This window comes from Streptomyces sp. NPDC048331 (genome assembly GCF_043201215.1).
Taxonomy (GTDB): Bacteria; Actinomycetota; Actinomycetes; order Streptomycetales; family Streptomycetaceae; genus Streptomyces.
Genome location: NZ_JBICYT010000008.1, coordinates 55,380 through 167,704 on the forward strand (window position 1 = coordinate 55,380; position 112,325 = coordinate 167,704).

Below are 112,325 nucleotides of genomic sequence, written 5' to 3' on the forward strand. Positions count from 1 at the left end.
CGGCGGACAGGATGCTGGGATAAATCTGAGCGGCCATGCCCCAAGCCTGCCATGCCCCCACCGGGTTCCGGCCACGACCCCGCAAGTCGTCCCACACAGGACAGGACGGAGCGCCGGGCGGCGGTACAGCGGGGACCGGTGGATGCGAGAGCGCCCACCGGGGCCGGGATCCGGCCGCCGGGCGGGGGCGGGGCGGGGGGCGTCGGGAGGCGGGATCCTGTCGGGCGGCATCAGAGGTGGGTATGGGGGTTTCCCGTCAGTCCCATCGTCCCTCCGGGGCGGACCGGTCCCTCAAGGGCGCTCCCTGCGGTCGCGTCGCTTCGCGATGGCCTGCGGCCACCCTTGACCGACCGTCCCGCCCCGGAGAAACGAAAGACTGCCGAGAAGCCCCCAAAAGAACGAGCCGGTCGATCCTTTCAGGGACGGGGACATCACAGAAGCCCAGGCAGGCCCGGGTGGGCGCGGTCCCGAGACGGGCCCCTAGGAGGCCGTCCGTGTCGGTGGGGCGCGCCCGATCGCTACGCGCTCCCCACCTCTCAGCGTCCGACCACCGTCTGTGGCTGGACATAGGCCGCCCACGAACTCGGTCCGTTGCCGACCTGCGTCCGACGACCGTCTTGGGTTGGACATAGGCCGCCCATGCCCCTGGGGCGTTCCCCACGTGAGGCGTCCGACGACCGTTTGGGGTGCAAGGGCGTGGAAGCGCGGCTGTTCCGTGGTGGATGCGGGTCAGCGCGCGTGGACGGTCCGGACGGCCGAAGATTTGCCCTTATTGCCCCGCTTTGAGGGTGGGTTGGTGGTGCCGGGCTCGCGCTGACCCGCATCCACCACCGATGGGCCGAGCTGTCGGCCGTCCGCCCCTCTCATCGCCTCTCGTCAGCCCCTGACGGCCGCCGGTCGCGGTCAGCGAGAAGCACCCAAGGGGGATGGCGGCCTCTGTCCAAGTCCCGGTCAGCCTGCAGCCGCCTCCCATCGCAAGCGCCTACGGGTGGTGGGCGGCCTATGTCCGGCCACAGACGGTCGTCGGACGCTGAGAGGTGGGGAGCGCGTAGCGATCGGGCGCGTGCCGGGGCCCCGGGTGGGCTTGCCGTGGGGCCGTCTCGGGACCGTGCTCACCCGGAGCAGGGTCGGGGGGCTGTGATGTCCCCGCCCCTCAGGCCTTGGACCGGCTCGTTCTTTGGGGGGCTTCTCGGCAGTCTTTCGTTTCTCCGGGGCGGGACGGTCGGTCAAGGGTGGCCGCAGGCCATCGCGAAGCGACGCGACGACGAAGGAGGAGCGCCCTTGAGGGACCGGCCCGACCCGGAGGGACGATGGGACTGACGGGAAACCCCCATACCCCTCCCTGATGCCGGTCGAGTGGATCCCGCTCCCGCTCCCGCCCCCACCCCCGCAGCACAGCCAGCCAGGCAGCCAGCCAGGCACCCACCGCTAGGTTCTCAGCAGTTACTCGGAAACAGGAGCTCGAACCTCGTCATGGCCAACGCCCTCGCACGTCTTGCCGAGATCGCCCCAGCCCCGGGCGAGCCCCTCCGGAAGGATTGGGGCGAGGTCGAGCGCAGACTCGGTGTCGGGCTTCCCGCCGACTACAAGGAGCTCATCGAGGTGTACGGGGGCAGCAACTGGGACGACTACCTCTACGTCCTGGAGCCCTCCTGCCCCAACAAGCAGTACGACTTGCTCGCATGGGCAGAGCACCAGGCCGAGGACCTCGAAGACCTGTGGGGGTTCGAGAAGAAGCCGGCGGAGCTGGAGGTGGCGGGGACGCAGGTCGTCCTCTGGGCGACCACGGACAACGGGGAGTGCCTCTACTGGCTGCTCCGGCCGGGCGTTGAACCGGACCGGTGGACCGTCATGGTGAACGAGGCGCGCGGCGACCGGTGGGAGCACTTCCCCGTGTCCTGTACCCGGTTCCTCGCCTCCGCGCTCGACGGAGAGCTGCAGTCGGGCATCCTCTCGTCCTCGTTCCCCCTCGCCGCACACGAGTTCCGCCGGCTTCGCGCGGTCTGACGTACCTCGGACGCCCCATGGCCGGCGACGACCGGTGCCCGGACGACCGGCCGACCCATGCCGGCGTCGTCCGGGTACCGCTCCACGCGGGCCGGAGTGGGTGGGGGTGGGGGTGGGCCGGAGCGGCCCACCCCGCCCGACTACGCCGTGCGCCTCAGCAGCGCCAGGTACATCGCGTCCGTGCCGTGCAGGTGGGGCCACAGCTGGACGTCCGGGCCGTCGCCCAGGGCCGGGACGCCCTGCATGAAGGGCCGTGCGTCGATCAGTTCCGCGGACACCGGGGAGTGGCCCGCGCCGCGGCCCTTCAGGACGTCGTCCACGACGACCCGGGTCTCCGCCAGGTGCGGGGAGCACGTCGCGTAGCCCACGATGCCGCCCACCCGCACGGCCGACAGCGCCTCGCGCAGCAGCCCGCGCTGGAGCGGCGCGAAGCCCTCCAGATCCTCCGGGCGGCGGCGCCAGCGGGCCTCCGGGCGGCGGCGCAGCGCGCCCAGGCCCGAGCAGGGCACGTCCATCAGGACGCGGTCGAAGGAGCCCGGCAGCCAGGCCGGGCGGGTGCCGTCGGCCGCGATGACCTGGTACGGGCCGGGGTTGCCCGCGAGCGAGCGCTCCACGAGCCGGGCCCGGTGCGGCTGCTTCTCCGAGGCCAGCAGGAAGGCTCTGCGCTGTGCCGCCAGCGCCGCGAGCAACGCCGCCTTGCCGCCGGGGCCCGCGCAGCCGTCGAGCCAGCGCTCGTCGCGGCCCTCGACCGGCGCGGCCGCCAAGGCCATGGCGACCAGCTGGCTGCCCTCGTCCTGCACGCCCGCGCGGCCGTCGCGGACCGCTTCCAGCGCGCCCGGTTCGCCGCCCTCGGCCATCCGGACGGCGTACGGCGACCAGCGGCCCGGCAGTGCCGACTCCTCGCCGACCGCCTCCAGCAGCTCCTGCGGTGTGGACCGGCCCGGGCGGGCCACCAGGGTCACCTCGGGCCGTTCGTTGTCGGCCTCCAGCAGGTCCTCGATGCCCGCGCGCCCGCCGCCCAGCGAGTCCCACAGGGCGCTGACGACCCACCTGGGGTGCGAGTGGTACACCGCGAGGTGTTCCTCGGCGTCCTCCTCGTAGGGCGGGGCGACGCGCTCCAGCCAGCCGTCGAGGTCGTGCGCGGCGATCTTGCGGAGGACGGCGTTCACGAACTTGGCGCGCCCGTCCCCGAGCACCACCCGGGCCAGTTCCACGCTCGCCGAGACCGCCGCGTGCGTGGGGATGCGGGTGCCGAGCAGCTGGTGGGCGCCGAGCGAGAGCACGTCCAGCACCGGCGGGTCCACCTCCCGCAGCGGGCGGTCGATGCACGCCTTGATGACGGCGTCGTAGGTGCCCTGGCGGCGCAGTGTCCCGTAGACCAGCTCGGTGGCCAGTGCCGCGTCACGCGCTTCGAACTTCTCGTCCTGGCGGGCCTTCTTGAGCAGCGGCGGCAGCACGAGGTTGGCGTAGGCGTCGCGCTCGTCCACCGCCCGCAGCACCTCGAAGGCCAGCATCCGGACGGGGTCCTTCTGGGGCCGACGGTACGGCTTGGCCTGCTTGCCACCCGCGCCCGCGGGGGCGGGCTTGCGACGGGGCTGACGGGGCTGTTCGCTCACGTGAAAGGTGCTCCGGGTTTACGAGTTCTTCGAGTGCTACGAGTTCGTACGGGTGCCACAGGTGCCACAGGTGCCACAGGATCTTGCCTGCGTGCGGGGCCTGCCTGCGTGCGGGGCCTGCGCGCGTGCGGTCCGCGGGTGGGGCGCGGGGACGTCCGGGCTCGGACGTCCCCACCGATCAGCCTACGTCGGCTCCGCCGAGCCGCTCGCCGGGAGCGATCCGGACCCCGCGGGCCCAGTCGGCGGCCCGCATCGGCTTCTTGCCCTGCGGCTGCACCCAGAGCAGTTCCACGGCGTGCGAGCCGGTGCCGACGTACACGTTGTTCTTGGCGGGGGAAAGCGCGCCCGGCTCCAGGTCGGTCCGGTCGGGCACCAGCCCCAGGGAGATCAGCTTGAGTCGTTCTCCGCGGAAGACGGTCCACGCGCCCGGCGCGGGCGTGCAGCCGCGCACCACGCGGTCGGCGCGCATCGCGGGGGCGGTCCAGTCGATCCGGGCGTCGTCCACGGTGATCTTGGGCGCGTGGGAGATTCCGTCGTGGGGCTGCTCGACGGCGCGCAGGGTGCCGTCCTCGATGCCGTCCATGGTGGCGGCGAGCAGTCCGGACCCGGCGAAGGCGAGGCGGGTGAGGAGGTCGCCGCTGGTGTCGGTGGGCCGGATCTCCTCGGTGAGGATGCCGTAGACCGGGCCGGTGTCCAGGCCCTCCTCGATGCGGAAGGTGGAGGCGCCGGTGACCTGGTCCCCCGCGATGATCGACTGCTGGACGGGCGCGGCTCCGCGCCATGCGGGCAGCAGCGAGAAGTGCAGGTTGACCCAGCCGTGCCGGGGGATGTCGAGGGCGCTCTTGGGGATCAGTGCCCCGTAGGCGACGACCGGGCAGCAGTCCGGGTCGATCTCGCGCAGCCGGGCCTGGAAGTCGGGGTCGCGGGGGCGGGTGGGCTTGAGCACCTCGATGCCCGCTTCCTCGGCGCGTTCGGCGACCGGGCTGGCGACGAGGCGGCGACCGCGGCCGGCCGGTGCGTCGGGCCGGGTGATGACGGCGGCGACCTCGTGCCGCCCGGAGGCGATCAGGGCGTCCAGGGCGGGTACGGCGACCTCGGGGGTGCCTGCGAAGACGAGCTTCACTGGGGGACTACCTCGCTAATCTCGGCTGTCAGCAGCGCACCAGTCTATGGGGCGTCCGTCTGGCCGCCCACCTGTGGTGTTGAGGGGGCGTACGCACATGCGCGCGCCCCTCGCATATGCCGACACGCCCCCACAGCGTGACCTGGGCGACGGGTGGCGCGTTGGTCAAAAGAGATTGACCGAAACGGGCCGCGGGTGAACGGTGTCTGCGGCCCGATCCGCCCTTCAGCACCGGTTCGAGAGGCTTCTTCATGGCCGACCACGCCACCCACGACGCTCAAGCCCGGGCCAGCCTGCACCTCCTGGTAAGGGACATCGAGCGGGTTCGCCGGCAGGTGGATGCCCTGCGTACGCTCACCGCCCAGCTCGGCAACGTGTACCGCCCGCGCCGATCGGGTCCCTCCACCGGCTTCGTCGTCTACGGCCGGGCGCCCGCGCCGACCGTCCGCCTCGCGCAGGAGCTGCGGGACAGCGTCGAGACGCTGGTCACCGCGGCGGTGGACTTCGACCGCTCGCTCGGTTTCTCGTGGGACGCGGTCGGTTCGGCGCTCGGTGTCACCAAGCAGGCCGTGCACCGCCGCTACGGGGCCCGGCGGGCGCAGTCCGCCGAGGCCGCGGAGCCGCCGGCCGAGGGGACGACCACCCGGACCCTGGGGCCGCTGCCGACCGTCCCGGCGGCCCGCTCGATGCCGCCGCAGCCGGTGCGCGAGGAGGCCCAGGCGGCCACCGCCGGAGGTGTCGCCGTGCCCAGGCTCGGCGAGGCTCCCCGCTCCCCCGCCTTCCCCGGTCCGCGCAACGGCTGACGAGTGTCCTGCCGCCGGGACGCCGACACCCGACGGCCGGCCGCCCCCGCGCGCCGCGTCTGATTCCGCCCCTGGTGGGACGACCGTACGGGTCGCCCCACCAGGGGTTTCGGCGTTCGGCCCCGGCCTCTCGCGCACCGGCGCGGCGGTGTCAGCCGATGTCGGGCGGGTCGATCCGGACCCGGACGGCCTCCGCCGCCGGACCCCCCTTCGCCAGCCGGGCCGCCTGCGCCGTCTTGAGGGCGGCCGCCAGGGCGGCTCCGCTGCCCGGCGGGACCCGGACCAGGGCCCGCTCCCCTGGGGACGGCTCCCCGCGCCGCCCCGGGATCGGCACCGGTCCCAGGATCTCCGCGTCGGGCGGAAGCCCGGCTCCGGCCAGGAAGGCTTCCACCGCCTCGCCCCGACCGGCCACCGCCGCCATCCGGGACACCGGCGGGAAGCCGAGTTGGGACCGCTCCGCGAGTTCCCGTACGGCGTGTCCCACCGGGTCCCAGCGGACGAGCGCCTGGACGGGCCGCAGCGTGGGCTCGGCGACCACCACGACCTGCCCGTCGCCGCGGACCAGGGAGGCGGCCGCGATCCACCGGCGCAGCGCGTCCTCGCCGGCCCGCAGGTCGGGCCGGGTCAGCATGGCCCAGCCGTCGAGCAGCAGCGCGGCGGCGTACCCGGCGCCCGCCGCCACCGGTTCGGCGCCGGGGGTGCAGACCACCAGCGCGGGCCGGTCCGGTACCTCGTCGAGGATGTGGTCGCGCCCGGAGGTCCGTACGGCGACGGCCGGGAAGGCCCGGCCCAGTTCCTCGGCGGTGCGCCGGGCCCCGACCACCTGGGCCCGTAGCCGGAAGGAGCCGCATTCCTCGCAGTGCCAGGACGGCTCGTCCCGCCCGCACCATCCGCAGGTCAGGCCCCGCTCGTCGGGGGCCTCCAGCGGCCCGGCGCAGACCGTGCAGCGGGCGGGGGTGCGGCACCGCTCGCAGGCCAGCCGGGGTGCGTAGCCCCGGCGCGGTACCTGTACCAGTACGGGCCCGGTCTTGAGCCCTTCCCGTACGGTCTCCCAAGCCAGGCTCGGCAGGCGTGCGGCCCGGGCGGCCTCGTCGCGGGCGAGCAGCTCGTCCCCGACGGTCCGGATCCGGGGCGCGCAGGCCCGTACGGTCTCGCGGTCGGCGATCAGGGGCCTGGCCCAGCCGGACTCGACCAGTTGGGCGGCCTCCACGGTGCAGCTCGTGCCGCCGACGAGGAAGCCGCAGCCGTCGCCCACGGCACGCAGTTCCAGTACCTCGCGGACGTGCGGGAAGGGAGCGTTGTCGTCGCTGTGGCTGGAGTCGCCGTCGTCCCACACGGCGACCAGCCCGAGGTCGCGTACGGGGGCGAACATCGCGGCCCGGGTGCCGATGACGGCTCGCACGGAGCCGCGGTGCACCGACAGCCACTGGCGGTAGCGCTTCTCGGGACCCGATTCGGCGGTCAGCAGCGCGTGCCGGCCTTCGCCGAGCAGGGCGGTCAGGGCGGCGTCGACGCGGGCGGAGGTCCGTCCGTCGGGGAGCACGGCGAGGGCGCCGCGCCCGGAGGCCAGGGTGGCGGCCATGGCGCGGGCGAGTTCGTCGGCCCAGCCGGGGCCGGGCAGGGCGGTCCATACGGCGCGCGGGCTGCCGCCGGTGGCGAGGGCGCGCAGGAAGCCGGGGCCGGCGCCGTACCGCTCCCAGCCGGCGGGCTCGGGGGCCGCGGGTGGCGGCAGGGGCTCGGGGGAGGGCTTGGCCTCGGCGCGGGCGCTGCGCGCGGGCAGGGCGAGCTGGAGCACGTCGGCGAGGCTGCCCGCGTACCGGTCGGCGACGGCCCGGGCGAGGGCGAGCATGCGGGGGCTGAGGACCACTTCGGGCGAGACCACATGGGCGAGGGCGGCCAGCGCGCCCTCGTAGTCGGACTCGGCGAGGCGCTCCACGATGAAGCCGTCGATGAGGCCGCCCCCCTCTCGGCGGCCGCCGTGCACGTGGTGGGAGCCGGCGCCGAAGCGGACACGGACGCGGACGCCGGGCTGGGCGGCCTCGGAGAGCTCTTCGGGGACGGCGTAGTCGAAGGTCCGGTCGAGGTGGAGCACGCCCTTGTTCACGAGGACCCGGGCGACGGGCAGCTCGGCGGCGAGGGCGGCCCCGCGCCAGGTACGCGGCTTCGCCTTGGGCGCCTTGGCCTTCGCCTCGGCGACGATGTCCCGAATCAGTGCGAGCTGCTCCGGCGGGCCTCCCGCCTCGGTTTCGCTCTCGCCGTTGTCGCTGCTCACCGCAGCATTCTTACAAACGGCACCGACAGTGGACGCTCTCCCGACGCCGAGGCGGGCGGCGGCGGGTGAGCGACGCACCACGGCCCCGGACCAGCGAGGGTCCGGGGCCGTGGGTGTCCGCCGTGGGGCGGGGTGTGCTCGGTGTGCTTACAGGCCGGCGGCCGCGCGCAGCGCGTCCACGCGGTCGGTGCGCTCCCAGGTGAAGTCCGGCAGCTCGCGGCCGAAGTGGCCGTAGGCGGCGGTCTGGGCGTAGATCGGGCGCAGCAGGTCGAGGTCGCGGATGATCGCGGCCGGGCGGAGGTCGAAGACCTCGCCGATGGCGTCCTCGATCTTCTGCGTCTCGACCTTGGCGGTGCCGAAGGTCTCGACGAAGAGGCCGACGGGCTCGGCCTTGCCGATGGCGTACGCGACCTGGACCTCGCAGCGCGAGGCGAGGCCGGCGGCGACCACGTTCTTGGCGACCCAGCGCATCGCGTACGCGGCGGAGCGGTCGACCTTCGACGGGTCCTTGCCGGAGAAGGCGCCGCCACCGTGGCGGGCCATGCCGCCATAGGTGTCGATGATGATCTTGCGGCCGGTGAGGCCGGCGTCGCCCATCGGGCCGCCGATCTCGAATCGGCCGGTCGGGTTCACCAGCAGGCGGTAGCCCTCGGTGTCGAGCTTGATGCCGTCCTCGACGAGCTGGGCCAGGACGTGCTCGACGACGAACTCGCGGATGTCGGGAGCGAGCAGCGAGTCGAGGTCGATGTCGGAGGCGTGCTGCGAGGAGACCACGACGGTGTCGAGGCGCACGGCCTTGTCGCCGTCGTACTCGATGGTGACCTGGGTCTTGCCGTCGGGGCGCAGGTACGGGATGGTCCCGTTCTTGCGGACCTCGGACAGGCGGCGGGAGAGCCGGTGCGCGATGTGGATCGGCAGCGGCATGAGCTCGGGGGTCTCGTCGCAGGCGTAGCCGAACATCAGGCCCTGGTCGCCGGCGCCCTGCTTGTCGAGCTCGTCCTCGTCGCCCTCGACCCGCTTCTCGTAGGCGGTGTCGACGCCCTGCGCGATGTCCGGGGACTGCGCTCCGATGGACACCGAGACGCCGCAGGAGGCCCCGTCGAAGCCCTTCTTCGAGGAGTCGTAGCCGATTTCGAGGATCTTGTCCCGGACGAGCTGCGCGATCGGCGCGTAGGCCTTCGTCGTCACCTCTCCCGCGATGTGCACGAGACCCGTGGTGATGAGGGTTTCCACGGCGACGCGCGAGGTCGGGTCCTCGGTGAGGAGCGCGTCGAGGATCGTGTCGCTGATCTGGTCAGCGATCTTGTCGGGGTGGCCCTCGGTGACGGACTCCGAGGTGAACAGACGACGGGACACAACGCTCCCTGGGGTTGCAGCGGCTGCTGGCTGATCATTTGGCGGAACCACATCGGGGGCTGCGCCCGATCACGTTCCGGATGCAGTTTATCGGTCGCCACCGTTTCCTGGACCACCCGTCTCGCCTTATGGGAGCCGTGTGACCTGCGGCACTCCCATTCTTACGCACGGAGGTGACCTGGAGAAGGGGAATCGGCTCAGGCGCGTCGCGACGAGAGCCGGGCGGCTACCTGGTCCCAAATGACCTCGGCCAAGGCCTCCTTCGGACCATAGGGCACTGAAGTCTCAGACCCATCAGAGGCCAGGATTACCGCTTCGTTCTCCTCAGAACCAAAGGTTCGAGCCTCGCCGACCTCGTTCACGACGAGAAGGTCACATCCCTTGCGGGCGAGCTTGGCTCGGCCGTTCGCCAGCACGTCGTCGGTCTCCGCGGCGAATCCCACGACCACCTGCCCGGCCCTGGCGCGCTCGGCCGAGATCTCCGCGAGAACGTCCGGGTTGCGTACGAGCGCCACGGGCGCGGGGTCCTGCCCGTCCTTCTTCTTGATCTTTCCGCCCGCGTACGCGGCGGGCCGGAAGTCGGCCACGGCCGCGGCCATGACCACGACGTCCGCGTCCGCGGCGGCCTTGAGCACGGCCTCCCGCAGCTGTACGGCCGTCCCCACCCGTACGACGTCCACCCCGGCCGGATCGGCCAGCGCGGTGTTGGCCGATACCAGGGTGACCCTGGCCCCGCGGGCCACGGCGGTACGGGCGAGGGCGTAGCCCTGCTTGCCGGAGGAGCGGTTGCCGAGGAAGCGGACCGGGTCCAGCGGCTCCCGCGTACCGCCCGCACTGATCACCACGTGCCGGCCGACGAGGTCGGGCTCGGCCACCCCGCGGCTGAGCACCCGACGACAGACCTCGAAGATCTCCTCGGGGTCGGGCAGCCGCCCCTTGCCCGTGTCCTTGCCGGTGAGTCGGCCGACGGCGGGCTCGATGACGAGCGCCCCGCGCCGGCGCAGGGTGGCCACGTTCTCCTGGGTGGCGGGGTGCTCCCACATCTCGGTGTGCATGGCGGGGGCGAAGACCACCGGGCAGCGCGCGGTGAGCAGGGTGTTCGTGAGCAGGTCGTCGGCGAGCCCGTGGGCGGCCTTGGCCAGCATGTCGGCGGTGGCGGGGGCGACGACGACGAGGTCGGCGGACTGCCCGATGCGCACGTGCGGCACCTCGTGGACGGACTCCCACACCTCGGTGGAGGCCGGGTTCCCGGAGAGGGCGGACCAGGTGGCCTCCCCCACGAAGTTCAGGGAGGCCGCGGTGGGCACCACCCGCACGTCGTGGCCGGACTCGGTCAGCCGGCGCAGCAGCTCGCACGCCTTGTAGGCGGCGATCCCGCCACTGACTCCCAGTACGACCTTCGGCTTATCCACCACGCACTTCCCTTCTCCGTGTCCGACGCGGCCGACGCCGTCGGCTCTGATCGTCGTCGTACCCACCCATGACACACCACAGGCCCGGCAGATGTTCTGCCGGGCCTGTGGTGAAAGGGCTTCTGGTGTCTTACTGGGCCGGGGCCTCGATGGCCTCGGAGGTCAGCAGACCAGCGTTGATCTCGCGCAGCGCGATCGAAAGCGGCTTCTCGTGGACGTGGGTGTCCACCAGCGGACCGACGTACTCGAGCAGGCCCTCACCGAGCTGCGAGTAGTACGCGTTGATCTGACGCGCGCGCTTGGCCGCGTAGATCACGAGGCTGTACTTCGAGTCCGTGGCCTCGAGCAGCTCGTCGATCGGCGGGTTGATGATGCCCTCGGGCGCGGTGATGGAAGAGGACACGCTCTACCTTCCGAAGATGGGTGAAAGATTGGGCCGTCCTGGAATCGACCGAATGAAGAACATCGATCAACGATCAGACAACTGCCATCAAGGCTAGCAGCTCACGGGCTACGTCCTCGACGGAGGTGTTGACCAGGGTGGTGTCGAACTCGGATTCGGCAGCGAGCTCGATCTTGGCGGCGGCGAGCCGGCGCTCGATGACCTCCGCCGATTCGGTGCCCCGACCGGTCAGCCGGCGGACCAGCTCGTCCCAGCTCGGCGGTGCCAGGAACACCAGCTGGGCGTCGGGCTTGGACTCGCGGACGAGTCGTGCGCCCTGGAGATCGATCTCCAGCAGTACCGGCTCGCCGTTGTCCAGGCGTTCCAGCACCGCGCCGCGGGGTGTGCCGTAGCGGTTGCCCGCGAACTCGGCCCACTCCAGCAGCTCGCCGTTGGCGATCAGCTTGTCGAACTCGTCGTCATTGACGAAGAAGTAGTGGACTCCGTGTCGCTCACCGGGCCGCGGCTTGCGGGTGGTGGCCGACACCGAGAGCCATACCTCGGGGTGAACCTTGCGCATATGCGCGACGACCGTGCTCTTGCCGACCCCTGAAGGGCCGGAGAGCACGGTCAGCCGCGGACGAACCTCTGCTGCCATAGAGCGATTATCCAGCTTCTCGGGACTGCCTGAGAACGCCGGGAGAACTTCAGTCGACGCCTCAGGCGCCGGTGCTGCCGAACTCACGCTCCAGAGAGGCGATCTGGTTGGAACCGAGACCTCGGACACGCCGGGACTCGGAGATGCCGAGACGCTCCATGATCTGCTTGGCGCGCACCTTGCCCACGCCGGGCAGAGACTCCAGCAGGGCGGAGACCTTCATCTTGCCGATGACGTCGTTCTCCTGGCCGGTCTTGATCACCTCTTGGAGCGAGGCACCGGAGTGCTTGAGTCGATTCTTGACCTCGGCCCGCTCCCGGCGAGCCGCGGCGGCCTTTTCGAGCGCGGCTGCGCGCTGTTCAGGGGTAAGGGGCGGAAGAGCCACGCCTACGTCACCTCGGATGTCGAACTGTCGGATACGGACCGGTGGGTAACCCTGAAGGCAACACACCTCGCGAGCTCCCGAACAGCGATGGAACTCGTTCGCTGCACGTTCACTCTGGTCGGAGACTAGCGGCCAACACCGCTCCAGTCAGCGAGAACGGACGAAAAGTCCTGGTCAGCCTCCACTGAACCGTACATCACGGACAAAATACCCCTGTTTTGTCCGATGAAGAGCGTTCGAGTTTCGCCAAGAAGCGCGAGAGGCCGGCCCCGCGACGATGCGGCCGGCCTCTCCGGGTGACCGATTACGCGGTGACGGCCTCGTGGATCTCGTCGGCGAAGCGCCGCGCCGAGTCGCGCAGGGCGTTCACGTCCGGACCGTGCTTCAGCACCCCTCGCGAGACGTTCGGGACGACGTTGCGCACGGCCTTGCCGAACACGCCCGGCAGGTCCGCCGCCGTCGCGCCCTGCGCGCCGATGCCGGGAGCCAGCAGCGGCCCGTTGATGTCCAGGTCGAAGGAGGACAGATCGCCCAGCGTGGCACCGACCACCGCGCCGAAGGAGCCCATGGGGACGGCGTCCGCGTTCTCCGCCGCCAGGTGCGCCAGCATCGTCGCGCCGATCGTCCGGCCGTCCTCGCGGACCGCCCGCTGCACCTCGGCGCCCTCCGGGTTCGAGGTCAGCGCCAGGACGAACAGGCCGGCGCCCGACTCCCGGGCCAGGTCCACGGCCGGCTTCAGCGAGCCGTAACCCAGGTACGGGGAGACCGTCAGCGCGTCCGAGAACAGCGGCGAGGCCGGATCCAGGAAGGCCGAGGCGTACGCCGCCATGGTCGAGCCGATGTCGCCGCGCTTGGCGTCCATGACCACCAGGGTCCCGGCCGCCCGGGCGTCCGCCACCGTCCGCTCCAGGACCGCGACGCCCTTGGAGCCGAACCGCTCGAAGAAGGCCGCCTGCGGCTTGAAGACCGCCACCGACTCGGCGAGCGCCTCGACGACCGTACGGGAGAACCGCTCCAGGCCCGCGATGTCGTCCTCCAGGCCCCACTGGGCCAGCAGGGCGGCGTGCGGGTCGATGCCCACGCACAGCGGGCCCCGGGAGTCCATCGCCGCGCGCAGGCGGGTGCCGAACGGGGTCACAGTCACTTGGAGGCCTTTCGGGTCTCGGCGCCCACCGCGTCGGCGAGCGTCGCGTACGGGCTGGTGGCCAGGCGCGCGGCGAGGCCCTTGTGGATGGCGCGGGCGTAGAACGGGCCCTCGTAGATGAAGGCGCTGTAGCCCTGGATCAGCGTGGCACCGGCCAGGATCCGCTGCCAGGCGTCCTCGGCGTTCTCGATGCCGCCGACTCCGACCAGCACCAGACGGTCCCCCACACGGGCGTACAGGCGGCGCAGGACCTCCAGGGAGCGCTCCTTGACGGGGGCGCCGGAGAGCCCTCCGGTCTCCTTCACCAGGGACGGGGAGGACTTCAGGCCGAGCCCCTCGCGGGCGATGGTGGTGTTCGTCGCGATGATGCCGTCCAGGCCCAGCTCCAGAGCCAGGTCGGCGACCGCGTCGACGTCCTCGTCCGCCAGGTCGGGTGCGATCTTGACCAGCAGCGGCACCCGGCGGTCGGTCACCATGCGGTCGGCGGCCTCGCGGACGGCCGTCAGCAGCGGGCGCAGCGACTCGGTGGCCTGGAGGTTGCGCAGGCCGGGGGTGTTCGGGGAGGAGACGTTCACGACGAGGTAGTCGGCGTGCCGGGCCAGGCGCTCGGTGGAGGTCACGTAGTCGCCCACGGCCTCCTCCTCGGGCACGACCTTGGTCTTGCCGATGTTGACGCCCACGACGGTCCGGAAGACCGCCTCACGGGCCGCCAGGCGGGCCGCGACGGCCGCCGAGCCCTCGTTGTTGAAGCCCATCCGGTTGATCAGCGCGCGGTCCGGCACGAGGCGGAAGAGCCGCTTCTTGGGGTTGCCGGGCTGCGCCTCGGCGGTGACCGTGCCGATCTCGACGTGATCGAAGCCGAGCATCGACATGCCGTCGATGGCGACGGCGTTCTTGTCGAAACCCGCGGCGAGGCCGAAGGGGCCGTGCATGCGCAGGCCGAGGGCCTCGGTGCGCAGCTCCTCGTAGCGCGGGGCCAGGGCGGCCGCCACGAAGGTGCGCAGCACGGGGGTGCGGGCGGCGCGGCGGATCCAGCGGAAGGCCAGGTAGTGGGCCTGCTCCGGGTCCATCCGCTTGAAGACCAGGTTGAAGAAGGTTTTGTACATCGTCGGAAAATCCCTCTGCGCTCGTGAAGAGGGGGACACCCGTCGTGAAACCGGTGTCCCCCTCCCCGTGTCCGTGCCGGCTGTGCGGGCCTGCGTCAGTCGCGGGCCGCGGTCAGGTGTTCCGCGTGCTCCTGGAGGGAGCGGACGCCCACGTCGCCGCGGTTGAGCGCGTCGATGCCCTGGACGGCGGCGGCGAGCGCCTGGACCGTGGTCAGGCAGGGGACGCTGCGGGCCACGGCCGCCGTGCGGATCTCGTAGCCGTCGAGGCGGCCGCCGGTGCCGTACGGGGTGTTGACGATCAGGTCGACCTGGCCGTCGTGGATCAGCTGGACGATGGTCTTCTCGCCGTTCGGGCCCTCGCCCTCGCTGAGCTTGCGCACCACGGTGGCGTTGATGCCGTTGCGGCGCAGCACCTCGGCGGTGCCGGAGGTGGCCATCAGCTCGAAGCCGTGGGCGACGAGCTCGCGCGCCGGGAAGATCATCGAGCGCTTGTCGCGGTTGGCGACGGAGATGAACGCGCGGCCCTTGGTGGGCAGCGGGCCGTAGGCGCCGGCCTGCGACTTGGCGTAGGCGGTGCCGAAGACGGCGTCGATGCCCATGACCTCGCCGGTGGAGCGCATCTCCGGGCCGAGGACGGTGTCCACGCCGCGGCCGTGGATGTCGCGGAAGCGCGACCACGGCATGACGGCCTCCTTGACGGAGATCGGCGCGTCGATCGGCAGGGTGCCGCCGTCGCCGGTCTTCGGCAGCAGGCCCTCGGCGCGCAGCTCGGCGATGGTGGTGCCGAGCGAGATGCGGGCGGCGGCCTTCGCGAGCGGGACGGCGGTCGCCTTCGAGGTGAAGGGGACGGTCCGGGAGGCGCGCGGGTTGGCCTCCAGGACGTAGAGGATGTCCCCGGCCATGGCGAACTGGATGTTGATCAGGCCGCGGACGCCGACGCCCTTGGCGATGGCCTCGGTGGAGGCGCGCAGGCGCTTGATGTCGTAGCCGCCGAGGGTGATCGGGGGCAGGGCGCAGGCCGAGTCGCCGGAGTGGATGCCGGCTTCCTCGATGTGCTCCATGACGCCGCCGAGGTAGAGCTCGTGGCCGTCGTAGAGGGCGTCCACGTCGATCTCGATCGCGTCGTCGAGGAAGCGGTCGACCAGCACGGGGCGGGTCGGGGAGATCTCGGTGGACTCGGCGATGTACGACTCGAGGCGGGCCTCGTCGTAGACGATCTCCATGCCGCGGCCGCCGAGCACGTAGGACGGGCGGACGAGGACCGGGTAGCCGATCTCGTCGGCGATCGCCTTCGCACCCGCGAAGGTGGTGGCGGTGCCGTGCTTGGGGGCCGGTAGGCCGGCGTCGGCGAGGACCTGGCCGAAGGCGCCGCGGTCCTCGGCGGCGTGGATGGCCTCCGGCGGGGTGCCGACGACGGGGACGCCGTTGTCCTTGAGGGCCTGGGCGAGACCGAGGGGGGTCTGGCCGCCGAGCTGGACGACGACACCGGCGATGGGGCCGGCCAGCGACTCCGCGTGGACGATCTCCAGCACGTCCTCGAGCGTCAGCGGCTCGAAGTACAGGCGGTCGGAGGTGTCGTAGTCGGTGGAGACGGTCTCCGGGTTGCAGTTGACCATCACGGTCTCGTAGCCGGCGTCGCTGAGGGCGAAGGAGGCGTGGACGCAGGAGTAGTCGAACTCGATGCCCTGACCGATGCGGTTCGGGCCGGAGCCCAGGATGATCACCGCGGGCTTGGTGCGGGGCGCGACCTCGGACTCCTCGTCGTACGAGGAGTAGAAGTACGGGGTCTTCGCGGCGAACTCGGCGGCGCAGGTGTCGACCGTCTTGTAGACCGGGCGGACCCCGAGCGCGTGGCGGACCTCGCGGACGACGTCCTCGCGCAGGCCTCGGATCTCGGCGATCTGGGCGTCGGAGAAGCCGTGACGCTTGGCCTCGGCGAGGAGCTCGGGCTGGAGCTTCTCGGCGGCGGCGAGCTCGTCCGCGATCTCCTTGATGAGGAAGAGCTGGTCGACGAACCAGGGGTCGATCTTCGTGAACTCGAAGACCTCTTCCTGGGTGGCGCCGGCGCGGATGGCCTGCATGACGGTGTTGATGCGGCCGTCGGTCGGGCGGACCGCGGTGGCGAGGAGCTCGTCCTTGTCGCCGGTGGGGCCGACGAAGGTGAACTGCGAGCCCTTCTTCTCCAGGGAGCGCAGGGCCTTCTGGAGGGCCTCGGTGAAGTTACGGCCGATGGCCATGGCCTCGCCGACCGACTTCATGGTGGTGGTGAGGGTGGCGTCGGCCAGCGGGAACTTCTCGAAGGCGAAGCGCGGGGCCTTGACGACGACGTAGTCGAGGGAGGGCTCGAAGGAGGCCGGGGTCTTCTCGGTGATGTCGTTGGGGACCTCGTCGAGCGTGTAGCCGATGGCCAGCTTGGCGGCGATCTTGGCGATCGGGAAGCCGGTGGCCTTCGACGCGAGCGCCGAGGAGCGCGAGACGCGCGGGTTCATCTCGATGACGATGACGCGGCCGTCGACGGGGTCGATGGCGAACTGGATGTTGCAGCCGCCGGTGTCGACGCCGACCTCGCGGATGATCGCGATGCCGATGTCGCGCAGTCGCTGGTACTCGCGGTCGGTGAGCGTCATCGCCGGGGCGACAGTGATCGAGTCACCGGTGTGGACGCCCATCGGGTCGAAGTTCTCGATGGAGCAGACGACGACGACGTTGTCCTTGGTGTCGCGCATCAGCTCCAGCTCGTACTCCTTCCAGCCGAGGATGGACTCCTCCAGGAGCACCTCGGTGGTCGGGGAGAGCGTGAGGCCCTGGCCGGCGATGCGGCGCAGCTCGTCCTCGTCGTGGGCGAAGCCGGAGCCGGCGCCGCCCATGGTGAAGGAGGGGCGCACGACGACGGGGTAGCCGCCGAGGGTCTCGACACCGGCGAGGACGTCGTCCATCGAGTGGCAGATGACCGAGCGGGCGGACTCGCCGTGGCCGATCTTGGCGTTGACGGCCTCGACGACGCCCTTGAAGAGGTCGCGGTCCTCGCCCTTGTTGATGGCTTCGACGTTGGCGCCGATGAGCTCGACGCCGTACTTCTCCAGCACACCCTGCTCGTGCATGGAGATCGCGGTGTTGAGCGCGGTCTGGCCGCCGAGGGTCGGCAGGAGGGCGTCGGGGCGCTCCTTGGCGATGATCTTCTCGACGAACTCGGGGGTGATCGGCTCGACGTACGTGGCGTCGGCGATCTCCGGGTCGGTCATGATCGTCGCGGGGTTGGAGTTGACCAGGATGACCCGCAGGCCCTCGGCCTTGAGGATGCGGCAGGCCTGGGTGCCGGAGTAGTCGAACTCGGCGGCCTGTCCGATGACGATCGGGCCGGAGCCGATGACCAGGACGGACTGGATATCGGTGCGCTTAGGCACGCTCGGCCTCCATCAGGGATACGAAGCGGTCGAAGAGGTACGCGGCGTCGTGCGGGCCGGCGGCGGCCTCGGGGTGGTACTGGACGCTGAAGGCCGGCTGGTCGAGCAGCTGGAGGCCTTCGACCACGTTGTCGTTCAGGCAGACGTGGGAGACCTCGGCGCGGCCGTAGGCGGTCTCGGAGACCTTGTCGAGGGGCGCGTCGACGGCGAAGCCGTGGTTGTGCGCGGTGACCTCGACCTTGCCGGTGGTGCGGTCCTGGACCGGCTGGTTGATGCCGCGGTGGCCGTACTTCAGCTTGTAGGTGCCGAAGCCGAGGGCGCGGCCGAGGATCTGGTTGCCGAAGCAGATGCCGAAGAGCGGGGTCTTGCGCTCCAGCACGCCCTGCATGACGGCGACGGGGCCGTCGGCGGTGGCCGGGTCGCCCGGGCCGTTGGAGAAGAAGACGCCGTCCGGGTTCACCGCGTAGACGTCCTCGACGGTGGCGGTGGCGGGCAGCACGTGGACCTCGATGCCGCGCTCGGCCATCCGGTGCGGGGTCATGCCCTTGATGCCGAGGTCGACCGCGGCCACGGTGAACTTCTTCTCACCGATGGCGGGGACGACGTACGTCTCCTTGGTGGCGACCTCGGCGGAGAGGTTCGCGCCCTTCATCTGCGGCTGCGAGGTGACCTTGGCGATCAGGGCCTCGTCGCGGATGCCGACCCAGGCCTCGCCCGAGAAGATGCCGACGCGCATGGCGCCGCGTTCGCGCAGGTGGCGGGTGAGGGCGCGGGTGTCGATGCCGGAGATGCCGACGACGCCCTGCTTGACGAGTTCCTCGTCCAGCGAGCGCTGCGCGCGCCAGTTCGAGGAGACGCGGGCGGGGTCGCGTACGACGTAGCCGGCCACCCAGATGCGGGAGGACTCGGGGTCCTCGTCGTTGACGCCGGTGTTGCCCACGTGGGGGGCGGTCATCACGACGACCTGCCGGTGGTACGACGGGTCGGTGAGGGTCTCCTGGTAGCCGGTCATTCCGGTGGAGAACACGGCCTCGCCGAAGGTCTCCCCCACAGCGCCGTAGGCGCGGCCGCGGAAGATCCGACCGTCCTCCAGGACGAGTACGGCGGGAGCTTTGGCTGCTCCCCTGGTGGAGGTCGTCATCGTTCGGCGCCTTCCGTCGTGATGGATGAGTTCATGAGGTTGATGGCTTCGACCCATGCGGCGTGTTCGGCCGCGCGGTCGGAGCGGAATCCGGAGTCGATCAGCTTGTCGCCGTGCGCCCAGGTGACGACGAGCAGACCGCCCTCGGTGAGTACCTTGCCCGCGATTCCCTTGTCGAGGCGGGCGCCGCGCAGTTGCGCGGCCGGTACGAAGAAGTCGTTGGCCCCCGGTCGGACCACGTCGAGGCCCGCGTCGGTGAGCGTGAGCTCGACCCGGCTGCGCAGGCCCAGACCGTGGGCGACGATCCGGTCGAGCCACTGTCCGGCGGTGGTGGACCCGTGGTACCGGCCGGTCAGGGCCAGCCGGTGCTCGGGAAGACCGTCGGGTGCGGCGGGCAACTCCGGCAGATCGTTCTGCAGAGCGCCGCGCCATTTCCAGCCCTGCCGCATCAGCCAGTAGACGAACGCGACGAAGACGGCCAGGCCGATCACCCACGCCATGCGGGCACCGAAGCTGGTCACCTCCGCCGACTGTCGTTCGGCGGCCTCGGCGGCCAGTTGGATTACTGCAGGTGTCACGCCAGTTTCCCGTCCACGACCGTTGCCCGGCCCCGCAGGAAGGTATGAGTGACGCGCCCCGGCAGCTCACGGCCCTCGTAAGGCGTGTTGCGGCTGCGGGAGGCGAAGTGTGCGGGGTCCACGGCACCACGGTACGAGGTCTCGACCAAGGTCAGGTTCGCGGGTTCACCTGCCGAGACGGGGCGGCCGTGGTTCTCCAGGCCGCCGATGCGCGCCGGGGCGAAGGACATCCGCTCGGCGACGCCCGCCCAGTCGAGCAGTCCGGTCTCGACCATCGTCTGCTGGACGACGGAGAGCGCGGTCTCCAGGCCGACCATGCCCATGGCGGCGGCGGCCCACTCGCAGTCCTTGTCCTCGTGCGGGTGCGGGGCGTGGTCGGTGGCGACGATGTCGATCGTGCCGTCGGCGAGCGCCTCGCGCAGGGCCAGCACGTCGCGCTCGGTGCGCAGCGGCGGGTTGACCTTGTAGACCGCGTTGTACGAGCGCACGAGCTCCTCGGTGAGGAGGAGGTGGTGCGGGGTGACCTCGGCGGTGACGTCGATGCCGCGGGACTTGGCCCAGCGGACGATCTCGACGGAGCCGGCGGTGGAGAGGTGGCAGATGTGGACGCGGGAGCCGACGTGCTCGGCGAGCAGGACGTCGCGGGCGATGATCGACTCCTCGGCGACGGCCGGCCAGCCGCCGAGACCGAGTTCGGCGGAGACGACGCCCTCGTTCATCTGGGCGCCCTCGGTGAGGCGGGGCTCCTGGGCGTGCTGGGCGACGACGCCGCCGAAGGCCTTCACGTACTCCAGGGCGCGGCGCATGATCACGGCGTCGTCGACGCACTTGCCGTCGTCGGAGAAGACGGTGACCCGGGCGGCGGACTCGTGCATGGCGCCCAGCTCGGAGAGCTGCTTGCCCTCCAGGCCGACGGTGACGGCGCCGATGGGCTGCACGTCGCAGTAGCCGGACTCCTTGCCCAGGCGCCAGACCTGCTCGACGACGCCGGCGGTGTCGGCGACCGGGAAGGTGTTCGCCATGGCGAACACGGCGGTGTAGCCACCGGCGGCGGCGGCGCGGGTGCCGGTGAGGACGGTCTCGGAGTCCTCGCGGCCGGGCTCGCGCAGGTGGGTGTGCAGGTCGACGAGGCCGGGGAGGAGTACCTGGCCCTCGGCCTCGATGACGGTCGCGCCCTCGGCGGAGAGGTTCTGGCCGACCTCGGCGATGGTCTCGCCGTCGATCAGGACGTCCTGCGCCTCGCCGCCGAGTACCTTCGCGCCACGGATAAGGATCTTGCTCATGGTTACTTGCTCTCCTCGGTACGGGCGGTGGTGACGGCGGGCTCGGAGCCTCCGAGCAGCAGGTACAGGACGGCCATGCGGGTGGAGACGCCGTTGGCGACCTGCTCGACGGCCGTGCAGCGGTCGGAGTCGGCGACCTGGGCGGTGATCTCCATGCCGCGGTTCATCGGGCCGGGGTGCATCACGATGGCGTGCTCGGGCATCTTCGCCATGCGGTCGCCGTCGAGCCCGTACCGGCGGGAGTACTCGCGCTCGGTCGGGAAGAAGGCCGCGTTCATGCGTTCGCGCTGCACACGCAGCATCATCACCGCATCGGACTTCGGCAGCACGTCGTCGAGGCTGTAGGAGACCTCGCACGGCCAGGTCTCCACGCCGATCGGGACGAGCGTGGGCGGGGCCACCAGGGTGACCTCGGCGCCGAGGGTGTGCAGCAGGTGGACGTTGGAGCGGGCCACGCGGCTGTGCAGGACGTCGCCGACGATGGTGATCCGGCGGCCGTTCAGGTCCTTGCCGAGGCCGGCGTCGCGGCCGACCAGGCGGCGGCGCATGGTGAAGGCGTCCAGCAGGGCCTGGGTGGGGTGCTCGTGGGTGCCGTCGCCGGCGTTGACGACGGCGGAGTCGATCCAGCCGGAGGTCGCGAGCCGGTAGGGGGCGCCGGAGGCGTGGTGGCGGATGACGACCGCGTCGGCGCCCATGGCCTCCAGGGTCAGTGCGGTGTCCTTCAGGGATTCGCCCTTGGAAACGGACGAGCCCTTGGCGGAGAAGTTGATGACGTCGGCCGAGAGCCGCTTGGCGGCCGCTTCGAAGGAGATCCGGGTGCGGGTCGAGTCCTCGAAGAAGAGGTTGACGACGGTGAGGCCGCGCAGGGTGGGCAGCTTCTTGATCGGCCGGTCCGCGACGCGGGCCATCTCCTCGGCGGTGTCGAGGATCAGGACGGCGTCGTCGCGCGTGAGGTCGGCGGCCGAGATGAGGTGGCGCTTCATCTGGATGGCTCCGTAGGTCGGGAGGGCAGGCGGACTGACGGGCAGAGGTGCGAGCGGGCAGGGCAGGCCGCGGCGCGGGCCCGGTCGGGGCCCGTCACTCGGACGGTCTACTGACCTGCTGCCTGGGCGGTCCGCTGGCCGAGCAGCACGGCGTCACGGCCGTCCTCCTCCTGGAGCTGGACCTTGACGGTCTCCCGCAGCGAGGTGGGGAGGTTCTTGCCGACGTAATCGGCGCGGATCGGCAGTTCGCGGTGGCCTCTGTCGACGAGGACCGCGAGCTGCACGGCGCGGGGGCGGCCGAGGTCGCCGAGGGCGTCCAGGGCGGCGCGGATGGTGCGGCCGGAGAAGAGCACGTCGTCGACGAGGACGACCAGCCGGCCGTCGAGGTCGTCACCGGGGATCTCGGTGCGACCGATCGCACGGGCGGGCTTCATCCGCAGGTCGTCGCGGTACATGGTGATGTCGAGGGAGCCGACCGGGATCTTCGTACCGGTGATCTCTTCGAGCTTGGCGGCCAGCCGGCGGGCGAGGTGGACACCGCGGGTGGGAATGCCGAGGAGCACCACGTCATCGGCGCCCTTGGCGCGTTCGACGATCTCGTGGGCGATGCGGGTCAGGACCCGCGCGATGTCCTGCGCTTCGAGAACGGGGCGCATGGAATCGGTGTTCTGCTGGGTGTCCATGAAAAGGACCTCCTTCTCCGCCTCACGGGACGGACCTTAAAGGACGTCTGATGTACGCCTCACACGGTACCAGGGTGAGGCCGGTGACTCGGACCGGGCCGGTACGGAAGGGCTCTCAGAGGGCTCCTGTGACGACCCCCAGGGGGGCGACGAAGACCATTCGGCTTGACGCATCCAAGTAACGCTGCGTAACCTCACAGTGAGTTACCAGCCGCGCGGCGGAGCCGCACGTAGGTACGTAGTTACGTAGTCGCAGTGTCCACCAGTCACAGCGTCACAGCGTCCGGGAGCGTTATGTCCAGCGAATACGCCAAACAGCTCGGGGCCAAGCTCCGCGCGATCCGCACCCAGCAGGGCCTTTCCCTCCACGGTGTCGAGGAGAAGTCCCAGGGTCGGTGGAAGGCCGTGGTGGTCGGTTCGTACGAGCGCGGGGACCGCGCCGTGACCGTCCAGCGTCTCGCCGAGCTGGCGGACTTCTACGGGGTTCCGGTGCAGGAGCTGCTGCCGGGTACGACTCCCGGCGGGGCTGCCGAGCCGCCGCCGAAGCTTCGTCTCGATCTGGAGCGCCTGGCGGGCGTCCCGGCCGAGAAGGCGGGCCCGCTGCAGCGTTACGCGGCGACGATCCAGAGCCAGCGTGGCGACTACAACGGCAAGGTGCTGTCGATCCGCCAGGACGACCTGCGCACCCTGGCCGTCATCTACGACCAGTCCCCCTCGGTCCTGACCGAGCAGCTGATCAGCTGGGGCGTGCTGGACGCGGACGCGCGTCGCGCGGTGGCGCACGAGGAACTCTGAGCCTCGGGCTTCGGACCAGCAGAAACGTTTACCGGCGGGGGGGGGGGGGGGGGGGGGGGGGGGGGGCGGGGGGGGGGGGGGGGGGGGGGGGGGCGCGGGCCGCCCCCGCCGCCCCCCCCCCCCCCCCCCCCCGCGGGGGGGGGGCCGCCCCCCGCCCGGGGGGCCCCCCCCCCCCCCGCCGGTTTTTTCGTTCTCCGACCCGGCACCCCGACCCCGCGCCGCGCTCCCCCGCGGCCGCGCCATACGGAAGGGCCCGCGACGCGTACGTCGCGGGCCCTTCCGTATGGCGGTGCCGGCGCTGGGCCGTGCGGTCAGCTCTCGCTGCGCCGCAGGCTCGGCTTCAGGTCCTTGAAGCGGGCCAGCAGCCCGTTCACGAACGAGGGGGACTCGTCCGTCGAGAACTCCTTGGCCAGCTGGACGGCCTCGTCGATGGCCACGGCGTCCGGGGTGTCGTCCACCCAGATCAGCTCGTAGGCACCGAGCCGCAGGATGTTCCGGTCCGCGACCGGCATGCGGTCGAGGTCCCAGTCCACGGCGTAGGTGATGATCAGATCGTCGATGCGGTTCACCTTGTCGGCGTAACCCTCGACGAGATCCATCGTGAAGGCGCTGACCGGCGGCTGCCGGTCGTCCGACCGCGCGTGGCGGATCCAGTCCGCGAGGACCTCGCGCACGGGCACGCCGCGCTGGTCGGCCTCGAAAAGGATCTGGAAGGCGCGCTTGCGCGCATTGCTCCGAGCAGCCACGGGTTAGTTGCTCTTCCGGCCGAGGTAGTCGCTGGTGCGGGTGTCGACCTTGACCGTCTCGCCCGTGGTGATGAAGAGCGGGACCTGGATCTCGTAGCCGGTCTCCAGGGTGGCGGGCTTGGTGCCACCGGTGGAGCGGTCGCCCTGGACGCCCGGGTCGGTGTGCTGGATCTTGAGCTCGACCGCGGCCGGGAGCTCGACGTAGAGCACCTCGCCCTCGTGCTGGGCGACGGAGGCGGTGAAGCCCTCGATCAGGAAGTTGGCGGCGTCACCGACGGCCTTGCGGTCGACCATGAGCTGGTCGTAGGTGTCCATGTCCATGAAGACGAAGTAGTCGCCGTCCATGTACGAGAACTGCATGTCGCGGCGGTCGATGGTGGCCGTGTCGACCTTGACGCCGGCGTTGAAGGTCTTGTCGACGACCTTGCCCGACAGCACGTTCTTGAGCTTGGTGCGCACGAAGGCCGGGCCCTTGCCGGGCTTGACGTGCTGGAACTCGACGACGGACCAGAGCTGGCCCCCGTCGAGCTTCAGCACCATGCCGTTCTTGAGGTCGTTCGTGGAAGCCACGGTTGCGGAATCTCCTGCACTGGAAGACCACGGGCGCGCGCACAGCCCGGCGGAGCCGGCTAGAGCGCGAGCAGTTCCTTGGTCGTAATGGTGAGTAGCTCGGGACCGCCGTCCGCCTCGGGGCGCACGACGAGCGTGTCATCGATCCGGACACCTCCCCGGCCCGGGAGGTGAACCCCCGGTTCGACGGTGACCGGCACGCAAGCGTCCAGTTTACCCATTGCCGTAGGTGCAAGCTGCGGGTCCTCGTCGATTTCGAGGCCCACACCGTGTCCGGTCCACGGAGCGAGGGCTTCCGAGTGGCCCGCGGAGTCCAGGACGGAACGCGCGGCGTGGTCCACGTCCCGGTACGCGGCCCCGGGCAGCAGGGCCTCACGCCCGGCCCGCTGGGCGGTGAACACGAGGTCGTACAGCTCGATCTGCCAGTCGGCCGGGCTGGTGCCGATCACGAAGGTCCGGCCGATCTCGCACCGGTAGCCGCGGTAGTTGGCGCCCAGGCAGACCGTGAGGAAGTCACCCTCCTCCACCCTGCGGTCGGAGGGCCGGTGCCGGGAGCGGCCGGAGTGCGGGCCGGTGCCGACGGAGGTCGGGAAGGCCGGGCCGTCCGCCCCGTGGTCGACGAGCCGGCGCTCCAGCTCCAGAGCCAGGTGGCGTTCGGTGCGCCCGACGAGGATCGACTCCAGCAGCTCGCCGAGGGCCTGGTCGGCGATCTCGGCGGCGATCCGCAGGCAGGCGATCTCCTCCTCGTCCTTGACGAGGCGCTGCTGCTCCACGGCCGTGCCGAGGTCGGCGAGACGCAGTTTGGGCGCGACGGAGCGCAGGGCCCGGTGCCTGGCGACGGTGAGGTGGTGTTCCTCCACCGCGAGCGAGTCGGCCCGTAGCGAGGCGGTCAGATCGGCGGCCGCGACGGCCGGGTCCCCGCCGGGGCTGCCCAGGACGGCGGCGTTCAGGTGTTCGTCGAGGCGGCCCTCGTCGGCCTCGCCGGTGGGCGGCGCGGCGCAGAAGAGCATGTCCTCGGCAGGGCCGACGAGCAGCACCGCGCCGATCGGGGACGCCCCGGAGAGGTAGCGCACGTTCGCCGGACGCGTGATCAGTGCGGCGGCGTTCCCCGCGGCAGCGCATCGGTCGCGAAGCAGGTCCCGGCGGACGGCGTACACGTCTGACATGTCTTCGAGCGTACGAGCGCCCCGCCGATCCGGCCCGGCGAGCGCGTCCGGACGGGCCCCCGGCCGCTACTGGCCGGGCCGACCGCCCGGGGCGGACAGAGCGCGGGCCAAGGCCTCGTCGAGGGCGCGGGCGGTGCCCTCGACGTCGAGGTGGGAGTTGTCGATGATCGGCAGGCCGGAGCCGTACCAGCCGGCCATCCGGCCGTGGATCCGCGCGACCTCCTCGTCGGAGAGCCGGCGGTTGCCGGAGCGCTCGGCGTTGCGCTCCAGGACGATCTCCAGACCGGGCAGCAGCACGACCGGCAGCAGGTTGGGCCCCACGTGCCGCTTCCAGCCGCCGAGCCCGACCACGGGCCGGTCGGGGAAGACGGCGTCGTCCAGGATGCAGGAGATGCCGTTCGCCAGGTAGTTGCGGGCGGCGAAGCCGCAGGTGCGGCGGGCGAGCCGGTACTGGGCCTCGGAGTGCTCGTTCCAGCCCGCCTGGGGGTCCGCGAAGCCCGAGCAGACCCACTCGCGGACGTCGTCCAGGCTGACGTGGGCGGTCGGCACGGGCCGACTGCCGGCCCAGTGCCGGGCGACGGTGGTCTTACCGGCGCCGGCCGGGCCGATCAGCAGCACGGCGAGGACCGCCCCGCCGGTGCCCGGCACGGCGGGAGGCAGCGGGATGTGCCCGGTGGCCTCCGGCACGGCGGGCACCGGCTGCGAGGGATACGACGGCTGCTGATGGGGCTGGTGGGGCGGTTGAGGCGGAGACTGCGGCGGGGGTGAACCCGGCCAGCCGTGCGCCGGGGGTATCGGCGGCTGCGGGGGCGCCGCCGGGCGCGGTCCCGGCTGCCACGGGCCCGCGCCCCCACCCCCCACTCCGTGCTGCATCCGCTGCCACTCCGTCTCGTTCAAGCGACTGATGCGAGAACGTTATATGACTGCCGGGGCCCGACCGTCCACCAGCGCCGTCAGCAGGGTGTCAGGCGGAGATCTCGTCCGCCAGTGCGCGCAGCGCCAGCCGGTACGAACCGATACCGAAGCCCGCCACCGTGCCGGTCGCCACGGCGGCGATGACCGAGGTGTGGCGGAACTCCTCGCGGGCGTACGGGTTCGAGATGTGCACCTCGATCAGCGGCGCCGTGCGCTGCGCGGCCGCGTCCCGCATGCCGTACGAGTAGTGGGTGAAGGCCCCCGGGTTGATGACCACGGGGATCTTCCCGTCCGCCGCCTCGTGCAGCCAGCGGATGAGCTCGCCCTCGTCGTTGGTCTCGCGGACCTCGACGTCGAAGCCGAGCTCCTCGCCCAGCGAACGGCAGCTCTCCACCAGACCCGCGTACGAGGTGGCCCCGTACACATCGGGCTCCCGCGAGCCGAGCCGGCCCAGGTTCGGGCCGTTCAGCACGAGGACGGGGCGGCTCACGCCGACACCTCGCCGTAGGCGGCGACCAGGTGCGCCGGGTCGGGACCCTCCAGGACGGTCGGCTTCGCCAGCCCGTCGAGGACGATGAAGCGCAGCAGGTTGCCGCGGGACTTCTTGTCGACCTGCATGGTCTGGAGCAGCTTGGACCACTGGTCGCCGCGGTAGGTCAGCGGCAGCCCGACCGAGGCGAGGACCGCCTTGTGCCGGTCGGCCGTCGCGTCGTCGAGCCGGCCCGCGAGTCGGCCGAGCTCGGCGGCGAAGACCATGCCGACGGACACGGCCGCGCCGTGCCGCCACTTGTAGCGCTCGTTCTTCTCGATGGCGTGCGCGAGGGTGTGGCCGTAGTTGAGGATCTCGCGGAGTCCCGACTCCTTGAGGTCGCTGGAGACCACGTCGGCCTTGACCTGGATGGAGCGCACGATGAGCTCGGCGGTGTGCGGGCCCTCGGGCGTACGGGCCGCCGCCGGGTCCTCCTCGATCAGGTCGAGGATCACCGGGTCGGAGATGAACCCGGCCTTGATGATCTCGGCGAGACCGCTGACGTAGTCGTTGACCGGCAGCGAGTCGAGGGCCGCGAGGTCGCAGAGCACGCCGGCCGGCGGGTGGAAGGCGCCCACGAGGTTCTTGCCCTCGGCGGTGTTGATGCCGGTCTTGCCGCCGACGGCCGCGTCCACCATCGCGAGGACCGTGGTCGGTACGGCGACCCAGCGCACCCCGCGCAGCCAGGTCGCGGCGACGAAGCCCGCGAGGTCGGTGGTGGCTCCCCCGCCGACACCGACGATCACGTCGGTGCGGGTGAAACCGGACTGCCCCAGCGCCTTCCAGCAGTACGCGGCCACCTCGACCGTCTTGGCCTCCTCGGCGTTCGGCACCTGGATGGCGACCGCCTCGTAGCCCTGTTCGGCCAGGTCGTCGCGCAGCGCCTCACCGGTGGAGGCCAGCGCCTCGGGGTGGATCACGGCGACCCGCTGGGCCTTCGTACCGATCAGGGAGCCGAGCTCGCCGAGCAGCTGCCGTCCGACCAGCACGTCGTACGCGTCGTGTCCGGCGCTCGCGCCGACGTGGATCCGCGTCACCTGGTCTGTCATACGTCCTTCAACTCCAGAGCGTCGAGGACCGCCTGGGCGACCTCTTCGGGGGTGCGGTCGTCGGTTGCCACCACGACGCGCGCGACTTCGGTGTACAGGGGGCGCCGGGCGTCCATCAGCTCGCGCCACTGGCGGCGCGGGTTGACGGCGAGCAGCGGGCGCGCGGCGCCGAGGCCGACGCGCCGTACGGCTTCTTCGACGTCCATCGACAGGTAGGCGACGGGCAGGCCGGCCAGCAGTTCGCGGGTGCCCTCGTCGAGGACGGCTCCGCCGCCGAGTGCGAGGACGCCGGTGTGCCCGGCGACGGCGGCGGCGACCGCCTGCCGCTCCAGGTCACGGAAGTACGGCTCCCCCTCGTCGACGAAGATGTCGGAGATCTCGCGACCTTGGGCCGCGACGATGTCGGCGTCGGTGTCCCGGTAGGGGACGCCGAGTCGCTCGGCGAGCAGGGCTCCTACCGTGGACTTGCCGGAGCCCATCGGTCCGACGAGGACGACCAGTGGTCCGGCGGTCACCGGATCTGCAGGTGGTCGAGGTACGAGCGGACGTTGCGACGGGTCTCCGGCACGGAGTCACCACCGAACTTCTCCACGACCGCGTCGGCCAGGACCAGGGCCACCATCGCCTCGGCGACGATGCCCGCGGCCGGCACGGCACACACGTCGGAACGCTGGTGGTGGGCCACCGCCGCCTCACCCGTCGCCACGTCCACCGTCGCGAGCGCCTTCGGCACCGTCGCGATCGGCTTCATCGCGGCACGGACCCGCAGCAGCTCACCGGTGGTGAGACCGCCCTCGGTGCCGCCGGAGCGGCCGGAGGTCCGCTTGAGGCCCTCGGGGGTGGAGACGATCTCGTCGTGCGCCTCGGAGCCGGGCACGCGGGCGAGATCGAATCCGTCGCCGACCTCGACGCCCTTGATCGCCTGGATGCCCATGAGGGCGGCGGCGAGGCGTGCGTCGAGTCGGCGGTCCCAGTGGACGTGCGAGCCGAGGCCGACCGGCACCCCGTACGCCAGCACCTCCACCACTCCCCCCAAGGTGTCGCCGTCCTTGTGGGCCTGGTCGATCTCCGCCACCATCGCCTTCGACGCGTCGGCGTCGAGGCAGCGCACCGGGTCGGCGTCGAGCTTCTCGACGTCGGCGGGGGTCGGGTACACGCCGTACGGGGCCTTGGCCGAGGCCAGCTCCACCACGTGCGAGACGATCTCGATCCCTGCGACCTCCTTGATGAAGGACCGGGCGACCGCGCCGAGCGCCACCCGGGCGGCCGTCTCCCGGGCGCTGGCGCGCTCCAGGATCGGCCGGGCCTCGGAGAAGCCGTACTTCTGCATGCCGGCCAGGTCGGCGTGACCGGGCCGCGGACGGGTCAGCGCCGCGTTACGACCGGTCTCCTTCAACAGCGAGGGATCGACCGGGTCGGCCGACATCACCGTCTCCCACTTCGGCCACTCGGTGTTGCCGATCATGACCGCGACCGGACCGCCCTGGGACAGGCCGTGCCGGACACCACCCAGGAAGGTGATCTCGTCCTGCTCGAACTTCATGCGGGCACCGCGGCCATAACCGAGTCGGCGACGGGCCAGGTGATCGGCCACCAGCTCGGTGGTGACCGGAACGCCGGCGGGAAGACCCTCCAGCGTCGCGACCAGTGCCGGGCCGTGCGACTCTCCTGCGGTCAGCCAACGCAACCTGCTCAACGATGCTCCTCATGCTCGCGCCTGGTACAGCGACGGCGCGATCGGGTGCGCGGCCCGGACCCGCCTCACCCGATCCTCCCATGTCCGGAGGGGTTTATCGGGCCCCGGTCCAGCTATCGGACGCCTGGGGCGTCAGCGGGACCGTCGGCCGCGCTCGCGCTGCCAGGTGATCCCGTACCAGAGGACGACGGAACCGAAGAGTCCGAGAATGAGCGCCTTGGCCCACAGGGGCAGGGTTCCGAAGGCCACCCTGCCCATGCTGAAGAGGACGAAGGGGAGATCCCACTTCGACGCCAGTACCTGTTCCGTGCTGTTCCCGTCCATGCCGCCCCCTGTGAATGCGCAGGTGGAAAGCCTAACGGGCGGCGAGCGCCCGCTCTCCCGCCGCCCTCATGGCAGCGAGCGGACCCGGGGTCCGGCCGGTCATCCGCTCCACCTGGAGCACGGCCTGGTGGACGAGGAGGTCGAGCCCGCCGACGACCTGGCCGCCCTGCCGCGACCAGGCGGCGGCCAGCGGGGTCGGCCAGGGGTCGTAGAGGACGTCGAAGAGGGTGCCCGCCCCCTCGGGTACGGACACCGCCAGGGCGTCGGTCGTACCGGCCGGGGTGGTGGCGATCACGAGCGGCGCGGACAGCGCCGCGGCCGCCTCGGACCAGTCGGCCGTGCGGACGGGCACGCCGAGCCGCTCGCCCCACTGCCGCATCTCGTCGGCGCGGGCCGCCGAGCGGACGTACGCCGTGACCTCGCCGGAGCAGATCCGCGCCAGGGCGGCGAGCGCCGAGGAGGCGGTGGCCCCGGCGCCGAGGACGGCGGCGGAGGTCACCTTCTCGATGCCGCGCTCGTGGAGCGCGGCCACGATGCCGGGGATGTCGGTGTTGTCGCCGACGCGTCGTCCGTCCTCGGTGAACACGACCGTGTTGACCGTCTCGACGGAGGCCGCCGTGTCGCTGATGCCGTCCAGCAACGGGATGATCGCCCGCTTGAGCGGCATGGTCAGGGACAGCCCGGCCCACTCGGGGCCGAGTTCTGCCACGAACTCCGGGAGCGCGGCCTCGTCGATCTCGAAGCGGTCGTACGACCAGTCGTCGAGGCCGAGCTCCTGGTAAGCGGCGCGGTGCAGCACCGGCGAGAGCGAGTGCTCGATGGGCGAACCCAACACCGCGGCCCTTATGCGTGACATGTCCTGCTAACCGCCGTTCTTCTGCTTCTGCCGTTCCTGGAACTCGTTGGCCAGCTTGGTGTGCTCTTCGTAGGTCTTGGTGAAGGTCGTCGTGTTGCCGTCGACCGACACGAAGAACATCCAGCCGCCGTGGTCCGGGTTGAGCGTAGCGGTCAGCGCGTCCAGACCCGGGTTGTTGATCGGACCGGTGGGCAGTCCCCTGATGAAGTGCGTGTTGTAGGGGTTGTCGAAGGCCTGGGCTTCCTTCAGGTTGAAGTTGATCTCGCTCTGGTTCTTGACGTAGTTGTACGTCGAGTCGAACTGGAGCTTCTGGTTCGTGACGTCGTTGGTCTTCTTGAGGCGGTTGTAGACCACCTCGGCCATCTTCCGGAAGTCGTCGTGGTTCTTGCCCTCGGCGTTGACGAGGCTGGCGACCGTGACCACCTGGAGCGGATTCTGCAGGCCCAGTTCCTTGGCCTTGCCCTCGATGCCCAGCTCCGCGTACTTGTCGGTCGCGTTCTTGACCATCTGCTTGAGCAGCGAGTCGGGAGTGCTGTCCTTGCTGAGGTCGTAGCGCGCCGGGTACAGGAAGCCTTCGAGCGGGTCGATGAGCTTCGGGTCGTTGTTCGCCCAGGCCGGCAGGCCGAGGTTCTTGACCTCGCGCTTGGCGGTCTCGGCGGTGGTGCCCTCCTGCTGGCCCAGCTTCTTGTCGATCGCCGCGTACACCGCGGAGTTGCGCATGCCCTCGCTGACCGTGATGACGTTCAGCTTCGAGGGGTCGCTCATCACCTCGACCGCGGACGCGGCCGACATCTGCTTCCGGAGCGGGTAGACACCGGCCTGGATGGCCTTGCCCGGAGGGAGCTTGGACGCGGCGTCGACGAACGCCTGCCCACTGGCGACGACGCCCGCCTTCTTGAGGATCAGACCCATCTGCAGGAGGCCCGAGCCCTTGGGGATCTCGACGTCGACGATGTCGCCGGTGCCCTCGCCCGCGAAGTCCTCGGCCGAGCTGAACCTGGCCTTGATGTAGTTGTAGCCGTAGTAGCCGCCACCGCCGACCACACCGAGGATGACGACCGCGGCCACGAGGCAGGCCGTGCCGCTGCGCTTCTTGGGCTTGCCGCCCTTGGAACGGCCACCACGGCCGTCACCGTCGTCCTCGCCGTCACGCCCTCCACCGGCCGTGAGGAGGCCCTCCTCCGGCTCCTCCGCGGGCTCCGGCTCCTCGACGGGCTCCGGCTCCAGGTTCCGCCGGCCCGGGGGCTGCGGCGGCGCGTAGGCGTCCTCCGTGCTGTAGAGGTCGGGGGCCTCACCGGGGTAGCCCGCCACGGGCTGCTGCGTGTACGGGTCCACGCCCGCGTACAGATCGGTCTGCGCCGCCGCCGTGTACCGGCCCTGGCCGGTGTCCCAGCCCTGACTGTCGTACACCGGCTGCTGCGGCTGCTGCGGCTGCTGGACATAGCCCGGCTGCTGCCCGGCGTACTGCTGCTGCGGGTACTGGCCCTGGCCCTGCATGTACTGCTGCTGGGGCTGGGGCTGCTGGGATTGCTGCTGCGCCTGCTGCGGGTACTGCCCCTGCTGTGGGTACTGCTGCTGCGGATACTGCTGCTGCTGGTACTCCGGGTACTGCGGGTACTGCTGGTGCTGGGGGTACTGCTGCTGGTACTGCGGCTCCTGTGGGTACTCCTGCTGCTGCGGGGCACCGGCGTAAGGCACCTGGCCCTGCTGGGTCTGGTGCCCGGTCCACCCCTGGTCCCCGTACAGGGGGTCCTCGGGGTGCCAGGGTTCGGGGCCACGGCCCCGGCCATACTCAGTCATCGGTCCCCTAGAGCCGCGAGACGGAGGCCACGGACTCCGTCGTCCGTGGCACCCGGTTCCGCCTCTTTGACGGTGGGCGACGGCTGTTCGAATGCCGTCTCATCGCGCGGAACGTTACCGTATCGCGATCAGACAACCACTTCGACGCACTCACCAGGCGGATTACCTGATACCCGTTCGGTCTCAAGAGCGTTCTGAAGGATCACCACAGCGGCTGCCTGGTCGATGACCGACCGACCCTTCTTGGCGTTCTTCCCGGAGGCCCGCAGGCCCTGGGCGGCGGTGACCGTGGTCATCCGCTCGTCCACCAGTCGGACCGTCACCGGCTTGATGCCCTTGGCGAGTTCGTTCGCGAAGACGCGCACCTTGGCCGCGGCCGGCCCCTCCCGCCCGCTGAGCGAGCGGGGAAGGCCGACCACGACTTCGAGGGGCTCGTACTCCTCGACGAGCTGCCGCAGCCTCCGGTGGGCGAAGGGGATGTCCCGGCCCGGAACGGTTTCCACCGGTGTGGCCAGCACCCCGTCGGGGTCGCACGAGGCGACCCCGATACGGGCGTCACCGACGTCGATGGCGAGCCGGCGGCCGCGGCGCAGAGTCATCGTCAGGCCGTCTCGACGACGAGGCGCTCGACGGCGCTGATGGCCTCCGGAACGGCGGCCGGGTTCTGGCCGCCGCCCTGGGCGACGTCCGGCTTGCCGCCGCCGCCACCACCGAGGGTCTTGGCGGCCGTACGGACCAGGTCGCCCGCCTTGAGGCCGCGCTCGCGGGCGGCCTCGTTGGTGGCGATCACGGTCAGCGGGCGGTCGTTCGCCACGGTGAACAGGGCCACGACGGCCGGGCGGTCGCCGGGGATGCGGCCGCGGACGTCGAGGACCAGCTTGCGCAGGTCGTCGGCGCCGATGCCGTCCGCCACCTGGCCGACGACGAGGGCGACGCCCTTGATGTCCTGGGCGTTCTGGGCGAGCCCGGCCGCGGCCTGGAGGACCTTCTCCGCGCGGAACTTCTCGATCTCCTTCTCGGCGTCCTTCAGCTTGCCGAGCATGGAGGCGATCTTCTCGGGCAGCTCCTCCGGACGGCCCTTGACCAGCTCCTGGAGCTGGGCGACGACCGTGTGCTCCTTGGCGAGGAAGTTGTACGCGTCCACACCCACCAGGGCCTCGACGCGGCGCACGCCGGAGCCGATGGAGGACTCGCCGAGCAGCTTCACCAGGCCCAGCTGGGCGGTGTTGCCGACGTGCGTGCCGCCGCACAGCTCCTTGGAGAAGTCGCCGATGGTCACGACGCGCACGCGCTCGCCGTACTTCTCGCCGAACTCGGCGATGGCGCCCTGCTTCTTCGCCTCGTCGATGCTCATGATCTCGGCGGTGACGTCGAGCTCGCGCGAGAGCACGTCGTTGATCTTCTGCTCGACGTCGGTGAGGACCGAGCCGGGGACGGCGTTCGGGGAACCGAAGTCGAAGCGGAAGCGGCCGGGGCTGTTCTCGGAGCCGGCCTGGGCGGCCGTGGGGCCGAGGGCGTCGCGCAGCGCCTGGTGGGTCAGGTGCGTGGCCGAGTGGGCGCGGGCGATGGCCCGGCGGCGGTGGACGTCGATGGCGGCGTACGCGGAGGCGCCCACCGTCACCTCGCCGACCTGGACGGAGCCCTTGTGCACCGAGACGCCCGGAACCGGCTGCTGCACGTCGCGGACGACGATGACGGCGCCCGAGTCGAGCTTGATCCGGCCCTGGTCGGCGAGCTGGCCGCCGCCCTCGGCGTAGAAGGGGGTGCGGTCGAGGACGACCTCGACGTCGTCGCCCTCGGAGGCGGCGGGCGCGGAGACGCCGTTGACCAGCAGGCCGACGATGGTGGACTCGCCCTGGTTGGTGGCGTAGCCGGTGAACTCGGTGGCACCGGCGCCGTCGGCGATCTCCCGGTAGGCGGACATGTCCGCGTGGCCGGTCTTCTTGGCCTTGGCATCGGCCTTGGCGCGGTCGCGCTGCTCCTGCATGAGGCGGCGGAAGCCGGGCTCGTCCACGGTCAGGCCCTGCTCGGCGGCCATCTCGAGGGTGAGGTCGATCGGGAAGCCCCAGGTGTCGTGGAGCAGGAACGCCTTGTCGCCGGAGAGGACCGTGCCGCCGGTGGCCTTGGTCTCGGTCACGGCGGTGTCGAGGATGTTGGTGCCACCCTTGATGGCCTTCAGGAACGCGGCTTCCTCGGCGAGCGCGACGGTCTCGATGCGCTTGCGGTCGGTGACGAGCTCGGGGTACTGCTGCCCCATCGTGTTGATCACGACGTCGACCAGGGCCTGGACGACGGGACCGGTGGCGCCCATGAGGCGCATGTTGCGGATGGCGCGGCGCATGATGCGGCGCAGCACGTAGCCGCGGCCCTCGTTGCCGGGGGTGACGCCGTCGCCGATGAGCATGGTCGAGGTGCGGATGTGGTCGGCGACCACGCGCAGCGAGACGTCCGTGCCCTGGGCGGCGCCGTAGCGGACGCCGGTCAGCTCGGTGGCCTTGTCCATGACGACGCGCAGGGTGTCGGTCTCGTACATGTTCTGCACGCCTTGCAGGATCATCGCGAGGCGTTCGAGGCCGAGACCGGTGTCGATGTTCTTCGACGGCAGGTCGCCGAGGATCGGGAAGTCTTCCTTCCCGTCGCCGGCGCCGCGCTCGTACTGCATGAAGACCAGGTTCCAGATCTCCACGTAGCGCTCGTCGTTGACGGCCGGGCCGCCCTCGACGCCGAATTCGGGGCCGCGGTCGTAGTTGATCTCGGAGCAGGGACCGCAGGGACCCGGGACGCCCATGGACCAGAAGTTGTCCTTCTTGCCCAGGCGCTGGATGCGCTCGGCGGGAACGCCGATCTTCTCGCGCCAGATCTGCTCGGCCTCGTCGTCGTCGAGGTAGACGGTGATCCAGAGCTTCTCGGGCTCGAGGCCGTAGCCGCCGTCCGCCACGGAGCTGGTCAGCAGCTCCCAGGCGTACTTGATGGCGCCTTCCTTGAAGTAGTCCCCGAAGGAGAAGTTGCCGCACATCTGGAAGAACGTGCCGTGGCGGGTGGTCTTGCCGACCTCTTCGATGTCCGGCGTGCGGACGCACTTCTGGACGCTGGTGAGCGTCGGGGCCGGAGGCTTCGTCTCACCCAGGAAGTAGGGCTTGAACGGCACCATGCCCGCGGGCACCAGCAGCAGAGTCGGGTCGTCCGCGATGAGCGACGCCGAAGGGACAACGGCGTGACCGCGCTCCTCGAAGAAGCTCAGCCAGCGGCGGCGAATCTCAGCCGACTCCATCAGTGGTCCTCATTCCGGTCGTACGAAAAATTGGGTCGGTAGGTGGTCTTGGTGTTCTCGATGGCCCGCAGTCGCCGGGGCCCGGGAAGGGCCGTGACGTTGTCGGGCCGGTCGGGATCCTGGTGGAGCCCCAGTGCGTCGTTCAGCTCGTCCTCGCGCTGCGTCATTCCCGCTTTGACGTCGAGGGCGAAGTCCTTGAGGCGGTGTCCCGCCTCCACGGCCTTGTCGGCCGCCTGGGCGGCGAGACTCTCCGGTGTCAGCTTCTTCAGCTGACGGTTGACCTTGGTGGTGGCCCACACGCCGGCGGCTGCGCCTGCGGTGAACCAGAAGGCTCGGCGGAACATCGGCGGTCTCAGCCCTTCTGCTTGCGGCGCCGGGCGGCCGGCACCGTACGTCCAACGATCACGGTTCGGCGGGATGCCTTCGGCGGTGTGCCGCCCGACGGCGCGGCGTCCCCCTTGCCCAGCGCCTTGCGGACGCCGTAGCCGAAGGCCGCGACCTTCACCAGCGGCCCGCCGAAGGCGGTGGCCACGGTCGAGGACAGCGCGGAGGCGTTGGAGGTGACCTCCTGCACGTCGCTCGCGATGGCGTCGACCCGGTCGAGCTGGGTGCGCGCGGAGCGGACGGTGGTGGAGGCGTCGGCGAGCAGGGGAACGGCTTGGTCGGTCACCTCGGCCACCAGCTTGGTGGTCGCCCTGAGCACCTGGGCCAGCCTCACCAGGGCCACGGCGAGGAAGGAGATCAGGATGGCCCAGAAGACGGCCACGATGATCCCGGCCACCTCTACACCGGACACGTCACACCGCTCTCTGTCTGTACCTGAACCGCAGGACTATTCGCCCTCCGACCCTATCGCGCCGGAGATCCTCGGCCGTACCGGAAATCCGGGAGGACCGGGCCCGCCTTGAACGCAGCGCATCCGGACCAGTACCCTCCGTGTCCCATGCGACAGACACCCCCTCGAAGTACCGCCGGAGGCAATCTTCCCTCGGAGCTCGGCCGGTTCGTCGGGCGGGGTGGCGAACTCGCCCAGCTGGGGCGGCTCCTGGAGTCCTCGCGGCTCGTGACGGTGACCGGTCTGGGCGGGGTGGGCAAGTCGCGGCTCGTGCTGGCGGCGGCCCGGGCCGCGGCCGAGGGATCGCAGGAACGCTACTGCGACGGGGTCCGGCTGGCCGAGCTGGCCACCGTACGGGATCCCGCGCTGCTGGAGCTGGCCCTGGCCGAGGCGCTCCAGCTGACCGATCACACCACCCGGCCGCTCCGCACCGTCCTGGCCGAGCACCTGGCCGGACGGCGGCTGCTGCTGGTCCTGGACGGCTTCGAGCAGTTGGTCGACGCGTGCGCCGACCTGGTCCGGGAGCTGCTGCGCAGCTGCCCCGGTCTGCATGTCCTCGCGGCGGGCCGGCGCCCGCTGGCCCTGGACGGGGAATCGACCTTCCCGCTGGCCCCGCCGGCCGCCGAGGAGGCCCTGGCTCTGCTGGTGGCGCGGGCGACCGCGGTCGACCCGGCGTTCGCGGTGACCGCGGAGAACCGGGCCGCCCTGGTCGAGCTGTGCGCCCGCCTCGACGGGATCCCGCTGGCGCTGGAGCTGGCGGCGGGCCGGCTGCGGACCCTCTCCCCCGAGCAGGTGCTGGCCCGGCTGGAGGACCGCTTCGCGTTGCTGACGGGCGGGGTGCGCGGCGGGCTCGCCCGGCACCGGGCGCTGCGGACGGCCATCGGGTGGAGCCATGAGCTGTGCACGCCGGCGGAGCGGCTGCTGTGGGCGCGGCTGTCGGTGTTCGCGGGGCAGTTCGACCTCGACGCCGTCGAATACGTGTGCGCGGGTCCGGATCTGCCGGTGGAGGACGTGTTGGACCTGGTCGGGGAACTCCTGGCCCAGTCCCTGTTGGTCCGGGAGGAGACCCCCGCCGGAGTGCGGTTCCGCATGCTGGAGACCGTACGGGTGTACGGGGCGGGCTGGCTGGAGTCGCTGGGCGACGCCGGGCGGCTGCGGCGGCGCCATCGGGACTGGTACCTGGGTCTGGCGACGTGGTGCGAGCTGGACTGGTTCAGCCCGCGCCAGCAGGAGGTGGCCGCGCTGGTGGAGGTGGAGCTGCCGAACGTGCGGCTCGCCCTGGAGTGCTGCCTGGACGAGCCGGACGAGGCGCATCTGGGCCAGTACCTGGCGGGGACCCTGTGGTTCTACTGGGCGGGCTGCGGGCGGCTGACCGAGGGGCGGCACTGGCTGGAGCGGACCCTGGAGCCGGTGGACCGGGCGGTGGAGTACGAGAGCTCGCGGCTGAAGGCCCTGTGGGTGCTGGGCTATGTGGCGGCCCTGCAGGGGGACGCGACGGCCTCGATGAGCGCCTTGTACGAGTGCCGGGACGGGGCGGCGCAGAGCGGGAACCCGGTGGCCGCGGCGTACGCGGTGCACCGGATGGGCTGCCTGGCGTTGGTCTCGGACGACATGGCGCGCGCCCGGGAGCTGTTGGGCACGGCGCTGGAGCAGTACCGGGCGGCGGGCGAACTGAACAGCAACGTACTGATGTGCCAGGTGGAGCTGGGGATGGCGCTGGCCTTCCTCGGTGACCTGCCGGGTGCGCTCGCGCTGTGCGGGGAGGTCCGGGAGATCTGCGAGGAGCGCGGGGAGCGCTGGACGAAGGCGTACGCCCTGTACGTCCTCGCGTACGCGGCCCTGGACGCGGGGCGTGCGCAGGAGGCGCGGCGGCTGCTGACCGAGTGCGTGGCGATCAACCACGTCTTCCACGATCTGGTCGGCCTGGTGCTCGCGCTGGAGCTGCTCGCGCTGGTCACGGTCGCGGAGGGGGACGCCGCCGAGGCGGCGGTGCTCCAGGGGGCGGCGGAGCCGATGTGGGGCGGGGTGGGGCTGCAGCTGTTCGGCTCGGGGTACTTCAACGCCCCGCGGCTGATGTGCCGGGAGCAGGCGGGCGAGCTGCTGGGCGCCGAGCGCTACGCGGCGTACGAGGCCGAGGGGCGGGAGCTGAGCCGTGAGGCGCTGGTGGGGCGGGCGCTGAGCAGCCCCGAGGAGCGGGGCGGCGCCGGCGGGGTGCCCCGGCAGGCGGGGCGGCCGCGGGGTTCCAGGGTGCCGTCGACCCAGGCGGCGGCGGACCAGCCGTAGCGCGGGCGGCCCGTGGGAACGGGAAAGCCCGCCGCCCCCCGGAGGGGACGGCGGGCCGACCGATCGGTGAGACTAGGCCTGCATCAGCGGGCGTAGTACTCGACGACGAGCTGCTCGTCGCAGATGACCGGAATTTCCTTGCGGTTCGGGTCGCGGTCCAGGCGGAAGGCCAGGGCCTTCAGGTTGACCTGCAGGTAGCGCGGGGTCTCGCCCTCGCCTGCGTAGCCACCCTCACGGGCAACCTGGAACGGAACCTTCTCGCGGCTGCGCTCGCGCACGGTGATGACGTCGTCCGGGCGGACACGGAACGACGGCTTGTCGACCTTGTCACCGTTGACCTCGATGTGGCCGTGAACGACCATCTGGCGGGCCTGGTAGATGGTGCGGGCGATGCCCGAACGCAGAACCAGGGCGTCGAGGCGACGCTCGAGCTCGACGACCAGCGCCTCGCCCGTCTTGCCTTCGGCCTTCTTGGCGCGGTCGTACGCGCGGGCCATCTGACGCTCAGAGATGTCGTACTGAGCGCGCAGACGCTGCTTCTCCAGCAGACGGACCTTGTAGTCCGAGTTCTGCTTGCGGCCACGGCCGTGCTCGCCCGGCGGGTAGGGGCGGGCCTCGAAGTACTTGACGGCCTTCGGGGTCAGCGCAATGCCGAGGGCACGCGACTTCTTGACCTTGGGTCGCTTCTGGTTCACGGGGAACCTACCTCCATGTAAGTTAGGTGAGGCTTACCTTAGCGAGGAGGACGTAATGTCTCGACCACATGGGATCCCCCTGCCCAGTGCGCAGCGCAGTTCGGATTCAGACGAAACAGAATCCGCTTGCGCCGACGATAAGCAAGGTCAGCCGCGTCCCAGGGAAGGCGTTCGGCAGCTCACCGGAGCCGAACGCGTACGAACCCTCGTAGAGTCCAACGCCTCAGTATCCCTCACTCTGATCGGTGCTCGTGACAGTCACGAGACCGAGGAGTTCGGGACAGGGCTGCCGGTCGCTCGGACCGTCACCCCGGACGGGGACGTGATTCTCCTTGTCTCAGGGGAATCCGTGGCTGCCAGGGCAGCCGCTCACGCCCAGGACGACGACCTCACCGCCGTGATCGAGATCACGGATGTGGCGCCGGTGTCCGTCCCACATCGTATCCGAGGCCGCGCCTGGCTCGCCGGGTGGCTGACGCCGGTGCGCGGGGACGACCGCGCCGCCTGCGCCGCGCTGCTCGCGGAGCGACAACCCGTGGGCGAGCTGCTGGGCATGCGGGAGTCCCTCGACGCCCCGCACGGCGGGCGCCCGGCGTGGATGATGCTGCGCCTGGAGGTCGGCGAGATCTCGGTGGACGACCTGTGGGGCGCCGAGCACGTGGACCCGGAGGACCTGGCCGCGGCGGAGCCGGACCCGATGGTCGCGCACGAGTCGGAGCTGTTGCAGCACCTGCACTCCGCCCACGGCGACCGGCTCGGCGAGCTGGGCGGCCTGCTCGGCGCCCGCGAGTCCTGCGGGATGAGCGCCGTCCCCCTCTCCCTGGACCGCCTCGGCCTGCGCGTCCGCTTCACCGGCGGCCCGGCCGGCTCCTTCGACGCCCGCTTCGACTTCCCCGAGCCGGTCGCTGACATCTGCGGCCTGCGCCGGGCCATGCACTCCCTCTTCTCGGCGGCCTCGCACTAGGGGGTGCAGGTCGCGAGCATGTCCTGGAGGGCGAGCTTCTCCGGCGCCGTCACGGACAGGCCGTACTTCGCCTTGATGCCGGTGTAGCGGCGCGCGTACTCGCACCAGTACGCACGCCGGGGCGGCCGCCATTTGTCGGCCGTCCGGCTCCCCTTGTCGTAGTTGGTCTGCTTGTCCACGGCGAGCAGCACGTCGAGGTCGTTGGCGTACTCCAGCCTGCGCTGCGGGGTCCATGCGTACGCGCCGCCCCGCCAGGCGGCGCCGAGCGCGACCACGTGATCGGTCTGGATCTGCGACGCGCGCCGATTGGTGTAGGGCAGCACCTTGCCGGTGTAGGGGTCGTGGAGCGTTCCGGAGAGCACGACGCACGGGTTCCGGTCCCCTTCGCGGAGCTCCGTCAGGTCCCGGCGGAGCACGTCGTCACGGGTGTCGCAGCCGTTGCGCCCGCCGACGGCATCGGTCTCGTCGGACCAGTACCGGCCGAAGTCCTCACGCTTGTACGTCTGCCAGTTGCGGCCCCGCTCGACCTTCAGTCGGGCCAGCTGCGCCTTCGCGGCGGCCGCGTCCGGCGGGAACCCGGCGCGGGTGAGCGGCACCTGCGCGACCAGGGCGACGGCGCTGGCCTGCGCGGTCGCGGTGTCGTCGTGGTGGCACCCGGCCGCCGCCGGCCCGGCGAGGGCGAGAACGAAGAGGACCACGAGCGGCCGGGAGGGACCCATACCGCGAGCCTAGGAGCTCTCCCGGGGATCGGGCCGGATCAGCGCGCGGCGCCGTTCACCGCGCGGTCGAGGGAGCGCCAGGTCCGCTGGGCCCAGTCCAGGTCGGCGGGGTCCTCGTAGGTGCAGTAGATCCCGGCGGCGGTTCCCGCGGTGACGGCCATGCCGTAGAACTCGTGGCGCGGCCGGCCGTTGTCCTGCCGGGTCAGCCAGAACGCGTACCGCACGCCCTCCCCCAGTGCCTCGCGGAGCCGCTGGGCCGGCCGCGTGTCGGGGGCCCCGGACAGCAGGGCGTCGAGGAAGTCCTCGGGGGCGCGGCCGGGGACGTCGTCCCGCATCAGGCTGACGGAGGCGCTGCGGTCCGGGGCGGTGAAGTGGTCGGCCCCGTCAGCGAAGGAGGCGGTGAGACCGGCGCTGCGCAGCACCGACCAGCGGCCGCCGAGGTCGGTGCGCACGTCCACCGGCAGCGGGTACGGGAAGCGGCTGAGGACGTGGTCGCGGTCCCAGGTCCGGGTCAGGACGCGGGAGGCCACCGGGTGGCGCACCTCGACGACGCAGGGCAGTTCCTCCGGGTCGGCGACCTTCGCGGTGACCGCTGCGCCGAGCAGGTCGTCGCCCCAGGGCTGGATCCGGTTGGCGAAGGTGCCCTCGATCGACAGGTCCGCGTAGCCGGGCTGCTCCCACAGCTCGTCGGCGCGCCGCAGGGTGTCCTCGTCCACCTCCACCCAGGCGCCGAGGACCAGCTCGGTGCCGTGCGTGAGCCGGACGGCCAGCAGGCAGCGTATGAAGCAGCCGACCCCGTCCACCCGGAGCAGGGCGCGCACGCCGAGCCGGTGGACGGCCTCCTCGGGCAGGCCGAAGGCGGCGTCGGGCAGGTCGTAGCCGAAGTCGATGCGGCGCTCGTCGGCGAGCGTCTCGCCGCAGCAGGCGCAGGAGGGGAGGTGCGTGGTCATCCGGGCAGCTTAGACATGCCGCTCGTCCGGTCGATACGGCGGCCGCTGCGCGGAGCGGTCCCCGGCCCGGCATTCGAGGCACGGGGGTCCCGGGGCAGCGCCTCCGCATCGGCGGCCCGCGTCAGGCCCCGGTGCCCCGCAGCCGTTCGCGGACCTTCTCCACCACGTCCGCGTAGCGGGCCTCCGCGCCGTAGCGCGTCGGCTCGTAGTACCGCTTGCCCTGGATCTCGTCCGGCGCGTACTGCTGCGCCGCGATCGCGCCCGGCACGTCGTGCGGGTACACGTACCCCTGCGCGTGTCCCAGCTTCGCCGCGCCCTTGTAGTGGCCGTCCCGCAGGTGCGCCGGGACCGAGCCCGCGAGGCCCGCCCGTACGTCGGCCAGCGCGGCGCCGATCGCCGTCGTGGCGGTGTTCGACTTCGGGGCCAGCGCCAGCGCGATCGTGGCGTGCGAGAGGGTCAGCGCCGCCTCCGGGAAGCCGATCATCGCCACCGCCTGGGCCGCGGCCACCGCGATCGGCAGGGCCGTCGGGTCGGCCAGCCCGATGTCCTCGCTCGCGGAGATCATCAGGCGGCGCGCGATGAACCGGGGGTCCTCGCCGGCCTCGATCATGCGGGCCAGGTAGTGCAGGGCGGCGTCCACGTCCGAGCCGCGGATCGACTTGATCAGCGCGCTGGCGACGTCGTAGTGCTGGTCGCCGTCCTTGTCGTACCGGACGGCCGCCCGGTCGACGGCGTCCTCCAGCGTCTGGAGGGTGATCTCCTCCTCGCCCTTGGCGATGGCCGATCCGGCGCCCGCCTCCAGCGCGGTCAGTGCCCGCCGGGCGTCTCCGCCGGCGATCCGCAGCAGGTGCGCCTCGGCGTCCTCCGGGAGGGAGACGGCCCCGCCCAGGCCCCGTTCCTCGGCGAGCGCGCGCCGCATCAGGGCGCGCAGGTCCTCGTCCGTCAGCGGTTCCAGGGTGAGCAGCAGCGAACGCGACAGCAGCGGGGAGATGATCGAGAAGTACGGGTTCTCGGTGGTGGCCGCGATCAGCGTCACCCAGCGGTTCTCGACGGCGGGGAGAAGCGAGTCCTGCTGGGCCTTGCTGAACCGGTGGATCTCGTCGAGGAAGAGGACGGTCTCCTTGCCGTAGCCGCCGGCCGCGCGCTTGGCGCCCTCGATGACGGCCCGTACCTCTTTGACGCCCGCCGTGATGGCGGACAGTTCCACGAAGCGCTTCTGCGTGGCCTGGCTGACCACGTACGCCAGGGTCGTCTTCCCGATGCCGGGTGGTCCCCAGAGGATCACCGAGGAGGCACCGGCCGGGCCGCCGGCGCCCTCCTCGACCAGCCGCCGCAGCGGTGATCCGGGCTTCAGCAGGTGCTGCTGGCCGACGACCTCGTCCAGGGTGCGCGGGCGCATCCGGACGGCGAGCGGGGAGCTCGTGGGGTCCTTCTCCCGGCGGTCTTCGGCAGCGGCGGTGAACAGGTCTGGTTCCACACAGGAAGCCTAAGCGAGCCCACCGACAGAGCCGCCCGGGCCGTCCGCGCCGCCGGGTCGCCGCCCGCGCTCAGGAGGTCCAGAAGTCCCACCAGCGGGTCAGGATCAGCATCCCGATGATCCCGACGTGCAGGACGGGCAGGACCCAGGTGAACTCGTCGAGGAAGGACCTGAGCCAGCCCGGGGCGGGCAGCAGCCCTTCGCGGACGTTGTGCGCGGTGACGTACCAGAACATGAAGATGGTGGCGACCCAGGCCAGGCAGCACCACAGGCACAGCGAGTTGATGTTGTACAGCGACTGGTACATGAGCCAGGCGCAGAACACGACGCCGAAGAGGGTGCCGGCGTTGAAGGTGAGCCAGTACCAGGGGCGGAACGAGGCCCCGGCCAGCATGCTCATGCCGACGCAGATCACGATGCCGTAGGCGACGAGTCCGAGCATCGGGTTCGGGAAGCCGAAGGCCGACGCCTGGTCGCTCGTCATGATGTTGCCGCAGGAGACGATCGGGTTCAGGCTGCAGGCCGGCTTGAAGGTCGGGTCCTCCAGCAGCTTGAACTTGTCGATCGTGATCACCCAGGCGGCGAGCAGACCCGCGGCTCCGGTGATCACCAGCAGCAGGGCCAGGGCCCGGCTTCCCGCGACGGTCCTGCCCCGGGCGGTGTCCGCGTCCGCGCTTCGTGTCGTCATACCGCCCGCTCCACATCTGCCAGGTGATCAAGCACGGGCCATTGTGCCGTACGAGCCTGTGAACGGACGGGGGCCGGGGAAAGATCCCCGGCCCCCGTCCTGTGTACTCCCGTGCCGCCGCGACCGGTTGCCGTCAGGCGAGTCGGGCGCGGACCGTCTCGATCAGCTCGGCCACGGGCACGGCCGACTGCTCGCCGGACTCCATGTCCTTCAGCTGGACGACGCCCTCGGCGAGGTCACGGTCGCCCGCCACGATGGCGAAGCGCGCGCCGCTGCGGTTGGCGTCCTTCATGGCGCCCTTGAGCCCCTTGCCGCCGTAAGACATGTCCGCCGCGACGCCCGCCTTGCGCAGCTGCGTCACCAGGCCGAACACGGCCGGTTTGGCCTCGCCCAGCGCCACCGCGAAGACCGTGGTCGGCGCCGGGATGTCCAGCTCGATGCCCTCGGCCTCCAGGGCCAGCACCGTGCGGTCCACACCGAGTGCCCAGCCGACCGACGGCAGTGCCGGTCCGCCGATCATCTCGGACAGTCCGTCGTAGCGGCCGCCGCCGCCCACCGCGGACTGCGCGCCCAGACCGTCGTGGACGAACTCGAAGGTGGTCCGGGTGTAGTAGTCCAGCCCGCGCACCAGCTTCTCGTCGTCCTCGAAGACGACGCCGGCCGCCGTGATCAGCGCCCGCACCTCCTCGTGGTACGCCTTGCACGCGTCGCACAGGTAGTCCCGCAGCACCGGCGCGCCCACCAGCTGCTTCTGTACCTCGGCCCGCTTGTCGTCGAGGACGCGCAGCGGGTTGATCTCGGCCCGGCGGACGGTCTCCTCGTCGAGGTCGAGGCCGCGCAGGAAGGTCTGCAGCGCCTCGCGGTAGACGGGGCGGCACTCCTTGTCGCCGAGCGAGTTCAGCAGGATGCGGAAGTTCGACAGGCCGAGGGTGCGGTAGGCCTCGTCGGCCAGGATGATCAGCTCGGCGTCGAGCGCCGGGTCCTCGGAGCCGATGGCCTCGGCGCCGACCTGCGAGAAGTGGCGGTAGCGGCCCTTCTGCGGGCGCTCGTAGCGGTAGTACGAGCCGGAGTACCAGAGCTTGGCGGGGAGGTTGCCCTGCTTGTGCAGGCTGGCCTCCAGGGCCGCGCGCAGCACGGAGGCGGTGCCTTCCGGGCGCAGGGCGAGGTTGGTGCCACCCTTGGTGGTGAGGGTGAACATCTCCTTGGTGACGATGTCGGTGGACTCGCCGACACCGCGGGCGAAGAGGTTCACGTCTTCGAAGCCCGGGGTCTCGATGTACCCGTACCCGGCCTTGCGCAGCGGGGCGGAGATGGCGTCGCGGACCGCCAGGTACTTGGCCGAGTACGGCGGGATCAGGTCGTACGTGCCCTTGGGGGCCTTGAAAGTGCTCACGAAGCTTTCGTCACATTCCTCGTCGTGGAGCGGCGGTGCCGTCTCCGAGCCCGGCGGCGACTTCCCGCAGGTAGGGGTTGGTCGCGCGCTCACGGCCGATGGTGGTCTGGGGACCGTGGCCGGACAGCACCACGGTCGAGTCGTCGAGCGGCAGGCACACGCGGCCCAGCGATTCGAGGATCTCGGCGTGGGAGCCGCCGGGCAGGTCGGTGCGTCCGATGGAGCCGGCGAACAGCAGATCGCCCGAGAAGAAGACCGGCGGGATGTCGGCCAGCTCGGGCATCCGGAAGGTCACCGACCCCTTGGTATGCCCCGGCGCGTGCGCCACGGAGAATTCCATTCCGGCCAATTTCAACGCGGCGCCGTCGGCCAGCTCGCGGACGTCGTCCGGCTCCCCGACGGTCAGCTCGCCCATGAGGGGCATCCCGATGGAGCGGCCGAGGGCCTTCTCCGGGTCGCTCATCATGTAGCGGTCCTCGGGGTGGATCCAGGCCGGTACGTCGTGTGCTCCGCACACCGGGACCACCGAGGCCACATGATCGATGTGGCCATGGGTCAGCACGACCGCGACGGGCTTGAGCCGATGCTTCTTCAGCGTCTCCTCGACACCCTGGGCGGCCTGATGGCCCGGGTCGATGATGACGCACTCCTCACCGGCGGCGGGGGCGACCACGTAGCAATTGGTGCCCCAAGCGCCTGCGGGGAACCCGGCAATCAGCACGTTCGTCCTCAATCGTCGTCCGGCGGGAGGTCGCAGACAGGAATCCTGCTGCTCAGAGCCTACCGGCGCCGCTCATTACACAGCGAACCCATATACGGTACGGCCTATCCCAGCCCGGACAGCAGTAGCAGACACGTACAAGGAGACGACCCGGTGGTCACGAGCGATCAGCGACGGCGACAGCTCGCCAAGGAGAAGTACGAGCGCCAGCAGAAGCGCCGGGCCGAGGCCCGCCGGAAGTCGCGTCAGCGCGCGGCCGTGATCGGCGCGGCGGTGGCCGTGGTGATCGCGACGCTGGTGGGGCTGATCGTCGGCGGCGTCTTCGACAAGGACAAGAAGGACCAGGCCGCGGACCCGTCCGCGAACCCGTCGGCCTCGGCGTCCGAGCCGGCGCCCAAGCAGTCCCCGTCGCCGGAGATGGCGATCGACCAGAAGGCGAAGTACACCTTCGCGCTGAAGACGAGCGCGGGTGACGTCAACTTCACGATGGACGCGGCCAAGACCCCGCAGACCGTGAACTCCTTCAAGTCGCTCGCCGACAAGGGCTACTTCGACAACACCAAGTGCCACCGGCTGACGTCCGGCGGGATCTTCGTCCTCCAGTGCGGCGACCCCGAGGGCACCGGCCGCGGCGGCCCGGGCTACAACATCCCGGACGAGAACCTGGACTCGCTGGGCAAGGCCGACGCGAACGGTCAGGTCGTCTACCCGGCCGGCACGGTGGCGATGGCCAACACGGGCCAGCCGGGCTCGGGCGGCAGCCAGTTCTTCCTGGTCTACAAGGACAGCCCGCTGGCGCCGACGTACACGCCGTTCGGCAAGATCGACGCGGCCGGCCTGAAGGTCCTGGAGGAGATCGCGAAGGCCGGGACGGTCGACGGCGGCCAGGACGGCGCGCCCAAGACCGAGGTGAAGATCGAGAAGGGCACCGTCACCCAGAACTGACGTGATGCGCCGACCCCGGGCCCGGCCGGTCCGCCGCCCGTACGCCGATATTCCGTCGTGCGGGATGCGGACAGCCGGCCCGGCGGTCGCCTATGTTGGCGTTGTGCAGGGCGGGCGCTGCCCGCCCCAGGAAACTGTGGACGATGCCCAGGGGGTGAACCCCTCGCAAGGCATCAGGTGGAGGAGGCGCTGTGAGCAGCGACCCGTGGGGCCGAGTCGACGAGACGGGCACCGTGTACGTGCGTACTTCCGATGGCGAGCAGGTCGTCGGATCGTGGCAGGCCGGCACCCCTGAGGAGGCCCTGGCCTATTTCGAGCGCAAGTACGAGGGCCTGGTGGTCGAGATCGGCCTCCTCGAAAAGCGGGTGCGGACCACTGATCTGTCCGCCAAGGACGCCCAGACGGCCATCGACCACCTGCGCGTGCAGGTCGACGAGCACCATGCCGTGGGTGACCTGGACGCCCTGCGGGTGCGGCTGGACAAGCTGGTCACGACCGTGGAGTCGCGGCGCGAGGAGCGCAAGGTAGCGAAGGCCAAGCAGACGGACGAGGCCCGTGCGGCCAAGGACGCGCTGGTCGTCGAGGCCGAGCAGCTGGCGCAGAGCGACCAGTGGCGCAGTGCCGGTGAGCGGCTGCGCGCCCTGGTGGACATCTGGAAGGGGCTGCCGCGACTCGACCGCAAGTCTGACGACGAGCTGTGGCACCGGTTCTCCCACGCCCGTTCCGCCTTCTCCAAGCGCCGCAAGGCACACTTCGCCTCGCTGGACGCGCAGCGTGAGGATGCCCGCAAGGTCAAGGAGAGGCTGGTCGCGGAGGCCGAGTCGCTGTCGAAGTCGACCGACTGGGGTCCGACGGCCGCCCGCTACCGCGAGCTGATGGCGGACTGGAAGGCGGCGGGTCGGGCGCAGCGCGAGTCCGAGGACGACCTGTGGAACCGCTTCCGCGGTGCGCAGGACGTGTTCTTCGCGGCCCGCAGTGAGGTCTTCGCCGAGCGTGACGCCGAGCAGATCGAGAACCTGAAGCTCAAGGAGGAGCTGGCCGACGAGGCCGAGAAGCTCGTCCCGATCACGGACCTGAAGGCGGCCCGTGCCGCGTTCCGTTCCCTGAACGAGCGCTGGGAGGCCATCGGCCACGTGCCGCGGGACGCCCGGCCGAAGGTCGAGGGCCGGATGCATGCGGTCGAGCGGGCGATCCAGGAGGCCGAGGAGGGCGAGTGGCGTCGGACGAACCCGGAGGCGCGGGCCCGTGCGGCCGGTCTGACGGGTCAGCTCCAGGCGGCGGTCGACAAGCTGCGTGAGCAGATCGACGCGGCGCGCGCGGCGGGCAACAACGCCAAGGCCGACAAGCTGTCGCGCGAGCTGGAGGGCCGCCAGGCCCTGCTGGACCAGGCGCTGAAGGGCCTGGAGGAGTTCGGCGGCTGATTCCCGGCCGCCCGCGTACGCAGGAGGGCCCCGGTACGGAGATCCGTACCGGGGCCCTCCCGTGTGTCACGGCCTACGGGCGGACGTCACGCGGTAGACGTCGTAGACGCCCTCGACGCCCCGGACGGCCTTCAGGACGTGGCCCAGGTGCTTCGGGTCGCCCATCTCGAAGGTGAACCGGGAGGTGGCCACCCGGTCGCGGGAGGTCTGGACGGCCGCCGAGAGGATGTTGACGTGCTGGTCGGACAGGACTCGGGTGACGTCCGACAGCAGTCGGGACCGGTCCAGCGCCTCGACCTGGATGGCGACCAGGAAGACGGAGGACTGGGTGGGTGCCCACTCGACCTCCAGCATCCGCTCGGGCTCCTGGGAGAGGGAGTCCACGTTGACGCAGTCCGCGCGGTGGACCGATACGCCGCTGCCGCGCGTGACGAAGCCGACGATCGGGTCGCCCGGCACCGGGGTGCAGCAGCGGGCCAGCTTGACCCACACGTCGTCGACGCCCTTGACGACGACACCCGGGTCGGCGTTGCTGCGCCGCTTGCGGCCGCGCGCCGGCGGGATCGATTCCTCGATGTCCTCGTTGGCCGCTTCCTCGCCGCCGAGGGCCGCCACCAGCTTCTGCACGACGCCCTGCGCGGCCACGTGGCCCTCGCCGATCGCCGCGTAGAGGGAGGAGATGTCCGGGTAGCGCATCTCGTGCGCCAGCGTGACGAGCGAGTCGCCGGTCAGGATGCGCTGGATGGGCAGGTTCTGCTTGCGCATGGCCCGCGCGATGGCGTCCTTGCCGTGCTCGATGGCCTCGTCGCGGCGTTCCTTGGAGAACCAGGCGCGGATCTTGTTGCGGGCCCGCGGGGACTTGACGAAGCCGAGCCAGTCGCGGGACGGGCCCGCGCCCTCGGCCTTGGAGGTGAAGACCTCGACCAGGTCGCCGTTGTCGAGCGTGGACTCCAGCGGGACGAGCCGGCCGTTGACCCTGGCCCCTATCGTCCGGTGGCCGACCTCGGTGTGGACGGCGTACGCGAAGTCCACCGGGGTGGCGCCGGCGGGCAGCGCGATGACGTCGCCCTTGGGGGTGAAGACGAAGACCTCGTTGCGGGAGAGGTCGAAGCGCAGCGAGTCGAGGAACTCGCCCGGGTCCTCGGTCTCCTTCTGCCAGTCCAGCAGCTGACGCAGCCAGGCCATGTCGTTGACGGTGTCCTGGCCGGCACTGCCCTTGGCGGCCTGGGGGACGTCGGTGCGGACCTTGGAGGTGCCGGCGACGGTCTGCTGCTTGTACTTCCAGTGCGCGGCGATGCCGTACTCGGCGCGGCGGTGCATGTCGAAGGTGCGGATCTGCAGCTCGACGGGCTTGCCGCTGGGTCCGATGACCGTCGTGTGGAGCGACTGGTACATGTTGAACTTGGGCATCGCGATGTAGTCCTTGAACCGGCCGGGGACCGGGTTCCATCGCGCGTGCACGGTGCCCAGGGCCGCGTAGCAGTCCCGGACGGTGTCGACGAGGACGCGAATGCCCACCAGGTCGTAGATCTCCGCGAAGTCTCGGCCGCGGACGATCATCTTCTGGTAGACGCTGTAGTAGTGCTTCGGGCGGCCCGTCACGGTGGCCTTGATGCGGGCGGCCCGGAGGTCGACCTGCACCTCGTCGGTGACGACGGCGAGGTACTCGTCGCGCTTGGGGGCCCGCTCGGCGACCAGGCGCACGATCTCGTCGTACATCTTCGGGTAGAGGATCGCGAAGGAGAGGTCTTCGAGTTCCCACTTGATCGTGTTCATGCCCAGCCGGTGTGCCAGCGGGGCATAGATCTCAAGGGTCTCGCGGGCCTTCTTCTCCTGCTTCTCCCGCTTGAGGTAGCGCATGGTGCGCATGTTGTGCAGCCGGTCGGCGAGCTTGATGACCAGGACGCGCGGGTCCTTGGCCATGGCCACGACCATCTTGCGGACGGTCTCCGCCTGGGCGGCCTCGCCGAACTTCACCCGGTCCAGCTTGGTGACGCCGTCGACGAGCAGGGCCACGGCGTCGCCGAAGTCGCGGCGCAGGTCTTCGAGGCCGTACTCGGTGTCCTCGACGGTGTCGTGCAGCAGACCCGCCATGAGGGTGGCCGGGTCCATGCCGAGCTCGGCGAGGATGGTGGTCACCGCGAGCGGGTGGGTGATGTACGGGTCGCCGCTCTTGCGCTTCTGACCGCGGTGCCACCGCTCGGCGACCTGGTAGGCCTGCTCCAGCTGGCGCAGCGTCGACGTCTCGATCTTGGGGTCGTTGCTGCGAACTATACGGAGCAACGGCTCCAGAACCGGGTTGTACGGGTTCGAGCGCTGTACGCCGAGCCGGGCGAGACGGGCGCGCACCCGGTTCGAGGACCCGGCGGACTTCGCCGGCGCGGGCTTGACCGGCGGCGCCGGCGGGGGCGTGGCGGGGGCCGCCGTGGCCTGCTCGGCCTGCGGGTCGGGCTGCGCGGCGGAGATGGGCTGGACCTCGTCTGGCAAGAGCGCTCCTCACGGGGGTCCCCCCGGACGGAGTCCGGGGGTGGATCCGGTGCCCGTGTCCGGTCCGGACAACCCATGGTAGCGAGGGTTCGCCCACCCCGTTCCCCCAGCCTCCGCGCCCGGACGAAGCCCCCGCCCGGCAGCGGTGCCCCACACGAAAGCGGCGGGCACCCAGGGCTTCCCGGACACCCGCCGCTTCGGCGTAACAGGGTCAGACCACGATCAGCGCGTCCAGCGGAGCCTCACCCAGGGCCGGCGCCAGCTTGGCCCGCCCCGGCAGGAACGACAGCTCCATCAGCACCGCCACACCCGCGACCTCCGCCCCGGCCCGACGGATCAGCGAGAGCGAGGCCTCCGCCGTACCACCGGTGGCCAGCACGTCGTCGATGACCATGACCCGGTCACCGGCCGTCAGGTCCTCGGCGTGGACCTCGATCTCCGCGGTGCCGTACTCCAGCTCGTACGACTGCGCCAGCGTCGCACCCGGCAGCTTGCCGGCCTTGCGCACCGGCACGAAGCCGATCCCGGCCTGCACGGCGACCGGAGCCGCGAGGATGAACCCGCGCGCCTCCAGCCCGACGATCTTCGTGGCTCCGTACCGCCCGGCCAGTTCCACCAGCGTGTCCGTCAGCGCGGCGAACGCCTTGGGGTCCGCCAGCAGCGGGGTGATGTCCTTGAACATCACGCCCGGCTTCGGGTAGTCCGGCACGTCCTTGATCCGGCTGAGCAGCAGCGACCGGACGTCCTCGGACAGCGGCGCGGTCAACGCCGCCGCCCCGACCGGCCCTGCGCCACGACCTGTGGCTCGTCCTCGTCCGCGTAGGCCGCGTCCGGGGACTCGCCCTTGGCCACCGCGGCCGCCCGCTTGGCGAGCACCCGCTTCTTGAGCGCCTTCATCGCCGGCTCGCGCTCCTTGAGGTCCACGACCAGCGGGGTCGCGATGAAGATCGAGGAGTACGCACCGGCCGCGAGGCCGACGAACAGCGACAGCGAGATGTCGTTCAGCATGCCGGCGCCGAGGAAGCCACCGCCGATGAACAGCAGCGCGGCGACCGGGAGGAGCGCCACGACCGTGGTGTTGATCGAGCGGACCAGGGTGCCGTTGATGCTGCGGTTGGCCACCTCGCTGTACGTCCAGCGGGTCTGCTTGGTGATGTCCTTCGAGCCCTCCTTGAGACCGTCGAAGACGACGACGGTGTCGTAGAGGGAGTATCCGAGGATCGTCAGCAGACCGATGACCGTGCCCGGGGTGACCTCGAAGCCGACGAGCGCGTACACACCGACGGTGATCGTGAGGTCGTGGATCAGCGCGATCAGCGCCGCGACCGCCATCCGCCACTCGAAGGCGATGGCCAGGTAGATCACCACGAGGACCATGAAGACGCCGAGACCGGTCCAGGCCTTGTTCGCGATCTGCTCGCCCCAGCTGGGGCCGACCAGGTCGGCGTTGATGGCGGCCTGGTCGACCTTGAGGTCGGTGGCGAGCTTCTTCTTCACGTCGGTCGCGGCGTCGGTGTCCACACCCGAGATCTGGATGCGCAGTCCGCCGGTGCCGAGCTCCTGGACGATCGCGTCGTGGCCCGAGACCTTCTCCGCGGCCTCCGTGGCCGCGGCGACGGAGACGGCCGTCTTCGGGGTGGTGAAGACGGCACCGCCCTTGAACTCGATGCCCATGTTGAGGCCCTGGACGGCCAGGGCGACGATCGCCGTGATGGTGATCAGGATGGAAACGCCGTACCAGAGAAAGCGCTTGCCGACGAAGTCGTAGCCGACCTCACCGCGGTACAGCTTGGCGCCGAGATCTCCCAGTTTCGACATCTCTCACGCCTCCTTTGCGTCGACGGGGGCGGGGGCGGGACCGGTACGGCGGGACCGGCGCAGCGGAGGCTTGGCGCCCAGCCGCTTCGGGTCCAGCCCGGACCACGGGTGACCGCTGGCGAAGAAGTTCGTGCGCGCCACCAAGGTCATGACGGGCTTGGTGAAGAGGAACACTACGACCACGTCGAGCAGGGTGGTAAGACCCAGTGTGAAGGCGAAGCCCTGGACCTTGCCCACCGTGACGATGAAGAGCACCGCCGCGGCGAGGAACGACACGAAGTCGGAGACCAGGATCGTGCGACGGGCGCGCGGCCAGGCGCGCTCGACGGCCGGACGCAGGGTGCGGCCCTCGCGGATCTCGTCCCGGATGCGTTCGAAGTACACGATGAACGAGTCCGCCGTGATACCGATCGCCACGATCGCGCCGCAGACGGCGGGCAGGTTCAGCGCGAAGCCGATGCCCTTTCCGAGCAGCGACATGATCGTGTAGGTCAGGATCGCGGAGACCATGAGGCTGACGATGGCGATGAACGCCAGGCCCCGGTAGTACGCCAGCAGGTAGATCACCACGAGGGCGAGGCCGATGGCGCCGGCGATCAGGCCGGCCTTCAGCTGCTCACTGCCGAGCGCGGCGGTGACGGTGGTGACGCTGTCCTCGCTGAAGGAGAGCGGCAGGGCGCCGTACGAGAGCATGTTGCCCAGGTCCTGCGCGGACTGCTGGGTGAAGCCGCCCGAGATCTCGGCGTTGCCACCGGTCAGCGCCTGGCTCACCGACGGGTCGGAGATGACCTTGCCGTCGAGCACGATCGCGAACTGGTTCTGCGGCATCTGCTTGGTGGCCAGCTCACCGGTGATCTTGGCGAACTTGTCGGCGCCCTTGTCGGTGAACTGCATGGTGACGATCCACTGGCCGCGCTGGGGGTCGATCTGCCCCTTGGCTTCCTTCACGTCCTGACCGTTGACCTGGGCCGGGCCGAGGACCCACTTGCCCCAGGCGTCGCCGCGCTGACCGCAGGCGATCATCGGCTCCTCGGGCTTGGCGCCCTGGCCGGCGGCGGCGCGCTGCGCCGGGTCGTTGCAGTCCAACGCCGCGAACTTGGTCTGGAGGGCCGCGGCCGCGGCCTCGTCACCGGTCGGCGCCGGCGCGGAGGCGGAGGGCGACGGAGCCTTGGTGTCGTCTGCCTTCTTCGACTCGCTCGCCGAGGGCGAGGGAGTGGGGGCGGCCGGGGCCTTGAGGGCCTCACTGAGCGCGCGGCCCTGGGAAGTGGCGCTGGACGACGGGGTGGCGGAGGGGCTGGACTTGCCGTCCCCTGCCTTGGGAGCCTCGGAGCCGCTCGCGGAGGGGCTCGGGCTCGGGGTGCCCTCGGGAGCGGCCGGGGAGCCGTCCGCGAAGGCGATGACCGGGCGGAAGTACAGCTGGGCGGTGGTACCGACCTGCTCGCGCGCCTGCTGCTCGTTCGTCCCCTTGGGGATGTTCACGATGATGTGGTCGCGGCCCTGGGTCTGGACCTCGGCCTCGGACACGCCGAGACCGTTGACGCGGCGGTCGATGATGCCGACCGCCGTGTTCATGTTGGTCTCGTTGATGGCGCTCTCTTTGCCCGGCTCGCTCTTGGCCTTGAGCGTGATGCTCGTGCCACCGGCGAGGTCGATGCCCAGCCTGGGAGTCGTCTGCTTGGAGAGGAACATCCCCGCGGTGAGCGCCACCATCGCGATCAGGATGATCGCCAGGGCGCGCCCCGGCCTCCCCTGAGCCCCCGTGGGCCGCCGGCCCTTCTTCGGTGCTGCCACCTTGTCGTTTCTCCCTGTCCAACCGTCCCGCGCCGGGTCAGCGCGGGGACGGCCACGAAATGTGTGGTGGGGACCCCTGCCCCCCGCAGAAGTGTCACAGACGGGGACCGTGCGGGTCGCCGGTCGGGCGCCTCCACGGTCCCCGGCCGAGCGTTACTTCGCGCCGGCCTCGCCGTCGGACTTTCCGTCCTTGGGCTCGTCGTCGCCCTTGGGCGCGTCCTCGTCCTTCTTGCCCAGGTCGAGCTTGGGAGCCTCGTCCTCGTCCTTGGTGAGGTCCGCCTTCGGGGCCTCGGTCAGCGAAGAGGCGTCGTCGGGGACGACCGGCGTGTCGGTCGCCTCGTCGTCGTCGATGCCGTGGACGATGCGGTTGTACTCCGCGTCCTCCAGAACGGCACCGATGGCGTTCTTCGCGAAGATCGCGTGGACGCCGGGGGCCAGCTCGAGCGTGACCGTGTCGTCACCGATCTCCTTCACCGTGGCGTACATACCGCCGATGGTGCGGACCCCGGTGCCGGGCGTCATGTGGTCGCGCATCTGCGCGGCTGCCTGCTGCTTCTTCTTCGCGGAGCGGGTCATCAGGAACATCGCCCCGATGAGCACGATGAACGGGAGGAGTGTCACGAGATTCACGGGACGGAGATCCTTCGCACGACCGCACGCGGACGGCGGCCTTTTCTACGGGGGTGGGCACACCGACCCGAAGGGTCGGCATCGGCGGAGTCTAGGCGAGTCCGCACCGATGGAACAACGCCCAGCATGGCACCGCAGTTCCTGAGGGGTCGAACCTCCGCGCCGTCAGGCCCCGAACAAGCCCTGTTGTCCGCTTGATCCACTCCCGCCGTGCTGCGGTGGTACGAGCCCCAGGTGGGCCCATGCGGCGGGCGTCGCCACCCGTCCTCGGGGGGTGCGCGCGAGCAGCCCCTCGCGGACCAGGAACGGTTCCGCGACCTCCTCAACTGTCTCCCGCTCCTCCCCCACGGCCACGGCGAGGGTGGACAGGCCCACGGGCCCGCCGCCGAACAGCTTGAGCAGTGCTTCGAGAACGGCGCGATCCAGTCGGTCGAGTCCGCGCCCGTCCACCTCGTACACCTGAAGGGCGGTACCGGCCACCTCGCGGTTGATCACACCGTCGGCCCGGACCTGGGCGTAGTCACGGACACGGCGCAGCAGGCGGTTGGCGATGCGCGGGGTGCCGCGGGAGCGTCCGGCGATCTCGGCGGCGCCGGCGGTGTCGATCTCCACGTCGAGGAGGCGGGCGGAGCGGTGGATGACACGCTCCAGCTCCTCGGGGGCGTAGAACTCCATGTGCCCGGTGAAGCCGAAGCGGTCCCGCAGGGGCGGGGGCAGCAGTCCGGCCCGGGTGGTGGCGCCGACCAGGGTGAAGGGCGGCAGCTCCAGCGGGATCGCGGTGGCCCCGGGTCCCTTGCCGACGATCACGTCGACGCGGAAGTCCTCCATGGCCATGTAGAGCATCTCCTCGGCGGGCCGGGACATGCGGTGGATCTCGTCGAGGAAGAGCACCTCGCCCTCCTGGAGCGAGGAGAGGATCGCGGCGAGGTCGCCGGCGTGCTGGATGGCGGGGCCGGAGGTGATGCGGATGGGCGCGCCCATCTCGGCCGCGATGATCATGGACAGGGTGGTCTTGCCGAGGCCGGGCGCGCCGGAGAGCAGGACGTGGTCGGCGGTGGCTCCGCGCCGGCGGGCCGCCTTGAGGACGAGGTCCAGCTGCTGGCGGACCTTCTCCTGGCCGACGAACTCCCCGAGGTCCTTCGGTCGCAGCGCCGCCTCGACAGCGGTGTCCTCGCCGTCGGCGGCGGCCGCCACGATCCGGTCGTCGCTCTCGTCTTCCCAGTTCACGCTGTCAGTCTGCCTTCTCGGTTCGTACGGTGGTCTGTCGCCGGGGGCGGAGCCCCTACCCTCCGGCCCCGCCGCCGTTCAGGGCGCGGAGCCTCGGGAGGCCAGGCCCTAGCGGGCGCGGTTGAGGGACTGGAGGGCGGCCCGCAGGAGCTGCGGCACCGGGGCCGAACCGTCGGCGGCGATGGCTGCCTCGGCCTGCGGCGTCACCGCCGCCACCGCGTCCTCCGCGTCGCGCGAGGCGTAGCCGAGGCCGATCAGGGCGGCGGAGAGCTGCTCGGTCCAGGGGGCGGGCCCGGTGGCCGCGGCCCGCTGGGCGCCGACGAGGCCGCTGCTGCCCAGCGGGGCCCCCAGCTTGCCCTTCAGTTCGAGGAGTAGTTTCTGGGCGCCCTTCTTGCCGATGCCCGGTACCGCCACCAGCGCCTTCTCGTCGCCGGTGGAGACGGCCAGCCGTAGCGCGTCGGGGCTGTGCACGCCGAGCATCGCCTGGGCGAGCCGTGGCCCGACCCCGCTGGCGGTCTGCAGGATCTCGAAGACCTGCCGTTCGTCGTCGTCGGCGAAGCCGTACAGGGTCAGCGAGTCCTCGCGGACGACCAGGGAGGTGGCCAGCCGAGCCGTCTCCCCCATCCGCAGGCCGGAGATGGTGGTGGGGGTGCAGTGCACGGCCATGCCCACTCCCCCGACCTCGATGACGGCAAGGGTGGGGGCGAGGGCGGCGACGGGGCCGCTGACGAAGGCGATCATCGGGTACGGCCTTTCGAGGCGTGCAGGGCGACCGCCTGCTGGAGGCGGTTCTGGGCGGGGGCCCGCCAGATGTGACAGATGGCCAGGGCGAGGGCGTCGGCGGCATCCGCCGGCTTGGGCGGCGCGTCCAGTCTGAGCAACCGGGTGACCATCGCGCCGACCTGGGCCTTGTCGGCCCGGCCGCTGCCGGTGACGGCGGCCTTGACCTCGCTGGGGGTGTGCAGGGCGACCGGTATCCCGCGGCGGGCGGCGCACAGCATCGCGACGGCGCTCGCCTGGGCGGTTCCCATCACGGTCCTGACGTTGTGTTGGCTGAACACCCGCTCCACGGCGACGACTTCGGGCCGGTGCATGTCGAGCCATTCCTCGATGCCCTGCTCGATGGCGACGAGGCGGTGGCCCAACTCGGCGTCCGCGGGCGTCCGTACGACCCCCACGCCGATCATGGTGAGGGGGCGGCCGGCCACCCCCTCGACCACGCCGACACCACATCGCGTCAGCCCCGGGTCAACGCCCAGTACCCGCACCCGTGCCCCCTTCTTCGCTCTCCTGTACGTGCAGCTTCGCAGGTTATCGGGTGGCGCTGACAAAGCAGCGGGCCGCCGGGGTGTGTCCCCGTCGGCCCGCTGCCCGGTGCTGTGCGTGGTGGACGCCGGTCAGGCGTCGACCTTCTCCATGACCTCGTCCGAGACGTCGAAGTTGGCGAAGACGTTCTGCACGTCGTCGCTGTCCTCCAGCGCGTCGATCAGCTTGAAGATCTTGCGCGCGCCCTCTTCGTCCAGCTCGACCTGCATGGTCGGCAGGAAGTTGGAGTCGGCCGAGTCGTAGTCGATGCCGGCCGTCTGGAGCGCGGTACGGACCGCGACCATGTCGGTGGCCTCGCTGATGATCTCGAAGCTCTCGCCGAGGTCGTTGACCTCTTCGGCGCCCGCGTCGAGCACCGTCTCCAGGACGTCGTCCTCGGAAAGCTCGCCCTTGGGCAGCAGGACGACGCCCTTGCGGTTGAACAGGTACGAGACCGAGCCCGGGTCGGCCATCGAACCGCCGTTGCGGGTCATGGCGACGCGCACGTCGGACGCGGCACGGTTGCGGTTGTCGGTGAGGCACTCGATGAGCACCGCGACGCCGTTCGGACCGTAGCCTTCGTACATGATCGTCTCGTAGTCGGCGCCGCCGGCCTCGAGACCGCCGCCGCGCTTGACCGCGGAGTCGATGTTCTTGTTCGGGACCGAGCTCTTCTTGGCCTTCTGGATGGCGTCGAAGAGCGTCGGGTTGCCATCGATGTCGGCGCCGCCCATACGGGCCGCGACCTCGATGTTCTTGATCAGCTTCGCGAAGAGCTTGCCGCGCTTGGCGTCAACCACGGCCTTCTTGTGCTTCGTCGTAGCCCATTTAGAGTGGCCGGACATCTGCCTGTCTCCTTCGCGTCACCAACAGTGTTCGTCTCCGATCCTACCGGGAGCCCGTTACAGCCCCGCGCGCACCATGTCGACGAAGTACGCGTGAACGCGGTCGTCTCCGGTCAGCTCGGGGTGGAACGAGGTGGCGAGGACATTGCCCTGGCGCACGGCGACGGTGTGGCCGTCGTACGTGGCGAGCACCTCGGCGGCGGCACCGACGGACTCGACCCAGGGGGCGCGGATGAAGACGCCCTCGACGGGGCCGCCCGCTATGCCCGCGAAGTCGATCTTCGCCTCGAAGGACTCGTTCTGGCGGCCGAAGGCGTTGCGGCGGACGATCATGTCGATGCCGCCCAGGGTCTCCTGGTCCTCGCGGCCGTCCAGGAGCTTGTCCGCCAGCATGATCATGCCGGCGCAGGTGCCGTACACGGGCATACCGGCCGCCACACGCTCGCGCAGCGGCTCCAGCATGCCGAACAGCACGGCGAGCTTCGACATGGTGGTGGACTCGCCGCCGGGGATCACCAGGGCGTCGACCTCGGCGAGCTCCTCGGGACGCCGGATCGGCCTGGCCACGGCGTCCGCCGCGGCCAGGGCGATCAGGTGTTCCCGGACGTCGCCCTGGAGAGCCAGGACACCGATCACGGGGGTGTTCGTCATGACCGATTACCAGCCGCGGTTGGCGTAGCGCTCGGACTCGGGGAGGGTGTCGCAGTTGATGCCGACCATGGCCTCGCCCAGGTTGCGGGAGGCGTCCGCGATGATCTTCGGGTCGTCGTAGAAGGTGGTGGCCTTCACGATGGCGGCGGCGCGCTTGGCCGGGTCGCCCGACTTGAAGATGCCGGAGCCGACGAAGACGCCCTCGGCGCCGAGCTGGCGCATGAGCGCGGCGTCGGCCGGGGTGGCGACGCCACCGGCGGAGAAGAGCACGACCGGGAGCTTGCCGAGCTCGGCGACTTCCTTGACGAGCTCGTACGGGGCGCGCAGCTCCTTGGCGGCGGCGAACAGCTCGTTGTTGTCGTAGCCGCGCAGGCGGGCGATCTCGTTCTTGATCTGGCGCAGGTGGCGGACGGCCTCGACCACGTTGCCGGTGCCGGCCTCGCCCTTGGAGCGGATCATGGCCGCGCCCTCGGCGATGCGGCGCAGGGCCTCGCCCAGGTTCGTGGCGCCACAGACGAAGGGGGTGGTGAACGCCCACTTGTCGGAGTGGTTGACCTCGTCGGCCGGGGTCAGGACCTCGGACTCGTCGATGTAGTCGACACCGAGGGACTGCAGGACCTGGGCCTCGACGAAGTGGCCGATGCGGGACTTGGCCATGACCGGGATCGAGACGGCCTCGATGATCTCTTCGATCATGTTGGGGTCCGACATGCGCGCGACGCCGCCGTCCTTGCGGATGTCGGCCGGGACCCGCTCCAGGGCCATGACGGCCACGGCGCCGGCGTCCTCGGCGATCTTCGCCTGCTCGGCGTTGACCACGTCCATGATCACGCCGCCCTTCAGCTGCTCGGCCATGCCGCGCTTGACGCGCGAGGTGCCGATCGCCGACTCGGCGGACTGGGGGGAGGTGGGAAGCGTGCTCACGGATTGACCTCACTCGAAGGGAGCTCGAAAGGAAGACGGGTACTACTGCTCGTACTACTCGGCTGAGGAAACCCCAGGGGATCAGTCCACTACAAGGGCCAATATGGAGCCCGTGGCCCCTTGATTTGTCCCTCGCGGCCCTTGGACACCCCTAGATCGGCCGATCTGCAAGATCCACCGGCGGCTCGTCGTCCATTTCGAAGGCGAGCGGGAAGGGCGCGTGCCCCGCCAGTCTGAACCAGCGGACCTTGCGATGCCTGCGCAGCGCGCGGGCGGCCCGTACCGAGTCGTTGAGGAAGCGCCGCGCCATCGGCACCCGGCGGACGGCCGCCGCCAGCTCCTCCGTGGCCTCCGCCCCTCCGGGGGCCGCCTTGAGCACGTCGACCTGGTCGGCATCGGCGAAGACCGCCCGCAGCGCCTGGCTGAGCTCGCTCTCCGCCACCTCGCGGTGGTCCTCCTCGGCCTGCCGGGCGGCGTGCGCGGCCTCGTACAGCACCAGGGACGAGGCGGGGTCGAGCACCCCGGAGGTGGCCACCTCCAACACGACGGAGGCCCGCCGCACGAGCTGTGCGTCGAGCGCGGCCCGCGCGGCGTCCATCCGCGAGTGCAGCCGGTCGAGCCGGCCCGCGGTCCAGCTGAGGTAGACCCCGATGACTCCGAGAGCCAGCGCGATCCAGACAAGGGTTTCGATCACGCTGCGCGACCCTACCGCTCCGGGCGCCCCGGATCCCCATCGCCCCTGGCCCGGGCCGCTCCCAGTAAGGTCCGTGATCCATGAACATCGGGGGGACGGGACACATGAAGTCGCACCGCAGAACAACGGCACGCGCACTGCTCGCGGTGGCCGCCGCACTCGTGGCGGCCACCCTGGCCGCCTACTTCTGGGGCGGTTCAAACGGCGGGCTCGTCGTGATGAACCAGGTGCACGGCCACTTCGTCGGCATGGGCTGGGTGACGCTGGTCGCCCTGGTCGGCGGGATCCTGCTGGGAGCACGGAAGACGGCGACGCGCCTCGCCCTGGGACTCCCGGTGGCCATTCTCGGAGTCATGGTCATGAGCCTCGCCACCATGCTGGCCATGCTGGCCGGTGGGCAGGAACAGACGCAGAGTCTGACGGCCCCCGGCCGGGACGACCGTCGCCTGGTCGTCGAAGAGGGCTCGGCCATGATCGACCCGCTGTGGTACGTGTACGTCCAGCAGGGCAGCTGGCCCCGGGAGCGCCGTTGGGCCGTCGGCTACTTCAACGGCGACGCCACCGACAACGAGCTCCGCGAGGCCGTATGGACGGCCCCCGACCGGATCCGCCTGACCACCTCGGGCGGCGTGGTCCACGAGGTGACCGTCGCCCCCGGCGGACGGCCCGACCAGGTCGTCTCCGCCGGGTGGTGACGCCTCAGGACGACGCGGTGTCCTTCGAGAAGCCGAGGCGGGTGCGGAGCGGGACGCGTTCGTCGGTGGCCACCGCCGCCGCGCCGTCCGTCACCGTCTCGTAGACGGCCAGGATGTCCGCCCCGACCGTCGACCAGTCGAAGCGGCGGACGTGGGCGGAGCCGCGGGCGCTGAGTTCGGCCCGACGTTCCGGGTCCCGCAGCAAGGTGACGGCCGCCGCCGCCAGGGCGTCGGCGTTCTCGTTGGCGAAGAGGTCGCCCGCCCCGCCCTGGTCCAGGACCTGCGCGAAGGCGTCCAGGTCCGACGCGAGCACGGCCGCGCCCGCCGACAGGGCCTCGACCAGGATGATGCCGAAGCTCTCACCGCCGGTGTTCGGGGCCACGTACACGTCGACACTGCGCAGCAGCCGCGCCTTGTCCTCGTCCGAGACCATGCCGAGGAATTCGACCCTCTTGCGCAGGTCCGCGGGCAGGGACGCGACCGCCTCCTCCTCGTCGCCGCGGCCCGCCACGAGCAGCCGTACGTCCGGGCAGGCCTCCACGATCTTCGGGAAGGCCGCCATCAGCACGGGCAGGCCCTTGCGAGGCTCGTCGATCCGGCCGATGAAGCCCAGGGTGTGACCGGACCAGTCCGGGTTGGGCTCGGCCTTGGCGAAGAAGTCCACGTCGACGCCGTTGGGGATGACGACCGCGTCGCCACCCAGGTGCTCCACCAGCGTGCGCCGCGCGTACTCGCTCACCGCGATCCGGGCGTTGATCTTCTCCAGGGCCGGCTGCAGGATCGGGTACGCCGCGATCATCGCCCGTGACCGGGGGTTCGAGGTGTGGAACGTCGCGACGATCGGCCCCTGCGCGGCCCAGCAGGACAGCAGGCCGAGCGAGGGCGAGGCCGGCTCGTGGATGTGGATCACGTCGAAGGTGCCGTCGTGGAGCCAGCGCCGCACCCGGGCGGCGGAGAGGAACCCGAAGTTGAGGCGGGCCACCGAGCCGTTGTACGGGACCGGCACCGCCCGCCCGGCCGAGACCACGTACGGCGGCAGCGGGGTGTCGTCGTCCGCCGGGGCGAGCACCGACACCTCGTGGCCGAGGCGGATCAGGTGCTCCGCCAGGTCCCGGATGTGGAACTGGACGCCACCGGGCACGTCCCACGAGTACGGGCACACGATGCCGATCTTCACTACGGGCGCTCCTCCAGGTCGTCCAGCCACAGCCGCTGCAGCATGTGCCAGTCCTCCGGGTGCTCGGCGATGCCCGACGCGAAGGCGTCCGCCACCGCCTGGGTCATGACGGTGGTCTTCTCGGTCCGGGTCCCGGCCTCGGGGACCTCCACCTCGGGGTGGATCCGGCCGTACATCTTCGGCGTGTCACCGTAGTGCAGGGTGGCCGGGAGCAGCACCGCGCCGGTCTGCTGGGCCAGCAGCGCCGGTCCGGCCGGCATGCGCGCCGTGGATCCGAAGAAGTCCACCTCCACCCCGGAGGCCGACAGGTCCCGGTCCGCGACCAGGCAGACCAGGCCGCCGGAGCGCAGCCGCCGGGCGAGGGTGCCGAAGGCGGCGCCGCCGCTGTGCGGCAGGACCTCCATGCCCAGGCTCTCGCGGTAGGCCACGAAGCGGTCGTAGAGGGTTTCGGGCTTGAGCCGCTCGGCGACCGTGGTGAACGGGGCGTTCATGTGGCCGATGGCCCAGGCTCCGGCGAGGTCCCAGTTGGCGAGGTGCGGCAGGGCCACGACCACTCCGCGCCCGGAGTCGAGGGCCTCGCGCAGCAGGTGCTCGTCCTTGAACTCGACGTCCGTGCCGAACCGTTTCGGGTCCATGGTCGGCAGCCGGAAGGACTCCATCCAGTACCGCATGTACGAGCGCATGCCCGCCTGCGACAGCTCGCGCAGCCGCTCGGGACCGGCGTCGGGCACGACCCGCGCCAGGTTCGACTCCAGCCGCAGCACGCTCTTGCCGCGCCGCTTCCACGCGAAGTCGGCGATCCGGCGGCCCAGGGCCACGGCGGCCGGCTCGGGCAGCTTCTTGACCCCGGCCCAGCCGAGCCCGTACAGCGAGTCGACCAGCTTGTCCTGCATGGTGCCCATCAGGCCGCGCCACCCTCGGCGGCGGCCGCGGCGTCGGCCTCGGCGGATTCGCGACGTACGGTGACCACCCGCTGGATCAGAGTGACGAGCGAGCCCACCGCCACGATCCACAGGGCGATCGGGAGCAGGACGCCGATCCAGGACGGCACGCCGAAGGTCTGCAGCCCGGACAGGCCGGCCGCGACCAGCGAGATCACCAGTCGCTCGGCCCGCTCGATGAGCCCGTTGACGGCGACCGGCAGCCCGATCGACTCGCCGCGCGCCTTGGTGTACGAGACCACCTGGCCGCTGGCCAGGCAGAAGATCGCCACCGCGCAGAGCGCGTTGTCGTCGCCGTTGCCCGCGTACCAGAGGGCGAGGCCGCCGAAGATCGCCGCGTCGGCGACCCGGTCGAGGGTGGAGTCGAGGAAGGCTCCCCACCGGCTGGAGACTCCGGCCTGGCGGGCCATGTTCCCGTCCACCAGGTCGGAGAAGACGAAGAGGGTGATGGTGATGGTGCCCCAGAAGAACTCGCCGCGAGGGAAGAACCACAGCGCTCCGGCCACCACTCCGGCCGTGCCGATCAGGGTGACCGCGTCCGGGCTCACCCCCCGCCGGAGCAGAAATGCGGCGAATGGCGTGAGAACACGCGTGAAGAATGCACGCGCGTACTTGTTCAGCATGGCCTTCCCGGAGGGTCGCTGGGCCGCACGGCCACCACGGCCACCGGCTGGCCCATCGTAGCCGGCACGCCACCGCGCGGACGCCGCGCACCCACCGGTTCGTGTCACGTAAGACGTTCTTCACGCCGCGGACCGTCTCTCGTAGGCCCCGGGCACGTCCTCGGGTACCTCCCCGGTACGACGTATGGACGGGATGTGACACCAGTGCAAAGCTCGAAGAATCCCGCATTCCTCCTCCGTGGAGGCGGCCGGGACATCGAGCCGGACACCTGATCCCACCCGATCCCCACACCACCTGATCCTCCTCACCGTCACCACCGGGAGGCATGAGCATCATGGGAGCCACATCACACCAAGCCGGAGCCGCCGGCAGGGCACTGACGGCCGACCGTCCCTCTTCCATCCGGAACGTCGTGCTGGTCGGCCACAGCGGATCCGGCAAGACCACGCTGGTCGAAGCCCTCGCGCTGACCGCGGGAGCGGTCAACCGGGCCGGCCGGGTCGAGGACGGGGCCACCGTCTCCGACTACGACGAGATCGAGCACCGCCGGCAGCGCTCCGTCCAGCTGTCCCTCGTCCCCGTCGAATGGGGCGGAATCAAGATCAACATCTTGGACACCCCCGGATACGCCGACTTCGTCGGAGAACTCAGGGCCGGTCTGCGCGCGGCGGACGCGGCCCTTTTCGTCGTCTCGGCCTCGGACGGCATCGACGGCGCCACCCGGATGGTCTGGGACGAGTGCGAGGCCGTCGGCATGCCCCGCGCCATCGTCGTGACCCACCTGGAGGCCGCCCGCTCCGACTACACGCAGATGACCACCGTCTGCGGCGAGATCTTCGGCGCCGACGACCCCGACGCGGTCATCCCCCTCTACCTCCCCCTGCACGGCCCGCCCGGCCCCGACGGGCACGCCCCCGTCACCGGCCTGCTCGGTCTGCTCTCCCGGCGTGTCTACGAGTACGCGTCCGGCGAGCGCGTGGAGCGCGACCCGGACCCCGCCGAGCTCGCCCTCATCACCGATGCCCGCGCCCGACTCATCGAGGGGATCATCGCCGAGAGCGAGGACGAGTCCCTCATGGACCGCTACCTGGGCGGCGAGGAGATCGACCTCAAGACCCTCGTCGACGACCTGGAGCGGGCGGTGGCGCGCGGCACCTTCCACCCCGTCCTGATGGCCGCCCCCGCCACCGACGGCGCCCGCCAGGGTCTGGGCACCGTGGAACTCCTCGAACTGGTCACCGGCGGCTTCCCCACCCCCCTGGAGCGCGCCGCCGTCCCCGTCACCCGTCCCGACGGCTCCGCCCGCCCGGACGTCACCTGCGATCCCGACGGCTCCCTGGTGGCCGAGGTCGTCAAGACCTCCTCCGACCCCTACGTCGGCCGCGTCTCCCTCGTCCGCGTCTTCTCCGGCACCCTGAAGGCCGAGGAGACCGTCCACGTCAGCGGGCACGGGCTCGCCGACCGCGGGCAGGAGGGCCGCGCCCTTCACGAACTCGACGAGCGCATCGGCTCCCTCTCCTCCCCCTTCGGCAAACAGCAGCGCGTCCTCACCCGCTGCATCGCCGGCGACCTGGCCTGCGTGGCCAAGCTCACCCGCGCGGAGACCGGTGACACCCTCTCCGCCAAGGACGACCCGCTGCTCATGGCGCCGTGGACCATGCCCGACCCCCTGCTCCCCCTCGCGATCGAGGCCCACAGCAAGGCCGACGAGGACAAACTGTCCCAGGGCCTGGCCCGACTCGTCGCCGAGGACCCGACCATGCGGCTGGAGCAGAACCCGCACACCCACCAGGTCGTCCTGTGGTGCCTGGGCGAGGCCCACCAGGACGTGGCCCTGGAGCGGCTGCGCACCCGCTACGGCGTCCAGGTCGACCCGGTCCCGCACAAGGTGAGCCTGCGCGAGACCTTCGGTGCCAAGGCCGCCGGGCGCGGCCGGCACGTCAAACAGTCCGGCGGCCACGGCCAGTTCGCCATCTGCGAGATCGAGGTGGAGCCGCTGCCGCCCGGCAGCGGCATCGAGTTCGTCGACAAGGTCGTCGGCGGCGCCGTGCCCCGCCAGTTCATCCCGTCCGTGGAGAAGGGCGTACGCGCCCAGGCCGCCCGCGGGCTCGCCGCCGGCTACCCGCTGGTCGACGTGCGCATCACCCTCCTCGACGGCAAGGCGCACTCGGTGGACTCCTCCGACGCCGCCTTCCAGACGGCCGGGGCCCTCGCCCTGCGCGAGGCCGCCGCCGAGGCCCGGATCGACCTCCTCGAACCGGTGGCCGAGCTCGCCGTCGTCGTCCCCGACGAGTACGTGGGCCCGGTCATGAGCGATCTCGCCGGCCGCCGCGGCCGCGTCGTCGGCACCGACCAGGCCGCGGCCGGACGCACCCGGGTCCGCGCCGAGATCCCGGAGATCGAGATCGGCCGCTACGCCGTCGAGCTGCGCTCGGTCTCGCACGGCACCGGCCGCTTCGCCCGGGCGTACGCCCGCCACGAACCGATGCCGCCGCAGATCGCGGAAAAGGTGCGTGAACAGGCCGAGAAGGGAAGTTGATTGCTGTAGCAGCTGATCGGCCGCCCACCCAACCAGCTTGCGGTGGGCGGCATTTCCCTGTCCCATGACCATGGGGCGAGATCCGCCGATAGGCTCGTCGGCGCACCAAAAGAGCAGGAACGCAAGGCGATGGGGGTGGGGCAGCGGTGGCGGACGACGGATTCGACTTCAGGCCCGGGGCGCAGGTTCCGCTGCAGGGGGGTGGCGGGCAGACGGCGGCGACCAACGCCCTGGCCTCGGCCGCTTACCGGGACGGCGGCAAGGACAGCAAGCTGGACAAGCTACTCACCGCCAACAACGAGAACCACCCCGCGACGGTCAAGCCCCCGAAGATCTCCCTCTTCGAACCCAGCCTCGGCGAGGCCTTCTGCCGGGCCGTGGAGGCCCGCACGCTCGGGGCCGGCCGCAAGCCACTGATCCAGTCCTTCGGCGCGGATCCGCAGACGGTGGTGGAGCACTGCCTGGCCGCCTCGCACATCCGCAAGGCGCGCGACCGCAAGCTCCGGCTGATCACGCTGGTCTGCGGTGTGCTGTTCCTGCCCGGGCTGCTGCTGTGGCTGGGCCTGTTCCAGCTGCGCAAGAGCCTCGCCTCCAAGGAGGGCAGGGCCTCGTGGCTGGGCACCGTACTCCTCGTCGGCGTCGCCCTCGTGGTGGCCGTCCTGATGTTCAAGCTGCCGCTCACCGGCTTCCTCGGCCTCTACGCCCGCGCCATGATCATCGCCCCGGCCCTGGGCTGGCTGCTCGCCCGCCGCGCCTGCGAGGCCACCGCCAGGGACCTTCGCTCGCGCTGGGACGGGCTGCTGTCCGGCGGCGGGGTCGGCGCCAAGATCCCGGAGGCCGTGCCCGGCAACCCCGACGAGAAGGCCCGCGAGGACCTGCGCCACCAGCTCGCCAAGCTGACCGCGGAGGACCGGAGCAACCAGGTCTTCTACGCGGGCCCCAAGGGCATCCTCGGCATGGGCACCCGGTGGGGCAGCTGGCAGATGGCCGAGGAGCTGGCCCCCAAGAGCGAGGGCATGGAGATCCACCCCTTCCGCAGCTGGGACGTCATACGCGGGATCGACGCCCAGCTCCGCAAGCTGGAACGGGGCCCCCTGCACACCGGTGGCTTCCCGCCCGCCGCGATCCAGCACTGGATCGTCACCCCGATCGGCGAGGGCGCCGCCGAGGTGGCCCGCCCCACCGGCGAGAACGTCGACGCCTTCCTCATCAAGCCGCACGAGATCACCCGGATCTGCAACGAGCAGCAGTTCAGCGCCGGCGACCGGCACTACCTGGGCATCCAGTACCCGCTCTGGGACGGCCAGCTGGTCATCAACATGCTGGTCACGGTCACCGTGCTCTACAAGACGCTGCGCGTGGACGTCACCGCGCACGCCCTGGGCCCCGTGCACGGGCTGTTCACGTCCAAGTCCGCGGCCCCGGTGGTGGAGGTGCCCAAGAGCATCCGCTTCTGGGAGACCGTGGAGCGCCCGCTTCCGCTGGTGGACGCGCAAGAGGTGGTGCGCCTCGCCGTACGGGCCCCGCTGACCTGGTACCCGCCGCTCCTGGAGTTCTTCGGGGGCAAGCTGGTCCTGCCCGAGCCGTTCGGCCTGCGCCACGTCTGGGCGAGCTCGATGTGGCGGCACCGGTTCATGGCGGACGACGCCCTGCGCACGGTGGCCCCGGTCCTGCGGTCGATCCACGCGGCGACCTTCAAGGTGCTGGAGGAGAACGGCGTCGACACCGAGCGCTTCACGAACCGCTCCTCGATCATGAGCGGGCTCATCCAGGAGCCCGCTCCGCGCAAGGCCGACGTCTACGACGCGTAGGTAGGCTGGAGGCACGGCGGAGGAGGGAACATGACCGAGCGCAAGCCACCGGGTGTCAGCTTCGAGTCCTTCGTGGACCGGCAGATCCGACAGGCCACGGAACGGGGCGACTTCACGAGCCTGCCCGGCTACGGCAAGCCGCTGGCCTCGCTGGACGCGCCCTACGACGAGCAGTGGTGGATCAAGGACAAGATGCACCGCGAGGGCTTCGCCGTCCTGCCTCCGGCGCTCGCGCTGCGCAAGGAGGCCGAGGACGCCGTGGAGAAGGTCCGGGCGGCCCGCTCGGAACGCCAGGTGCGCGACGTCCTCACGGAGATCAACGAGAAGATCGCGGCGGCCCTGCGCATGCCCCCGCCGGGCCCGCCCCTGGGTCTGACGGAGTTCGACGTCGAGGCCGAGGTGCGGACCTGGCGTCGGGACCGCCCGGACCAGGCCTGACCTCCGGAACTCCCGCCGGGGCGTCCCCGTCCGGATCCTGCCGACCGGCAGGATCCGGACGGGGACGGCCTAGTCGACGGGCCAGGCGTCGGCGAGCATCTGGCGGGTGTCCGCGAGGAGTTGGGGCAGCACCTTGGTGTGGCCCACGACCGGCATGAAGTTCGTGTCCCCACCCCAGCGGGGCACGATGTGCTGGTGCAGGTGCGCGGCGATGCCGGCACCGGCGGCCGCGCCCTGGTTCATGCCGATGTTGAATCCGTGCGCGCCCGAGGCCTTGCGGAGCGCGATCATCGCCCGCTTGGTGAGGTCGGCGAGCTCGGCCGTCTCCGGCCCGTCCAGCTCGGTGTAGTCGGCGACGTGCCGGTACGGGACGACCATCAGGTGGCCGCCGTTGTACGGGTAGAGGTTCAGCACCGCGTACACGTGCCGGCCCCGCGCGACGACCAGGCCGTCCTGGTCGGACATCTCCGGAATCCCGCAGAAGGGACAGCCGTCCCCGGCCTCCGGGCCGGTCGGCTTGTTCTCCCCCTGGATGTAGGCCATCCGGTGGGGCGTCCACAGACGCTGGAACGCGTCCTGAGTGCCCACACCGATCTGCTGCTCCGGCTGAGTCGTCATGGCGGCAAGCATATGACCTTGGCCTGGCGTGCGAGGAAGGCCCCCGGAAAGTGATCACTTTCCGGGGGCCTTCCTCGTACGGACGCGGCCGGATCAGACCTGGACGCGGTCCGCGACGACCTTGGCCAGCTTGGCCAGCGCCTCGTCCTTGGCGATGCCGTTCTCCTGCGAACCGTCGCGGTAACGGAAGGAGACGGTGCCCGCGGCCATGTCCTCGTCACCGACGATGATCATGAACGGGACCTTGAGCTTCTGGTGGTTACGGATCTTCTTCTGCATGCGGTCGGAGGAGGCGTCCACCTCGACCCGCAGGCCCTGCTTCTTCGCCGCCGCGGCGAACTCCTGCAGGTACTCGACGTGCCCGTCGCCGATCGGGATGCCGACCGCCTGGACCGGGGCCAGCCACGGCGGCATGGCGCCCGCGTAGTGCTCCAGCAGCACGGCGAAGAACCGCTCGATGGAACCGAACAGCGCGCGGTGGATCATGACCGGACGCTGACGGGAGCCGTCGGGCGCGGTGTACTCCAGGTTGAAGCGCTCCGGCAGGTTGAAGTCGAGCTGCACGGTCGACATCTGCCAGGTACGGCCGATGGCGTCCTTGCACTGCACGGAGATCTTCGGCCCGTAGAAGGCGGCGCCGCCCGGGTCCGGGACCAGCGGGAGACCCTGCTTCTCGGCGACCTGGGCCAGGACCGCGGTCGCCTCCTCCCAGGCCTCGTCCGAGCCGACGAACTTCTCCGGGTCCTTGGTGGACAGCTCCAGGTAGAAGTCGGTCAGACCGTAGTCGCGCAGCAGGTTGAGCACGAAGGTGAGGGTCGTGTCGAGCTCCTCCGCCATCTGCTCGCGGGTGCAGTAGATGTGCGCGTCGTCCTGGGTGAAACCGCGGGCGCGGGTCAGGCCGTGGACGACACCCGACTTCTCGTACCGGTACACGGTGCCGAACTCGAACAGGCGCAGCGGCAGTTCGCGGTAGGAGCGGCCGCGCGCGTCGAAGATCAGGTTGTGCATCGGGCAGTTCATGGGCTTGAGGTAGTAGTCGGTACCACCGTCGAGCTGCATGGGGGGGTACATGCCCTCCGCGTACCAGTCCAGGTGGCCGCTCTTCTCGAAGAGGGCGCCCTTGGTGGCGTGCGGGGAGTAGACGAACTCGTAACCCTCCTCCTCGTGCCGCTTGCGCGAGTAGTCCTCCATGGTGCGGCGGATGATGCCGCCGCGAGGGTGGAAGACGGCGAGGCCGGAGCCGATCTCGTCCGGGATGGAGAAGAGGTCGAGCTCGTTGCCGAGCTTGCGGTGGTCGCGCTTCTCGGCCTCGGCGAGGAAGTCGAGGTGGGCCTTCAGCTCCTCCTTCGACGGCCACGCGGTGCCGTAGATGCGCTGGAGCATCGGGTTCTTCTCGCTGCCGCGCCAGTAGGCGGCCGCGTTGCGCATGAGCTTGAACGCCGGGATGTTCCGGGTGGTGGGCAGGTGGGGACCGCGGCAGAGGTCCTTCCAGCACAGGTCTCCGGTCTTCGCGTCCAGGTTGTCGTAGATGGTCAGCTCGCCGCCGCCCACCTCGACGTCGGCGCCGTCGTCGGTCGACGCGGAGCCCTTGATGCCGATGAGCTCCAGCTTGTACGGCTCGTCGGCGAGCTCCTCGCGGGCCGCCTCGTCGGTGACCACGCGGCGGGAGAACTTCTGGCCCCGCTTCTGGATCTCCTGCATCTTCTTCTCGATGGCCTTGAGGTCATCGGGGGTGAAGGGGCGGGCGACGTCGAAGTCGTAGTAGAAGCCGTTCTGGACCGGCGGGCCGATGCCGAGCTTGGCCTCGGGGAACAGCTCCTGCACGGCCTGCGCCATGACGTGCGCGGTCGAGTGGCGCAGGATGTTCAGGCCGTCCTCGGAGGAGATCTCCACCGGCTCGACGGTCTCGCCGTCCTTCACCTCGTACGCGAGGTCCTTGAGCTCGCCCGCGATGCGCGCGGCGACGATGGTGCGCTCGCCGGCGAAGAGCTCCGCCGCCGTAGTGCCCGTGGCCACCACGCGCTCGTCCCGCTCGGAATCGCGTTGGATGATCACACGGACGTCTGACACCGGTCTCTCCTGACTCAGGGGGTGCGCGGGCGAATGCCGCGCGCCTGAATCGTACCGAGCGGAGTGGCCGCGCCGCTAAACGGTTACCGCCCGGCCCGGAACTCCGGGCCTGTCGGCGTGAACCCCCCGGTAGCGTGGCCCGCATGCCCGACATACGTGAACTGGACCTGAGCGACGATGCCACTGCGGCGGCCGTGCACCGGATCGGTCTGGCCGCGTACACGGTGGAGGCGGAGCTGATCGGCTTCCACGGCATCCCGGCCTTGGGTGAGAGCCTCGCCGAGATGCGGGCCGCCGACCTCGGCTGGGTGGGTGCCTTCCTCGGGGGCGGCGCACCGGCCGGCTTCCTCGCGTGGGCGTCCGAGCCCGGCGGCGGCGTCTCCATAGACCGGTTGTGCGTGGACCCGGCCTGGTTCCGGCGGGGTGTCGCGTCACTGCTGCTGCGCCACGCCCTGACGGAGCTGTTCCCGGGCCGCCCGGTCGAGGTCACGACGGGAGCGGCCAACGCCCCCGCGGTGGCCCTGTACGCACGCATGGGCTTCACCCGCGGGCCGGATTTCTCCCCCGTCCCGGGGCTGACCATGGCTTCCTTCGGCCGGGCCGCCGAGGGCACCCCGTGGGAAGGTGGAAGGGGATCTTCCGACCTGGCATGAGGTGACACCCATGAGAGTGACCAGGAAGGCGGCTGCCCTGGGCGCCGCGACGGCCCTGCTGGCGGGCGGAATGCTCGTCGGCACCCCCGCGGCGGCGGCGCCCGTCGCCGCGTGCACCGGGGACCAGCTCTCGGCCACCGGTGCGGACCGGACGGACTCCGGCAGGGTGCGGTTCACGGTGGTCAACAACGGCCCGGCCTGTGAGCTGCGGGGCTTCCCGACGGTGGCGCCCGCGGGCCAGGGCTCCCCGGACCGCAACAAGCCGCTGCGCGTCATCCCCCGGGGCGAGGCCCGGCCGGTGCTGCTGGCCCAGGGCGGTACCGCCTCGACGGTCCTGACCTTCACCCCGGTCCTGGGCGAGGCGGACGGCTACTGCGCCTCCGGCGCCGATCCGACCGTCGCGCCCTCGCTGGTGGTCGGCATCGCGGGCATGGGCTTCCAGGTGGCCCCCTCGGACGGCGGCCGGTTCGCCCTGTGCGGCGACACGGTCCGCGCCACCGCCTTCCGCTCCCGCTGAGGGCAGTCACGCACCTGCACGAAGCCCCGGACCCGGGTTTCGCGCACCACCTCTCGCCGGTCGCCTGAACCGACCGACCGCGAGCCCGGCAAGATCCGGAAGAGACGGCCTAGTCGTCGGACGGCAGGACGTCCTCCGGGTCGAAGGCCGCGTCCAGGGACTTCATCAGCCGATCCCGCTCGACCTCGTCCATCGGTACCGGTGTCACGTCCGCCGCGTCGGACAGCCGCCGGAAACCTCCCCGACGTTGCAGGCGGCCCGTGACCCGGACCGGCAGGCCCACGAGGTGGGCGTGGCCCGCGATGCGGTACGCCTCCTCGTCGAGGGCCGCCCGGACGTACGGGACCTCCGCCCCGGCCAGCACCCGCAGTCGTACGGTCCCGCCGCCCCCGGCGGCCTTGCGGCGCATCCGCACCACGGCCCCGGCGAGCCGGACCGGTACGGCGGGTTCCGCGCGGGTGTAGCGGGCGGCGGCCTCGCGCAGCACGGGCAGGTCGCCCGGGGAGAACTCCACCGGCTCGGGGCGGGCCGCGCAGCCCGCCGGGACCCCGGCCGCCGGCGCCCAGGCGAGGGCGACGCGGGCTCCCTCGGTACCCCGGACCAGGGCGATGAGCGCCTCGGCGAGTTCCCGGCTGACCCCGGCGGCCACCGCCGCGTCGAAGGCGTCCATGCCGCCGGTGGCCCGCCGGTAGTCCACCGCCTCGCGGGCCGCGTGCAGCGCGTGGTGCAGCCGGGTCACGGGTCCCCGGCCTCCGTCCACCGGTACGTACGCGGTCAGTCGGCGCCCGCCCGGGGAGGGTCCCACCAGGACCCCGTCCAGGGTGCGTTCGGCCTGCGCCTGGTGCCGGGCCCCGTAGTACCCGGCCCGGGCGCGGTCGGCGAGGGCCCCCGCGAGCAGCAGCCGGCGGGCGGCCGAGCGCAGCTGTTCCTGTACGGGCCAGGCCGCCTCGCCCCGGTACCCGTAGGGGCCCTCCGGGATCTCCCGCTCCCAGCGGATCTCGTCGCTGGGCACGCTCAGCCCGAGGAGCACCTCCCGGGCCGAGGGCAGGCCGCTGTGCGCGAGGGCGGTGAGCGCCTCGTCCAGCAGGTCCGCGCAGTCGGGGAAGGCGCGGCTCTCCGGGACGAGCAGGCTGGTGCCCGAGCGGCCGGGCGGGGTCCAGCGGCCGTACCGGCCGGCCGCGCCGCCGCGTCGCAGCCATCCGTGGCGGTGCAGCAGCGCCCCCAGGACCTGCGGGTCGACCTGCGCGGGATCGGGACCGCCCGGGGTGTACTGCGGGGACGGGGACGGGGATGGGCGCGGGGACGGGCGCGGGGACTGGGACGGGAGCGGTTCGAGGTGCGGTGAGTGCGGGTTCATCAGGGTGTCCCTCCCGACCCGACCCGGGTCATGATCTCGCACAGCGCACGGTCGTCGAAGATCCGCGTGGTCGGAATCCGTACGGTGGTCCGGCGCCGGCCGGTCACGGGGTGTCCGGCGAGGTTGGTCCAGTAGCAGCAGTGCCTCAGGTCGAGCCGGTCGTGTCCGGCGGCGAGCCACTGGTCGCGCTGCCTCGGTACGAGCATCACGACGAGGATCTTGTGGACGGCGACGGGTGTCCGGGCCAGCTTCACCAGGTGCTCGTTGTCGAGGGTGAAGCCGAAGGTGGCTCCGGCCGGCCGCGGCGGTATCTGGTAGGTCGCCTTGAGCTGCACCTTGATGGTGACCTCGTCGTCGACGACGTGTTCGGGCGCTCCGTGGGAGACGTGCCAGTCGATGCCGTTGTCGGGGAAGGGCTGGGAGAGCGAGCACCCCGCGGCGGCCGCGACGGCGTGCAGGTATCCCACCTGGAGGGTCTCCATGCAGGCGGTGGTGGCGAGCGTGCCGCGCAGGGGTCCGGTCCCCGGACCTGTCCCCTCGTGCAGCATCCCGCCCGGTTCGGGCTGTGTGAGCGCCATGGCCGGCTCCCCCGTGCCTTGCGGGCTCTGCCGCGAGCGGTGCTGGGTGACGACCGGTCATACGTACGGTCCCCCAAGGAAGTTGTCTCCGCACCCGACCGCCCGCAAACGGCGTACGGGGCAAACAGCCCGGGTATCACCGATGCGGCGGGGGTCATGTGTTCAGGAAGCTCCACCCGCCGCTCGGGGACGAGGAGTTCGCCATGACACGCTGGTACGAGGGCCCGCTGGCCGCATTCGACACGGAGACCACCGGGGTGGACGTCGAGCAGGACCGGATCGTGTCCGCCGCGCTCATCGTCCAGGAGTGTGCGGGCGGCCGGGTCCGCACCACGCGCTGGCTGGTCAATCCCGGCATCCCGGTGCCCCCGGGGGCCACGGAAGTGCACGGGCTGACCGACGAGCACCTGCAGCGTCACGGGCGCTGGCCGGCGCCGGTGGTGGAGGAGATAGCCCGGGCGCTCGGGGAGCAGCAGGTGGCCGGCCGGCCGGTGGTGGTGATGAACGCACCGTTCGATCTGACGCTGCTGGACCGGGAGTTGCGCCGGCACCGGGCGTCCTCGCTGTCGCGGTACCTGGACAACCGGCCGTTGACGGTGCTGGACCCGCGGGTGCTGGACAAGCACCTGGACCGGTACCGCAAGGGTCGCCGGACGCTGACCGACCTGTGCGCGCACTACGGGATCGAGCTGGAGGGCGCGCACGACGCGGCGGCGGACGCGATGGCGTCGCTGGAGCTGGTCCGGGCGGTGGGGCGGCGGTTCGCGGCCCGGCTGGAGCGGTTGACGCCGGCCGAGCTGCACACGCTGCAGGCGGTGTGGCACGCGGCGCAGGCACGGGGCCTGCAGGCGTGGTTCGCGCGTCAGGGGACACCGGAGGCGGTGGATCCGCACTGGCCGCTCCGGCCGGACCTGTCGACGGCCGCGTAGGTCGGCAGGAGTTCGCGGAGGCCCGAGCATGCGGAAGGCCGGTCCGTCGATGACGGACCGGCCTGTCCCGGTGGGCGATACTGGGATCGAACCAGTGACCCCTTCGGTGTGAACGAAGTGCTCTCCCGCTGAGCTAATCGCCCGGGAACGCACCGAACAATACAGAAGGCTCGGGGCTGGTTCAAACCGCTTCCCCCGAGGGGACCCGCGGGCCGCGTGCCGGGTACCTACTCAGGGCACATCTGAGTACGCACACCCATGTCCTGACTGCGTGACCGCCGCCACACTCCGGATATGAACACGCCTCTGCCGCCCGCCGAAGAGCTGGCGCTCATCGATCGCGAGCTGGCTCAACTCGATGCCCGGCGGGTGTATCTGCTGGGCCGTCGGGACTGGTTGCTGCGTCTGCTGCTCCAGCCCGGGTCCGGCCCCGCCCCCGTCCGCTGGGGGCCCGCGGTGTCCGCCGGGCCCGCCGGACCCGCGCGGGAGGCCTCCGCCCCGAGCGCGCAGAACGTGCTGCTCACCCTGGGCGCGGTGCTGCTGGCGGTCGCCGCGCTCGCGTTCACGCTGGTCAGCTGGGGCTCGATGGGGATCGCCGGACGCTCGGCGGTGCTCGCCGCGGTGACGGCGGCGGCGCTGGGCGCGCCGGTGCTCCTGCTGCGCCGCGGGCTGCGGTCGACGGCGGAGTCGGTCGCGGCGCTCGGCCTGCTGCTGACGGTGCTCGACGCCTACGCGCTCCACGCGGTCGGCATGCCGGACGTGAACGGCACCGGTTACGCGGCGGGGGCGGCGGCCGTGCTGGCGGCCGCGTGGGCCGGTTACGGCTCGGGGCTGCGCACGCTGCGGCTCCCGCTGCCGGCCGCGGTGCTGGCGGCGCAGTTCGCGCTGCCGCTGGCGGCGCTGGCCGTGCGGCCGGATCCGCAGGCGCTCGGCTGGGCGCTGCTGGCGACGGCGGCGCTGGACGCGGCGCTCGCCCTGCGGGCCGGGTGGGTGGCGATCCCGGCCGCCGTGAGCGCCGCCGGGGCGCTGCTGATCGGAGTGGCCCAGTCCTGGTCGGCGGGTTCCGCGGCGGCGGCCGTGGCCCCGGCGGCGCTGCTGCTGGCGGGCGCGGCCCTCGGGGCGGCGGCCGCCTGGCGGGAGCCGCGGGCCTCGGCCGCGGCGCTGGTGGGGGCCCTGGCGGCGGTGGCCGGCCTGGGCGGGGTGGCCCGACCGGTCCTGGACCCGGCCTGGACGGTGCTGGCGCACCTGCTGCTCGCGCTGCCGCTGCTGGCGGCCGTAAGGGTCCCCGCGCTCCCGGCGGCGGTCCGGCGCGGGGTGGCCCTGGCCGGGGCCGCGGTGGCGTCCCTGGCGGCGCCGGCGGCCGGTGTCGCGGCGGCCACGGCCCTGGTGGCGCGGCTGCGGGTGCTGGGTGAGGTGTGGGCGGCGACGACGCCGGACCGGGATCCGTACGGGTCGGGGGTGGCGGTCGTGCTGATCCTGCTGATCGCGGCGGGGGCGGCCCGGTGGACGGCGCGGGCCCTGTCGCGGCCGGAGCCCACGGTGGTGGCGGTGGTCCTGGCCTGGGCGGGGCTGTTCACGGCCCCGGTGCTGCTCGGGTTCCCGGTGGCGGCGGTGTTCGCCGCGCAGTTCGCGGTTGCGGGCGCGGCGGGGGTCCTCGCCCTGCGCTCCCCGGAGCGCGGGGTCCGGATCGCGGCGGCGGTGTGCGCGCTGGTCGGCGCCGCGAACGTGTCCCTGGGCGCGCTGGACGGCCGGGCGGCGACCTTCGCGGTGTGGGGGCTGCTGGGCGCGGGCTGCGCGGCGGGAGCGGCGTACGGGCCCGCTCCGAAGGCGGTGCGGTCCGGGGCGGCGGTGTGCGCGGTCGGGTACACCACGGGTGTGCTGGTGGCGGCGGGCGCGGTGTCGGACCTGGCGGTGGTCTGGTGGGCGCTGCCGGTCCTCGCGGTTCCGGCACTGGCGGCGGCGCTCGGGCCGCGGCTCGGCGAGGTCCGGCTGCCGGTCGAGATCGCGGCGGCGGTGGCGGGCGTCCTGGCGCTGGGCCTGTCGGCCGGCCGGGCCGGAACCCTGGCGCTGGTCCTGGCCCTGGCCGGGGTGATCTGCGCGGGCGCCGCGGTGCGGCCGGAGCGGCGGGTGCTGGGCTGGGCGGCGGGGGCGCTGCTCGCGGCGGCGACCTGGGTGCGACTGGCCGAGGCCGGGGTGAGTGCGCCGGAGGCCTACACGCTGCCGGTGACGGTGCCCGCGCTGGTGGTGGGGCTGCTGCGGCGGCGCAGGGACCCGGGGGCCTCGTCCTGGACGGCGTACGGCCCGGGCCTGGCGGCGACGCTGCTGCCGAGCCTGGTGGCGGCCTGGGGGGACCCGGGGTGGCCGCGCCCGCTGCTGCTGGGGGTGGCCGCGCTGGTGGTGACCCTGCTGGGCGCCCGGCGGCGGTTGCAGGCCCCGCTCCTGCTCGGCGGGGCCGTGCTCGCGGCGGTGGCGGTGCACGAGCTGGCCCCGTACGTGGTGCAGGTCGCGGGTGCGCTCCCGCGCTGGGTGCCGCCGGCCCTGGCGGGCCTGCTGCTGCTGGCGGTGGGGGCGACGTACGAGCGGCGGCTGCGCGATGCCCGCAGGCTGCGGGCCGCGATCGGCCGACTGCGGTAGACGGTCTCCGGCGACCGGGGGAACGCCAGAGGCCCGGAGACGGTGAAGTCTCCGGGCCTCTGGTCCGGGTGGGCGATACTGGGTTCGAACCAGTGACCCCTTCGGTGTGAACGAAGTGCTCTCCCACTGAGCTAATCGCCCCGGACGCACCGCAAACATTACCGCATGTCAGCGGTGCTCCCTGACCATCACTGGTCCTTGAGGCTCCAGGGCAGGACGAGCCCGTACTTCCAGAGGTAGAAACCGATCAGCGCGCCCGCGATGACGAGGCCCACGCTGGTCAGGATGATGTTGCGGCGGCGGACCTTCGGGTCGAGCGCCTTCTGTGCCGCCTCGGTCACCTTCCGCTTCGTCCAGCGCAGCACGAGGTGGGCCCAGGCGAACTCGGTGGCCCAGATCGCCAGGCCCGCGAAGATCGCGACCCAGCCCGGTCCGGGCAGTACGAGCATGGCGACGCCCGCACCGATGACCGCGAGGCCGACGATGAAGACGCCGACCTGCCAGCTCAGGTGCAGGCTCCTGTTCCGCTTGATGAAGGCCGGAGCCTTCGACACGTGCGGCGTCTCCTCGGCGGCCTCGGTGCCGGCTTCCGCGGTGGATCCGGCGGCGGCTTCCGTGGCGGCCTCTTCAGCGGCGGACCCGTGGGTTCCGCGGTCACTCCCCGTATTCATGGACCCGAATCTACCGGAGCTCGATGCACACGGGAATGCGGGTTTGGATCCGCCGTCCGAGGGACCCAGAGGTCCGCAAAACGGTCAGAGGGGTTTACAACGGCACCGTAGGTGGCATGTCGATTTCGCCGACGTGCGAATCCCCGAGCGCACACTGAGCGAAAGGCCCTGGCGCTTATGAACACCACGGTCAGCTGCGAGCTGCACCTGCGCCTCGTTGTGTCGAGCGAGTCCTCACTGCCTGTTCCCGCGGGCCTGCGGTATGACACGGCCGACCCCTACGCCGTGCACGCCACCTTCCACACCGGCGCCGAGGAAACGGTCGAATGGGTGTTCGCCCGCGACCTCCTCGCGGAGGGCCTCCACCGGCCCACCGGTACCGGCGACGTCCGCGTCTGGCCGTCCCGCAGCCACGGTCAGGGCGTCGTCTGCATCGCCCTGAGCTCACCGGAGGGAGAAGCACTGCTCGAAGCACCCGCCCGAGCACTCGAGTCGTTCCTCAAGCGGACGGACGCCGCGGTTCCACCCGGGACCGAACACCGGCACTTCGACCTCGACAAGGAGCTCTCCCACATCCTGGCCGAAAGCTGAGCCAGGCCTACAGCCGCTCGACACCGTCCGACTCGGGGCGACGGTGCGGGGCGGACAACCACATACGGCAGTGCCGGCGCTGTTCCCGCGGAAGCCACCCGCGAGGACGGCGCCGGTGTGCTCTGCGCGACCCGCTATTGTCGGGCGGCAGCGGCGACGGCCCCCGTCGTCGCAGGCCCGGCCCCTGAGGGAGACCCCGTGCAGATCCCCCACGACACCCGTCGCGCGCTCGACGTCGTCGTCGCGCTGGTGAACACCGCGGCCGAGGCCGACCAGCCCGACGGACTCTCGGACATCGGTGCGCTGCGCGGATTCGTCCAGGAGTACTCGATCAGCGACGTCGGCGAGCTCAGCGCCCGCGACCTGGCCGGCGTCCGGACGGTCCGCGGGAAGTTCGCGCAGGTCTTCGCCTCCCCGAACCCGCGTGCGGCTTCCATACTGATCAACGAGCTCGTGGCCACGGCGGGCACCACTCCGCAGCTGACCGACCACGACGGCTACGACTGGCACGTGCACTACTTCGCGCCCGGCGCGTCGGTGGGTGACCACCTGGCGGCCGACGGCGGCATGGCACTGGCCTTCATCGTGGTCTCCGGCGAGCAGGAACGGCTGCGCCGCTGCGAGGCCCCGGACTGCAGGCGCGCCTTCGTCGACCTGTCGCGCAACCGGTCCCGGCGCTACTGCGACAGCCGGACCTGCGGGAACCGGCTGCACGTGGCGGCGTACCGGGCCCGGCGCAAGGAGGCCGACGCGGAGGCGTCAGAGCATGAACAGGTCGTGCACGGCGGCGAGCAGCAGCAGGATGCCGATCACCGCTAGGAAGATCATCAGGGGTGGCTGGGAGAGCGCGAAGAGACACCCTCGCGGCTCCTCCACCACAGGGGCGGGTACCGGCGGGTCATGGTGCGATGTGTCGAACATGTCGGGGCGATGATGGCGCAGCGCGCCACACACCGGCCCTCAACACGCCAACATCCGCGCGGGAGTTCGCTCGATCTTGTGGACGATGGCCGACCTGGCCGGTCCGGCCCGGATCGCGTGCTCCGGTCCGGGTTCGGTTCCCGGGGTCAGATCCCGTGCTTCTTGAGGATGGCCTCGATGTCGGAGAAGTCGTCCGTGGGGGCGGCGGGCTGCGCCTGCGAACCGGCCTTGGCCGTGCCCAGGGACGGGGCGGAGGCACCCGGGGCGACGGCCCCGGCGGCCGGGCTCCCCTTGACCTTCTTCGCCGGCTTCCCGGACTCCCCGACCTCCGGCAGGCCGCGGCGCTCGATGGCCCGGGTGGTCATGAAGAGCACCCAGGACAGCCCCAGCAGTCCGAAACCGGCCCAGACGGTCGGGTCGAAGACCATCCCGGACACCCAGTCCACGAACCCCGTCATCACCAGGGCGACCGGCACCAGCGCGTACGCGGTGATCCGCGCGGCGGCCAGGAAGCGTTTGCGGTAGGCGGTGACCGCGGCGATGCCCAGGCCCGCCACTGACACCGCGGAGCAAATGGTCTCGGCAAGCATGCGGTCCTCCGGACTCTCGGCGGCTCGGCGATCTGTCCCTATCCATCCTGCACCGGCCGCCGCCGCGGCGGCCAGGTTCCGGCCCGCCCCCGGACGGATCTCCGGGACATCTCCGGGTCGCGCCTCCTCCCTGGGTCCAGGTCGCTCGGCCGAGGTCACCGTCCCGGCCCCGGTCGGTGGGGCGGGTGCGGGCTGGGAGACTGTCCGTATGACCGATTCCGTGATCCTCGACGTCTGGTGCGAACTGCAGTGCCCGGACTGCCACCGCGCCCTGGACGACGTACGCGCCCTGCGGGCCCGCTACGGCGACCGGCTGGACATCCGGCTGCGCCACTTCCCCCTGGAGAAGCACAAGCACTCCTTCGCCGCGGCCCAGGCCGCCGAGGAGGCCGTCGAGCAGGGCCAGGGCTGGCCCTACGCGGAGGCGGTGCTGGCGCGCACCGCGGAGCTGGCCGAGCGCGGCGAGCCGGTCCTGCTGGACGTGGCGCGTGAACTGGGGCTCGACATCGAGGAGTTCGACACGGCCCTGATCGACGGTCGGCACATCCTGATCGTCGACGCCGACCAGGCCGAGGGCAAGGCGATCGGCGTGACCGGCACCCCGACGTACGTGATCGACGGGCAGCGCCTCGACGGCGGCAAGAGCCAGGACGGCCTGCGCGCCCGGATCGAGGAGATCGCCGACCGCCTGCTCGCGGACGCCGGCGAGTCGGCCTGATCCGAAGGACACGCCCTACACGAGGTCCTTGGCGTAGTTGAAGTTGGTGGGCCGGTAGCCGAGGGAGACGTACAACCGCAGGGCCGGGGTGTTGTCGGTGAAGACCTGGAGCGCCAGCGAACGGTGGCCGGCGGCGAGTGCGGCGCGCTCGGCGAGCGCCATCAGGTGGCGGCCGTGCCCGCGCCCTCGGTGCTCGGCCCGGACCTCGATGTCGTAGATGTACGCGCCCTCCCCGCGCGGCGCGAGCCACACGTGGCCGACGGGCCCCTCGCCCGCCTCCAGGACGACGAAGGTGGCTCCGGGGGTGGCCAGGCCCTCGGGCAGCAGGCTCTCGTGGTCGGCCACCGATTTGGCACGGGCGGCCTCGGCCGGCATGCCACGGCTCCTCCAGTTCGCGGCGTAGGCCTCGACGGTCCCGGCGTACCAGACCTCGTACTCGGTGTCCGTCATGGGGCGGCCGCGCACCTCCTCGGGGAGGGCGGGGGGCTCGGCCGGCAGGTCCTTGACCATGTTCCGGCTGTACTCGGTGTACCCGAGGGCCTCGGCCATGCACAGGCCGGCTTCCGAGTCCGCCGGGACCGACACGCGGACCCGGCGGCAGCCCCAGCCGCGCAGCACCTCCTCGGCGGCGAGCGCGGCGACGGTGGCCCTCCCCCGCCGCCGGTCGCCCTGTTCGACGGAGAGGTCGCGGATCTCGCCGACCGTCGGCCCGAAGGGGGTGTCGGAGGCGATCAGCAGGGCGCCGACCCGCCTGCTGTTGACCCGGATCTCGTACGGGCGCGAGCGTGCGCCGTCCGCCGTGTGCTGGAGCGGCCCGGACGGCCGCAGGGTGGTGGTCATCCCTTGAGTTCTACCCCTCCCCCGGCCGCCGCGACAGCCCTCCTCCGGCGCAAGCCGCCCCCGTTCCGGTCCCGGTCGCCCTACGGGTCGAGGTCCGAGCCCGCCATCACCTCGAAGATCCGCATCACCTCGGCCGTGACCGGTCCGGGGGCGGAGCCCAGTTCGCGGTCGTCGATCCGCGACACCGCCTGGGCGTCACGCAGCGAGGAGGTCACGAAGACCTCCTCGGCCCGCTCGAGCACCTCGAAGGGCAGGTCGGTCTCCTTGGCGCCGGCCCAGTCGACGATCAAGGCCCGGGTGATGCCGGCGAGGCAGCCGGAGGCGAGCGGCGGGGTGTGCAGTTCTCCGTCGAGTACGACGAAGACGTTGGAGCCGGTGCCCTCGCAGAGGCGGCCGAGCGTGTTGGCGAGGAGCGCCTCGGAGGCCCCGGCCCGGTGCGCGGCGGCGAGGGCGACCACGTTCTCGGCGTACGAGGTCGTCTTCAGCCCGGCCACGGCGGAGCGTTCGTTGCGGACCCAGGGCACCGTGACCACGGCGGTGGTGTCCGGGCGGCGGGGGGAGTCGGCGACGGCGGCGATCAGGGTGGTTCCGGCGTCTCCGCGGTCGGAGCCGAGGGGGGAGACACCACCGGTGTAGGTGACGCGCAACCGCCCGTGCTCCAGCGGGTTGGCCTCCAGTACGGCGGCGCAGGCGCGGCGGACCTCGTCGAGGTCGGGGTCCGGCAGGCCCAGGCCCCGGGCCGAGCGGGTGAGCCTTTCCAAGTGCCGGGTGAGCGCGAAGGCGCGGCCGCGCTCCGCCTTCAGCGTCTCGAAGACGCCGTCGCCCACGGTCAGGCCGTGGTCGAGGACGGACACCTTCGCGCTGTCCACCTCGGTCAGGGCTCCGTCGAGCCAGATCTTCATGGTGCGGTCCTTCCGATCGTGTCGTTCGTCCCCTGCGTGCCGCCGCTCACCTCGTGGCCCATGGCCACCCGCAGGAGCCGGGCGGCCTTGAGTTCGGTCTCCGCCCATTCGCGATCGGGGTCGGAGCCCCACGTGATGCCCGCTCCGGTGCCGAAGAGCAGGCGGGGGCCACCGGCGGCCTCGCGGTCGATCCAGAATGTACGGATACCGACGGCCAGCTCGGCGGTACCCCGGTCCGCGTCGACCCAGCCGATGCCTCCGCAGTAGGGGCCGCGCGGGGCGGTCTCCAGGGCTTCGATGATCCGCAGGGCGGAGGACTTGGGGGCGCCTGTGACCGAACCGGGCGGGAAGGTGGCGGCGAGCAGCTCGGGCCAGCCGGCGCCGTCGGCGAGTTCGCCGCTCACGATGGAGACGAGGTGGACCAGGCCCGGGTGCTCCTCGACGGCGCACAGCTCGGGGACGGCGACGGAGCCCGTCGCACAGACCCGGCCGAGGTCGTTGCGCACGAGGTCCACGATCATCACGTTCTCGGCGTGGTCCTTGGGGAGCAGGTCGTGGACGGTGCGGCCGGTCCCCTTGATGGGACCGGACTCGATGTGCCGTCCGGAGCGGCGTAGGAAGAGCTCGGGGGAGGCGGTGGCGATCTCGACGCCGTGGGCGGCCAGGCGAATCGTTCCTGCGAAGGGTGCGGGGTTGCCGCGCGCGAGGAGCGCGGTGAGCGCGTCGACGTCGGCGCGGTCGGGATGGGGCAACGGCGCGGACATCACCCGGCAGAGGTTGGCCTGGTAGACCTCACCCGCGGCGATGTGCTCACGGACGCGCCGTACGCCGGCCACGTACGCGGCGCGGTCGAGGGAGGAGGTCCACCGGTCGGCGTCGGGTCCGTGCCAGGCGCCCGGAACGGGCGCGGGGACGGGCACGCGGCGGACGTCGCCGAAGCGCGCGCAGACGAGCCGTCCCTCGAAGTCGGCGGACACCGCCCAGAAGCCGGTGGAGTCGAGGGCGGCGGGGTCGCCGGTGACGTCTCGGAGGTCGGTCGCGAGGAGGCCGCCGAAGCGGGCCATGGGAGGCAGGTCGTGCACGGCTGCGAGTCTATGACCGGTGACGACACGGCGCCGGTGCGGTGACGGCAGGGTGACCTGTGGTGATCGAGCGGCAGCACGCTGCGGAAACGCGTTTTTGAGCTGGCCCGGTAATCCGCTAGAGTTCAACACGTCGCCAGGGAGCGAAGGGGAAAAACCCCGGAGCGAACACGGTGACCTGCGGACGTAGCTCAGTTGGTAGAGCACCACCTTGCCAAGGTGGATGTCGCGAGTTCGAGTCTCGTCGTCCGCTCGAAGTGGGGGATCTTCCCGAGAACCCCTACAGCTCCATGGTGGAGTGGCCGAGAGGCGAGGCAACGGCCTGCAAAGCCGTCTACACGGGTTCAAATCCCGTCTCCACCTCCAAGGACGATTAGCTCAGCGGGAGAGCGCTTCCCTGACACGGAAGAGGTCACTGGTTCAATCCCAGTATCGTCCACTGATCCGCAAGGATCCCCGCGCGATTAGCTCAGCGGGAGAGCGCTTCCCTGACACGGAAGAGGTCACTGGTTCAATCCCAGTATCGCGCACGCAGCACCAGCATCACCTGTTTCACCTGCGGCTTTCGAGCCGTGGAGCCCGCGCGATTAGCTCAGCGGGAGAGCGCTTCCCTGACACGGAAGAGGTCACTGGTTCAATCCCAGTATCGCGCACCATCGGAAAGCCCCGACCGTCCTGCGGTCGGGGCTTTCGCGTTCCCCCGCACGAGTGGGCCGTGCACGAGTGGGCCGCGCACGAGTGAGCGGGCAGGAAAGGTCGAGGCGCATCGAAAAGGGTGCTGCCCGTCCGACTCCCCAGTCGTACGGGCAGCACCCTTCACTGCCGTCCGTCCGTCGCTCCCCCGTCCCCACGGGGTTCGACAGGCCGATGTCCCGGTCCGGGCCGCTCTCCCGGACCTGGGGCGCCGCTCAGCGCCCCAGCATCACGCCTACGGACGACGCCTGTGCCGCCAGCTGATCGAAGCCTCCGAAGAGGAAGAGCAGCAGGGCGGCCAGGGGGAGCACCATGGCCGCGGCCACCAAGGGGTGGCGGGTACCGGACTCGTGGCCGTTGAACGCGAATGCCTTGCGCCCGTGCCGTGCGATGTCCGCCATGGTCCTCTCCCTGTCGTCTGGCAGCGGCGGGCTCGTGACCTCGGGGGACGAGTGCGCCACCCGCCGCTTGTCTTCAACACTAGGCGGGTGGGCGGCTCCTGGCCTCATGCCCTCGTACCCATTGCCGGGCCTCCAGGAGGATGACGGGGCCTCCCCCGTGTACTCCCCTGGGTGGAGACCGCACCCCCGTTGTGGGGGACTTCCCGGAGGGGATGACCGGAGGGTAGTGACTTCGCTCACTTGCGTCACTCCCTGTGGCCGCGTGTCCGTCCACCGGCCGCCGGCAAGATCGACTCGGCCGGGAGTCACCCGCGGTCGCCCCGGGGCGGGCCCGCACCTGCTCCGGGGCTCCAATCCCCTTGCCGCAAAGGGCGTTTGGCCGGGTGGGCGGCCCCGGTGGAACGTCCGGCCGGCAGCGCGGGCGCCCCCTCACGTGTGCTGTGCCGCACTGACGATCGAATCCCCCGGCGAGGGCGCGGCCTCTGAGCACGCATGCCGGATGGTCCGTAAGCTGTGCCACGTCAACAGGACGACCGGTCAGCGGGGTGGACATGGCGATGATGCGGCTCCGGCGCGAGGACCCGCGTGTCGTCGGCTCGTTCAGACTGCACCGGCGGCTCGGCGCCGGCGGCATGGGCGTGGTCTACCTGGGATCGGACCGGCGCGGACAGCGTGTCGCGCTCAAGGTCATCCGGCCGGACCTGGCCGAGGACCAGGAGTTCCGCTCGCGGTTCGCCCGCGAGGTGTCCGCCGCCCGGCGGATCCGGGGCGGCTGCACGGCACGCCTGGTGGCGGCGGACCTGGAGGCCGAGCGCCCCTGGTTCGCGACCCAGTACGTACCCGGCCCCTCGCTGCACGACAAGGTGGCCGAGGAAGGCCCCCTGACGGCCGCGCAGATCGCCGCCGTGGGTGCCGCGCTCTCCGAGGGCCTGGTCGCCGTCCACGAGGCGGGGGTCGTCCACCGGGACCTCAAGCCCTCGAACATCCTGCTGTCGCCGAAGGGTCCGCGGATCATCGACTTCGGCATCGCCTGGGCCACCGGCGCGAGCACCCTCACCCATGTGGGTACGGCTGTCGGCTCCCCCGGGTTCCTCGCACCCGAGCAGGTACGCGGCGCCGCCGTCACCCCGGCCACCGACGTCTTCGCCCTCGGCGCCACGCTGGCCTACGCGGCCACCGCCGACTCGCCCTTCGGGCACGGCAGTTCCGAGGTCATGCTGTACCGCGTGGTGCACGAGGAGCCGCACCTCCAGGGCGTGCCGGACGCGCTGGCGCCCCTGGTGCGGGCCTGCCTCGCCAAGGACCCCGAGGAGCGGCCCAGCACGCTCCAGCTGTCGATGCGGCTCAAGGAGATCGCGGCCCGCGAGGCGCAGGGGCTCTCCGACGGGCGCCCGCCGGCCCAGCGGGCCCGGGTGGAGCGGCCGACCGGGCGGCTCCCCGAGGCGGAGCGGATCGGCGGCGCGGCCGAGGAGTACCCGGGCCGGCGTCCCGAGCGTCGCACCGGCGGCACCACGCCCAGGGCCCAGGACGGCACCCCGAGCGGTCCGCACTCGCGGCCCTCGTCCTCCCGCAACCCGCAGCACCCCGGCGGCCCGTCCTCCCGGCCGACCTCGGGGCGTACGGGCGGCCGTCCGGCCCCCAGGACGACGGGGACGGGACGGCGGCCCTCCCGGCCGGATCCGAAGCTGATGCGGCAGCGGCTGATCGTGTTCGTCGTGGTGACGCTGATCGTGGCGCTGGGCATCGCGGCGGCCCAGAAGCTGTAGCCCCGGCCGTAGCCCGGCCTTGGCCCCGGGTGCGAGCCAGGGCGTCGCTACTGCGCGGCGCGGCCCTGGGCCACCGCGTAGAAGGCGACCGCGGCCGCCGCGCCCACGTTCAGCGAGTCCACGCCGTGCGCCATGGGGATCCGCACCCACTCGTCGGCGGCGACCAGCGCGGGCGTGGACAGTCCGTCGCCCTCGGCCCCGAGCATCAGCGCGACCCGTTCCAGGGACTGCGGCGCGGCCACGTCGATCGGCGTGGCCTTCTCGTGCGGGGTGAGGGCGAGCAGCTTGAAGCCCGCCTCACGCACCGAGTCGAGGCTCTTCGGCCAGGCCTCCAGGCGGGCGTACGGCACGGAGAACACCGCCCCCATGGACACCTTCACCGAGCGGCGGTAGAGCGGGTCCGCGCAGTCCGGTGACAGCAGCACCGCGTCCATGCCGAGGGCGGCGGCGCTGCGGAAGATGGCCCCGATGTTGGTGTGGTCGTTGACCGCTTCCATGACGACCACCCGCCGGGTGGTGGACAGCAGTTCCTCGGCCGTGGGCAGCGGCTTGCGCTGCATGGAGGCCAGGGCCCCGCGGTGCACGTGGTAGCCGGTGACGCGCTCGGCGAGCTCGGGACTCACGGCGTAGACCGGTGCCGGGAGTTCGTCGATGACGTCGCGCATGACGTCGACCCACTTGGCGGAGAGCAGCATCGAGCGCATCTCGTACCCGGCGTCCTTGGCGCGTCTGATGACCTTCTCGCCCTCGGCGATGAAAAGGCCTTCCGCGGGCTCGCGCCTGCGCCGGAGTTCGACGTCGGTCAGGCCCGTGTAGTCGCGCAGGCGCGGGTCGTCGGGGTCGTTGACGGTGATGAGATCAGCCACAGGGTGATACTGCCTTGTCCGGGGTGCGGTGCCAACGGCCTGTCAGGCGCCGGTGGCGGGGAGGGTGCGGTCGCCCGGCCCGTTCACGCGGACGACCTCGCCGATGACGATGACGGCCGGCGGGCGGACCTCTTCGGCGCGTACGGTCTCGCCGACCGTGGCCAAGGTGGCGTCCACCCGGCGCTGGGTGGCGGTGGTGCCCTCCTGGATCACCGCGACCGGGGTGTCCGCGCTGCGACCGTGGCGCACCAGCGCCTCGGCGATCAGGCCGATCTTGTCGACGCCCATCAGGATCACCAGGGTGCCGGTGAGCTTGGCGAGGGAGGCCCAGTCCACGAGCGAGCGCGCGTCGTCGGGGCCGACGTGGCCGCTGACCACGGTGAACTCGTGCGCCACACCGCGGTGGGTGACCGGGATGCCGACGGCGCCGGGCACCGAGATGGAGCTGGAGATACCGGGAACGACGGTGCAGGGGATGCCGGCCTCGGCGAGGGCCTGGAGCTCCTCCATGCCGCGGCCGAAGACGTACGGGTCCCCGCCCTTGAGTCGGACCACGGCCTTGCCGGCCTTGGCGTGCTCGATCAGGGCGTTGTTGATGGCCTCCTGGGCCATGAACCGGCCGTACGGGATCTTCGCGGCGTCGATGACCTCGACGTGCGGCGGAAGTTCGTCGAGCAGGTCGCGGGGGCCGAGTCGGTCGGCGATGACCACGTCGGCCTCGGCGAGGAGCCGGCGGCCGCGCACGGTGATCAGGTCCGGGTCGCCCGGGCCGCCGCCGACGAGCGCCACGCCGGGGCCGGCCTTGTGCCGGTGGGTGGGAGCGGTGAGGGTGCCGTCGCGCAGGCCTTCGACGACGGCGTCACGGACGGCCGCGGAACGGCGGGGGTCGTTGCCGGTCAGCACGGCGACGGTGACCCCCTCGATGCGGCCGGTCGCGGGGGTCCAGGCGGTGGCGGCGGAGGCGTCGTCGGCGCGCACGCACCAGACGCGCTCGCGCTCGGCCTCGGCGGAGGCGCGCTCGTTGTCCTCGCGGTTCTGGGTGGCGATCAGCGCGTACCAGGCGTCGGCGAGGTCGCCCTCCTGGTAGCGGCGGCGCTCCCAACGGATCTCGCCGGTCTCGGCCATGGCGTCCACGGAGGGCGTGGCGGAGGGCGAGATGAGCAGGACGTCGGCGCCGGCCGCGATGAGCGCGGGAAGGCGGCGCTGCGCGACCTGTCCGCCGCCGATGACGACGACACGGCGGCCGGCGAGACGGAGTCCTACGGGGTACGCGGGGGTGTCGGCCATGGCGGTGCGGCTCCTGAAGGCGGCGGTGCTCTTGCGTGCCGCTGCGGCGCTGGAGCGGCGGTGTACTGACGTGCGGTAATCCGGTGCGGGTCCACCATACGGCGCGGCCCGTCCCGAGGTGCGGACGGGGCTGCGCCCGACCCCTGCGGGGTCGCTCGGCGGGTCCGGGTCACCCCCGCGCGGGCTTCCGGCGCGCGGGCGGGGGGCGGGACGCTTCGCCCGCGGCAGGCCTGCTCCGGGACGGCCGGGGGCTTCGCGGTGGGCGATGCCCTTCCGGCAGGTCTCCTCGGCCGGCGAACCCTGAGCCGGACCGGCCCGCCGCTCGGCGGTGGGTTCGCTCGGCCCGCGGGGACCTCCCGGAGTGTCCCCGCCCCACGGCGGCGGGCGCGGGCCCGCCGTCCCGGCCCCCGGCGGAGGCCCGGGGTGGGTCCTACTTCTCGGTGACGCCCGCCGAGTCGAAGGTGGCGACCTCGTGCATCGCGCGGGCCGCGCTCTGGACCAGGGGGAGGGCGAGGAGGGCGCCGGTGCCCTCGCCGAGGCGGAGGTCCAGGTCGACCAGCGGGCGCAGGCCCAGCTTGTTCAGCGCCGCTACGTGGCCCGGCTCGGCGCTGCGGTGGCCCGCGATGCACGCCGACAGGGACTCCGGGGCGATGGCGCGGGCCACCAGGGCGGCGGCTCCGGCGCTGACGCCGTCCAGGATCACCGGGGTACGCAGGGACGCGCCGCCGAGCAGGAGGCCGACGATGGCCGCGTGCTCCAGGCCGCCGATCGCCGCGAGGACGCCGATCGGGTCCGCCGGGTCGGGCTGGTGGAGCTCCAGGGCGCGGCGGACGACCTCGACCTTGCGGGCGTGCGTCTCGTCGTTGATGCCCGTGCCGCGGCCGGTCACCTCGGCCGGGTCGACACCGGTGAAGACCGAGATGAGAGCGGCGGACACGGTGGTGTTCGCGATGCCCATCTCTCCGGTGAGGAGCGCCTTGTTGCCCGCCGCCACCAGGTCGCGGGCCGTCTCGATGCCCACCTCGATGGCCGCGACGGCTTCCTCGCGGGTCATGGCGGGGCCGGTGGAGAGGTCGGCGGTGCCGGGGCGGACCTTGCGCGGGAGCAGGCCCGGGGTGGCCGGGAGGTCACCCGCGACGCCGACGTCGATCACGCAGACCTCGGCGCCCACCTGGTTGGCGAAGGCGTTGCAGACCGCGCCGCCGCCCAGGAAGTTGGCGACCATCTGCGTGGTGACCTCCTGGGGCCACGGGGTGACGCCCTGGGCGTGCACGCCGTGGTCACCGGCGAAGATCGCGACCGCCGCAGGCTCCGGGATCGGCGGCGGGCAGACCCGGGAGAGGCCGGACAGCTGGGCGGAGATGATCTCCAGCATGCCGAGGGCGCCGGCGGGCTTGGTCATGCGCTTCTGGCGCTCCCAGGCCTCGCCCAGGGCCTTCGCGTCGAGCGGGCGGATGCTGGCGACGGTCTCGGAGAGCAGGTCGTGCGGCTCCTCGCCGGGCAGCGCACGGCGGCCGTAGGTCTCCTCGTGGACCACCCAGGACAGCGGGCGGCGCTGCGACCAGCCGGCCTGGGCCAGCTCGGGCTCCTCGGGGAACTCGTCGACGTAGCCGACGCAGAGGTAGGCGACGACTTCGAGGTGCTCGGGCAGGCCCAGCTCGCGGACCATCTCGCGCTCGTCGAAGAAGCTGACCCAGCCCACGCCGAGGCCCTCGGCGCGCGCGGCGAGCCAGAGGTTCTCGACGGCGAGGGCCGAGGAGTACGGGGCCATCTGCGGCTGAGTGTGCCGGCCGAGGGTGTGGCGCCCGCCCCGGGTGGGGTCGGCGGTGACGACGATGTTGACCGGGGTGTCGAGGATGGCCTCGATCTTGAGTTCCTTGAACTGCTTCGCCCGGCCCTTGGGCAGCGACTTCGCGTACGCCTCGCGCTGGCGCTGGGCGAGCTCGTGCATCGTCCGGCGGGTCTCGGCGGAGCGGATGACGACGAAGTCCCAGGGCTGCGAGTGGCCGACGCTGGGCGCGGTGTGGGCCGCCTCCAGGACGCGGAGCAGCACCTCGTGCGGGATCGGGTCGGTACGGAAGCCCTTGCGGATGTCGCGGCGCTCGCGCATGACGCGCAGGACGGCCTCGCGCTCGGCGTCGGCGTAGCCGGGGGCCGCCTCGCCGACGGAGGGCGCGGCGGCGTCCGTCACGGGCTCGACCTCCGGCTGCCCCTCGGGCTGCTCCGCGGGGACCGGCTCGGGGGCGGCCTCGGGGTGGATCTGGAGGTGCGGCGCCGGCTCCGGCTCGGGCTCGGGCCGGACGGTCTGCGGCTGGGCCGGCTCCGCCACGACGGCCGGGGCGGCGGGCACCGGCTCGGGCCGTACCTCGACCGGCTCCGCGGCCGGGGCCTCGGGCTGCCCCGCCGGGACGGCCTCCGGCTGCGCCGGCTCGGCCGCGACGGGCGGGGCCACGCGTGCGGGCTCGGGCTGGGGTTCCACGGCCACCGGCTCGGCCACGACCGGCAGCGGCTGCGGCTCGACCGCGACGGGCTCGACCGCGACGGGCTCCGGGGCGACCGGCTCGGCCACGGCGGCCGCCACCGGCTCCACCGGGGCGACCGGCTCGGGCTGCGGCTCCGGCTCGGGCTCGACGGCGAGGGGCTCGGCGGCGACCGGCTCGGCGGCAGCCGGCTCGACCGCGACCGGCTCCGGCTGGGGTTCCGGCTCGACCGCGACGGGCTCGGGCTGAACGGGCTCGGGCTGGACCACCGTCTCCGCGGGAGCCGGGGTCGGCTCCGGCTCCACGGGGGCCGCGACGGACTCCGCCACCGGCTCGGCCACCGCTTCGGCGACCGGCTCGGGCGCGGCGACCGGCTCCGGGGTCCAGGGGGCCCCGGCCTGCGGCGGGATCTCGGCCGGCTGGGCCGCGGCGGCCGGCGCCGCCTCGGCGCGGACGTCCAGGTACTCGGGTCCCATGGTCGGGGGCCCCGCCTGCGGGAACGGGGTGGGCGCCGCCGGAGTGCTCACGGCGGCCATCGCGGCGGCCTGGGCGGGCGCCGCGGCCGGGCCGCGGTCGGCGAGGGACCGTACGACTCCGCCGTTGGCCTCGGGCATGGGCGGGCCCATGTGCAGGGGACGCCGCAGGGGTGCCGCGGGGGCCGCCGGGGCGGCCGGCGGCGGGACGACGAGGCCGCCGAGGTCGAGCGCGCCGGAGTCACGGCCGCCGGTCTCGTGCGCGCCCGCGCTGTAGCCGCCGTCGGGGAACACGGGCGGGGGGAACTCGGTGTACCCGGCCGGGGCCTCGGCGTGGGCGGGCTCGGCGCCGAAGGGCTGGTCCGCGTACGTCTGCGGCTCGCCGAGCTGGGGCGCGGGGAAGGCCGGGGCCTGCGGGACGACCTGCGGGTCGCTCCAGGCGCCCTGGCCGCTCGGCATCAGCAGCAGTTCCTCGTCCTCCGGCTCGGCCGGATCGTCCATGAGGTCCTGGAAGGCGTAGCCGGCGGGAATCGGCGCCGGGATCTGGACCGGAGCGGGGACGCTCTGCTGATCCACCATGCCCGCGTTGTCCGGGAGACCCTCGCCCGGGACCTGGCCGGTGTCAGTCATGCTTACCCCTCGCCCATCGGTTTTGCCTCTTCGATCGCCCGGTCGCCCACGAGGCCGCCGAGCGGTGTTGCCTGCGGGGTTGCGGTGCGACGAGCTCGTCTCGCATGCGCCGGCACGACAACCAGTAAGCATTGTCGCGCCCGTCGGCCACCGTGGCGGCCATAACCGTCACGGTCCTCTGTGGACTGCGCCACGTCGCGCGTCCAGGCGGTGTCGCGATGCCCGAATCGTCCGAAGCAGTACGACGATCGGCCAGCCTACCCCGGCCCTCGTCTCAGCGCGTGGCGGGGCGTTCCGCTGCCAGGAGGAACACCACGGAACGGTCCTGTTCGGTCCAGGTCCGGGTGTCCAGGCCGACGGACTGGAGCAGTGCGCACTCGACGGCGTAACCGTGTTCGGTGAGTGCCCTGCCGATCGCCTCCGCCTCGTCGCGGGTGGAGGCGTGGCTGACGATCCGTTCGGGGCGGCGTTCGGCGACGGCCGCGACGACGTCGGCGCCGCCACCGCCGACGCGGACGACATCGGGTTCGGGCAGGTTCTCCAGTACGTGCGGTGCGCGCCCGGCGACTGCCTGCAGCTGCACTCCGCGCCTGCGGGCGGCGGCAGTTATGCGGTCGCAGGCGGCCGGGTCGACATCCACCGCGATGACCGCGGCGCCGAGGGCGGCCGCGTCCACGGCCACGCCGCCGGATCCGGCGCCGATGTCCCAGAGGAGGTCGCCGGTGCGCGGGCCGAGGCGGGCGAGTTGGGCCGCGCGCAGCTGTGCGGAGCCGCCTTCGCCGGTGTCGGTCTGCGGCCCGGCCCAGCCGCGTTCGGTGGACCGGGCGGCGCTCCGGCCGAGGAGCCAGCCCGCGTCGGCGGGGGCGGGTCCCCCGCCGCCGATGACGATGACGACGTTCGGGTCGCGCCAGCTGTGGTCGGCGGCCTTGTCGGAGGTGAGGACGCTCACCTGCTCCCGGTCCGTGCCGAGTTCCTCGCAGACGACGAAGGTGCGGTGAACTCCTTCGAGGAGCAGCGCGAGCTCCGCGGGGCCGGCGCCGGGTGAGGTGAGGACGGCGACCTTGGCGTGGGCGCGGCAGACGTTGACCGCGCGGCGCAGGGTGCGCGGGTGGGCCACGACGACCTGGGCGTCGTCCCAGGGCATGCCGGCGCGGGCGAAGGCGGCGGCGACGGAGGAGACGGCCGGGACGACCTCGACCTCCAGGCCGTGCTCCGGGGCGCGCAGGACGCGTACGGCGCCGAAGAAGCCGGGGTCCCCGTCGGCGAAGACGACCGCGGTGCCGCGGTGGCCGGCGATGCGGCGTGCGGCGAGGCCGACACTGCCCAGGCGGATGCGCTCCGCGTGGGGCGGTACTTCGGGGAGGGCGAGGTGGTGCGCGGCGCCGGCCACGAGGGTGGCGGCGGAGAGCGCGGACCGGGCGCCCGCGGTCAGGGGCGAACCGTCCCAGCCGATCACCGTGACCCGGTCGGCCATCGTCGTCAGTCTCCTGGTCTGGCGGGGCGCCTCCCGGCGGTGGCCGGAGGAGGGCGAAGTTCGGTCGGGGCGGGCACGGTGAGACTACCCGCTCATCGGTTCAGTTCCAGTCGGCGCCGACCCGGTGGCCGTTCGCGTCGGAACGCTGCGGGAACGCGGTGCTGCGGGCGTATCCGTCGTAGCTGTCGTAGCTGTCGTAGCTGTCGTACCCGTCGTATCCGTCGCCCTCGTCGAGGTCCTCGGGGACCAGGCTCCAGACGATGAGGTCGGTGCGGGTGTCGGTCCAGCCGCCGTCGGTCGTCTGCGTACGTACTATCCACGCGTTGCGCAGGACGCCCTCGCTGATGCAGCCGATCTTCTGGGCCACCTGCTGCGAGGCGGTGTTGTCGGCGGCGGTGCGCAGTTCGAGGCGCTCGAATCCCTGGTCGCGGAAGAGCCATTGGGCGACGGCCAGCACGGATTCGCTGGCGTATCCCTCGCCGCGGGCCCAGGGGGCGGTGACGTAGCCGACCTCGGTGGCGCGGGTGTGCCAGTTGGTGCTCTGCAGGTGCACGATGCCGACGAGGCGCTGGGTGAGGAACTCGGTGACGGCGAAGACGATGCCGCGGCCCTCGGTGCGTTCCGCGTGGGAGTGTCGGGTGGCCCAGGCGTGCGCCTCGGCGGGGGTGTAGGGGTGGGGCGCTCCGGTCCAGGCGGTGACGTGCTCGTCGTTCATCATCTCGGTCAGCGCGGTGACGTCCTCTTCCTCGAAGGGGCGCAGCACCAGCCGGTCCGTGCTGATGGTGACGTCCGGGAAGGTGGTAGTCATGCGCAGCTCCATGCCTGAGACCGTGGTGCGACCGTGGTGCGATGCGACCGCGGTGCGGGACCGTTCGTGCGGGACCGTGCGTGCGGTTCGTAGGCCACAGCATGCAGCATCGACCGGGTGATGTGCAGGGCCGGGTTGCCCGGAAGCGGGCAGAGCTCGGCCCCGCGCGCCGTCAGGTGCGTGCGGGGCCGAGATTCATGACCGGTTCGGGAGGAACCGGATCACGAGGTACCGGTTCAGGAGGTGGCCGGGGCGCCGAAGGCCGCGACGACCGAGCCCTGGTACTTCTCCTCGATGAACTTCTTGACGTCGTCGGAGTTCAGGAGCTTGGCCAGCTTCTGGATCCGCGGGTCGTCCTGGTTGCCGTCCTTGACCGCGAGGAAGTTGGCGTAGGGGTTGCCCTCGGCCTTCTCCAGGACCAGCGCGTCCTTGGCGGGCGACAGCTTGGCCTCCAGGGCGTAGTTGCCGTTGATGATCGCGGCGTCCACGTCGTTCAGGGCGCGCGGGACCGTGGCGGCCTCCAGCTCCTTGAACTCCAGGCCCTTCTTGTCGGTGATGTCGGAGAGCTTGGCGCTGGTGCCGACACCTTCCTTGAGGGTGATCAGGTTGTTCGCGGCGAGGAGCTGGAGCGCGCGGCCCTCGTTGGTGGTGTCGTTGGGGACGGCGATGGTCTGGCCGGCCTTGATGTCACCGATGGCCTTGATCTTCTTGGAGTAGAGGCCGAGGGGTTCCAGGTGCACGTTCACGACGGGCACGACGTGCGTGCTGTTCTTCTTGTTGAAGTCGTCGAGGTACGGCTTGTGCTGGAAGTAGTTGCCGTCGACCTGGCCCTGCTCGGTGGCGGTGTTCGGCAGGACGTAGTCCGTGAACTCCTTGACCTCCAGCTTGAGGCCTTCCTTCGCGGCGAGCTTGTCCTTGACGAAGTTCAGGACGTCGGCGTGCGGGCTCGGGGAGGCCGCGATGACGAGGGGCTTGCTCTCGTCGGCCTTGCCGCCGTCGGCCTTCGCCGAGGACGGGTCCGAGGAGCTGCCGCAGGCGGTGAGGCCGAGGGCGAGCGCGGTGGCCGTGGCGGCGAGGGCGGTGAGCTTGATGTTCTTACGCACGAAGAGTGCCTTTCTTGCTGAACAAGTACCGATGACTTGCTGGTGGTGGCCCAAGCACGACAAGTGCGGGCTCTGTTGGGGGGGGGGAAGTCTTCTCAGGCGGTCCGGCCGCGGCGGGCGAGGAGGCGGACCACGCCGTCGCCGAGCAGCTGGACCAGCGTGACGAGGGCGATCAGGACCACGACGGTGGCGATCATGAAGCCGGTCTCGAAGCGCTGGAAGCCGTAGGTGATGGCCTTGGAGCCGAGGCCTTCGCCGCCGACGGCGCCCGCCATGGCGGAGTAGCCGACGAGGGTGATGACGGTGGTGGTGACGCCGGCGACCAGGGAGGGCAGGGCCTGCGGGAGCAGGACCTTGCCGACCAGGGTGGGGATACCGCCGCCCATGGACTCGACGGCCTCGATCAGGCCGTGGTCCACCTCGCGGACGGCGGTCTCGACGAGGCGGGCGAAGAAGGGGATGGCGCCGATGGCCAGCGGGACGATCATGGCGGTGGGGCCGATGAAGGTGCCGACGACCGCGGTGGTGACCGGGATCAGGAAGATCAGCAGGATGATGAACGGCAGCGAGCGGCCTATGTTCACGATCACGCCGAGGACCTTGTTGAACGGCTGGTTCTGCAGGAGGCCGCCCTTGTCGGTGAGGACCAGCAGGATGCCGAGGGGCAGGCCGCCGAGCACGGTCACCAGGGTGGACCACAGCACCATGTAGAGGGTGTCGTAGGTGCCCTGGGTGAGCAGGGGCTGCATTTCGGACCAGGTCACTTGGCACCATCCTTGACGAGCTGGGCGAGCTCGGCGTCGGCGTCTTCGGGGTCGTCGACCACGTCGACCTGGAGGCCCTGCTCGCGCAGGAAGCCGACCGGGACGACGTTGTCCTCGTAGCGGCCGGGCAGTTCGATGCGCATGCGGCCGATCTGCCGGCCCGCGACGGTGTCCATCGCGGCGCCGAGGATCGAGATGTCGATGTTGTACGTGCGCGAGAGCTGCGAGATGACCGGCTGGGCGGCGGCTTCGCCGTGGAAGGTCACGTCGACGACCGTGCGGTCGGGGCCGGTGGCGGCGCCGGTGACCGGGAAGAGTTCGCAGGCCAGCTCGGAGCCGGGGGTGGCGAGGAGTTCGGCGACGGTGCCGGACTCGATGATCCGGCCGTTCTTCATCAGGGCGGCCGAGTCGCAGACGGTCTTGACGACGTCCATCTCGTGCGTGATGAGCAGCACGGTGAGGCCGAGCTGCCGGTTGAGGTCGCGGAGCAACCCCAGCACGGAGCGGGTGGTCTCGGGGTCCAGGGCGCTGGTGGCCTCGTCGGACAGCAGCACCTTGGGGTCGCCGGCCAGGGCGCGGGCGATGCCGACGCGCTGCTTCTGACCGCCGGAGAGCTGGGTCGGGTAGGCCTTGGCCTTGTCGGCGAGACCGACGAGGTCGAGGAGTTCGAGGGCCTTGCGGGAGCGCTCGCGGCCGGAGATCCCGAGGATCTCCAGGGGCAGCTCGACGTTGCCCTGGACGGTGCGCGAGGACAGCAGGTTGAAGTGCTGGAAGACCATGCCGATGCGGCTGCGCGCCTCGCGGAGCTCCTTGCCGGCGCGGCGGCCGCGGCCGGCGAGGGCGGTGAGGTCGACTCCGTCGACGGTCACCGTGCCGGTGGTGGGGCGCTCCAGCAGGTTGACGCAGCGGATCAGGGAGGATTTGCCTGCGCCGCTCTGGCCGATGACTCCGTACACCTCGCCCTCACGGACGTGGAGATCGACGCCGTCCAGGGCGGTGACCTCGCGGCCACGGGACTGGTAGACCTTCGTGAGGCCCGATGTGGTGATCACAGGATTTCCGTCGCTGTCGTGTGCGCGGCGCAGCGGGGTGCCGGCACGGGGCAAACAATCTGGGGACGCGATACGGGACGAACCGTCAGAAAATGATGGTGTCGACGCGTGCGCGGGGCATGACCGAGCCGTGCTGTTCATCAGGGGACGAAGCACTGGCGCGACTGGTCTCGCTTCGGGGCGCGAGACTCAGGAGGGGGCCCTCAGAAGGCGCACATTCGACACATACAACGAGCACCGGGCGTCATCGTCGCCTCGGTCGCAAGGGTGCGGCTGCTCGTCGTGGTCATGGGCCCCAGTAAACCAGACCTCTCCCCTGACCGATCACAGACGTCCGAATAGCGGACGCCATTCGACCGCATACCGGACCGCACCGGGCATGGCCACCCTTCCCCTCCCTGCCCCTGCGGCCAGGCTGACCTGCATCGACAGGGGTCCCGGGGCCCGTACGGACCGCTCCCTCCCGGGTGCGGTGACCGGGCCCGCTGTGGTCAAGACCACGGTCGGGACACCGGGGTGCGCGCATCGGGTCTTTCGGCCCGTAATACCCTCGCTCCATGCTCGACGCCCTGACGGTCGCCATCGGCGTGGCCGCACTCGCCCTCGCCGCCTGGTGCGGCCACGCCGCATGGCGGGACCAGCCGACCAAGGACTGGCATTTCATCGGTATGGCCGTCGTGACGGTGCTGGTCCTGGCACAGCTGGTGATCGGTCTGGTGAAGCTGGCCCAGGGCGGGAAGCCCGACGAAGGCACGGTGATCTTCGTGGCCTACCTGGTGGGCGCGTTCGCCGCGGTTCCGGCGGCCGGACTGCTCTCGCTGACCGAGCGGACCAAGTGGGGATCGATCACGGTGGCCGCCGGCGCCGTCGTGCTCGCCGTCCTCGAAGTACGGCTCTACGACATCTGGGGAACCACCGGTGCCTGACTCCGACACGACGAACGACACCGACACCGACACCGACACCGACACCGGACGCGGAACAGGTACCGCCTCCACCACGCCTGCGGCCTCCGCCGGGCGCAAGCGCCTGGTCTCCGGGCCCGGCCTGCTGCTGGTGTGGCTCTACGGGGTCATGGTGGTGGGCGCGGTCTCCCGCTCGGCCTTCCAGATCTCCACCGAGTTCGACCGGGCGCCGCTCCCGTACTCGCTGTCCGCCGTGGCCGCGCTGGCCTACGCGTTCATCACGTACTCGCTGGTGCGCGGCGGCGAACGGGCCCGCAAGGCGGCGCTGGTCTGCTGCGCCGCCGAGCTGGCGGGCGTGCTGGCCGTCGGGACCTGGACCCTGGTACGCCCCGAGGCCTTCCCCGACACGACCGTGTGGTCGCAGTTCGGGATGGGCTACCTGTTCATCCCGGTGATCCTGCCGATCACCGGGATGCTCTGGCTGCGCGGGCGCGGAGCGGCGACTACGCGCTGACCGTGAAGTCGGTCGGGTCCTTGGCTTCCTTCTCCAGGATCACCAGCTGGACGCCGTCGGACGCGGTGCGGCCGCCGACCTTGACGTAGCCGGCCTTGCGGTAGAGGCGCAGGTTCGACTCGCTCTTGTGCCCGGTGTGCAGGCGGAAGCGCGTGGTGTTGCCCGGGCTCGCCAGGGCCTCCTCGACCGCGCGCAGCAGGCGCGCCCCGAGGCCGTGACCCTGCAGGCGCGGGTGCACACAGAGTTTGGCGATCTTGCCGGTGCCGTCCTCGTCGACGTTGCCGCGCACGGTGCCGACGATCTCGTCGCCGAGTCGGGCCACCAGGACGGTGTCGGTCGCCAGCTCCCCCTTGAGGGACTCCAGGGACTGGGTGAGCGGCTGGATCAGGTAGTTGCCGTAGAGCTCGGCCTCCCGCTGGAAGGCCAGGTACTGCAGTTTGAAGATCTGCTCCGCGTCCTCGGCGGCCGCCGCCGAAATGGTCACGCTCATGCCCATGTGCGCATGCCTCCAGCTCACCTGGTAGCCCGTTGGTCTACCGCTCCTTTCCCCGCAGGCCAGGAGCCGCAACCTCTGCAGCCAGCATTCTGCGCAGACATCCCAGGCAACGGGAACGCACGGGCCCCAAACTTCCTTGTGAGATACCCAACTCTCCTGCGATTTCACGGTAAGTGAGGTCTCTGGGCGAAAGAAGTGCCTTCATCAGCTCGGGACAGCGTCCGGGCAACCGGGCGACGGCCGATCGGAGTGCGCGGTTCTCCTCGCCGTGCAGGAGGGCGTCCTCCGGTTCGTCCGCGGCGGCCGCGCCGCCCGTCGTGCTCCCGTCCGCCGAGCCCCGGCCGTGGCCGTACGGGATCTCGCGGCGGGCCCGGCGGCGGGCCAGGCGCGCCTCCGCCCGGACCGCGCGACGCAGCCACCGCGCCGGCTCCGCGGGTTCGGCCGGATCGGGGGCGGGGCCGCCGCTCTCCAGCAGCCTGACCCAGACGGCTTGTTCCAGGTCGGCCGCGTCCACCCCGGTGCCCGGGGCCTCCGCGGCCGCCTCGGCGGAGAGCAGCGGGCCGAGCTTGTCGACGTAATCAGCCTTCAGCAGGTCCATGCCGGGCGGGACGAGCGGTTCGGGCCGGACGGTTTCCCCGCCGGGCCCGGGCCACTCGTACGGGAAGCAGCGCTCAGCGGTTGACGGGGCGTCGGCCCGGGCGGAAGGCATCGGCGGCGAGCAGTCCGGTGTCCGGGTTGTCGGTGAAGATCCCGTCGATGCCCTGTTCGAAGTAGGTGCGGAAGGCGCCGAGGGCGTTCCCGTACGCGGCCGGGTCGGTTCCCCTGCGGTATTCGGCCGGCAGGAAGCTGTTCTCGTTGCGAGCGGTGTAGGGGTGCAGCAGCAGCCCGCGGGCGTGGGCGTCCTTCACCAGGGTGGTCGGTGTGCCGAGCTTGCCGGCCGCGTCGCGCGGGAGGATCAGGTCCATGGTCGGTCCGATGCCCTGGGCGAAGCCGGCGATCCACTTCAGGCCCTCGGGCGCGACCAGGTCCGCGACCGTACGCGGGTCCTTGGCCACCTCGAAGTCCCAGGGCCGGGTGTCGGCCGCGGAGAGCAGGACCACGCGGGGCGCGGAGACCAGCCGGGAGAGCCGCTGGATGCTGGAGGGCTCGAAGGACTGGAGGAAGACGGCGGCGCCCCGCCCGTCCCGCCCGTAGCGGCGCAGGAGCTTGGCGAGGGGCTCCTCCAGGCCGAGGCCCAGACCCCGGAAGTAGGTGGGGTGCTTGGTCTCCACGTGCAGCCACACCCGCCTGCCGCGCCGCCTGCCCTCGCGGTCGGCCCAGCGGAGCACCTCTTCGAAGGTGGGTACCGCCCACCGGCCGTCGTAGAGGGTGTTGCGCTGACGGATGGCGGGGATACGTTCCTTCGCGCGCAGGGTCCGCAGCTCGGCCAGGGTGAAGTCCTCGGTGAACCAGCCGGTGACGGAGACGCCGTCGACGGACTTGGTGGTGCGCCGGGAGGCGAACTCGGGGTGGTCGGCGACGTCGGTGGTCCCGCCGATCTCGTTCTCGTGGCGGCACACCAGATGGCCGTCGCGGGTCGGGACCAGGTCCTGCTCGACGACGTCCGCGCCCAGGTCGAGGGCGAGCTGGTACGAGCCGATCGTGTGCTCCGGCCGGTAGCCGCCGGCTCCACGATGGCCGATGACCGTCGGGTGGGGAAGGTCCCGGTATCCCCCGTCGCCGTGTCCCTCGCCGTACCCGTCGTCGGCCGCGGCGGAACCCGCCGCGAGTCCGGTGATCCCGGTGCCCGCCGCCAGGACGGCCGCCCCCAGGACCGTTCGCCGCGCTGCCCCACCCTGTGTCATGAGTGCCCACTCCTCGTCGTGAACGCCGTGTCGCGGCCCGCGATCGGCGTGCAGATGGTAGGCAAATCGGGGTGGCCGAGGAGCGTGCGTCGAGGGCTCATCCGGGGAACGTGGCGCAAACATGCGTCAACACTCTGTATCCGACACGTGAACCCGATGTGCGCTTCGCCGTGACCCGCGAGTATCGTCCTCACCTGCGCTACCGCCGTGTGGTGGGTGCGCGAACCGCTTTTCGATGCCGGAGGGCCCACGTTGTTCCGTACGAAGCTCATCAAAGCCACTGTCGGACCGGTCATGCGCATGATGTTCCGCACCCGCGTGGAGGGCATCGAGAACATCCCCGGCTCCGGTCCGGTGATTCTGGCGGGCAACCACCTCACCTTCATCGACTCCATGATCCTGCCGCTGGTGTGCGACCGTACGGTCCACTTCATCGGCAAGGACGAGTACGTGACCGGCAAGGGGATCAAGGGCCGCGCCATGGCCTGGTTCTTCACCGGCTCCGGCATGATCCCCGTCGACCGTGACGGGGCCAACGGCGGCGTCGCGGCCCTGATGACCGGCCGCCGCATCCTCGAAGAGGGCAAGATCTTCGGCATCTACCCCGAGGGCACCCGCTCCCCCGACGGCCGGCTCTACCGCGGCCGCACCGGCATCGCCCGGCTGACCCTGATGACCGGCGCCCCGGTGGTGCCGTTCGCGATGATCGGCACCGACAAGCTCCAGCCCGGCGGCGCCGGCATGCCGCGTCCGGGCCGGGTCACCGTCCGCTTCGGCGAGCCGATGGAGTTCTCCCGCTACGAGGGCATGGACCGCGACCGGTACGTGCTGCGCGCCGTCACCGACTCGGTGATGGCCGAGGTCATGCGCCTCTCGGGCCAGGAGTACGTCGACATGTACGCCACCAAGGCGAAGGCCGCCTGACCCGGGCCGCGCCTACTGACGCTGGAGTGACCGGCTGACGCCCGCCGCCGTGGTGGTGGCGAGGATCCAGCCGGTCACGATCAGCAGGTACGACAGCCACTGGTGCAGGCCGCCCGGTGCGAAGGCCGCCTCCTGGCCGAAACCGACGATCGGCACCATCAGGTCGATCGTGTAGAACACCGCGTTGAAGTCCGGCGCCTCCCCCGCCTTCAGGGCGCGCGGAGGGTCGATCCCGTACGCGATCGACCCGGTCAGCAGCAGGGCCGTCAGCCAGCCCGCCGCCCGGAGCGGCCGGAAGCCGTAGCCGACGGTGACGTCCTGGAGCAGCCCCCACGCCCGGGCGGCCCGGGGCAGGGTGCGCCGGTGCCTGCGCAGCTTCGCGAGCTGCACGGTCCGGGCGGCCGCCTCGTCGCCCGCCGTACGGTAGGCCGCCGCGAGCTGCTCGTAGGCGTAGGTGAGGTATCCGGACTCCTCCCGCTCCAGGGCGGGTAGCCGCTGCTCGGCGGGAAGGTGCGGGGCCAGCGCGCGGTAGGTCAGACCGTCGATGGCGATCTTCTCGGGCCAGGCCTCCGGATCGACGTGCAGCAGGTCGACGGTGGACCGGCGCAGGTTCACATCGCCCCGGACCTGCTCGCACCGGCGCAGCCACAGCTCGCCGATGGCGCAGCTGGAGGCGCGCAGTGCGGTTCCGTCCGGGTTGGCGAGGTCGGCGCGGGTGAGGTTGACCTGGCCGGGTATGCGGGAGCCGGTGAGGTTGACCATGCCGCGGGCCTTCATCCGGTGCGCGCGCAGGTCGGTGCCGACGGTCAGGGTCTCGGCGTGCAGGGCGATCCGGCCGGGGGCGAGCAGCTGGGCACGATCGAGCTGGATCTGACCGCCGACGTTGGCCCCGTTGAGGCGGAGCTGGCCGTGCACGGTCAGGTCGTTCGCGATGATGTCGGTGTGGACCTCGACGTGGTTCAGCTGGAGCGGGGGTTCGTCCGCCTCCTCGCCGGCCGTCGGACCGATCACGGCCCCCTGGAGGAAGAGGCCGCCGGCAATCTTCGCGCCTTGGAGCCGCACGGGGCCGGCGATCCGGCAGTGGGAGAGGCGGAGGACCACCTCGACGCGCAACGTGGAGGCGGTCAGGCCGGGCAGGGTGGAGTAGCCGAGGACCAGGGCGCGCAGCTGGGCCCCGTACACCAGGGGCTTGCGCTCGAACCAGCAGTCGCGCAGCCGGATGGGGTGGTCGATGACGGCGTAGCGCAGGTCGAGCTTGCCCACGATCTTCGCGCCTTTGATCTTGAGACCGGGGATGCGGCCCTGGACGACGGGGCCGGCTCCCAGGAGGATCGCCCGCAGCACCTCGGCGCGCAGGGTGCGCTCGGGTCCCCAGTCGGCCCCGTCGACGGAGCTGTCCTCGGGGGCGGCGCGGAAGTCGACCCCGTCGCCGCGCGGGAAGGCCTCCCAGACGCGGCGTTCCGCCGGGGTAAGATCGTTGATCTCCATCGCCGGGATGGTGTCCCGAGGCTCCATGAGCTGTCAACTCCGGCCGGAACACCATCCCTTGCCCACAAGCGGCGGGACGTCAGTGCTCGACGCCCTCCTGGAGCCGCTGGCCCTTCAGCAGGAACCAGGCGGCCACGGCGGTGGCCAGCAGCACGGCCGCGCCGACGCCGGAGGCGAGCCGCAGCCCGTCCGTGAAGGCGTCCTGGGCGGCGCCCACCATCACCTGGGCGGTGTGCGGGTCCAGTGCCTTGGCGGCCTCGACGGCCCCGCCGAGGGATTCGTGCGCGGCGTCGGCGGCCGGGCCCGCGACCGAGGCCGGGGCGGTGAAGCTCTGGTAGACGCCGGTGACGATGGAGCCGAGCAGGGCGATGCCGAGGGCGGCGCCGAGTTCGTACGCGGTCTCGGAGACGGCGGAGGCCGAACCGGCCTGCTCCTTGGGGACGCTGGAGAGGATCACGTCGGCGGTGACGGTGAAGGAGAAGCCGGCGCCGAGGCCGACGACGAGCAGGGCCGCGCCGAGCAGCGGGTAGCCGCTCTCCTTGTGGATCAGGGTGAGCACGGCGAGGGCCAGGCCGATGGCGCCGAGGCCGCCGGCCACGATGGTCCGTACCGAGTAGCGGCGGGCGTACCGGCCCGCGATCAGGCCGGTGACCACCGCGCCGATGGCGGCGGGCAGTTCGGCGAGTCCGGCCTCCAGCGGGTCGCGGCCCTGGACGAGCTGCAGGAACTGGGAGAGGAAGAAGACGAGTCCGGAGAGGCCGAAGACGGTCAGCAGGTCGGCGAGGACCGCGCCGGAGAAGCCGCGGTGCTTGAAGAGCCGCATGTCGAGCAGCGGGGACGGCAGGCCGAACTGGCGGCGTACGAAGGCGTACAGGGCTCCCGCGCCGAGTGTCGCGGTGGCCGCGACCTCCCAGGTGACGCCGTGGGTGGCGACTTCCTTGACGGCGTAGACCACGCTGATCACGCCGACGAGGGAGAGGCCGACGCTGACGAGGTCCCAGGGGCCGGCGACCGGGTTCTTGGATTCGGGAAGCAGCTTGATTCCGACGACGACCAGGGCGATCATCACAGGGAGGTTGATCAGGAAGACCGAGCCCCACCAGAAGTGCTGGAGGAGGGCTCCGCCGACGACCGGGCCGACGGCCGCGCCGGCCGAGGCGGTGGCGCCCCAGATGCCGATCGCGAGGCTGCGCTCCTTGGGGTCGTGGAAGATGTTGCGGATCAGCGCGAGGGTCGACGGCATCAGGGTCGCGCCGGCCACGCCCAGCAGGGCCCGGGCGACGATCATCATCTCGGGGCTGGTCGCGTAGGCGTTGAGCACGGACACGGCACCGAACGCGGCGGCGCCGGTGAGCAGCAGCTTCTTGCGTCCGATGCGGTCACCCAGGCTGCCCATGGAGACCAGGAGTCCGGCGATGACGAAGGAGTAGATGTCGCCTATCCACAGCAGTTGGGTGCCGGACGGCTTGAGGTCCTCGGAGAGTGCGGGGGTGGCGAGGCCGAGTACGGTCGCGTCGACGGCGACCAGCAGCACCGCGAGCACCAGCACGCCCAGGGCGAGCCAGCGGCCGCGGCTCTTGGTCTCCGTCCCGATGGTGCTGTTCAGCTGCTGGGTGGTGCTCATTTCTCCACACTCCGTCTGGCGCCACCGAGCAACAGCTCGATGATCATGTACTGGAAGTCCTTGGCGGCGACCCGGCCGTCCATCACGGCCCAGGCGCAGGTGCCGACGAGGCCGTAGAGGGCCTCGGTGAGCCACGCGGGGCTCAGGTCGATCCGGATGTCGCCCTCTTCCTGGCCGCGCCGGAAGAGGGCGCCGACACGGGCGTCGAGCCGGGCCCATCCCTCGTTGACCTCGTCGCCCTCGAACAGCTGGTTCTCGGTGACGAGGAAGGCCAGCAGCTGGGCGTTGGGCTCGGCCTCGGCGACGAGGCGTCCGATCGCCTCCACCGCGGTGTCCTCGTCGAGGCGGGCCCTGTCGAAGGCCACCTCGAACTCGCGGATGCCGAGTTCTTCGAGGGCCCGTACGAGGGCGTCGCGTCCGGCGAAGTGCCGGTGGAGGGTCGCGCGGCCGATCCCGGCGGCTCGGGCGACCTCGTCCATCGTGGCGGTCGACTTGCGGGAAAGCAGGGCGGCCGCGTCGCGGAGCACCTGGTCACGATCCATGGCCATGAGACAAGCATACCCCGAATGAGACGTCGGTGTCTCATTCAGTCGAAAAGTAGGCTGCCCTCGGGGCAGCCGGAACGGAATCCTGCCGCCATGAAGCCTCTGCTGCTGATCGATGTCGACGGGCCGCTGAACCCCTACGCGGCCAAGGCCCAGCGGCGCCCCGAGGGGTACAGCACCCACCGGATGCGCCCGACGGGCTGGACCGAGGCCGAGCGGGCCAAGCCGCTGCGGGTTTGGCTCGATCACACCCACGGGGCGGAGCTGCTCGCCCTCGCGGAGGTCTACGAGCTCGTCTGGGCCACCACATGGAAGGACGAGGCCAACGACTGGATAGGCCCGCACCTGGGACTGCCGCGGCTCCCCTTCATCGACTGGCCGGTCATGCACGGCCGGGCGCCGCGCGGCACCTTCTGGAAGACCCAGTACATCCTCGAATACGCGGGCGAGCGGCCCTTCGCGTGGATCGACGACGACATCACGGCGATGGACCGCGAGTACGTCGACCAGCGCCACCCGGCGCGGACCCTCCTGCTGCGCGTCGACGAGCGGATCGGACTGGTCCGCGGCGATTTCGACACCCTGGCGGCCTGGGCCACGTGATCGACAGCGGCGAACGGCCGCCGCACGCCGGGGTTTTGGTCATGATCCGGCCGCGACCTAGCATGCACATGCCCCCCGGACCGTACCGACGAAAGTTCCCCATGCGCCTCCAGCGGATCATCGCCGCGACCGTCACCCTCGGCTGCCTCGCCCCACTCGCCGCGTGCGAGGAGGGCGGGCGGCCGGCCACACCCGCCGCCCCGTCGTCCACGGCCGCCGCCGACGCCACGGGCCCGCTCACCGAGGCCCAGCAGTACCTGCGGCAGTTCGCCAACTGCGACGACCTGAGCGACAGGCCCGACGACCCCCGGGTGCCCGCGGGCGACTTCCCCAAGGCCGGGCAGTGGTCGGTGAAGGAGCTGGGCGTCTGCAGCGACAAGGTCCGCCAGGGCGCGATCGTCATCGCCGTGCCCGGGGACATGAAGCAGTTCCAGGAGGGATACAAGCAGTACGTCCTGGACAGGATGGACGGCGGTGACGGCGCGTACGGGCTGGAGAGCCGGGTCCTGATCGGCAAGGGCTTCGTCGCGTTCCCGACGAGCACCCGGACGGCGCTCGCGCTGGTCCGCTCCGACCTGCGGGTCCTGACCTGCAACCCGGGCGCACCCGTCCCCGAGGGCTACAAGCGGGAGAAGCCGCTGGTCGAACACTGCAACCTCAGCGACTTCGTCGGGTCCGAGGACGGATCCGGCAGCCCGAACCTGGAGACCCCGCAGGATCCGGCGGGCGGGGGCGAGAAGCTGGGCCAACCGAAGACGGGCAGCCTGGGGCTCCCCCGCGCCGGCAGCATCGCCGAGCTGCGCAAGCTCGTGGGCAACAGCCTCGACTGCGAGCAGCACTTCTCGACCGATCCCGACGCCGTCGCGATCGAGTCGATCGACTACGCGCCGGTGGTGAAGGGCAGCGCGACGGAGTGGGGCGTGACGGGCCGGGCCCTGTGCGGAGAGCCCGCCGGGGCGCAGCGCGCCCACGATCTGAGCTGGCTCGACACCGTCGGGAACATGAAGCTGCTCCAGACCAAGGCGAAGGCCGCCCAGCTGGCCGACTACAAGGACGACGGCAAGCTTCGGCAGACCGCGAGCCGGCTGCTGGTCGGGGAGAACATCGCCGTCGAGACCAACAGCCCGTCGTCCCGTCACGGCCTCTACCAGCTCCAGTTCCTGTACCTGAACTGTCTTCCCGGCTTCTCCGCCCCGTCGGGCTACCGCCTGGAGAAGTCCCAGGTCGAAGGCTGCGTCCTGACCAACTACGAGCCGGACCACCCGCTCGACTGAGCCGGAACCGGACGCGCCGGAGGGGCGGCCGGAGCGGGTGCTCCGGCCGCCCCTCCGGGCATTCCGCCGCGTGTGGACGTACAAGGCCCGGGCCTGTTCGGGCGGGCGTGCGGGCCGCAGGGCGGCGGCAGCTGTGGGGGGCAGGAGCAGCGGGGGCGGCTCCTGCCGGGGGGCCTGCCGGGGGCGGCTACTGCTTGTGGGCCGCCCAGGCGTGCTGGATGACCAGGTCGGCCTTCAGCTCGGTGAGCTGGGTGGCGACCGCCGACGGGGCGGTGCCGCCCCGGCCGTTACGCGACGCCAGGGCGCCCTTGACGTTCAGGACGGTCCGGACCTCGGGGGTCAGGTGCTCGGAGATCTTCACGAACTGCTCGTCCGTCAGCTGGTCGAGCTCGATGCCCTCGCCCTCGCAGACCTTGACGCACTCGCCGGCCACCTCGTGCGCCACCCGGAACGGCACGCCCTGCTTGACCAGCCACTCGGCGATGTCGGTGGCGAGCGAGAAGCCCGCCGGGGCCAGCTCCTCCATCCGCTCGCGGTTGACCGTGAGGGTCGCCATCATGCCGGTGAAGGCGGGCAGCAGGACCTCGAGCGTGTCGCAGGAGTCGAAGACCGGCTCCTTGTCCTCCTGGAGGTCCCGGTTGTACGCCAGGGGCAGCGCCTTGAGCGTGGCGAGCAGGCCCGTCAGATTGCCGATGAGCCGGCCTGACTTGCCGCGCGCCAGCTCCGCGATGTCCGGGTTCTTCTTCTGCGGCATGATCGACGACCCGGTCGAGAAGGCGTCGTGCAGGGTCACGAAGGAGAACTCCTTCGTGTTCCAGATGATGATCTCCTCCGCGATCCGGGACAGGTTGATCCCGATCATCGCGGTGATGAAGGCGAACTCGGCGACGAAGTCGCGCGAGGCCGTGCCGTCGATCGAGTTGCCGACCGAGCCCCGCTCGAAGCCCAGGTCGGCGGCGACCTGCTCCGGGTCCAGGCCCAGCGAGGAGCCGGCCAGAGCGCCCGAGCCGTACGGGGAGACCGCGGTCCGGGTGTCCCACTGCCGCAGCCGCTCCGCGTCCCGGGACAGGGACTGCACGTGGGCCAGTACGTGGTGGGCGAAGAGCACCGGCTGCGCGTGCTGCAGGTGGGTGCGCCCGGGCATGGCCACGTCGTGGTGCGTCTCGGCGAGGCCGACCAACGCGTCCTGGAGGTCGGCGATCAGGCCGCCGATGATCCGGCCGTGGTCGCGCAGGTACATCCGGAAGAGGGTGGCGACCTGGTCGTTGCGGGACCGGCCGGCGCGCAGCTTGCCGCCGAGCTCGGCACCGAGCCGTTCCAGCAGGCCACGCTCCAGGGCGGTGTGCACGTCCTCGTCGGCGATGGTGCCGGTGAAGGAGCCGTCGGCCACGTCGGCCTCCAGCTGGTCCAGCCCGGCGATCATGCGGTCGAGTTCGTCGGCCGTGAGCAGGCCTGCCTTGTGGAGCACGCGGGCGTGGGCACGGGAGCCCGCGATGTCGTACGGCGCGAGGCGCCAGTCGAAGTGGACCGACGCCGACAGCAGGGCCAGCGCCTCCGAAGGACCGTCGGCGAACCGGCCGCCCCAGAGCCGGACGTCACCCTTGTTGCTGCTCACAGCTACTGCTCCTCAAGACTGCATGGCTTTGACTGCTGGTAAGGCTCCGGGGCCCGCACGGCCGGGAGGCCGGCGGGGTTCCGGATGTGCAACCGCCTCCCCGCCGCGGAGGTAACGGGGAGGCGGTCCGGTCTGCTGGTCGGTCAGGCGAGGTCGCGGCGGGCCGCGATCTTCGAGGAGAGACCGAAGATCTCGATGAAGCCCTGGGCCTTGGACTGGTCGAAGGTGTCGCCCGAGTCGTAGGTCGCGAGGTTGAAGTCGTACAGCGACTCGTCGGACTTCCGGCCGGTGACGACGGCGCGGCCGCCGTGCAGGGTCATCCGGATGTCACCGGTGACGTGCTGGTTGGCCTCGTTGATGAAGCCGTCCAGGGCGCGCTTGAGCGGGGAGAACCACAGGCCGTCGTAGACCATCTCGCCCCAGCGCTGCTCGACCTGCCGCTTGTAGCGGGCCAGCTCGCGCTCGACGGTGACGTTCTCCAGCTCCTGGTGGGCCGTGATCAGCGCGATCGCGCCCGGGGCCTCGTACACCTCACGGGACTTGATGCCCACGAGACGGTCCTCGACGATGTCGATCCGGCCGATGCCCTGGGCTCCGGCACGGTCGTTGAGCTGCTGGATGGCCTGCAGCACGGTGACGGGCTTGCCGTCGATGGCGACCGGGACGCCCTCCTTGAAGGAGATGACGACCTCGTCGGCCTCGCGCGGCAGGGCCGGGTTCGAGGTGTACTCGTAGATGTCCTCGATCGGGGCGTTCCAGATGTCCTCCAGGAAGCCCGTCTCGACGGCGCGTCCGAAGACGTTCTGGTCGATGGAGTACGGGGACTTCTTGGTGGTCGCGATCGGGAGCTGCTTCTCCTCGCAGAAGGCGATCGCCTTGTCCCGGGTCATCGCGTAGTCACGGACCGGGGCGATGCACTTGAGGTCCGGGGCGAGGGCGACGATGCCGGCCTCGAAGCGGACCTGGTCGTTGCCCTTGCCGGTGCAGCCGTGGGCCACGGTCGTGGCGCCGTGCTTCTTGGCCGCGGCGACCAGGTGCTTGACGATGGCCGGCCGCGAGAGCGCCGAGACCAGCGGGTACCGGTCCATGTAGAGGGCGTTCGCCTTGATCGCCGGGAGGCAGTACTCGTTGGCGAACTCGTCGGAGGCGTCGGCGACCTCGGCCTCGACCGCACCGCAGTCGAGCGCGCGCTTGCGGATGACGTCCAGGTCCTCGCCGCCCTGGCCGACGTCCACGGCAACGGCGATGACCTCGGCGCCCGTCTCCTCGGCGATCCAGCCGATG

General features: G+C 71.6%; 104 protein-coding genes and 7 tRNA genes (2 of these 111 cut by a window edge). 29 read left to right on the forward strand and 82 right to left on the reverse strand.

All coding sequences use genetic code 11. The features are described 5' to 3' along the window. A protein-coding gene (gene rpe / locus ACGFYY_RS14450) for a ribulose-phosphate 3-epimerase (protein ID WP_030729526.1) crosses the window boundary here: on the reverse strand, positions 1-37 show its beginning. 650 nt of this gene lie to the left of the window's left edge; the window shows 37 of its 687 coding nt (coding positions 1-37); the start codon lies at positions 35-37; the stop codon falls past the left edge of the window. Between the two features lie 1,436 nt (positions 38-1,473). Here rpe and ACGFYY_RS14455 point away from each other — a divergent pair. Further along, positions 1,474-2,007: an SMI1/KNR4 family protein gene (locus tag ACGFYY_RS14455; RefSeq protein WP_393709360.1), complete on the forward strand. Its 534-nt coding sequence runs from the start codon at positions 1,474-1,476 to the stop codon at positions 2,005-2,007. A gap of 140 nt (positions 2,008-2,147) precedes the next feature. Here ACGFYY_RS14455 and ACGFYY_RS14460 read toward each other — a convergent pair whose 3' ends face one another. Together ACGFYY_RS14460 and fmt are read right to left on the reverse strand one after the other, a co-directional pair. Then, entirely contained in the window at positions 2,148-3,623 is a 1,476-nt protein-coding gene (locus ACGFYY_RS14460) for an RsmB/NOP family class I SAM-dependent RNA methyltransferase (RefSeq protein WP_393709362.1), read from the reverse strand. Between the two features lie 178 nt (positions 3,624-3,801). Next, entirely contained in the window at positions 3,802-4,746 is a 945-nt protein-coding gene (fmt, locus tag ACGFYY_RS14465; protein ID WP_365266248.1) for a methionyl-tRNA formyltransferase, read from the reverse strand. A gap of 251 nt (positions 4,747-4,997) precedes the next feature. Here fmt and ACGFYY_RS14470 point away from each other — a divergent pair, with 251 nt between their 5' ends. Beyond that, on the forward strand, positions 4,998-5,549 hold the full coding sequence (locus tag ACGFYY_RS14470) for a hypothetical protein (protein WP_393709365.1): 552 nt from the start codon (positions 4,998-5,000) through the stop codon (positions 5,547-5,549). A gap of 151 nt (positions 5,550-5,700) precedes the next feature. Here ACGFYY_RS14470 and ACGFYY_RS14475 read toward each other — a convergent pair whose 3' ends face one another. The 14 genes from ACGFYY_RS14475 to pyrR form a co-directional block, all read right to left on the reverse strand. Further along, positions 5,701-7,821, reverse strand: coding sequence for a primosomal protein N' (locus ACGFYY_RS14475; RefSeq protein ID WP_393709367.1), 2,121 nt, complete (start codon positions 7,819-7,821; stop codon positions 5,701-5,703). Between the two features lie 147 nt (positions 7,822-7,968). Next, positions 7,969-9,177 (reverse strand): methionine adenosyltransferase, encoded by a 1,209-nt coding sequence (gene metK, locus ACGFYY_RS14480; RefSeq protein ID WP_030656249.1) that lies wholly within the window; start codon positions 9,175-9,177, stop codon positions 7,969-7,971. Between the two features lie 197 nt (positions 9,178-9,374). Continuing rightward, positions 9,375-10,589, reverse strand: a complete 1,215-nt coding sequence (gene coaBC / locus ACGFYY_RS14485; protein ID WP_393709370.1) for a bifunctional phosphopantothenoylcysteine decarboxylase/phosphopantothenate--cysteine ligase CoaBC — start codon at positions 10,587-10,589, stop codon at positions 9,375-9,377. Between the two features lie 130 nt (positions 10,590-10,719). Further along, a complete protein-coding gene (gene rpoZ, locus ACGFYY_RS14490) occupies positions 10,720-10,992 on the reverse strand; it encodes a DNA-directed RNA polymerase subunit omega (RefSeq protein WP_004948662.1) in 273 nt (90 codons plus the stop codon). Between the two features lie 73 nt (positions 10,993-11,065). Then, positions 11,066-11,629 carry a guanylate kinase gene (gmk, locus tag ACGFYY_RS14495; protein WP_030008745.1) on the reverse strand — a complete coding sequence of 188 codons (564 nt, stop codon included), beginning with the start codon at positions 11,627-11,629 and terminating at the stop codon, positions 11,066-11,068. Between the two features lie 61 nt (positions 11,630-11,690). After that, complete coding sequence (locus ACGFYY_RS14500; RefSeq protein WP_030008746.1) at positions 11,691-12,014, reverse strand: integration host factor; 324 nt, start codon at positions 12,012-12,014, stop codon at positions 11,691-11,693. 304 nt (positions 12,015-12,318) lie between these two features. Further along, positions 12,319-13,158, reverse strand: a complete 840-nt coding sequence (gene pyrF / locus ACGFYY_RS14505) for an orotidine-5'-phosphate decarboxylase (protein WP_393709372.1) — start codon at positions 13,156-13,158, stop codon at positions 12,319-12,321. After that, a complete protein-coding gene (locus ACGFYY_RS14510) occupies positions 13,155-14,264 on the reverse strand; it encodes a quinone-dependent dihydroorotate dehydrogenase (protein WP_393709374.1) in 1,110 nt (369 codons plus the stop codon). Before ACGFYY_RS14510 ends, pyrF begins: the two co-directional genes overlap by 4 nt. Positions 14,265-14,359: 95 nt before the next feature. After that, entirely contained in the window at positions 14,360-17,668 is a 3,309-nt protein-coding gene (gene carB, locus ACGFYY_RS14515) for a carbamoyl-phosphate synthase large subunit (RefSeq protein ID WP_365266262.1), read from the reverse strand. Beyond that, positions 17,661-18,809: a glutamine-hydrolyzing carbamoyl-phosphate synthase small subunit gene (gene carA, locus ACGFYY_RS14520; protein WP_393709377.1), complete on the reverse strand. Its 1,149-nt coding sequence runs from the start codon at positions 18,807-18,809 to the stop codon at positions 17,661-17,663. The genes carB and carA overlap by 8 nt, the downstream gene beginning before the upstream one ends. Continuing rightward, positions 18,806-19,387 (reverse strand): hypothetical protein, encoded by a 582-nt coding sequence (locus tag ACGFYY_RS14525; protein WP_030008751.1) that lies wholly within the window; start codon positions 19,385-19,387, stop codon positions 18,806-18,808. The genes carA and ACGFYY_RS14525 overlap by 4 nt, the downstream gene beginning before the upstream one ends. Next, positions 19,384-20,670, reverse strand: coding sequence for a dihydroorotase (locus ACGFYY_RS14530; protein ID WP_393709380.1), 1,287 nt, complete (start codon positions 20,668-20,670; stop codon positions 19,384-19,386). Before ACGFYY_RS14530 ends, ACGFYY_RS14525 begins: the two co-directional genes overlap by 4 nt. Positions 20,671-20,672: 2 nt before the next feature. Further along, positions 20,673-21,653 (reverse strand): aspartate carbamoyltransferase catalytic subunit, encoded by a 981-nt coding sequence (locus tag ACGFYY_RS14535; protein ID WP_351302223.1) that lies wholly within the window; start codon positions 21,651-21,653, stop codon positions 20,673-20,675. Positions 21,654-21,760: 107 nt separating this feature from the next. Next, complete coding sequence (pyrR, locus tag ACGFYY_RS14540; RefSeq protein WP_351154749.1) at positions 21,761-22,336, reverse strand: bifunctional pyr operon transcriptional regulator/uracil phosphoribosyltransferase PyrR; 576 nt, start codon at positions 22,334-22,336, stop codon at positions 21,761-21,763. 294 nt (positions 22,337-22,630) lie between these two features. Here pyrR and bldD point away from each other — a divergent pair, with 294 nt between their 5' ends. Then, positions 22,631-23,131 carry a transcriptional regulator BldD gene (bldD, locus tag ACGFYY_RS14545; protein ID WP_030008755.1) on the forward strand — a complete coding sequence of 167 codons (501 nt, stop codon included), beginning with the start codon at positions 22,631-22,633 and terminating at the stop codon, positions 23,129-23,131. 311 nt (positions 23,132-23,442) lie between these two features. On the opposite strand, the gene nusB is transcribed toward bldD, so the two are convergent. The 15 genes from nusB to ACGFYY_RS14620 form a co-directional block, all read right to left on the reverse strand. Beyond that, positions 23,443-23,877: a transcription antitermination factor NusB gene (gene nusB / locus ACGFYY_RS14550; protein WP_030008756.1), complete on the reverse strand. Its 435-nt coding sequence runs from the start codon at positions 23,875-23,877 to the stop codon at positions 23,443-23,445. 3 nt (positions 23,878-23,880) lie between these two features. Then, positions 23,881-24,447 (reverse strand): elongation factor P, encoded by a 567-nt coding sequence (efp, locus tag ACGFYY_RS14555; RefSeq protein ID WP_030706328.1) that lies wholly within the window; start codon positions 24,445-24,447, stop codon positions 23,881-23,883. Between the two features lie 59 nt (positions 24,448-24,506). Further along, positions 24,507-25,613, reverse strand: a complete 1,107-nt coding sequence (locus ACGFYY_RS14560) for an aminopeptidase P family protein (RefSeq protein ID WP_393709384.1) — start codon at positions 25,611-25,613, stop codon at positions 24,507-24,509. Positions 25,614-25,679: 66 nt separating this feature from the next. After that, complete coding sequence (locus tag ACGFYY_RS14565) at positions 25,680-26,486, reverse strand: AAA family ATPase (RefSeq protein WP_365269269.1); 807 nt, start codon at positions 26,484-26,486, stop codon at positions 25,680-25,682. A gap of 91 nt (positions 26,487-26,577) precedes the next feature. Further along, positions 26,578-27,018, reverse strand: a complete 441-nt coding sequence (gene aroQ / locus ACGFYY_RS14570) for a type II 3-dehydroquinate dehydratase (RefSeq protein WP_030387213.1) — start codon at positions 27,016-27,018, stop codon at positions 26,578-26,580. Beyond that, the gene (gene aroB / locus ACGFYY_RS14575) at positions 27,015-28,106 is read right to left on the reverse strand and encodes a 3-dehydroquinate synthase (protein ID WP_365269262.1); all 1,092 of its coding nucleotides are present in this window, start codon (positions 28,104-28,106) and stop codon (positions 27,015-27,017) included. Before aroB ends, aroQ begins: the two co-directional genes overlap by 4 nt. Beyond that, a complete protein-coding gene (locus ACGFYY_RS14580; protein WP_365269259.1) occupies positions 28,103-28,621 on the reverse strand; it encodes a shikimate kinase in 519 nt (172 codons plus the stop codon). The genes aroB and ACGFYY_RS14580 overlap by 4 nt, the downstream gene beginning before the upstream one ends. Next, positions 28,618-29,802: a chorismate synthase gene (gene aroC, locus ACGFYY_RS14585; RefSeq protein ID WP_393709387.1), complete on the reverse strand. Its 1,185-nt coding sequence runs from the start codon at positions 29,800-29,802 to the stop codon at positions 28,618-28,620. The genes ACGFYY_RS14580 and aroC overlap by 4 nt, the downstream gene beginning before the upstream one ends. A gap of 132 nt (positions 29,803-29,934) precedes the next feature. Next, the gene (locus ACGFYY_RS14590) at positions 29,935-30,126 is read right to left on the reverse strand and encodes a hypothetical protein (RefSeq protein ID WP_393709389.1); all 192 of its coding nucleotides are present in this window, start codon (positions 30,124-30,126) and stop codon (positions 29,935-29,937) included. A 31-nt stretch (positions 30,127-30,157) separates the two neighbouring features. After that, entirely contained in the window at positions 30,158-30,982 is an 825-nt protein-coding gene (locus tag ACGFYY_RS14595) for a shikimate dehydrogenase (protein WP_393709391.1), read from the reverse strand. Positions 30,983-30,988: 6 nt separating this feature from the next. Then, a complete protein-coding gene (mltG, locus tag ACGFYY_RS14600; RefSeq protein ID WP_393709393.1) occupies positions 30,989-32,782 on the reverse strand; it encodes an endolytic transglycosylase MltG in 1,794 nt (597 codons plus the stop codon). A gap of 128 nt (positions 32,783-32,910) precedes the next feature. Then, positions 32,911-33,381, reverse strand: a complete 471-nt coding sequence (ruvX, locus tag ACGFYY_RS14605) for a Holliday junction resolvase RuvX (RefSeq protein ID WP_030387206.1) — start codon at positions 33,379-33,381, stop codon at positions 32,911-32,913. Between the two features lie 2 nt (positions 33,382-33,383). Next, the gene (gene alaS, locus ACGFYY_RS14610; protein ID WP_393709395.1) at positions 33,384-36,053 is read right to left on the reverse strand and encodes an alanine--tRNA ligase; all 2,670 of its coding nucleotides are present in this window, start codon (positions 36,051-36,053) and stop codon (positions 33,384-33,386) included. After that, positions 36,053-36,397 carry a DUF6167 family protein gene (locus tag ACGFYY_RS14615; protein WP_109780829.1) on the reverse strand — a complete coding sequence of 115 codons (345 nt, stop codon included), beginning with the start codon at positions 36,395-36,397 and terminating at the stop codon, positions 36,053-36,055. Before ACGFYY_RS14615 ends, alaS begins: the two co-directional genes overlap by 1 nt. 8 nt (positions 36,398-36,405) lie before the next feature. Further along, on the reverse strand, positions 36,406-36,849 hold the full coding sequence (locus tag ACGFYY_RS14620) for a DUF948 domain-containing protein (protein ID WP_365269240.1): 444 nt from the start codon (positions 36,847-36,849) through the stop codon (positions 36,406-36,408). A gap of 147 nt (positions 36,850-36,996) precedes the next feature. Between ACGFYY_RS14620 and ACGFYY_RS14625 the strand changes: the two genes are divergently transcribed. Next, on the forward strand, positions 36,997-39,171 hold the full coding sequence (locus tag ACGFYY_RS14625) for an ATP-binding protein (protein WP_393709398.1): 2,175 nt from the start codon (positions 36,997-36,999) through the stop codon (positions 39,169-39,171). A gap of 83 nt (positions 39,172-39,254) precedes the next feature. Here ACGFYY_RS14625 and rpsD read toward each other — a convergent pair whose 3' ends face one another. Further along, entirely contained in the window at positions 39,255-39,866 is a 612-nt protein-coding gene (gene rpsD / locus ACGFYY_RS14630) for a 30S ribosomal protein S4 (RefSeq protein ID WP_008740451.1), read from the reverse strand. A gap of 286 nt (positions 39,867-40,152) precedes the next feature. Here rpsD and ACGFYY_RS14635 point away from each other — a divergent pair, with 286 nt between their 5' ends. Further along, the gene (locus tag ACGFYY_RS14635) at positions 40,153-40,830 is read left to right on the forward strand and encodes a DUF2470 domain-containing protein (RefSeq protein ID WP_393709584.1); all 678 of its coding nucleotides are present in this window, start codon (positions 40,153-40,155) and stop codon (positions 40,828-40,830) included. On the opposite strand, the gene ACGFYY_RS14640 is transcribed toward ACGFYY_RS14635, so the two are convergent. From ACGFYY_RS14640 to ACGFYY_RS14665, 6 genes are all read right to left on the reverse strand, one after another. Next, a complete protein-coding gene (locus ACGFYY_RS14640) occupies positions 40,827-41,549 on the reverse strand; it encodes an HNH endonuclease family protein (protein WP_393709401.1) in 723 nt (240 codons plus the stop codon). The two genes, ACGFYY_RS14635 and ACGFYY_RS14640, sit on opposite strands and share 4 nt — an antisense overlap. A 38-nt stretch (positions 41,550-41,587) precedes the next feature. Continuing rightward, positions 41,588-42,499 carry a DUF2199 domain-containing protein gene (locus ACGFYY_RS14645; protein ID WP_393709403.1) on the reverse strand — a complete coding sequence of 304 codons (912 nt, stop codon included), beginning with the start codon at positions 42,497-42,499 and terminating at the stop codon, positions 41,588-41,590. Between the two features lie 121 nt (positions 42,500-42,620). Continuing rightward, positions 42,621-43,976, reverse strand: coding sequence for a replication-associated recombination protein A (locus ACGFYY_RS14650; RefSeq protein WP_393709405.1), 1,356 nt, complete (start codon positions 43,974-43,976; stop codon positions 42,621-42,623). Between the two features lie 70 nt (positions 43,977-44,046). Then, on the reverse strand, positions 44,047-44,664 hold the full coding sequence (locus ACGFYY_RS14655) for a vitamin K epoxide reductase family protein (protein WP_365269224.1): 618 nt from the start codon (positions 44,662-44,664) through the stop codon (positions 44,047-44,049). A 133-nt stretch (positions 44,665-44,797) separates the two neighbouring features. Then, the gene (gene hisS, locus ACGFYY_RS14660; protein WP_393709407.1) at positions 44,798-46,057 is read right to left on the reverse strand and encodes a histidine--tRNA ligase; all 1,260 of its coding nucleotides are present in this window, start codon (positions 46,055-46,057) and stop codon (positions 44,798-44,800) included. Positions 46,058-46,067: 10 nt separating this feature from the next. Beyond that, the gene (locus tag ACGFYY_RS14665; RefSeq protein WP_365269218.1) at positions 46,068-46,778 is read right to left on the reverse strand and encodes an MBL fold metallo-hydrolase; all 711 of its coding nucleotides are present in this window, start codon (positions 46,776-46,778) and stop codon (positions 46,068-46,070) included. A gap of 153 nt (positions 46,779-46,931) precedes the next feature. Here ACGFYY_RS14665 and ACGFYY_RS14670 point away from each other — a divergent pair, with 153 nt between their 5' ends. Next, positions 46,932-47,723, forward strand: coding sequence for a peptidylprolyl isomerase (locus ACGFYY_RS14670; protein WP_393709410.1), 792 nt, complete (start codon positions 46,932-46,934; stop codon positions 47,721-47,723). Between the two features lie 191 nt (positions 47,724-47,914). Beyond that, on the forward strand, positions 47,915-49,144 hold the full coding sequence (locus ACGFYY_RS14675) for a DUF349 domain-containing protein (RefSeq protein WP_393709412.1): 1,230 nt from the start codon (positions 47,915-47,917) through the stop codon (positions 49,142-49,144). Between the two features lie 66 nt (positions 49,145-49,210). Here ACGFYY_RS14675 and ACGFYY_RS14680 read toward each other — a convergent pair whose 3' ends face one another. The 12 genes from ACGFYY_RS14680 to ACGFYY_RS14735 form a co-directional block, all read right to left on the reverse strand. Continuing rightward, entirely contained in the window at positions 49,211-51,631 is a 2,421-nt protein-coding gene (locus ACGFYY_RS14680; protein WP_030774487.1) for a bifunctional (p)ppGpp synthetase/guanosine-3',5'-bis(diphosphate) 3'-pyrophosphohydrolase, read from the reverse strand. Positions 51,632-51,842: 211 nt separating this feature from the next. Next, complete coding sequence (locus ACGFYY_RS14685) at positions 51,843-52,397, reverse strand: adenine phosphoribosyltransferase (RefSeq protein WP_393709414.1); 555 nt, start codon at positions 52,395-52,397, stop codon at positions 51,843-51,845. Next, positions 52,394-53,449 carry a protein translocase subunit SecF gene (gene secF / locus ACGFYY_RS14690; protein ID WP_365269206.1) on the reverse strand — a complete coding sequence of 352 codons (1,056 nt, stop codon included), beginning with the start codon at positions 53,447-53,449 and terminating at the stop codon, positions 52,394-52,396. Before secF ends, ACGFYY_RS14685 begins: the two co-directional genes overlap by 4 nt. A 3-nt stretch (positions 53,450-53,452) precedes the next feature. Continuing rightward, positions 53,453-55,240 carry a protein translocase subunit SecD gene (gene secD, locus ACGFYY_RS14695; RefSeq protein ID WP_393709417.1) on the reverse strand — a complete coding sequence of 596 codons (1,788 nt, stop codon included), beginning with the start codon at positions 55,238-55,240 and terminating at the stop codon, positions 53,453-53,455. Positions 55,241-55,393: 153 nt separating this feature from the next. Beyond that, positions 55,394-55,870: a preprotein translocase subunit YajC gene (gene yajC, locus ACGFYY_RS14700; protein ID WP_365269200.1), complete on the reverse strand. Its 477-nt coding sequence runs from the start codon at positions 55,868-55,870 to the stop codon at positions 55,394-55,396. Between the two features lie 165 nt (positions 55,871-56,035). Next, positions 56,036-57,097 (reverse strand): Holliday junction branch migration DNA helicase RuvB, encoded by a 1,062-nt coding sequence (gene ruvB / locus ACGFYY_RS14705; protein WP_393709419.1) that lies wholly within the window; start codon positions 57,095-57,097, stop codon positions 56,036-56,038. A gap of 108 nt (positions 57,098-57,205) precedes the next feature. After that, complete coding sequence (gene ruvA / locus ACGFYY_RS14710) at positions 57,206-57,838, reverse strand: Holliday junction branch migration protein RuvA (protein ID WP_365269194.1); 633 nt, start codon at positions 57,836-57,838, stop codon at positions 57,206-57,208. Next, on the reverse strand, positions 57,835-58,365 hold the full coding sequence (gene ruvC, locus ACGFYY_RS14715) for a crossover junction endodeoxyribonuclease RuvC (RefSeq protein WP_365269191.1): 531 nt from the start codon (positions 58,363-58,365) through the stop codon (positions 57,835-57,837). The genes ruvA and ruvC overlap by 4 nt, the downstream gene beginning before the upstream one ends. Positions 58,366-58,494: 129 nt before the next feature. Next, the gene (locus tag ACGFYY_RS14720; RefSeq protein WP_365269188.1) at positions 58,495-59,247 is read right to left on the reverse strand and encodes a YebC/PmpR family DNA-binding transcriptional regulator; all 753 of its coding nucleotides are present in this window, start codon (positions 59,245-59,247) and stop codon (positions 58,495-58,497) included. Between the two features lie 57 nt (positions 59,248-59,304). Beyond that, positions 59,305-59,898 carry a pyridoxal 5'-phosphate synthase glutaminase subunit PdxT gene (gene pdxT / locus ACGFYY_RS14725; RefSeq protein ID WP_033222573.1) on the reverse strand — a complete coding sequence of 198 codons (594 nt, stop codon included), beginning with the start codon at positions 59,896-59,898 and terminating at the stop codon, positions 59,305-59,307. Positions 59,899-59,904: 6 nt separating this feature from the next. Continuing rightward, positions 59,905-60,822 (reverse strand): pyridoxal 5'-phosphate synthase lyase subunit PdxS, encoded by a 918-nt coding sequence (gene pdxS, locus ACGFYY_RS14730; protein ID WP_030010552.1) that lies wholly within the window; start codon positions 60,820-60,822, stop codon positions 59,905-59,907. Positions 60,823-60,973: 151 nt separating this feature from the next. Beyond that, positions 60,974-61,516 (reverse strand): hypothetical protein, encoded by a 543-nt coding sequence (locus tag ACGFYY_RS14735; RefSeq protein ID WP_109780847.1) that lies wholly within the window; start codon positions 61,514-61,516, stop codon positions 60,974-60,976. An 80-nt stretch (positions 61,517-61,596) separates the two neighbouring features. Here ACGFYY_RS14735 and ACGFYY_RS14740 point away from each other — a divergent pair, with 80 nt between their 5' ends. After that, the gene (locus ACGFYY_RS14740) at positions 61,597-62,211 is read left to right on the forward strand and encodes a hypothetical protein (RefSeq protein ID WP_393709424.1); all 615 of its coding nucleotides are present in this window, start codon (positions 61,597-61,599) and stop codon (positions 62,209-62,211) included. Between the two features lie 4 nt (positions 62,212-62,215). On the opposite strand, the gene ACGFYY_RS14745 is transcribed toward ACGFYY_RS14740, so the two are convergent. Genes ACGFYY_RS14745 through pgsA form a run of 3 tightly spaced genes read right to left on the reverse strand, consistent with a single transcriptional unit; the run spans position 62,216 to position 64,952 of the window. Continuing rightward, positions 62,216-63,388 carry a glycosyltransferase family 4 protein gene (locus ACGFYY_RS14745; RefSeq protein WP_393709426.1) on the reverse strand — a complete coding sequence of 391 codons (1,173 nt, stop codon included), beginning with the start codon at positions 63,386-63,388 and terminating at the stop codon, positions 62,216-62,218. Continuing rightward, entirely contained in the window at positions 63,388-64,290 is a 903-nt protein-coding gene (locus tag ACGFYY_RS14750) for a phosphatidylinositol mannoside acyltransferase (protein WP_393709428.1), read from the reverse strand. The genes ACGFYY_RS14745 and ACGFYY_RS14750 overlap by 1 nt, the downstream gene beginning before the upstream one ends. Beyond that, positions 64,290-64,952 carry a phosphatidylinositol phosphate synthase gene (gene pgsA, locus ACGFYY_RS14755; protein ID WP_365269175.1) on the reverse strand — a complete coding sequence of 221 codons (663 nt, stop codon included), beginning with the start codon at positions 64,950-64,952 and terminating at the stop codon, positions 64,290-64,292. The genes ACGFYY_RS14750 and pgsA overlap by 1 nt, the downstream gene beginning before the upstream one ends. A gap of 335 nt (positions 64,953-65,287) precedes the next feature. Between pgsA and ACGFYY_RS14760 the strand changes: the two genes are divergently transcribed. The 3 genes from ACGFYY_RS14760 to ACGFYY_RS14770 all read left to right on the forward strand — a co-directional run bounded on the left by ACGFYY_RS14760 (position 65,288) and on the right by ACGFYY_RS14770 (position 69,741). After that, positions 65,288-67,492: an elongation factor G-like protein EF-G2 gene (locus tag ACGFYY_RS14760; protein WP_393709586.1), complete on the forward strand. Its 2,205-nt coding sequence runs from the start codon at positions 65,288-65,290 to the stop codon at positions 67,490-67,492. Positions 67,493-67,638: 146 nt separating this feature from the next. Further along, positions 67,639-69,303, forward strand: coding sequence for a hypothetical protein (locus ACGFYY_RS14765; protein WP_393709431.1), 1,665 nt, complete (start codon positions 67,639-67,641; stop codon positions 69,301-69,303). 30 nt (positions 69,304-69,333) lie between these two features. Next, complete coding sequence (locus tag ACGFYY_RS14770; RefSeq protein WP_365269167.1) at positions 69,334-69,741, forward strand: DUF1992 domain-containing protein; 408 nt, start codon at positions 69,334-69,336, stop codon at positions 69,739-69,741. Between the two features lie 69 nt (positions 69,742-69,810). On the opposite strand, the gene ACGFYY_RS14775 is transcribed toward ACGFYY_RS14770, so the two are convergent. After that, positions 69,811-70,371 (reverse strand): HIT domain-containing protein, encoded by a 561-nt coding sequence (locus tag ACGFYY_RS14775; protein WP_365269164.1) that lies wholly within the window; start codon positions 70,369-70,371, stop codon positions 69,811-69,813. 81 nt (positions 70,372-70,452) lie between these two features. After that, positions 70,453-72,429 carry a threonine--tRNA ligase gene (thrS, locus tag ACGFYY_RS14780; protein WP_365269161.1) on the reverse strand — a complete coding sequence of 659 codons (1,977 nt, stop codon included), beginning with the start codon at positions 72,427-72,429 and terminating at the stop codon, positions 70,453-70,455. Positions 72,430-72,572: 143 nt separating this feature from the next. Here thrS and ACGFYY_RS14785 point away from each other — a divergent pair, with 143 nt between their 5' ends. Both ACGFYY_RS14785 and ACGFYY_RS14790 read left to right on the forward strand, forming a co-directional pair. Next, positions 72,573-73,082 (forward strand): GNAT family N-acetyltransferase, encoded by a 510-nt coding sequence (locus ACGFYY_RS14785; RefSeq protein WP_393709434.1) that lies wholly within the window; start codon positions 72,573-72,575, stop codon positions 73,080-73,082. Between the two features lie 10 nt (positions 73,083-73,092). Then, a complete protein-coding gene (locus tag ACGFYY_RS14790) occupies positions 73,093-73,599 on the forward strand; it encodes a DUF4232 domain-containing protein (protein ID WP_365269156.1) in 507 nt (168 codons plus the stop codon). Positions 73,600-73,708: 109 nt separating this feature from the next. On the opposite strand, the gene ACGFYY_RS14795 is transcribed toward ACGFYY_RS14790, so the two are convergent. Together ACGFYY_RS14795 and ACGFYY_RS14800 are read right to left on the reverse strand one after the other, a co-directional pair. After that, the gene (locus ACGFYY_RS14795) at positions 73,709-74,956 is read right to left on the reverse strand and encodes a hypothetical protein (RefSeq protein WP_393709437.1); all 1,248 of its coding nucleotides are present in this window, start codon (positions 74,954-74,956) and stop codon (positions 73,709-73,711) included. Then, positions 74,956-75,534 (reverse strand): DUF4365 domain-containing protein, encoded by a 579-nt coding sequence (locus ACGFYY_RS14800; protein ID WP_393709439.1) that lies wholly within the window; start codon positions 75,532-75,534, stop codon positions 74,956-74,958. Before ACGFYY_RS14800 ends, ACGFYY_RS14795 begins: the two co-directional genes overlap by 1 nt. Positions 75,535-75,737: 203 nt before the next feature. On the opposite strand from ACGFYY_RS14800, the gene ACGFYY_RS14805 reads away from it, so the two are divergent. Beyond that, on the forward strand, positions 75,738-76,463 hold the full coding sequence (locus ACGFYY_RS14805) for a 3'-5' exonuclease (RefSeq protein ID WP_314249589.1): 726 nt from the start codon (positions 75,738-75,740) through the stop codon (positions 76,461-76,463). A gap of 71 nt (positions 76,464-76,534) precedes the next feature. On the opposite strand, the gene ACGFYY_RS14810 is transcribed toward ACGFYY_RS14805, so the two are convergent. After that, positions 76,535-76,606, reverse strand: a tRNA-Val gene (locus tag ACGFYY_RS14810). Positions 76,607-76,757: 151 nt separating this feature from the next. On the opposite strand from ACGFYY_RS14810, the gene ACGFYY_RS14815 reads away from it, so the two are divergent. Further along, positions 76,758-79,097, forward strand: coding sequence for an SCO7613 C-terminal domain-containing membrane protein (locus ACGFYY_RS14815; protein ID WP_393709442.1), 2,340 nt, complete (start codon positions 76,758-76,760; stop codon positions 79,095-79,097). Positions 79,098-79,166: 69 nt separating this feature from the next. On the opposite strand, the gene ACGFYY_RS14820 is transcribed toward ACGFYY_RS14815, so the two are convergent. Together ACGFYY_RS14820 and ACGFYY_RS14825 are read right to left on the reverse strand one after the other, a co-directional pair. Continuing rightward, positions 79,167-79,238, reverse strand: a tRNA-Val gene (locus ACGFYY_RS14820). A 47-nt stretch (positions 79,239-79,285) separates the two neighbouring features. Continuing rightward, a complete protein-coding gene (locus ACGFYY_RS14825; protein WP_365279838.1) occupies positions 79,286-79,768 on the reverse strand; it encodes a TIGR02611 family protein in 483 nt (160 codons plus the stop codon). A gap of 177 nt (positions 79,769-79,945) precedes the next feature. Between ACGFYY_RS14825 and ACGFYY_RS14830 the strand changes: the two genes are divergently transcribed. Together ACGFYY_RS14830 and ACGFYY_RS14835 are read left to right on the forward strand one after the other, a co-directional pair. Next, positions 79,946-80,359, forward strand: a complete 414-nt coding sequence (locus tag ACGFYY_RS14830) for an SsgA family sporulation/cell division regulator (protein WP_030011909.1) — start codon at positions 79,946-79,948, stop codon at positions 80,357-80,359. Between the two features lie 198 nt (positions 80,360-80,557). Further along, a complete protein-coding gene (locus ACGFYY_RS14835; protein ID WP_393709444.1) occupies positions 80,558-81,178 on the forward strand; it encodes a CGNR zinc finger domain-containing protein in 621 nt (206 codons plus the stop codon). A gap of 248 nt (positions 81,179-81,426) precedes the next feature. On the opposite strand, the gene ACGFYY_RS14840 is transcribed toward ACGFYY_RS14835, so the two are convergent. Beyond that, positions 81,427-81,870, reverse strand: a complete 444-nt coding sequence (locus ACGFYY_RS14840; protein WP_393709446.1) for a hypothetical protein — start codon at positions 81,868-81,870, stop codon at positions 81,427-81,429. Positions 81,871-82,078: 208 nt separating this feature from the next. Between ACGFYY_RS14840 and ACGFYY_RS14845 the strand changes: the two genes are divergently transcribed. After that, the gene (locus ACGFYY_RS14845) at positions 82,079-82,588 is read left to right on the forward strand and encodes a DsbA family protein (protein ID WP_365279847.1); all 510 of its coding nucleotides are present in this window, start codon (positions 82,079-82,081) and stop codon (positions 82,586-82,588) included. A 15-nt stretch (positions 82,589-82,603) separates the two neighbouring features. Here ACGFYY_RS14845 and ACGFYY_RS14850 read toward each other — a convergent pair whose 3' ends face one another. The 3 genes from ACGFYY_RS14850 to ACGFYY_RS14860 all read right to left on the reverse strand — a co-directional run bounded on the left by ACGFYY_RS14850 (position 82,604) and on the right by ACGFYY_RS14860 (position 85,412). Beyond that, positions 82,604-83,428, reverse strand: a complete 825-nt coding sequence (locus tag ACGFYY_RS14850) for a GNAT family N-acetyltransferase (RefSeq protein ID WP_393709449.1) — start codon at positions 83,426-83,428, stop codon at positions 82,604-82,606. Positions 83,429-83,508: 80 nt separating this feature from the next. Then, positions 83,509-84,330, reverse strand: coding sequence for an aminotransferase class IV (locus ACGFYY_RS14855; protein WP_393709451.1), 822 nt, complete (start codon positions 84,328-84,330; stop codon positions 83,509-83,511). Next, positions 84,327-85,412, reverse strand: coding sequence for a chorismate-binding protein (locus ACGFYY_RS14860; RefSeq protein WP_365279856.1), 1,086 nt, complete (start codon positions 85,410-85,412; stop codon positions 84,327-84,329). The genes ACGFYY_RS14855 and ACGFYY_RS14860 overlap by 4 nt, the downstream gene beginning before the upstream one ends. A gap of 180 nt (positions 85,413-85,592) precedes the next feature. Here ACGFYY_RS14860 and ACGFYY_RS14865 point away from each other — a divergent pair. From ACGFYY_RS14865 to ACGFYY_RS14885, 5 genes are all read left to right on the forward strand, one after another. Then, positions 85,593-85,665: transfer RNA gene (locus tag ACGFYY_RS14865), tRNA-Gly, on the forward strand. Between the two features lie 39 nt (positions 85,666-85,704). Then, positions 85,705-85,778 (forward strand) — tRNA-Cys (locus ACGFYY_RS14870). A gap of 1 nt (position 85,779) precedes the next feature. After that, a tRNA-Val gene (locus ACGFYY_RS14875) sits at positions 85,780-85,851 on the forward strand. Between the two features lie 19 nt (positions 85,852-85,870). Further along, positions 85,871-85,942: transfer RNA gene (locus ACGFYY_RS14880), tRNA-Val, on the forward strand. A 51-nt stretch (positions 85,943-85,993) separates the two neighbouring features. Next, positions 85,994-86,068, forward strand: a tRNA-Val gene (locus tag ACGFYY_RS14885). Positions 86,069-86,320: 252 nt separating this feature from the next. Here ACGFYY_RS14885 and ACGFYY_RS14890 read toward each other — a convergent pair. After that, complete coding sequence (locus ACGFYY_RS14890) at positions 86,321-86,530, reverse strand: hypothetical protein (RefSeq protein ID WP_393709588.1); 210 nt, start codon at positions 86,528-86,530, stop codon at positions 86,321-86,323. A gap of 527 nt (positions 86,531-87,057) precedes the next feature. Here ACGFYY_RS14890 and ACGFYY_RS14895 point away from each other — a divergent pair. Beyond that, positions 87,058-88,272 carry a protein kinase gene (locus tag ACGFYY_RS14895; RefSeq protein ID WP_393709454.1) on the forward strand — a complete coding sequence of 405 codons (1,215 nt, stop codon included), beginning with the start codon at positions 87,058-87,060 and terminating at the stop codon, positions 88,270-88,272. Positions 88,273-88,319: 47 nt separating this feature from the next. Here the strand turns inward: ACGFYY_RS14895 and ACGFYY_RS14900 are convergent, their stop codons facing one another. From ACGFYY_RS14900 to ACGFYY_RS14935, 8 genes are all read right to left on the reverse strand, one after another. Next, positions 88,320-89,138, reverse strand: coding sequence for an RNA methyltransferase (locus ACGFYY_RS14900; RefSeq protein WP_030765610.1), 819 nt, complete (start codon positions 89,136-89,138; stop codon positions 88,320-88,322). Between the two features lie 42 nt (positions 89,139-89,180). Beyond that, positions 89,181-90,425: a uroporphyrinogen-III C-methyltransferase gene (gene cobA / locus ACGFYY_RS14905; RefSeq protein ID WP_365279862.1), complete on the reverse strand. Its 1,245-nt coding sequence runs from the start codon at positions 90,423-90,425 to the stop codon at positions 89,181-89,183. Between the two features lie 430 nt (positions 90,426-90,855). Beyond that, positions 90,856-94,008: a nicotinate-nucleotide--dimethylbenzimidazole phosphoribosyltransferase gene (cobT, locus tag ACGFYY_RS14910; RefSeq protein ID WP_393709457.1), complete on the reverse strand. Its 3,153-nt coding sequence runs from the start codon at positions 94,006-94,008 to the stop codon at positions 90,856-90,858. Between the two features lie 274 nt (positions 94,009-94,282). Further along, positions 94,283-95,482, reverse strand: coding sequence for a precorrin-6y C5,15-methyltransferase (decarboxylating) subunit CbiE (gene cbiE / locus ACGFYY_RS14915; protein WP_365268030.1), 1,200 nt, complete (start codon positions 95,480-95,482; stop codon positions 94,283-94,285). A gap of 100 nt (positions 95,483-95,582) precedes the next feature. Then, entirely contained in the window at positions 95,583-96,290 is a 708-nt protein-coding gene (locus ACGFYY_RS14920) for a GNAT family N-acetyltransferase (RefSeq protein WP_393709460.1), read from the reverse strand. Between the two features lie 236 nt (positions 96,291-96,526). Further along, positions 96,527-97,393 carry a MetQ/NlpA family ABC transporter substrate-binding protein gene (locus ACGFYY_RS14925; protein ID WP_365268026.1) on the reverse strand — a complete coding sequence of 289 codons (867 nt, stop codon included), beginning with the start codon at positions 97,391-97,393 and terminating at the stop codon, positions 96,527-96,529. A gap of 95 nt (positions 97,394-97,488) precedes the next feature. Then, entirely contained in the window at positions 97,489-98,157 is a 669-nt protein-coding gene (locus ACGFYY_RS14930) for a methionine ABC transporter permease (RefSeq protein ID WP_365268024.1), read from the reverse strand. Beyond that, the gene (locus tag ACGFYY_RS14935; RefSeq protein ID WP_393709463.1) at positions 98,154-99,209 is read right to left on the reverse strand and encodes a methionine ABC transporter ATP-binding protein; all 1,056 of its coding nucleotides are present in this window, start codon (positions 99,207-99,209) and stop codon (positions 98,154-98,156) included. The genes ACGFYY_RS14930 and ACGFYY_RS14935 overlap by 4 nt, the downstream gene beginning before the upstream one ends. A gap of 557 nt (positions 99,210-99,766) precedes the next feature. Here ACGFYY_RS14935 and ACGFYY_RS14940 point away from each other — a divergent pair. Beyond that, a complete protein-coding gene (locus tag ACGFYY_RS14940; RefSeq protein ID WP_365268020.1) occupies positions 99,767-100,135 on the forward strand; it encodes a hypothetical protein in 369 nt (122 codons plus the stop codon). A gap of 103 nt (positions 100,136-100,238) precedes the next feature. Then, positions 100,239-100,628 (forward strand): hypothetical protein, encoded by a 390-nt coding sequence (locus tag ACGFYY_RS14945; RefSeq protein WP_393709590.1) that lies wholly within the window; start codon positions 100,239-100,241, stop codon positions 100,626-100,628. On the opposite strand, the gene ACGFYY_RS14950 is transcribed toward ACGFYY_RS14945, so the two are convergent. From ACGFYY_RS14950 to ACGFYY_RS14960, 3 genes are all read right to left on the reverse strand, one after another. Then, positions 100,618-101,124 (reverse strand): GNAT family N-acetyltransferase, encoded by a 507-nt coding sequence (locus ACGFYY_RS14950; protein WP_393709466.1) that lies wholly within the window; start codon positions 101,122-101,124, stop codon positions 100,618-100,620. The two genes, ACGFYY_RS14945 and ACGFYY_RS14950, sit on opposite strands and share 11 nt — an antisense overlap. A gap of 37 nt (positions 101,125-101,161) precedes the next feature. Then, the gene (locus ACGFYY_RS14955; protein WP_393709468.1) at positions 101,162-101,722 is read right to left on the reverse strand and encodes a sigma-70 family RNA polymerase sigma factor; all 561 of its coding nucleotides are present in this window, start codon (positions 101,720-101,722) and stop codon (positions 101,162-101,164) included. 73 nt (positions 101,723-101,795) lie between these two features. Further along, positions 101,796-102,968, reverse strand: coding sequence for a glycerophosphodiester phosphodiesterase (locus ACGFYY_RS14960; RefSeq protein ID WP_393709470.1), 1,173 nt, complete (start codon positions 102,966-102,968; stop codon positions 101,796-101,798). A gap of 294 nt (positions 102,969-103,262) precedes the next feature. Between ACGFYY_RS14960 and ACGFYY_RS14965 the strand changes: the two genes are divergently transcribed. Next, the gene (locus ACGFYY_RS14965; protein ID WP_030765574.1) at positions 103,263-103,892 is read left to right on the forward strand and encodes a 1-acyl-sn-glycerol-3-phosphate acyltransferase; all 630 of its coding nucleotides are present in this window, start codon (positions 103,263-103,265) and stop codon (positions 103,890-103,892) included. A 12-nt stretch (positions 103,893-103,904) separates the two neighbouring features. On the opposite strand, the gene ACGFYY_RS14970 is transcribed toward ACGFYY_RS14965, so the two are convergent. From ACGFYY_RS14970 to ACGFYY_RS14980, 3 genes are all read right to left on the reverse strand, one after another. Continuing rightward, on the reverse strand, positions 103,905-105,380 hold the full coding sequence (locus ACGFYY_RS14970; protein WP_365268014.1) for a membrane-associated oxidoreductase: 1,476 nt from the start codon (positions 105,378-105,380) through the stop codon (positions 103,905-103,907). A 79-nt stretch (positions 105,381-105,459) separates the two neighbouring features. Beyond that, the gene (locus ACGFYY_RS14975; RefSeq protein WP_365268012.1) at positions 105,460-107,004 is read right to left on the reverse strand and encodes an MFS transporter; all 1,545 of its coding nucleotides are present in this window, start codon (positions 107,002-107,004) and stop codon (positions 105,460-105,462) included. Then, positions 107,001-107,552: a TetR/AcrR family transcriptional regulator gene (locus tag ACGFYY_RS14980; protein WP_393709473.1), complete on the reverse strand. Its 552-nt coding sequence runs from the start codon at positions 107,550-107,552 to the stop codon at positions 107,001-107,003. Before ACGFYY_RS14980 ends, ACGFYY_RS14975 begins: the two co-directional genes overlap by 4 nt. A gap of 90 nt (positions 107,553-107,642) precedes the next feature. Here ACGFYY_RS14980 and ACGFYY_RS14985 point away from each other — a divergent pair, with 90 nt between their 5' ends. Together ACGFYY_RS14985 and ACGFYY_RS14990 are read left to right on the forward strand one after the other, a co-directional pair. Then, a complete protein-coding gene (locus tag ACGFYY_RS14985) occupies positions 107,643-108,152 on the forward strand; it encodes an HAD domain-containing protein (protein ID WP_393709475.1) in 510 nt (169 codons plus the stop codon). A 101-nt stretch (positions 108,153-108,253) separates the two neighbouring features. Continuing rightward, entirely contained in the window at positions 108,254-109,426 is a 1,173-nt protein-coding gene (locus tag ACGFYY_RS14990; RefSeq protein ID WP_393709477.1) for a hypothetical protein, read from the forward strand. A gap of 187 nt (positions 109,427-109,613) precedes the next feature. Here ACGFYY_RS14990 and argH read toward each other — a convergent pair whose 3' ends face one another. Together argH and ACGFYY_RS15000 are read right to left on the reverse strand one after the other, a co-directional pair. After that, positions 109,614-111,041 (reverse strand): argininosuccinate lyase, encoded by a 1,428-nt coding sequence (gene argH, locus ACGFYY_RS14995; RefSeq protein WP_365268004.1) that lies wholly within the window; start codon positions 111,039-111,041, stop codon positions 109,614-109,616. Positions 111,042-111,184: 143 nt separating this feature from the next. Continuing rightward, positions 111,185-112,325, reverse strand: partial view of an argininosuccinate synthase gene (locus ACGFYY_RS15000; RefSeq protein ID WP_030009472.1) — the 3' portion only. 53 nt of this gene lie beyond the right edge of the window; the window shows 1,141 of its 1,194 coding nt (coding positions 54-1,194); its start codon lies off the right edge, out of view; it ends in the stop codon at positions 111,185-111,187.

What these genes read in the sequence shown, in the direction of transcription:
- ACGFYY_RS14455 (WP_393709360.1), top strand. Translation starts at nt 1,474, where the DNA reads ATGGCCAACGCCCTCGCACGTCTTGCCGAGATCGCCCCAGCCCCGGGC.
- ACGFYY_RS14470 (WP_393709365.1), top strand. Translation starts at nt 4,998, where the DNA reads ATGGCCGACCACGCCACCCACGACGCTCAAGCCCGGGCCAGCCTGCAC.
- gmk (WP_030008745.1), bottom strand. Translation starts at nt 11,629, where the DNA reads ATGGCAGCAGAGGTTCGTCCGCGGCTGACCGTGCTCTCCGGCCCTTCA.
- ACGFYY_RS14510 (WP_393709374.1), bottom strand. Translation starts at nt 14,264, where the DNA reads ATGTACAAAACCTTCTTCAACCTGGTCTTCAAGCGGATGGACCCGGAG.
- carA (WP_393709377.1), bottom strand. Translation starts at nt 18,809, where the DNA reads ATGACGACCTCCACCAGGGGAGCAGCCAAAGCTCCCGCCGTACTCGTC.
- ACGFYY_RS14530 (WP_393709380.1), bottom strand. Translation starts at nt 20,670, where the DNA reads ATGAGCAAGATCCTTATCCGTGGCGCGAAGGTACTCGGCGGCGAGGCG.
- ACGFYY_RS14535 (WP_351302223.1), bottom strand. Translation starts at nt 21,653, where the DNA reads ATGAAGCGCCACCTCATCTCGGCCGCCGACCTCACGCGCGACGACGCC.
- pyrR (WP_351154749.1), bottom strand. Translation starts at nt 22,336, where the DNA reads ATGGACACCCAGCAGAACACCGATTCCATGCGCCCCGTTCTCGAAGCG.
- bldD (WP_030008755.1), top strand. Translation starts at nt 22,631, where the DNA reads ATGTCCAGCGAATACGCCAAACAGCTCGGGGCCAAGCTCCGCGCGATC.
- ACGFYY_RS14560 (WP_393709384.1), bottom strand. Translation starts at nt 25,613, where the DNA reads ATGTCAGACGTGTACGCCGTCCGCCGGGACCTGCTTCGCGACCGATGC.
- ACGFYY_RS14565 (WP_365269269.1), bottom strand. Translation starts at nt 26,486, where the DNA reads ATGCAGCACGGAGTGGGGGGTGGGGGCGCGGGCCCGTGGCAGCCGGGA.
- aroB (WP_365269262.1), bottom strand. Translation starts at nt 28,106, where the DNA reads ATGACAGACCAGGTGACGCGGATCCACGTCGGCGCGAGCGCCGGACAC.
- ACGFYY_RS14590 (WP_393709389.1), bottom strand. Translation starts at nt 30,126, where the DNA reads ATGGACGGGAACAGCACGGAACAGGTACTGGCGTCGAAGTGGGATCTC.
- ACGFYY_RS14595 (WP_393709391.1), bottom strand. Translation starts at nt 30,982, where the DNA reads ATGTCACGCATAAGGGCCGCGGTGTTGGGTTCGCCCATCGAGCACTCG.
- mltG (WP_393709393.1), bottom strand. Translation starts at nt 32,782, where the DNA reads ATGACTGAGTATGGCCGGGGCCGTGGCCCCGAACCCTGGCACCCCGAG.
- ruvX (WP_030387206.1), bottom strand. Translation starts at nt 33,381, where the DNA reads ATGACTCTGCGCCGCGGCCGCCGGCTCGCCATCGACGTCGGTGACGCC.
- alaS (WP_393709395.1), bottom strand. Translation starts at nt 36,053, where the DNA reads ATGGAGTCGGCTGAGATTCGCCGCCGCTGGCTGAGCTTCTTCGAGGAG.
- ACGFYY_RS14615 (WP_109780829.1), bottom strand. Translation starts at nt 36,397, where the DNA reads ATGTTCCGCCGAGCCTTCTGGTTCACCGCAGGCGCAGCCGCCGGCGTG.
- ACGFYY_RS14625 (WP_393709398.1), top strand. Translation starts at nt 36,997, where the DNA reads ATGCGACAGACACCCCCTCGAAGTACCGCCGGAGGCAATCTTCCCTCG.
- ACGFYY_RS14640 (WP_393709401.1), bottom strand. Translation starts at nt 41,549, where the DNA reads ATGGGTCCCTCCCGGCCGCTCGTGGTCCTCTTCGTTCTCGCCCTCGCC.
- ACGFYY_RS14645 (WP_393709403.1), bottom strand. Translation starts at nt 42,499, where the DNA reads ATGACCACGCACCTCCCCTCCTGCGCCTGCTGCGGCGAGACGCTCGCC.
- ACGFYY_RS14655 (WP_365269224.1), bottom strand. Translation starts at nt 44,664, where the DNA reads ATGACGACACGAAGCGCGGACGCGGACACCGCCCGGGGCAGGACCGTC.
- secF (WP_365269206.1), bottom strand. Translation starts at nt 53,449, where the DNA reads ATGTCGAAACTGGGAGATCTCGGCGCCAAGCTGTACCGCGGTGAGGTC.
- ruvA (WP_365269194.1), bottom strand. Translation starts at nt 57,838, where the DNA reads ATGATCGCCTTCGTCAGCGGCCCCGTCGCCGCCCTCGCCCCCACCCTT.
- ACGFYY_RS14720 (WP_365269188.1), bottom strand. Translation starts at nt 59,247, where the DNA reads ATGTCCGGCCACTCTAAATGGGCTACGACGAAGCACAAGAAGGCCGTG.
- pdxT (WP_033222573.1), bottom strand. Translation starts at nt 59,898, where the DNA reads ATGACGAACACCCCCGTGATCGGTGTCCTGGCTCTCCAGGGCGACGTC.
- ACGFYY_RS14740 (WP_393709424.1), top strand. Translation starts at nt 61,597, where the DNA reads ATGAACATCGGGGGGACGGGACACATGAAGTCGCACCGCAGAACAACG.
- ACGFYY_RS14750 (WP_393709428.1), bottom strand. Translation starts at nt 64,290, where the DNA reads ATGGGCACCATGCAGGACAAGCTGGTCGACTCGCTGTACGGGCTCGGC.
- pgsA (WP_365269175.1), bottom strand. Translation starts at nt 64,952, where the DNA reads ATGCTGAACAAGTACGCGCGTGCATTCTTCACGCGTGTTCTCACGCCA.
- ACGFYY_RS14760 (WP_393709586.1), top strand. Translation starts at nt 65,288, where the DNA reads ATGGGAGCCACATCACACCAAGCCGGAGCCGCCGGCAGGGCACTGACG.
- ACGFYY_RS14770 (WP_365269167.1), top strand. Translation starts at nt 69,334, where the DNA reads ATGACCGAGCGCAAGCCACCGGGTGTCAGCTTCGAGTCCTTCGTGGAC.
- ACGFYY_RS14775 (WP_365269164.1), bottom strand. Translation starts at nt 70,371, where the DNA reads ATGCTTGCCGCCATGACGACTCAGCCGGAGCAGCAGATCGGTGTGGGC.
- ACGFYY_RS14785 (WP_393709434.1), top strand. Translation starts at nt 72,573, where the DNA reads ATGCCCGACATACGTGAACTGGACCTGAGCGACGATGCCACTGCGGCG.
- ACGFYY_RS14790 (WP_365269156.1), top strand. Translation starts at nt 73,093, where the DNA reads ATGAGAGTGACCAGGAAGGCGGCTGCCCTGGGCGCCGCGACGGCCCTG.
- ACGFYY_RS14795 (WP_393709437.1), bottom strand. Translation starts at nt 74,956, where the DNA reads ATGAACCCGCACTCACCGCACCTCGAACCGCTCCCGTCCCAGTCCCCG.
- ACGFYY_RS14800 (WP_393709439.1), bottom strand. Translation starts at nt 75,534, where the DNA reads ATGGCGCTCACACAGCCCGAACCGGGCGGGATGCTGCACGAGGGGACA.
- ACGFYY_RS14805 (WP_314249589.1), top strand. Translation starts at nt 75,738, where the DNA reads ATGACACGCTGGTACGAGGGCCCGCTGGCCGCATTCGACACGGAGACC.
- ACGFYY_RS14815 (WP_393709442.1), top strand. Translation starts at nt 76,758, where the DNA reads ATGAACACGCCTCTGCCGCCCGCCGAAGAGCTGGCGCTCATCGATCGC.
- ACGFYY_RS14825 (WP_365279838.1), bottom strand. Translation starts at nt 79,768, where the DNA reads ATGAATACGGGGAGTGACCGCGGAACCCACGGGTCCGCCGCTGAAGAG.
- ACGFYY_RS14830 (WP_030011909.1), top strand. Translation starts at nt 79,946, where the DNA reads ATGAACACCACGGTCAGCTGCGAGCTGCACCTGCGCCTCGTTGTGTCG.
- ACGFYY_RS14840 (WP_393709446.1), bottom strand. Translation starts at nt 81,870, where the DNA reads ATGCTTGCCGAGACCATTTGCTCCGCGGTGTCAGTGGCGGGCCTGGGC.
- ACGFYY_RS14845 (WP_365279847.1), top strand. Translation starts at nt 82,079, where the DNA reads ATGACCGATTCCGTGATCCTCGACGTCTGGTGCGAACTGCAGTGCCCG.
- ACGFYY_RS14850 (WP_393709449.1), bottom strand. Translation starts at nt 83,428, where the DNA reads ATGACCACCACCCTGCGGCCGTCCGGGCCGCTCCAGCACACGGCGGAC.
- ACGFYY_RS14855 (WP_393709451.1), bottom strand. Translation starts at nt 84,330, where the DNA reads ATGAAGATCTGGCTCGACGGAGCCCTGACCGAGGTGGACAGCGCGAAG.
- ACGFYY_RS14895 (WP_393709454.1), top strand. Translation starts at nt 87,058, where the DNA reads ATGGCGATGATGCGGCTCCGGCGCGAGGACCCGCGTGTCGTCGGCTCG.
- cobA (WP_365279862.1), bottom strand. Translation starts at nt 90,425, where the DNA reads ATGGCCGACACCCCCGCGTACCCCGTAGGACTCCGTCTCGCCGGCCGC.
- cobT (WP_393709457.1), bottom strand. Translation starts at nt 94,008, where the DNA reads ATGACTGACACCGGCCAGGTCCCGGGCGAGGGTCTCCCGGACAACGCG.
- cbiE (WP_365268030.1), bottom strand. Translation starts at nt 95,482, where the DNA reads ATGGCCGACCGGGTCACGGTGATCGGCTGGGACGGTTCGCCCCTGACC.
- ACGFYY_RS14920 (WP_393709460.1), bottom strand. Translation starts at nt 96,290, where the DNA reads ATGACTACCACCTTCCCGGACGTCACCATCAGCACGGACCGGCTGGTG.
- ACGFYY_RS14940 (WP_365268020.1), top strand. Translation starts at nt 99,767, where the DNA reads ATGCTCGACGCCCTGACGGTCGCCATCGGCGTGGCCGCACTCGCCCTC.
- ACGFYY_RS14950 (WP_393709466.1), bottom strand. Translation starts at nt 101,124, where the DNA reads ATGGGCATGAGCGTGACCATTTCGGCGGCGGCCGCCGAGGACGCGGAG.
- ACGFYY_RS14955 (WP_393709468.1), bottom strand. Translation starts at nt 101,722, where the DNA reads ATGGACCTGCTGAAGGCTGATTACGTCGACAAGCTCGGCCCGCTGCTC.
- ACGFYY_RS14960 (WP_393709470.1), bottom strand. Translation starts at nt 102,968, where the DNA reads ATGACACAGGGTGGGGCAGCGCGGCGAACGGTCCTGGGGGCGGCCGTC.
- ACGFYY_RS14965 (WP_030765574.1), top strand. Translation starts at nt 103,263, where the DNA reads ATGCGCATGATGTTCCGCACCCGCGTGGAGGGCATCGAGAACATCCCC.
- ACGFYY_RS14970 (WP_365268014.1), bottom strand. Translation starts at nt 105,380, where the DNA reads ATGGAGATCAACGATCTTACCCCGGCGGAACGCCGCGTCTGGGAGGCC.
- ACGFYY_RS14975 (WP_365268012.1), bottom strand. Translation starts at nt 107,004, where the DNA reads ATGAGCACCACCCAGCAGCTGAACAGCACCATCGGGACGGAGACCAAG.
- ACGFYY_RS14980 (WP_393709473.1), bottom strand. Translation starts at nt 107,552, where the DNA reads ATGGCCATGGATCGTGACCAGGTGCTCCGCGACGCGGCCGCCCTGCTT.
- ACGFYY_RS14985 (WP_393709475.1), top strand. Translation starts at nt 107,643, where the DNA reads ATGAAGCCTCTGCTGCTGATCGATGTCGACGGGCCGCTGAACCCCTAC.
- ACGFYY_RS14990 (WP_393709477.1), top strand. Translation starts at nt 108,254, where the DNA reads ATGCGCCTCCAGCGGATCATCGCCGCGACCGTCACCCTCGGCTGCCTC.